This is a genomic window from Enterobacter sp. Taxon_2, from assembly GCF_058355295.1.
Genome location: NZ_CM178024.1, coordinates 3,491,712 through 3,607,054 on the forward strand (window position 1 = coordinate 3,491,712; position 115,343 = coordinate 3,607,054).

The 115,343-nt window shown below is 56.8% G+C and carries 99 protein-coding genes and 6 tRNA genes (2 of these 105 cut by a window edge); 48 read left to right on the forward strand and 57 right to left on the reverse strand.

Annotated elements, in window-relative coordinates; translation table 11 throughout:
• Nucleotides 1–1,166: the 5' portion of an Nramp family divalent metal transporter gene (locus AC4IC4_RS16545; RefSeq protein WP_491471540.1), read on the reverse strand. The gene continues 73 nt to the left of window position 1, outside the view; only the first 1,166 of its 1,239 coding nucleotides appear in the window; it begins with the start codon at nt 1,164–1,166; its stop codon lies beyond the left edge, outside the window.
• 348 nt (nt 1,167–1,514) lie between these two features.
• Here AC4IC4_RS16545 and AC4IC4_RS16550 point away from each other — a divergent pair, with 348 nt between their 5' ends.
• On the forward strand, nt 1,515–2,702 hold the full coding sequence (locus tag AC4IC4_RS16550) for a NupC/NupG family nucleoside CNT transporter (protein ID WP_024907625.1): 1,188 nt from the start codon (nt 1,515–1,517) through the stop codon (nt 2,700–2,702).
• Between the two features lie 45 nt (nt 2,703–2,747).
• On the opposite strand, the gene AC4IC4_RS16555 is transcribed toward AC4IC4_RS16550, so the two are convergent.
• From AC4IC4_RS16555 to AC4IC4_RS16565, 3 genes are all read right to left on the reverse strand, one after another.
• Nucleotides 2,748–4,937 (reverse strand): sensor domain-containing phosphodiesterase, encoded by a 2,190-nt coding sequence (locus AC4IC4_RS16555; RefSeq protein ID WP_491471541.1) that lies wholly within the window; start codon nt 4,935–4,937, stop codon nt 2,748–2,750.
• Between the two features lie 215 nt (nt 4,938–5,152).
• Nucleotides 5,153–5,228, reverse strand: a tRNA-Ala gene (locus AC4IC4_RS16560).
• A gap of 41 nt (nt 5,229–5,269) precedes the next feature.
• Nucleotides 5,270–5,345: transfer RNA gene (locus AC4IC4_RS16565), tRNA-Ala, on the reverse strand.
• 217 nt (nt 5,346–5,562) lie between these two features.
• Here AC4IC4_RS16565 and AC4IC4_RS16570 point away from each other — a divergent pair.
• Nucleotides 5,563–5,925, forward strand: coding sequence for a YfeC-like transcriptional regulator (locus AC4IC4_RS16570; protein ID WP_048992413.1), 363 nt, complete (start codon nt 5,563–5,565; stop codon nt 5,923–5,925).
• Between the two features lies 1 nt (nt 5,926).
• A complete protein-coding gene (locus tag AC4IC4_RS16575) occupies nt 5,927–6,319 on the forward strand; it encodes a YfeC-like transcriptional regulator (protein ID WP_032645222.1) in 393 nt (130 codons plus the stop codon).
• Nucleotides 6,320–6,357: 38 nt separating this feature from the next.
• Here the strand turns inward: AC4IC4_RS16575 and gltX are convergent, their stop codons facing one another.
• Nucleotides 6,358–7,773 (reverse strand): glutamate--tRNA ligase, encoded by a 1,416-nt coding sequence (gene gltX / locus AC4IC4_RS16580; RefSeq protein ID WP_024907621.1) that lies wholly within the window; start codon nt 7,771–7,773, stop codon nt 6,358–6,360.
• Between the two features lie 258 nt (nt 7,774–8,031).
• Between gltX and AC4IC4_RS16585 the strand changes: the two genes are divergently transcribed.
• The 4 genes from AC4IC4_RS16585 (at nt 8,032) to AC4IC4_RS16600 (ending at nt 8,409) form a co-directional block, all read left to right on the forward strand.
• Nucleotides 8,032–8,107: transfer RNA gene (locus tag AC4IC4_RS16585), tRNA-Val, on the forward strand.
• Between the two features lie 41 nt (nt 8,108–8,148).
• Nucleotides 8,149–8,224 (forward strand) — tRNA-Val (locus tag AC4IC4_RS16590).
• Between the two features lie 29 nt (nt 8,225–8,253).
• Nucleotides 8,254–8,329, forward strand: a tRNA-Val gene (locus AC4IC4_RS16595).
• Nucleotides 8,330–8,333: 4 nt separating this feature from the next.
• Nucleotides 8,334–8,409 (forward strand) — tRNA-Lys (locus AC4IC4_RS16600).
• Nucleotides 8,410–8,456: 47 nt separating this feature from the next.
• Here the strand turns inward: AC4IC4_RS16600 and AC4IC4_RS16605 are convergent.
• From AC4IC4_RS16605 to xapA, 3 genes are all read right to left on the reverse strand, one after another.
• Nucleotides 8,457–9,347 carry a LysR family transcriptional regulator gene (locus AC4IC4_RS16605; protein WP_061714688.1) on the reverse strand — a complete coding sequence of 297 codons (891 nt, stop codon included), beginning with the start codon at nt 9,345–9,347 and terminating at the stop codon, nt 8,457–8,459.
• Nucleotides 9,348–9,414: 67 nt separating this feature from the next.
• Nucleotides 9,415–10,671, reverse strand: a complete 1,257-nt coding sequence (locus AC4IC4_RS16610; protein WP_491471542.1) for a nucleoside permease — start codon at nt 10,669–10,671, stop codon at nt 9,415–9,417.
• A gap of 51 nt (nt 10,672–10,722) precedes the next feature.
• Entirely contained in the window at nt 10,723–11,547 is an 825-nt protein-coding gene (gene xapA, locus AC4IC4_RS16615) for a xanthosine phosphorylase (RefSeq protein ID WP_024907618.1), read from the reverse strand.
• A 207-nt stretch (nt 11,548–11,754) separates the two neighbouring features.
• On the opposite strand from xapA, the gene AC4IC4_RS16620 reads away from it, so the two are divergent.
• Nucleotides 11,755–12,093: a FlxA-like family protein gene (locus AC4IC4_RS16620; RefSeq protein WP_032659298.1), complete on the forward strand. Its 339-nt coding sequence runs from the start codon at nt 11,755–11,757 to the stop codon at nt 12,091–12,093.
• Here the strand turns inward: AC4IC4_RS16620 and AC4IC4_RS16625 are convergent.
• Nucleotides 12,090–13,025: a LysR family transcriptional regulator gene (locus tag AC4IC4_RS16625; protein ID WP_491471543.1), complete on the reverse strand. Its 936-nt coding sequence runs from the start codon at nt 13,023–13,025 to the stop codon at nt 12,090–12,092. The two genes, AC4IC4_RS16620 and AC4IC4_RS16625, sit on opposite strands and share 4 nt — an antisense overlap.
• 89 nt (nt 13,026–13,114) lie before the next feature.
• Between AC4IC4_RS16625 and AC4IC4_RS16630 the strand changes: the two genes are divergently transcribed.
• Nucleotides 13,115–14,110: a bile acid:sodium symporter family protein gene (locus AC4IC4_RS16630; RefSeq protein WP_370883423.1), complete on the forward strand. Its 996-nt coding sequence runs from the start codon at nt 13,115–13,117 to the stop codon at nt 14,108–14,110.
• On the opposite strand, the gene AC4IC4_RS16635 is transcribed toward AC4IC4_RS16630, so the two are convergent.
• From AC4IC4_RS16635 to zipA, 3 genes are all read right to left on the reverse strand, one after another.
• The gene (locus AC4IC4_RS16635; protein ID WP_003861328.1) at nt 14,107–14,322 is read right to left on the reverse strand and encodes a DUF3820 family protein; all 216 of its coding nucleotides are present in this window, start codon (nt 14,320–14,322) and stop codon (nt 14,107–14,109) included. The two genes, AC4IC4_RS16630 and AC4IC4_RS16635, sit on opposite strands and share 4 nt — an antisense overlap.
• Before the next feature lies 1 nt (nt 14,323).
• A complete protein-coding gene (gene ligA / locus AC4IC4_RS16640) occupies nt 14,324–16,339 on the reverse strand; it encodes an NAD-dependent DNA ligase LigA (RefSeq protein ID WP_491471544.1) in 2,016 nt (671 codons plus the stop codon).
• 69 nt (nt 16,340–16,408) lie between these two features.
• Entirely contained in the window at nt 16,409–17,386 is a 978-nt protein-coding gene (gene zipA, locus AC4IC4_RS16645; protein WP_032646698.1) for a cell division protein ZipA, read from the reverse strand.
• A 230-nt stretch (nt 17,387–17,616) separates the two neighbouring features.
• Between zipA and cysZ the strand changes: the two genes are divergently transcribed.
• The 5 genes from cysZ (at nt 17,617) to crr (ending at nt 22,410) form a co-directional block, all read left to right on the forward strand.
• Nucleotides 17,617–18,378 carry a sulfate transporter CysZ gene (cysZ, locus tag AC4IC4_RS16650; RefSeq protein WP_491471545.1) on the forward strand — a complete coding sequence of 254 codons (762 nt, stop codon included), beginning with the start codon at nt 17,617–17,619 and terminating at the stop codon, nt 18,376–18,378.
• 163 nt (nt 18,379–18,541) lie between these two features.
• The gene (gene cysK, locus AC4IC4_RS16655; protein ID WP_014884739.1) at nt 18,542–19,513 is read left to right on the forward strand and encodes a cysteine synthase A; all 972 of its coding nucleotides are present in this window, start codon (nt 18,542–18,544) and stop codon (nt 19,511–19,513) included.
• Nucleotides 19,514–19,830: 317 nt separating this feature from the next.
• Entirely contained in the window at nt 19,831–20,088 is a 258-nt protein-coding gene (gene ptsH / locus AC4IC4_RS16660) for a phosphocarrier protein Hpr (RefSeq protein WP_000487600.1), read from the forward strand.
• 44 nt (nt 20,089–20,132) lie between these two features.
• The gene (gene ptsI, locus AC4IC4_RS16665) at nt 20,133–21,860 is read left to right on the forward strand and encodes a phosphoenolpyruvate-protein phosphotransferase PtsI (protein ID WP_032646702.1); all 1,728 of its coding nucleotides are present in this window, start codon (nt 20,133–20,135) and stop codon (nt 21,858–21,860) included.
• Nucleotides 21,861–21,900: 40 nt separating this feature from the next.
• Nucleotides 21,901–22,410, forward strand: coding sequence for a PTS glucose transporter subunit IIA (gene crr, locus AC4IC4_RS16670; RefSeq protein ID WP_003861316.1), 510 nt, complete (start codon nt 21,901–21,903; stop codon nt 22,408–22,410).
• Between the two features lie 44 nt (nt 22,411–22,454).
• Here the strand turns inward: crr and pdxK are convergent, their stop codons facing one another.
• From pdxK to AC4IC4_RS16720, 10 genes are all read right to left on the reverse strand, one after another.
• Complete coding sequence (gene pdxK / locus AC4IC4_RS16675; RefSeq protein ID WP_024907610.1) at nt 22,455–23,291, reverse strand: pyridoxine/pyridoxal/pyridoxamine kinase; 837 nt, start codon at nt 23,289–23,291, stop codon at nt 22,455–22,457.
• Between the two features lie 5 nt (nt 23,292–23,296).
• Nucleotides 23,297–24,208, reverse strand: a complete 912-nt coding sequence (gene cysM, locus AC4IC4_RS16680; protein ID WP_032646706.1) for a cysteine synthase CysM — start codon at nt 24,206–24,208, stop codon at nt 23,297–23,299.
• A 117-nt stretch (nt 24,209–24,325) separates the two neighbouring features.
• Nucleotides 24,326–25,420, reverse strand: a complete 1,095-nt coding sequence (gene cysA, locus AC4IC4_RS16685) for a sulfate/thiosulfate ABC transporter ATP-binding protein CysA (protein WP_008501607.1) — start codon at nt 25,418–25,420, stop codon at nt 24,326–24,328.
• Nucleotides 25,410–26,285 (reverse strand): sulfate/thiosulfate ABC transporter permease CysW, encoded by an 876-nt coding sequence (gene cysW / locus AC4IC4_RS16690; protein WP_024907608.1) that lies wholly within the window; start codon nt 26,283–26,285, stop codon nt 25,410–25,412. Before cysW ends, cysA begins: the two co-directional genes overlap by 11 nt.
• Nucleotides 26,285–27,118: a sulfate/thiosulfate ABC transporter permease CysT gene (gene cysT / locus AC4IC4_RS16695; RefSeq protein WP_004123378.1), complete on the reverse strand. Its 834-nt coding sequence runs from the start codon at nt 27,116–27,118 to the stop codon at nt 26,285–26,287. Before cysT ends, cysW begins: the two co-directional genes overlap by 1 nt.
• A complete protein-coding gene (locus AC4IC4_RS16700) occupies nt 27,118–28,131 on the reverse strand; it encodes a sulfate ABC transporter substrate-binding protein (RefSeq protein ID WP_491471546.1) in 1,014 nt (337 codons plus the stop codon). The genes cysT and AC4IC4_RS16700 overlap by 1 nt, the downstream gene beginning before the upstream one ends.
• Nucleotides 28,132–28,304: 173 nt before the next feature.
• Nucleotides 28,305–29,204: a Dyp-type peroxidase gene (locus AC4IC4_RS16705; protein ID WP_023332959.1), complete on the reverse strand. Its 900-nt coding sequence runs from the start codon at nt 29,202–29,204 to the stop codon at nt 28,305–28,307.
• A 92-nt stretch (nt 29,205–29,296) separates the two neighbouring features.
• Nucleotides 29,297–29,872: an RpoE-regulated lipoprotein gene (locus AC4IC4_RS16710; protein ID WP_024907606.1), complete on the reverse strand. Its 576-nt coding sequence runs from the start codon at nt 29,870–29,872 to the stop codon at nt 29,297–29,299.
• Between the two features lie 63 nt (nt 29,873–29,935).
• Nucleotides 29,936–30,385 (reverse strand): DUF2919 domain-containing protein, encoded by a 450-nt coding sequence (locus AC4IC4_RS16715; protein ID WP_090420073.1) that lies wholly within the window; start codon nt 30,383–30,385, stop codon nt 29,936–29,938.
• Nucleotides 30,372–30,797, reverse strand: coding sequence for a GNAT family acetyltransferase (locus tag AC4IC4_RS16720; RefSeq protein WP_024907604.1), 426 nt, complete (start codon nt 30,795–30,797; stop codon nt 30,372–30,374). The genes AC4IC4_RS16715 and AC4IC4_RS16720 overlap by 14 nt, the downstream gene beginning before the upstream one ends.
• Nucleotides 30,798–31,009: 212 nt before the next feature.
• On the opposite strand from AC4IC4_RS16720, the gene amiA reads away from it, so the two are divergent.
• Both amiA and hemF read left to right on the forward strand, forming a co-directional pair.
• The gene (gene amiA / locus AC4IC4_RS16725; RefSeq protein WP_024907603.1) at nt 31,010–31,885 is read left to right on the forward strand and encodes an N-acetylmuramoyl-L-alanine amidase AmiA; all 876 of its coding nucleotides are present in this window, start codon (nt 31,010–31,012) and stop codon (nt 31,883–31,885) included.
• Nucleotides 31,885–32,784 carry an oxygen-dependent coproporphyrinogen oxidase gene (hemF, locus tag AC4IC4_RS16730; RefSeq protein WP_491471547.1) on the forward strand — a complete coding sequence of 300 codons (900 nt, stop codon included), beginning with the start codon at nt 31,885–31,887 and terminating at the stop codon, nt 32,782–32,784. Before amiA ends, hemF begins: the two co-directional genes overlap by 1 nt.
• Before the next feature lie 79 nt (nt 32,785–32,863).
• On the opposite strand, the gene maeB is transcribed toward hemF, so the two are convergent.
• Nucleotides 32,864–35,143, reverse strand: coding sequence for an NADP-dependent oxaloacetate-decarboxylating malate dehydrogenase (gene maeB, locus AC4IC4_RS16735; RefSeq protein WP_024907586.1), 2,280 nt, complete (start codon nt 35,141–35,143; stop codon nt 32,864–32,866).
• A 246-nt stretch (nt 35,144–35,389) separates the two neighbouring features.
• Between maeB and tal the strand changes: the two genes are divergently transcribed.
• Both tal and tkt read left to right on the forward strand, forming a co-directional pair.
• The gene (gene tal / locus AC4IC4_RS16740) at nt 35,390–36,340 is read left to right on the forward strand and encodes a transaldolase (RefSeq protein ID WP_024907585.1); all 951 of its coding nucleotides are present in this window, start codon (nt 35,390–35,392) and stop codon (nt 36,338–36,340) included.
• A gap of 19 nt (nt 36,341–36,359) precedes the next feature.
• Nucleotides 36,360–38,348, forward strand: a complete 1,989-nt coding sequence (tkt, locus tag AC4IC4_RS16745; RefSeq protein WP_032646746.1) for a transketolase — start codon at nt 36,360–36,362, stop codon at nt 38,346–38,348.
• 71 nt (nt 38,349–38,419) lie between these two features.
• Here tkt and AC4IC4_RS16750 read toward each other — a convergent pair whose 3' ends face one another.
• Nucleotides 38,420–38,752 carry a tRNA-binding protein gene (locus AC4IC4_RS16750; RefSeq protein WP_024907583.1) on the reverse strand — a complete coding sequence of 111 codons (333 nt, stop codon included), beginning with the start codon at nt 38,750–38,752 and terminating at the stop codon, nt 38,420–38,422.
• Between the two features lie 138 nt (nt 38,753–38,890).
• Here AC4IC4_RS16750 and ebgR point away from each other — a divergent pair, with 138 nt between their 5' ends.
• The 6 genes from ebgR to ygjK all read left to right on the forward strand — a co-directional run bounded on the left by ebgR (nt 38,891) and on the right by ygjK (nt 48,627).
• Nucleotides 38,891–39,874 (forward strand): transcriptional regulator EbgR, encoded by a 984-nt coding sequence (gene ebgR / locus AC4IC4_RS16755; RefSeq protein WP_048989340.1) that lies wholly within the window; start codon nt 38,891–38,893, stop codon nt 39,872–39,874.
• Between the two features lie 146 nt (nt 39,875–40,020).
• Entirely contained in the window at nt 40,021–43,104 is a 3,084-nt protein-coding gene (gene ebgA, locus AC4IC4_RS16760) for a beta-galactosidase subunit alpha (RefSeq protein ID WP_491471548.1), read from the forward strand.
• Nucleotides 43,101–43,550: a beta-galactosidase subunit beta gene (locus tag AC4IC4_RS16765; RefSeq protein ID WP_491471549.1), complete on the forward strand. Its 450-nt coding sequence runs from the start codon at nt 43,101–43,103 to the stop codon at nt 43,548–43,550. Before ebgA ends, AC4IC4_RS16765 begins: the two co-directional genes overlap by 4 nt.
• Nucleotides 43,551–43,733: 183 nt before the next feature.
• The gene (locus AC4IC4_RS16770; RefSeq protein ID WP_024907579.1) at nt 43,734–45,170 is read left to right on the forward strand and encodes an amino acid permease; all 1,437 of its coding nucleotides are present in this window, start codon (nt 43,734–43,736) and stop codon (nt 45,168–45,170) included.
• A 38-nt stretch (nt 45,171–45,208) separates the two neighbouring features.
• Entirely contained in the window at nt 45,209–46,267 is a 1,059-nt protein-coding gene (gene ygjJ / locus AC4IC4_RS16775) for a protein YgjJ (RefSeq protein ID WP_491471550.1), read from the forward strand.
• 14 nt (nt 46,268–46,281) lie between these two features.
• A complete protein-coding gene (ygjK, locus tag AC4IC4_RS16780; protein ID WP_491471551.1) occupies nt 46,282–48,627 on the forward strand; it encodes an alpha-glucosidase in 2,346 nt (781 codons plus the stop codon).
• Between the two features lie 102 nt (nt 48,628–48,729).
• On the opposite strand, the gene AC4IC4_RS16785 is transcribed toward ygjK, so the two are convergent.
• From AC4IC4_RS16785 to aegA, 3 genes are all read right to left on the reverse strand, one after another.
• Nucleotides 48,730–49,773: a DUF1176 domain-containing protein gene (locus AC4IC4_RS16785; RefSeq protein ID WP_024907576.1), complete on the reverse strand. Its 1,044-nt coding sequence runs from the start codon at nt 49,771–49,773 to the stop codon at nt 48,730–48,732.
• Between the two features lie 101 nt (nt 49,774–49,874).
• Nucleotides 49,875–50,468 (reverse strand): GDP-mannose pyrophosphatase NudK, encoded by a 594-nt coding sequence (gene nudK, locus AC4IC4_RS16790; RefSeq protein ID WP_024907575.1) that lies wholly within the window; start codon nt 50,466–50,468, stop codon nt 49,875–49,877.
• A 66-nt stretch (nt 50,469–50,534) separates the two neighbouring features.
• The gene (gene aegA / locus AC4IC4_RS16795) at nt 50,535–52,511 is read right to left on the reverse strand and encodes a formate-dependent uric acid utilization protein AegA (protein ID WP_491471552.1); all 1,977 of its coding nucleotides are present in this window, start codon (nt 52,509–52,511) and stop codon (nt 50,535–50,537) included.
• Between the two features lie 152 nt (nt 52,512–52,663).
• Between aegA and narQ the strand changes: the two genes are divergently transcribed.
• Together narQ and acrD are read left to right on the forward strand one after the other, a co-directional pair.
• The gene (narQ, locus tag AC4IC4_RS16800; protein WP_491471553.1) at nt 52,664–54,358 is read left to right on the forward strand and encodes a nitrate/nitrite two-component system sensor histidine kinase NarQ; all 1,695 of its coding nucleotides are present in this window, start codon (nt 52,664–52,666) and stop codon (nt 54,356–54,358) included.
• A gap of 142 nt (nt 54,359–54,500) precedes the next feature.
• Nucleotides 54,501–57,614 (forward strand): multidrug efflux RND transporter permease AcrD, encoded by a 3,114-nt coding sequence (acrD, locus tag AC4IC4_RS16805; protein WP_024907572.1) that lies wholly within the window; start codon nt 54,501–54,503, stop codon nt 57,612–57,614.
• Nucleotides 57,615–57,723: 109 nt separating this feature from the next.
• Here acrD and ypfM read toward each other — a convergent pair whose 3' ends face one another.
• The gene (gene ypfM, locus AC4IC4_RS16810; protein WP_015572204.1) at nt 57,724–57,783 is read right to left on the reverse strand and encodes a protein YpfM; all 60 of its coding nucleotides are present in this window, start codon (nt 57,781–57,783) and stop codon (nt 57,724–57,726) included.
• A gap of 387 nt (nt 57,784–58,170) precedes the next feature.
• Between ypfM and AC4IC4_RS16815 the strand changes: the two genes are divergently transcribed.
• Genes AC4IC4_RS16815 through AC4IC4_RS16825 form a run of 3 tightly spaced genes read left to right on the forward strand, consistent with a single transcriptional unit; the run spans nt 58,171 to nt 59,881 of the window.
• Nucleotides 58,171–58,521 carry an ArsC family reductase gene (locus AC4IC4_RS16815; RefSeq protein WP_032646769.1) on the forward strand — a complete coding sequence of 117 codons (351 nt, stop codon included), beginning with the start codon at nt 58,171–58,173 and terminating at the stop codon, nt 58,519–58,521.
• A gap of 10 nt (nt 58,522–58,531) precedes the next feature.
• Complete coding sequence (gene dapE, locus AC4IC4_RS16820; RefSeq protein ID WP_491471554.1) at nt 58,532–59,659, forward strand: succinyl-diaminopimelate desuccinylase; 1,128 nt, start codon at nt 58,532–58,534, stop codon at nt 59,657–59,659.
• Nucleotides 59,660–59,683: 24 nt separating this feature from the next.
• Nucleotides 59,684–59,881: a YpfN family protein gene (locus tag AC4IC4_RS16825; protein WP_014171111.1), complete on the forward strand. Its 198-nt coding sequence runs from the start codon at nt 59,684–59,686 to the stop codon at nt 59,879–59,881.
• Between the two features lie 38 nt (nt 59,882–59,919).
• On the opposite strand, the gene ypfH is transcribed toward AC4IC4_RS16825, so the two are convergent.
• The 6 genes from ypfH to dapA all read right to left on the reverse strand — a co-directional run bounded on the left by ypfH (nt 59,920) and on the right by dapA (nt 66,377).
• The gene (ypfH, locus tag AC4IC4_RS16830; RefSeq protein WP_024907569.1) at nt 59,920–60,615 is read right to left on the reverse strand and encodes an esterase; all 696 of its coding nucleotides are present in this window, start codon (nt 60,613–60,615) and stop codon (nt 59,920–59,922) included.
• A 73-nt stretch (nt 60,616–60,688) separates the two neighbouring features.
• Nucleotides 60,689–62,635, reverse strand: a complete 1,947-nt coding sequence (locus tag AC4IC4_RS16835) for a tRNA(Met) cytidine acetyltransferase TmcA (RefSeq protein ID WP_491471555.1) — start codon at nt 62,633–62,635, stop codon at nt 60,689–60,691.
• A complete protein-coding gene (gene ypfJ, locus AC4IC4_RS16840) occupies nt 62,635–63,504 on the reverse strand; it encodes a KPN_02809 family neutral zinc metallopeptidase (protein WP_491471556.1) in 870 nt (289 codons plus the stop codon). Before ypfJ ends, AC4IC4_RS16835 begins: the two co-directional genes overlap by 1 nt.
• A 120-nt stretch (nt 63,505–63,624) precedes the next feature.
• Nucleotides 63,625–64,338: a phosphoribosylaminoimidazolesuccinocarboxamide synthase gene (gene purC, locus AC4IC4_RS16845; protein WP_023332985.1), complete on the reverse strand. Its 714-nt coding sequence runs from the start codon at nt 64,336–64,338 to the stop codon at nt 63,625–63,627.
• Between the two features lie 109 nt (nt 64,339–64,447).
• Nucleotides 64,448–65,482, reverse strand: coding sequence for an outer membrane protein assembly factor BamC (gene bamC, locus AC4IC4_RS16850; RefSeq protein ID WP_032646781.1), 1,035 nt, complete (start codon nt 65,480–65,482; stop codon nt 64,448–64,450).
• Nucleotides 65,483–65,498: 16 nt separating this feature from the next.
• A complete protein-coding gene (gene dapA, locus AC4IC4_RS16855; RefSeq protein ID WP_008501633.1) occupies nt 65,499–66,377 on the reverse strand; it encodes a 4-hydroxy-tetrahydrodipicolinate synthase in 879 nt (292 codons plus the stop codon).
• 145 nt (nt 66,378–66,522) lie between these two features.
• Between dapA and AC4IC4_RS16860 the strand changes: the two genes are divergently transcribed.
• Nucleotides 66,523–67,092, forward strand: coding sequence for a glycine cleavage system transcriptional repressor (locus AC4IC4_RS16860; RefSeq protein WP_023325845.1), 570 nt, complete (start codon nt 66,523–66,525; stop codon nt 67,090–67,092).
• Nucleotides 67,092–67,562 carry a thioredoxin-dependent thiol peroxidase gene (gene bcp / locus AC4IC4_RS16865; protein WP_008501635.1) on the forward strand — a complete coding sequence of 157 codons (471 nt, stop codon included), beginning with the start codon at nt 67,092–67,094 and terminating at the stop codon, nt 67,560–67,562. The genes AC4IC4_RS16860 and bcp overlap by 1 nt, the downstream gene beginning before the upstream one ends.
• A gap of 95 nt (nt 67,563–67,657) precedes the next feature.
• On the opposite strand, the gene AC4IC4_RS16870 is transcribed toward bcp, so the two are convergent.
• The gene (locus tag AC4IC4_RS16870) at nt 67,658–68,722 is read right to left on the reverse strand and encodes an AI-2E family transporter (RefSeq protein ID WP_024907566.1); all 1,065 of its coding nucleotides are present in this window, start codon (nt 68,720–68,722) and stop codon (nt 67,658–67,660) included.
• A 221-nt stretch (nt 68,723–68,943) separates the two neighbouring features.
• On the opposite strand from AC4IC4_RS16870, the gene bepA reads away from it, so the two are divergent.
• On the forward strand, nt 68,944–70,407 hold the full coding sequence (gene bepA, locus AC4IC4_RS16875; RefSeq protein WP_048991275.1) for a beta-barrel assembly-enhancing protease: 1,464 nt from the start codon (nt 68,944–68,946) through the stop codon (nt 70,405–70,407).
• 18 nt (nt 70,408–70,425) lie between these two features.
• Nucleotides 70,426–70,782, forward strand: a complete 357-nt coding sequence (gene arsC, locus AC4IC4_RS16880; RefSeq protein ID WP_024907564.1) for an arsenate reductase (glutaredoxin) — start codon at nt 70,426–70,428, stop codon at nt 70,780–70,782.
• Here the strand turns inward: arsC and AC4IC4_RS16885 are convergent.
• Nucleotides 70,779–71,603, reverse strand: a complete 825-nt coding sequence (locus AC4IC4_RS16885) for an XRE family transcriptional regulator (RefSeq protein WP_491471557.1) — start codon at nt 71,601–71,603, stop codon at nt 70,779–70,781. The genes arsC and AC4IC4_RS16885 overlap by 4 nt on opposite strands.
• Before the next feature lie 146 nt (nt 71,604–71,749).
• On the opposite strand from AC4IC4_RS16885, the gene celB reads away from it, so the two are divergent.
• From celB to AC4IC4_RS16900, 3 genes are read left to right on the forward strand one after another with little or no spacing between them, the layout of a single operon-like run.
• The gene (celB, locus tag AC4IC4_RS16890) at nt 71,750–73,069 is read left to right on the forward strand and encodes a PTS cellobiose transporter subunit IIC (RefSeq protein WP_024907562.1); all 1,320 of its coding nucleotides are present in this window, start codon (nt 71,750–71,752) and stop codon (nt 73,067–73,069) included.
• Nucleotides 73,070–73,072: 3 nt separating this feature from the next.
• Nucleotides 73,073–74,029: a glycosylasparaginase gene (locus tag AC4IC4_RS16895; RefSeq protein WP_024907561.1), complete on the forward strand. Its 957-nt coding sequence runs from the start codon at nt 73,073–73,075 to the stop codon at nt 74,027–74,029.
• Nucleotides 74,029–75,447: a leucyl aminopeptidase family protein gene (locus tag AC4IC4_RS16900; RefSeq protein WP_491472837.1), complete on the forward strand. Its 1,419-nt coding sequence runs from the start codon at nt 74,029–74,031 to the stop codon at nt 75,445–75,447. The genes AC4IC4_RS16895 and AC4IC4_RS16900 overlap by 1 nt, the downstream gene beginning before the upstream one ends.
• 89 nt (nt 75,448–75,536) lie before the next feature.
• Here AC4IC4_RS16900 and AC4IC4_RS16905 read toward each other — a convergent pair whose 3' ends face one another.
• From AC4IC4_RS16905 to AC4IC4_RS16920, 4 genes are all read right to left on the reverse strand, one after another.
• Nucleotides 75,537–76,238, reverse strand: a complete 702-nt coding sequence (locus AC4IC4_RS16905; protein WP_166792068.1) for a DnaA inactivator Hda — start codon at nt 76,236–76,238, stop codon at nt 75,537–75,539.
• A 95-nt stretch (nt 76,239–76,333) separates the two neighbouring features.
• On the reverse strand, nt 76,334–77,623 hold the full coding sequence (gene uraA / locus AC4IC4_RS16910) for a uracil permease (protein ID WP_032646790.1): 1,290 nt from the start codon (nt 77,621–77,623) through the stop codon (nt 76,334–76,336).
• Nucleotides 77,624–77,709: 86 nt separating this feature from the next.
• Complete coding sequence (upp, locus tag AC4IC4_RS16915; RefSeq protein ID WP_008501641.1) at nt 77,710–78,336, reverse strand: uracil phosphoribosyltransferase; 627 nt, start codon at nt 78,334–78,336, stop codon at nt 77,710–77,712.
• Nucleotides 78,337–78,551: 215 nt separating this feature from the next.
• Entirely contained in the window at nt 78,552–79,982 is a 1,431-nt protein-coding gene (locus tag AC4IC4_RS16920; protein WP_491471558.1) for a 6-phospho-beta-glucosidase, read from the reverse strand.
• Between the two features lie 266 nt (nt 79,983–80,248).
• On the opposite strand from AC4IC4_RS16920, the gene purM reads away from it, so the two are divergent.
• The 4 genes from purM to ppx all read left to right on the forward strand — a co-directional run bounded on the left by purM (nt 80,249) and on the right by ppx (nt 85,734).
• On the forward strand, nt 80,249–81,286 hold the full coding sequence (gene purM / locus AC4IC4_RS16925; protein ID WP_024907556.1) for a phosphoribosylformylglycinamidine cyclo-ligase: 1,038 nt from the start codon (nt 80,249–80,251) through the stop codon (nt 81,284–81,286).
• Entirely contained in the window at nt 81,283–81,924 is a 642-nt protein-coding gene (gene purN / locus AC4IC4_RS16930; RefSeq protein ID WP_491471559.1) for a phosphoribosylglycinamide formyltransferase, read from the forward strand. The genes purM and purN overlap by 4 nt, the downstream gene beginning before the upstream one ends.
• Before the next feature lie 207 nt (nt 81,925–82,131).
• Nucleotides 82,132–84,192 (forward strand): polyphosphate kinase 1, encoded by a 2,061-nt coding sequence (ppk1, locus tag AC4IC4_RS16935; protein WP_024907554.1) that lies wholly within the window; start codon nt 82,132–82,134, stop codon nt 84,190–84,192.
• A gap of 3 nt (nt 84,193–84,195) precedes the next feature.
• Nucleotides 84,196–85,734, forward strand: a complete 1,539-nt coding sequence (gene ppx / locus AC4IC4_RS16940; RefSeq protein ID WP_491471560.1) for an exopolyphosphatase — start codon at nt 84,196–84,198, stop codon at nt 85,732–85,734.
• Nucleotides 85,735–85,738: 4 nt separating this feature from the next.
• On the opposite strand, the gene AC4IC4_RS16945 is transcribed toward ppx, so the two are convergent.
• Complete coding sequence (locus AC4IC4_RS16945) at nt 85,739–87,979, reverse strand: EAL domain-containing protein (protein ID WP_032646796.1); 2,241 nt, start codon at nt 87,977–87,979, stop codon at nt 85,739–85,741.
• A gap of 351 nt (nt 87,980–88,330) precedes the next feature.
• Between AC4IC4_RS16945 and AC4IC4_RS16950 the strand changes: the two genes are divergently transcribed.
• Nucleotides 88,331–88,519, forward strand: a complete 189-nt coding sequence (locus AC4IC4_RS16950; RefSeq protein WP_491471561.1) for a YfgG family protein — start codon at nt 88,331–88,333, stop codon at nt 88,517–88,519.
• Here AC4IC4_RS16950 and AC4IC4_RS16955 read toward each other — a convergent pair.
• Nucleotides 88,516–89,406, reverse strand: a complete 891-nt coding sequence (locus AC4IC4_RS16955; RefSeq protein WP_491471562.1) for a LysR family transcriptional regulator — start codon at nt 89,404–89,406, stop codon at nt 88,516–88,518. The genes AC4IC4_RS16950 and AC4IC4_RS16955 overlap by 4 nt on opposite strands.
• A gap of 97 nt (nt 89,407–89,503) precedes the next feature.
• Between AC4IC4_RS16955 and AC4IC4_RS16960 the strand changes: the two genes are divergently transcribed.
• From AC4IC4_RS16960 to AC4IC4_RS16970, 3 genes are read left to right on the forward strand one after another with little or no spacing between them, the layout of a single operon-like run.
• The gene (locus tag AC4IC4_RS16960) at nt 89,504–90,733 is read left to right on the forward strand and encodes an MFS transporter (protein ID WP_491471563.1); all 1,230 of its coding nucleotides are present in this window, start codon (nt 89,504–89,506) and stop codon (nt 90,731–90,733) included.
• Between the two features lie 51 nt (nt 90,734–90,784).
• On the forward strand, nt 90,785–91,252 hold the full coding sequence (locus AC4IC4_RS16965; RefSeq protein ID WP_491471564.1) for a DUF6130 family protein: 468 nt from the start codon (nt 90,785–90,787) through the stop codon (nt 91,250–91,252).
• Between the two features lie 11 nt (nt 91,253–91,263).
• Nucleotides 91,264–92,007: an alpha/beta fold hydrolase gene (locus tag AC4IC4_RS16970; protein ID WP_491471565.1), complete on the forward strand. Its 744-nt coding sequence runs from the start codon at nt 91,264–91,266 to the stop codon at nt 92,005–92,007.
• An 89-nt stretch (nt 92,008–92,096) separates the two neighbouring features.
• Here AC4IC4_RS16970 and iolB read toward each other — a convergent pair whose 3' ends face one another.
• The 10 genes from iolB to AC4IC4_RS17020 all read right to left on the reverse strand — a co-directional run bounded on the left by iolB (nt 92,097) and on the right by AC4IC4_RS17020 (nt 105,225).
• Nucleotides 92,097–92,921 (reverse strand): 5-deoxy-glucuronate isomerase, encoded by an 825-nt coding sequence (iolB, locus tag AC4IC4_RS16975; protein WP_417927672.1) that lies wholly within the window; start codon nt 92,919–92,921, stop codon nt 92,097–92,099.
• Nucleotides 92,922–92,930: 9 nt separating this feature from the next.
• Nucleotides 92,931–93,821, reverse strand: coding sequence for a myo-inosose-2 dehydratase (gene iolE / locus AC4IC4_RS16980; protein WP_417927673.1), 891 nt, complete (start codon nt 93,819–93,821; stop codon nt 92,931–92,933).
• Nucleotides 93,822–93,832: 11 nt separating this feature from the next.
• A complete protein-coding gene (locus AC4IC4_RS16985; RefSeq protein WP_290093629.1) occupies nt 93,833–95,737 on the reverse strand; it encodes a bifunctional 5-dehydro-2-deoxygluconokinase/5-dehydro-2-deoxyphosphogluconate aldolase in 1,905 nt (634 codons plus the stop codon).
• A 12-nt stretch (nt 95,738–95,749) separates the two neighbouring features.
• On the reverse strand, nt 95,750–96,883 hold the full coding sequence (locus tag AC4IC4_RS16990; protein WP_032646810.1) for a Gfo/Idh/MocA family protein: 1,134 nt from the start codon (nt 96,881–96,883) through the stop codon (nt 95,750–95,752).
• Between the two features lie 8 nt (nt 96,884–96,891).
• Nucleotides 96,892–97,920 (reverse strand): ABC transporter permease, encoded by a 1,029-nt coding sequence (locus tag AC4IC4_RS16995; protein WP_008502116.1) that lies wholly within the window; start codon nt 97,918–97,920, stop codon nt 96,892–96,894.
• An 11-nt stretch (nt 97,921–97,931) separates the two neighbouring features.
• The gene (locus tag AC4IC4_RS17000; protein WP_491471566.1) at nt 97,932–99,479 is read right to left on the reverse strand and encodes a sugar ABC transporter ATP-binding protein; all 1,548 of its coding nucleotides are present in this window, start codon (nt 99,477–99,479) and stop codon (nt 97,932–97,934) included.
• 54 nt (nt 99,480–99,533) lie between these two features.
• Nucleotides 99,534–100,463: a substrate-binding domain-containing protein gene (locus AC4IC4_RS17005; RefSeq protein ID WP_219366342.1), complete on the reverse strand. Its 930-nt coding sequence runs from the start codon at nt 100,461–100,463 to the stop codon at nt 99,534–99,536.
• A 31-nt stretch (nt 100,464–100,494) separates the two neighbouring features.
• Nucleotides 100,495–101,481, reverse strand: coding sequence for an inositol 2-dehydrogenase (iolG, locus tag AC4IC4_RS17010; RefSeq protein ID WP_032646814.1), 987 nt, complete (start codon nt 101,479–101,481; stop codon nt 100,495–100,497).
• 301 nt (nt 101,482–101,782) lie between these two features.
• Complete coding sequence (iolD, locus tag AC4IC4_RS17015) at nt 101,783–103,708, reverse strand: 3D-(3,5/4)-trihydroxycyclohexane-1,2-dione acylhydrolase (decyclizing) (protein WP_473713465.1); 1,926 nt, start codon at nt 103,706–103,708, stop codon at nt 101,783–101,785.
• A gap of 11 nt (nt 103,709–103,719) precedes the next feature.
• A complete protein-coding gene (locus AC4IC4_RS17020) occupies nt 103,720–105,225 on the reverse strand; it encodes a CoA-acylating methylmalonate-semialdehyde dehydrogenase (protein WP_491471567.1) in 1,506 nt (501 codons plus the stop codon).
• A gap of 292 nt (nt 105,226–105,517) precedes the next feature.
• Here AC4IC4_RS17020 and AC4IC4_RS17025 point away from each other — a divergent pair, with 292 nt between their 5' ends.
• Nucleotides 105,518–106,351, forward strand: a complete 834-nt coding sequence (locus tag AC4IC4_RS17025) for a MurR/RpiR family transcriptional regulator (protein ID WP_023338648.1) — start codon at nt 105,518–105,520, stop codon at nt 106,349–106,351.
• Between the two features lie 71 nt (nt 106,352–106,422).
• Here the strand turns inward: AC4IC4_RS17025 and AC4IC4_RS17030 are convergent, their stop codons facing one another.
• The 3 genes from AC4IC4_RS17030 to AC4IC4_RS17040 all read right to left on the reverse strand — a co-directional run bounded on the left by AC4IC4_RS17030 (nt 106,423) and on the right by AC4IC4_RS17040 (nt 108,579).
• Nucleotides 106,423–106,803, reverse strand: coding sequence for a helical membrane plugin domain-containing protein (locus AC4IC4_RS17030; RefSeq protein WP_248273273.1), 381 nt, complete (start codon nt 106,801–106,803; stop codon nt 106,423–106,425).
• Complete coding sequence (locus AC4IC4_RS17035) at nt 106,803–107,999, reverse strand: NAD(P)/FAD-dependent oxidoreductase (RefSeq protein WP_491471568.1); 1,197 nt, start codon at nt 107,997–107,999, stop codon at nt 106,803–106,805. The genes AC4IC4_RS17030 and AC4IC4_RS17035 overlap by 1 nt, the downstream gene beginning before the upstream one ends.
• Before the next feature lie 217 nt (nt 108,000–108,216).
• Nucleotides 108,217–108,579 carry a YcgJ family protein gene (locus tag AC4IC4_RS17040; RefSeq protein WP_491471569.1) on the reverse strand — a complete coding sequence of 121 codons (363 nt, stop codon included), beginning with the start codon at nt 108,577–108,579 and terminating at the stop codon, nt 108,217–108,219.
• A 583-nt stretch (nt 108,580–109,162) separates the two neighbouring features.
• Here AC4IC4_RS17040 and AC4IC4_RS17045 point away from each other — a divergent pair.
• Nucleotides 109,163–110,983 (forward strand): ATP-dependent nuclease, encoded by a 1,821-nt coding sequence (locus AC4IC4_RS17045; protein ID WP_491471570.1) that lies wholly within the window; start codon nt 109,163–109,165, stop codon nt 110,981–110,983.
• Nucleotides 110,984–111,322: 339 nt separating this feature from the next.
• Entirely contained in the window at nt 111,323–111,541 is a 219-nt protein-coding gene (locus AC4IC4_RS17050; protein WP_045908562.1) for a DUF7661 family protein, read from the forward strand.
• Between the two features lie 145 nt (nt 111,542–111,686).
• Here AC4IC4_RS17050 and guaA read toward each other — a convergent pair whose 3' ends face one another.
• Both guaA and guaB read right to left on the reverse strand, forming a co-directional pair.
• Complete coding sequence (gene guaA, locus AC4IC4_RS17055; RefSeq protein ID WP_008502126.1) at nt 111,687–113,264, reverse strand: glutamine-hydrolyzing GMP synthase; 1,578 nt, start codon at nt 113,262–113,264, stop codon at nt 111,687–111,689.
• 67 nt (nt 113,265–113,331) lie between these two features.
• The gene (gene guaB / locus AC4IC4_RS17060) at nt 113,332–114,798 is read right to left on the reverse strand and encodes an IMP dehydrogenase (RefSeq protein WP_008502128.1); all 1,467 of its coding nucleotides are present in this window, start codon (nt 114,796–114,798) and stop codon (nt 113,332–113,334) included.
• Between the two features lie 159 nt (nt 114,799–114,957).
• On the opposite strand from guaB, the gene xseA reads away from it, so the two are divergent.
• Nucleotides 114,958–115,343 carry the start of an exodeoxyribonuclease VII large subunit gene (xseA, locus tag AC4IC4_RS17065; RefSeq protein ID WP_491471571.1) on the forward strand. It continues 988 nt past the right edge of the window, so only the first 386 of its 1,374 coding nucleotides appear in the window; its start codon is at nt 114,958–114,960; its stop codon lies off the right edge, out of view.

Sequence of the window (115,343 nt, forward strand, 5' to 3'; positions counted from 1 at the left end):
GTCCGTTTCACCAGCGTTGAGTTGACCAGTTCGCCCATCAGGGTTTTATCGCTGGTAAAGATCAGCAGCGGCACCAGCGCCAGTGCGATGCCAAAGCTTAGCAGCACCTGGCTCATGACCAGAATTCGCGTTGGGTCGAGCCCCATCAGAATCACCACAAATGACGGCAGCATGGTGACGGAGCGACGCACCCACAGCGGAATATGGAACCGGACAAACCCCTGCATCACCACCTGGCCTGCCAGCGTGCCCACCACCGTGGAAGAAAGACCGGCAGCCACCAGGCTAAGACCAAATATCGTGGCGGCAGCATGGCTCAGTAGCGGCTCCAGCGTGAGATACGCCTGGTCGAGATCGGCAATACCGGTGTGACCGTTAAAGTGGAAAGCGGCAGCTGCGGTAGCCATCATCGCCAGATTGACAAACCCGGCGATGGTCATGGCGATCGCCACGTCCCATTTGGTGGCGGAGTAACGCTCTTTGCGCGTCCCACCGTGGAGATGCTGCGTCAGCGAGGAGTGCAGGTAAATCACATGCGGCATGATGGTCGCCCCCAATACCCCGGCGGCCAGGAACACCGCTTCCGAGGTTGGCAGGCTTGGGATCGCCATCCCTTTAGCGAGCTGCGCCAGATTCGGCTGTGAGAAAATCAGCTCGACGATATAGGCCGCCGCGACAAACAGCAGCAGACCGCCAATGACCTTCTCCAGCGGCTTTTGACCCCGACGCTGTAGCATCAGGATCAGGAACGTGGCAATCCCGGTGAGTACCGCCCCCTGCAACAGCGACACGCCCAGAATCAGCTTAAAGCCGATCGCTGCGCCGATAAACTCAGCGAGGTCAGTGGCCATAGCGATGATTTCCGCCTGGATCCAGTAGAGCCAGACGGCCAGACGCGGATAATGGTCGCGAATTTGCTCCGCCAGGTTTTTGCCCGTGGCAATCCCCAGCTTTGCAGAGAGCATCTGAATCAGCATCGCCATCAGGTTAGCCCAGACGACCACCCACAGCAGCTTATAGCCGAAGCTGGCCCCGGCCTGAATATTGGTCGCAAAGTTACCTGGATCGATATAGCCAATGGCAGCGATGAACGCAGGTCCCATTAATGCGAACCGCAACTTGCGCGCGGCTCTGCCACTGCTACCCTCTACGCGACTGTTTGTCATTTCTGCCTCTGAAATATAGCCTTTGCTATGTTTAATGCTATCAAAATGAGAATGATTATCAAGTTCATTTGTGAAGTTTACAGTGATTTCTCTGATAGCTTTGAACGATAGACGGGCGGGTAAGTGGGGCGATCTAACAGAAACTGAAATCGCGCGCGCTTTTGTGAAGACTAGCACACAAACTTAACTTTTCACTCATTTACCTAACATAACAAAAATGTATTGTGGATCACTATTTTTGAGACTCGTCACAGGATGTAACTATAGTGTGTCCTCGATCTCGTTTTCTTTTCGCTTGTTACATAGAATGTGCACGAAAATTAAACCTGCCTCATATTTGGAGCAAATATGGACCGCGTCCTTCATTTTGTCCTGGCACTTGTTGTCGTTACTGCACTCGCATTGCTGGTCAGCACAGACCGCAAAAAAATTCGTATCCGTTATGTTGTCCAGCTGCTGGTCATTGAAGTTTTACTTGCGTGGTTCTTCCTGAACTCCAACGTAGGCCTCGGCTTCGTAAAAGGCTTCTCCGAAATGTTCGAAAAACTGCTCGGATTCGCCAATGAAGGGACCAACTTTGTCTTCGGTAAAATGAACGACGAAGGTCTGGCGTTCTTCTTCCTGAAGGTTCTCTGCCCAATCGTTTTCATCTCCGCACTGATCGGTATTCTGCAGCACATCCGCGTTCTGCCGTTCATTATTCGTGGAATTGGCTTCCTGTTATCCAAAGTGAACGGCATGGGCAAGCTGGAATCCTTTAACGCCGTCAGTTCCCTGATCCTCGGTCAGTCTGAGAACTTCATCGCGTATAAAGATATTCTCGGCAAAATGTCCCGTAACCGCATGTACACCATGGCGGCAACCGCAATGTCTACCGTTTCCATGTCTATCGTGGGCGCCTATATGACCATGCTGGAGCCAAAGTATGTTGTTGCGGCGCTGGTTCTGAACATGTTTAGCACCTTTATCGTTCTGTCGCTGATCAACCCGTACCGCGTTGACGCCAGCGAAGAGAACATCCAGATGTCAAACCTGCACGAAGGCCAGAGCTTCTTCGAAATGCTGGGTGAGTACATTCTGGCCGGTTTCAAAGTGGCGATTATCGTTGCCGCCATGCTGATCGGCTTCATTGCGCTGATTTCTGGCCTGAACGCCCTGTTCGCCGCGGTGCTGGGTATCTCCTTCCAGGGGATTCTGGGCTACATCTTCTACCCAGTTGCATGGGTGATGGGTGTTCCGGCTCACGAAGCGCTGCAGGTGGGCAGTATCATGGCAACCAAGCTGGTTTCTAACGAATTCGTTGCGATGATGGATCTGCAGAAAATTGCCAGCACGCTTTCTCCGCGCGCGGAAGGCATTCTCTCCGTGTTCCTGGTCTCCTTCGCTAACTTCTCGTCAATCGGGATTATCGCGGGTGCGATTAAAGGCCTGAACGAAGAACAGGGTAACGTGGTTTCTCGCTTTGGCCTGAAGCTGGTTTACGGCTCTACGCTGGTGAGCGTCCTGTCTGCTTCTATCGCAGCACTGGTACTGTAACGTTTATCGTTAAACAAAAAACCGGGAGCCTGGCTCCCGGTTTTTTTATGCCCGCAACTCTTCCAGCGGTTTGGGTTTACCTATCAGGTAGCCCTGCAGGTAATCCACGCCGAAGCGAAGCAGCATCTCCCGCTGCTCAGGTGTTTCTACATATTCCGCAACAACGCACAGCGATTTCGTCTTCGCCAGATTACACATCGACTGGACGATCATCGCATCCATATCGTCGGTACAAATGTCTTTAACAAAACAGCCGTCAATTTTAATGATATCTGCCTGCAGACGTCTGAGACGCTCGTAGTTGGCGTAGCCAGTACCGAAATCATCAATGGCAATCCGGAAACCGTAATCCCGCAGCTGCTGAATATTGTGGATGCTGCAGCCAGAGTTTGAGAAGGCCTGCTCTTCGGTGATCTCAATCACGACGGCCTGCGGCGCAACGCCGTAGCGTTCAAAGAGCGCGCAAATCTCGTTCGCCACCTCTTTTTGCATCAGCGTGAGCGGCATCAGATTGACGGAAAAACGGGCGCCGGCCTGCGTTGCAGGGTGATCGCGCAGCCACACCAGTAATTTTTCCATGACGCACATATCAAACCGATGGCTGAGGTTGAACTGGGCAATCAGCGGAATAAAGCGGTCAGGGGTGAAGATCTCGCCCTCGCTCTCCATACGCGCCAGGATTTCGTAATACCCGCTCCCGTCCGCCTTCTGGATCGGTTGCGCGTATAAATGGAACTGCCCCGCCTCAAGGGCATGCTTAATTCGCGCCAGCATCAGGACACGCTCTGTCGTTTGGCCTGATGCCGCCTCAAGGCTATTTGTGAGCGCGAGAACGTTTTGCTCTCCGCAGGCCTGCTCTGCCAGCCAGCTCAACTGTCCCAGCGTGTGATGCAGCTTTTCGCCGTTTTCGACCATTCCCCAGGACGCGCCAAATTCAATATCCAGCCCGGTGTTGTTCCAGAAAATCTTACGGCTGTTCAGCCGATCGACCATGTGCTGGAGACGTTCGGCGGTTCCCGGTCCCAGTAATACCAGCACCAGTTCGCTTCCCGGAAGCTGGAAGAGCGTCTCATCTTTCTGCAAAAGCGGCTGTAGCGACGTGGCGATCGTACGTTTGCAGTGGACCCGCATGATAATCCCGTAGTGGCGGCTCAAAAACTCCAGGTTATCCATACGCAGAATGCACACTTTGGCTTCCGGATGAATCTCGAGGTAATCCTCCAGCGCACGAATATTGGGCAAACCGGTCAGCGGATCGGTCAGCGCCCTGCCCTGCCAGCCCCGTTTCAGCCACTCGCTGCGCTGGTAAATTCGTGACATGTAAAGCAGACAGATAGCAAAAGAGATAAGCACGGACAGGATAAAAGAGAGCGAATGGCCCGATTCCACTCCGTTAAGGAAGTTGTAGTTGTAGGTCAACAGCAGGAGCGCGGATGCAGCCCACAGCAGAGAGATAAGCGCATAGGTCAGGCGGCTTATCGCTAAGGTAAAAAGAATAAAAATCAGCGGCATCAAGTAGCCCGCAATGACCGGTGATTCAAAAGGACCACATAAAATGACGAGAATGAAGCCTAAAAGCATCAGCCAGACAAAAATAAATAATAGATTCTTGTGATTAAACACGGGCTTCACGCTTCGCCGCCAGAAGGTCATGGCATAACGAGGATTAATTATCATTCTTAATGGGTAATAGAACATCATGGTAAAAATCAATGCCGCACATATCAGGCTTTGTATATCCACAACGTTATAAATTACCGTCCCTTCGCCGAAAAAGGTGGAAATAGTCACCGGAAAATCAAACAAATAGCCTGCCATATACATCGACAGTTTAATACCTAATGGCACAATAAAACCGAGCCAGAATATACGTAGCCCGATGTGCTTGTTAGGGATGCTGTGACGCCAGCGCTTGCCCAGCATGAGGCGCAGCAGGCCGCACGCCGCGAACAGCGCAAAGGTCTGACAGAACAGTAAAACTGAATATTGTAGCGGTGCTAAATTAACATAAAATAAATTAGTGACAGTAAAACCTAACACAATGGGAAGAATTGCCCTGCGCCCAAATAGCAGAATTACTGCCAGCATCACGCTTAGCGGTAGCCATGCTAAATAAACGTCGTGACCATTAACCATTGCGCGGGGGGAGAGATAACGGGAGACAGGTACCGCAATCAGACAAAGTGTCAGGGCAATTATAAATATCTTTACATTATTGTACGTTTTTCTATTCATTAAGCTGATGAGTATATTATCCGTTCGAATCATTGACCGGGTGGATAATAGGTTTATTAATTGCACGAATCAAGTTCAAGTCTATTTATAGACTGCTTTATTGATGTCGATTGAGGTGAGGTACGAGAATACCTTCTTTTTGATAACAAAATACGGGAGAGGGTGTTACAAACACATAAAAAAAACCCTCGTCTTTTGACGAGGGTTTACAATTTTGGTGGAGCTAAGCGGGATCGAACCGCTGACCTCTTGCATGCCATGCAAGCGCTCTCCCAGCTGAGCTATAGCCCCACATGTTACTTTACTAACCGCACTCTGTTGGGTTCAGAGTTTGGTGGAGCTAAGCGGGATCGAACCGCTGACCTCTTGCATGCCATGCAAGCGCTCTCCCAGCTGAGCTATAGCCCCATCGTAAAGCTGTCATGTTGACGGGCGGCATAATATGAATTCCGCTGCGGAGTGTCAACGGCAAAATCAATGACCGTCGTTCGATCGCCGAAAAATCATGCAAATGAATCACTTTGCGAGCGTGCTCGTAATCAGGAGTTAAGCCTGTCACGTTTTCACGTAAAACGGTGCTATAAAATGAGCCGTTAATTAACCCCACAGATATTCAGGAAATTGCATGATCAAGGAACGAATGACGCCAGAAGAGTTAGCCCTCCTCACTGGCTATAGCCGCCAGACCATCAATAAATGGGTACGCAAAGAGGGTTGGATTACATCACCAAAGCCAGGCGTCCAGGGCGGGAAAGCGCGCCTGGTGCATGTGAACGAAAAAGTCCGTGACTTTATCCGCAGCGCACGTCGGGCAAGTGAAACGTCCGAACTGCCGGAAGGCACCAGCCATGACGGTTCGCTTCACACCCTACTCCTGACGCTGGCCAATGAAATGACGCCGGAAGAGCAGAAGCAGATGACATCGCTGTTAATGCGGGAAGGGATTACCGGATTGTTGCAACGTTTAGGGATTCGCGATCAGAACTGATATGAAAAAATTACGTAGCAAAATGACCACGGAAGAGCTGGCGGAGTGTTTAGGCGTTGCCAGACAAACGGTTAATCGCTGGATACGCCAGCAGGGGTGGAAAACGGAAGGACTCAACGGTGTAAAGGGGGGTCGGGCTCGGCTCATTCATGTTGATGCGCGCGTGAAGGAACATATTATAAGCCTCCCGGCGATCCGTAACCGTCAGGCGGTTTACCATCTCGCGGAGGCCACGTCTGCCTATAATGGACCCTCTTCAAACCTGTCTCCGGGCATTATTGAGACGCTGGAGAGTATGACTCCGTCAGAGCAGAAGCGTCTGGACGCTTTATTGAAACGCGAGGGTATACACGGTTTTCTTACACGTCTGGGTATCGCGGAAAAAGAGGCATAAAAAAACGGCAGGTTACCCTGCCGTTTTTGTAGACGTGATTACTGCTGATTTTCACGTTCAGCGATGAAGTCCAGCGCCTTGTTAATGCGCGCCACGCTGCGCGACTTGCCGATGGCATGAACCGTTACGTCCAGCGCCGGAGACTGACCCGCACCGGTCACCGCGACGCGCAGTGGCATACCGACTTTACCCATGCCGACTTCCAGCTCGTCTGCCGTCGCCTGAATGGCGTGATGCACATTCTCAGCGGTCCACTCGGTGAGGGCAGCCAGCTTATCACGCACCACTTCCAGCGGCTGACGCGCAACCGGACGGAGGTGTTTCTTCGCGGCGTCCGCGTCGAACGCATCAAACTCTTCATAGAAGTAGCGGCAGCTTTCGGCAATCTCTTTCAGGGTTTTGCAGCGCTCGCCGAGCAGTTTCACCAGATCCGCCAGCTCAGGGCCAGTGCGGGTATCAATATTTGCCTGCTCAATGTGCCACTGCAGATACGTCGCCACATATTCTGGCGGCATGGTATTGATGTAGTGATGGTTCAGCCACAGGAGCTTGTCGGTATTAAATGCGCTCGCTGATTTGCTCACAGAGCTCAGAGAGAACAGTTCGATCATCTCTTCGCGGCTGAAGATCTCCTGGTCACCGTGGGCCCAGCCCAAACGCACCAGATAGTTCAGCAGCGCTTCCGGCAGATAACCGTCGTCACGATACTGCATGACGCTCACCGCACCGTGACGTTTAGACAGTTTTTTGCCGTCATCACCGTTGATCATGGAGACGTGCGCATAAACAGGCACCGGCGCGTTCAGCGCCTTCAGGATGTTGATCTGACGTGGCGTGTTGTTGATGTGGTCTTCACCGCGCACAACGTGGGTAATTTCCATATCCCAGTCGTCAACCACAACACAGAAGTTGTAGGTTGGGGAACCATCGGTGCGACGGATGATCAGATCGTCCAGCTCCTGGTTGCTGAATTCGATCGGGCCACGGATCTGGTCGTCAAAGATCACCGAGCCATCCTGCGGGTTAGCAAAACGCACGACGCAAGGCTCATCAGCAGCATGCTCGCTGTGGTCGTGGCGGCAGCGGCCGTCATAACGCGGCTTCTCACCGTTCGCCATCTGCTCTTCGCGCAGCGCATCCAGACGCTCTTTTGAGCAGTAGCACTTATACGCCGTGCCCGCGACCAGCATCTCATCAATGACGGCGTTATAGCGGTCAAAGCGTTTGGTCTGGAAATACGGGCCTTCGTCCCATTCCAGATTCAGCCAGTTCATCCCATCCATAATGGCTTCAATTGCTTCCGGCGTGGAGCGCTCAAGATCGGTGTCTTCAATACGCAGCACGAACTCACCTTTGTTGTGGCGTGCGAAAAGCCAGGAATAGAGAGCGGTACGTGCACCACCGACGTGCAGATAGCCTGTCGGGCTCGGCGCGAAGCGAGTTTTGATTTTCATGAAATGGCCTTACGTTATAAAGATGCCGGCAATCGGCAAATCCTGGGGAAAAAACGATGGGCAATATTCTATCACTGTGGGGGGAATCCTCAATGTTGATCCCTTTATCATGACCGGGTTTGCGATTTTTGTTTAGAAATCATGCGCCACAGCCCGTTTCGCGATCGTTTTGTTTAATTTTACGACGAACGAATAAAAACTTTAGAAAATGCGTTGACTCATTTTCAACTCTCCCTATAATGCGACTCCACACAGCGGGGGTGATTAGCTCAGTTGGTAGAGCATCTCCTTTACACGGAGGGGGTCGGCGGTTCGAGCCCGTCATCACCCACCATCTACTTCGGTAGACTCGCAGTGTAGATAAGAATTGAGATTGGGCGATTAGCTCAGTTGGTAGAGCATCTCCTTTACACGGAGGGGGTCGGCGGTTCGAGCCCGTCATCGCCCACCATTCTCACCTTATCGCAGCAGTTCCGAAATGGGCGATTAGCTCAGTTGGTAGAGCATCTCCTTTACACGGAGGGGGTCGGCGGTTCGAGCCCGTCATCGCCCACCATTTCGGGTCGTTAGCTCAGTTGGTAGAGCAGTTGACTTTTAATCAATTGGTCGCAGGTTCGAATCCTGCACGACCCACCAATGTAAAAAAGCGCCCTAAAGGCGCTTTTTTGCTATCTGAGATTTGTCTACTTCCCAGCCGTCAACGTCGCAATTAACGTCTTCACCGCTGGCGTCGCCTGCTTCTCGTCATACACCACATATAAATCTGCCGGTATCCGCTCTTTCAGCGGACGGAACACCACGCCCGGCCACTGCATTTGCGCGTAGCTGTCTGCGGCGAGCGTAATTCCCATGCCCATGCTGATCATCGCCAGCACCGTTTGCGGTTCAACGGCTTCGCGCACAATCATCGGCGAAAAACCGGCCTGCTGGCAGACACGATGTAAAAATGCCCAGTCAGAATGGGCCGACGGCATCGTGACAAAATACTCGTCCTGCAATTCTGCGAGCGCAATAGAAGGTTCCCTAACCAGCCGGTGATCTTCCGGCATCGCCACCAGAAAAGCCGCCTCACGCAACCGCACGCTGGTAAACCCCGCGGTAGGTTCCGTTGCCATTCGCCAGATCCCGACATCCAGCTCCCGGCGCTCAAGCAGCGCCATCTGCATGACCGGGGATTTCTCGCGAAAAACGACATCAACATTCGGATGTTCTTTCAAAAAAGCGCGCATAACCGTGCGCACCTCACTCCACATGGCGGTGCCCACAATCCCCAGCTCAATGCGCCCTGCTTCCCCCCGGCCAATTTGCTCGACGCGAGCCAGAGCCTGGTTTGCGCTGGCGAGCAGCCGTCGTGACTCTTCCATCAGCACTTTACCGGCATGCGTCAACGCGACGCTTCGCGAGTGGCGAATAAACAATAACGTGCCCAGCTGGCTTTCCAGCTCTTTAATATGCAGGCTTAACGGCGGCTGAGACATATTGAGACGGGCCGCAGCCCGTCCAAAATGCAGTTCCTCCGCCACGGCCAGAAAATAGCGCAGCAGCTTGAGATCGGTCCGATAGACGCGTTCCATCAAAACATATCCTGGCGATAACACTTATGCGCCTACCTTAAAGCCTTTCCGCGTCCGGAGGGGAAATTTAGTGCGCAACTGTGCGCATCCCGCTGTTTTTACAGGTGTGGTGGTAGTTAAAGCTGAAGTAAAAGACCACCGCGAGCACCAGGGCATAGGCCGCAAACACCAGCCAGATCGTCTGCCAGTCCTTCACCCCGTCCACCGAGAAATAATCAACGGCCATACCGCTCAATACCGAACCGAAATACGCCCCGATACCGTTAACGGTCGTCATAAACAACCCTTGCGCGCTGGCGCGGATATCGGCGCTGACCTCCTGTTCAACAAATACCGAGCCGGAAATATTGAAGAAGTCGAACGCGCAGCCGTAGACAATCATTGAGAGCATGAGCAGCACGAAGCCCGTCGCGGACGGATCGCCAAAGGCAAATAGACCGAACCGCAGCATCCAGGCCACCATGCTCATCAGCATGACGGCTTTAATGCCAAAGCGTCCGAGGAAGTACGGAATGGTCAGAATGAAGAACACCTCAGACATTTGCGAAACGGAGAGCAGGATGGACGGATAGTTGACGATAAAGCTATCGGCATACGCCGGATTACGCGCAAAATCATGCAGGAAGGGGCTGCCAAACGTGTTGGTTATCTGCAGCACGGCGCCCAGCAGCATCGCGAATAAAAAGAACACCGCCATGCGGGGCTGTTTAAACAGGATAAACGCATTGAGGCCCAGCTTGCTTGCCAGCGACTGAGAGGTTTTCGCCTGTGCAACTGGAATGGCTGGCAATGTCAGAGAATAGAGCGCCAGCAGCAGGGACGCGGCAGCCGCAATATAGAGCTGCACGTTGCTCAGCTCCGCCCCCATCAGGCTTATGGCCCACATCGCGGCAATAAAGCCCACGGTGCCATACACCCGTACTCGCGGAAAATGGCTCACCGTATCCAGCCCTGCCTGTTCAAGACAGGAGTAAGAAATCGTATTCGACAGCGCAATCGTGGGCATGAAGGCCATCGCATTCACCAGCATGACCCAGAACATCAGGCCAGGCTCATTGACCTGTGCGGCATAGCAGAGCGCGACGGCGCAGACGAGGTGGCAAATAACGTAAGCACGGTCTGCCCGCAGCCATTTGTCGGCAATAATGCCCACCAGCGAGGGCATAACAATCGCGGCAAGTCCTTTGGAGCTGTACACCATGCCCACGTCGGAGCCGGTAAAGTGTAGGGTGTTAATCATGTAAGCGCCGAGGGTTACCAGCCAGCTCCCCCAGATAAAATATTGCATAAAGGACATCAGCTTTAAGCGAGTCGTGATGTTCATAACCCATTCCTTATAGCAGTGTGGCCCTGGCGGGCCACTTTATTGTTTTACTCAGGCAATATGGCGAAGAAAACCGCAGATAAGATTGATAAAGTTCTGGCGGGAGAGCTCGGCAGCAGCGAGGGTTTGCTCATGCGAGAGTTTGACCTCCCCCAGCCCTTCGGCGAGATTGGTAATTGCAGAAACAGCCACGACCTTCAGGCCGCAGTGGCGCGCGGAAATCACTTCCGGCACCACGGACATCCCCACCACATCGCCGCCGATAATCTGCATCATGCGGATCTCGGCCGCCGTCTCAAAGTTCGGGCCAGGATAAGAGACAAACACCCCTTCATGGAGCGGGAAGCCTTCTTTCGTTGCCACGGTTTGCAGAACGGCACGGTAATCCGCGTCGTAAGCATTGGCCAGAGAGAAGAAACGATCGCCAAAGCGCTCATCGTTCAGCCCCACCATCGGCGTGCCCGGCATGGTGTTGATATGGTCGCTCAGGGCAACCAGGCTTCCCGGCTGAACCTCCGGGCGCAGCGAACCCGCCGCATTGGTGCTAAACAGCAGCTCGCACCCCAGCAGCGTAAAGGTGCGGATCGCATCGGTCATGATGGTCATCCCGCGCCCTTCATAGAAATGGCCGCGCCCCTTCATGCAGGCAACCGGCACCCCGGCCAGATGTCCGAGCACCAGCTCGCCGGCATGCCCATGAACGGTACTCACCGGGAAGCCCGGCAGCTTTTCGTAGCTCAGGGAAACGGCGTCATCAATCTGGTCGGCAAGTGCGCCCAGGCCAGAGCCGAGAATAAACGCCACGCGAGGCGTGAAGTTCGGCTTAGCGGCGCGAATGATATCGGCGCAGTACCACGGGTTATTCGAGAGGGTCATAGAGGCTCCTTAAGGATGAAAATCGCGATAGCGGGGATCGCATGACTTACGTCTTATATCCGCAGCCTGCTGGTGACCTCCAATACACTTTCACCGCACCATCAATACTGATTGTGTATCGATGCAACTCCCTGCCAGATATGGCAGTTTTGCTCAAGCTAATCCCGTCGGTGCCGATACCTCTGTTTTATAACGCGAGGAAAAAGTATGACGACCATTCAGGCTTCAACCCAACAGATTCAAACCAGCGGCGCGAGTGGCACTTCGAGCAGTAACGATATCTCTGCGCAAATCACCCGCATTCTCGACAAGATCAAAAAGCTGACCCAGCAGTTAAAAGAGCTGGCGAACAGCCCCGTCAGCACGGATGAGAAGAAGAAGCAGCAGGAACTTATTCAGACCCAGATCAAAGTGCTGCAGGCGCAGCTCGCCGCACTGCAGCGCCAGCAGGCTGAAGAGGCCCAGAAGAAGCAGGATCAAAAGCTGGGCAAAGTGGAAGGGGTGAACAGCCCGTCAGACAATAATCAGATCGATATCTACATCTAATCTTCTGATGCGTTAAACAGTGGGTCGCGTATGCGGGCTTCGGTTAATCGTTGTGCCTGGATACGCACCACTTCCCAGATAGCCTGCGCCGCCCCCGAGAGTGAACGATTTTTTCGCCGCACCAGCATCAGCTTTCGCTCGACAACGGGCGTTAATCGCTTGACGGCCAGCCGGCTTCCCTGCGGCAGGGGAAGCGCCAGGGCTGGCAACACGCTGATGCCAATCCCGGCTTCCACCATCGGAAACAGCGTCGCCGGGTGACCAATCTCCTGGACAATCGTTGCCTTTACGCCCTGATTCACCAGCGCGGAATCAATCAGCGGACGGCTGCCCGAGGCATAATCCTGTAAAACCAGGTTCGCGCCCTGCAGGGACTGCCAGCTGACTTCCGGCAATGTGTCCAGCGGATCGTCGTCACGACAGAGCAGCAAAAAGGGCTCCGAAAGTATGCTTTCGCACGCCAGATCGCTCACCTGACCGGGATCGATAACAATACCAAAATCCACATCTCCCTGACGGATACTCTCCAGCACCCACTGTTGCGGCCTGTCATGCAGGACAAAATCAATGTCCGGGTAGCGATGACTGCCCTCGGCTATACACTGCGGAATAAGGTGCGCAGAGATCGTCTGGCTGGCCGCGACCCGCACGGTACCCGAAAGCTGCTGCCCCAGCCTCCCCACGTCTCTGAGCGTGCTGTTCAGCTCATCCAGCAGCCGCTCGAGGCGCAGGGCCAGCTGCTGACCTGCTTCGGTCAACACCACTTCGCGCGTGGTGCGGTCAAGCAACTTCACCCCGGTCTGATTCTCCAGCTCTTTCACGCTGTGGCTGACCGCCGACTGGCTCAGGCCAATCATCTCCCCTGCCCGGCTAAAACTACGAGCCTGCGCCACGGTGACAAAAACACGAAGCTGACGTAATGAATAATTCATCTATTTAATTCATGAATGGATGCAATAAATCAATTTTATTTCTCAAATGGAAGAAAGCACAATAGCGACATCTGTTTTCAGGAGAGATTATGAAACTTTTTCGTATCCTTGATCCGTTCACGCTTACCCTGGTGGTTACCGTTTTACTGGCCTCGTTTTTCCCGGCTCGCGGCGGTTTCGTCCCATTCTTTGAAGGCTTGACCACGGCGGCCATCGCCCTGCTGTTCTTTATGCACGGCGCCAAACTCTCCCGCGAAGCCATTATCGCAGGCGGCGGACACTGGCGACTGCATCTGTGGGTGATGTGTAGCACCTTTATTCTGTTCCCGATCCTCGGGGTGCTGTTTGCCTGGTGGGCACCGGTTAATGTTGACCCGGCACTCTACACCGGCTTCCTGTATCTCTGTATTCTGCCGGCCACCGTGCAGTCCGCCATCGCTTTTACCTCGCTGGCAGGCGGCAACGTGGCGGCCGCGGTCTGCTCGGCATCCGCATCCAGCCTGTTAGGGATTTTCGTCTCTCCGCTGCTGGTGGGCCTGCTGATGAACATGCACGGGGCGGAAGGTAACCTGGAGCAGGTCGGAAGAATTTGTCTGCAGCTGTTGCTGCCGTTTGTCCTGGGCCATCTCTCCCGTCCGTGGACCGGCGCATTTGTGGCGAAGCATAAAAAGTGGATCTCAAAAACCGACCAAACCTCGATTCTGCTGGTGGTTTACTCCGCCTTCAGCGAAGCGGTCGTGAACGGGATCTGGCACAAGGTGGGGGCAGGCTCGCTGCTGTTTATCGTGGTGGTCAGCATTGTCCTGCTGGCGATTGTAATAGCGGTAAACGTCTTTGTGGCACGCAAGTGCGGCTTCAACAAAGCGGATGAAATTACGATTGTGTTCTGCGGTTCGAAGAAGAGTCTGGCTAACGGTATCCCGATGGCCAACATTCTGTTCCCGACCTCGGTGATTGGAATGATGGTGCTGCCGCTGATGATTTTCCATCAGATCCAGCTGATGGTCTGCGCGGTGCTGGCGCGTCGCTACAAACGCCAGACCGAAAAGCTGGCGCAGGAAGAGACCCGCGCCGCGAAGGCTTAAGGACGTTTCAGGGGCTGCACCAGCTGGGTCAGCCCCTCGGTTTTGATCAGTAACGTGATCGCCATCAGCTCGCCCAGTCGCCCTGCCGGGAATTCATCCTTGCGGGCAAACCACAGCAGATACTCCTCCGGCAAATCGATCAGCCTGCGGCCCTTGTATTTACCGAACGGCATCTCGGTATTGGCGATCTCAACGAGCTGCTCTTTCTCCACGTTACTTTCCTAACAGACGCATCATTTCCGCTTCGTCGATAACCTCAATGCCGAGCTCCTGGGCTTTCGCCAGCTTCGAACCCGCCGCTTCCCCGGCGATCACCAGGTCGGTTTTCTTCGACACGCTGCCCGCCACTTTTGCCCCCAGCGCCACCAAACGCGCTTTTGCATCGTCGCGTGAAAGCTGGCTCAGGCTGCCGGTCAGCACCACCGTTTTACCGGCGAACGGGCTGTCGATCTCTTCGGCGTTGACCACTACCGGTGCAGGCCACCTGATGCCCTCTTCCAGCAGTTTGCCGATGACTTCGCGGTTGCTCTCTTCGGCGAAGAAGTTAAAGACGTGCGTGGCGACAACGATGCCGACATCCGGAACTTTCTGCAGCTCCTCGATGCTCGCCTTTTCCAGCGCCTCCAGCGTACCAAAGTATGCTGCCAGACCTGCTGCGGTTGCTTCACCCACTTCACGAATGCCCAGCGCGTACAGGAAACGGGCGAAGGTGGTCTCTTTTGCCGTTTCCAGCGCGTTAACCACGTTCTGGGCTGACTTCGGCCCCATGCGGTCCAGACCGGTCAGTTTGCCCGCCGTCAGTTTGAAGAGATCCGCTGGCGTGTGGACATACTCTTTCTCAACCAGCTGATCGATAATTTTATCACCCATGCCGTCGACGTCCATCGCCCGACGGGAGACGAAGTGCTTCAGTGACTCTTTACGCTGTGCGCCACAGATTAAGCCCCCCGTGCAGCGCGTCACCGCTTCACCTTCCACACGCTCTACGTCAGATCCACACACCGGGCAATGGGTCGGGAAGACAATCTCGCGCGTATCATCAGGACGTTCTGACTCCACAACGTTAACCACCTGCGGGATCACGTCCCCCGCGCGGCGAATCACCACTTTGTCACCAATGCGCAAGCCCAGGCGGTCGATTTCATCGGCGTTATGCAGCGTGGCGTTACTCACCAGCACGCCCGCAACCTGCACAGGCTCCAGACGGGCAACCGGGGTAATGGCGCCCGTACGGCCGACCTGGAACTCTACGTCGCGAACGAAGGTCATCTGCTCCTGAGCAGGGAACTTAAACGCCACCGCCCATCGCGGCGCGCGCGCCACAAAGCCCAGCTGCTCCTGCAGCGCCAGTGAGTTCACCTTGATGACCACGCCATCAATATCAAACCCGAGCGTCGGACGGTCCTCTTCCACTTTGTGGTAGAACGCCAGTACCGCTTCCGGCGAGTCGCAGAGCTGAACGCGGTTGCTCACCGGCAGGCCCCACGCTTTAAACTGCAGCAGACGCCCGAGATGGGTATCCGGCAGCTCGCCGCCCTCCAGAATACCGACGCCGTAGCAGAAGAAAGTAAGCGGTCGCTTCGCGGTGATACGCGGGTCAAGCTGGCGCAGAGAGCCCGCCGCCGCATTACGCGGGTTAGCAAACACCTTCCCACCGGTGCGACGCGCCTCTTCGTTAATTTTCTCGAAGCCCGCCTGGGGCAGGAACACTTCGCCGCGCACTTCCAGACGCGCAGGAATGTTGTCGCCCTGCAGCTTCAGCGGGATCGCTCGGATGGTACGCACGTTGGTGGTGATGTCTTCACCCGTCGTGCCGTCGCCACGCGTCGCGGCGCGTACCAGCACGCCGTTTTCGTAGAGAAGGCTGACTGCCAGGCCATCCAGCTTCAGCTCGCAGCACCAGGTGAGGGAGTCGCTGCTTTTCAGGCGATCCTGCACGCGCTTGTTAAACGCGAGGAAGCTCTCTTCATCGAAGACGTTATCCAGCGACAGCATCGGCACTTCATGACGCACCTGGCTAAAAGCCCCCAGCGGCTCAGCGCCGACCCGCTGGGTGGGGGAATCCGGTGTGATGAGGTCAGGATGCTGCGCCTCTAATTCGCGCAGCTCGCGCATCAGGCGGTCATACTCCGCATCCGGAACTTCCGGCGCGTCCATAACATGATAGAGGTATTCATGATGGCGAAGCGTGGTTCGCAGTTCAGTGAGTTGTTGTTCGATTGAGTCCATATCGCACCATCAATGAGAAAAAACCCCCGACAGGCGGGGGTTGAGGAGGAGTTGAAGTCAACGCGGCGATTACGCGTTGGCTTCCTTAACTTCGCGGATGCGGTCCTGATACTCGCGCAGTTTCTGCGGGGTCATCATTCGACGCTGATCGTCGAGCACCACACCGCCGACTTCGTCAGCGATATGCTGGGCAGACTGCAGCATCAGCTTAAAGTTTTGCAGTTCGTCGCCGTAGGACGGCACCTGCATAAAGATAGTCACACCCGGGGTCACGAAATCACCGGTCATTTCCGGATCAAAGGTGCCTGGGTTAACCATGTTGGCCAGGCTGAACAGCGCCGGGCCGCTACCGTCAGGACTCAGGTGGCGATGGAAAATGTTCATATCGCCAAACTTGAAGCCTGCCTGTTGAATACTGTTAAGCAGCACGTCACCGTTGAGATGGCTACCGTGATGCGCGGCCACGTTCATAATGATCACCGCTTCTTTACGCTGCGGTTTTTCAACAACCGGCTCTGGCTCTACAACGGGCTCAGGCTCAACGTGCGGTGCCGGAGCGGGTTGAGGCGCAGGCTGGACATGAACAGGCTGCTGCGGTTGTTGTACCGGCTGAGCAGGCTGTTGTTGCACGGGCTGCTGCACCGGTTGCTGTTGAACCGGCTGGGCAGGCTGCTGATAGACAGGCTGTTGCGGCGGCTGGCGCACCGGCTCTTCCACAGGCTGCTGCGCTGGCTGGCGCGGCTGTGCGGAAGCATACGGCGGTTGATACTGGTGCTGCGAAGGACGAGGTGCTTCTTGCTCCCCATGGCCTGCGCCGGGCGCAGTATTGACCCGATGAACACGAACTTCACCCACGCCGTCGTCGTCGCTGCCGTCGATGTCATCTTCACTGTCATCGTCATCACGACTGGACTTCATGCGCTTCAGTGGGCGATCGCGAAACATCGAGGAACGCTCTTTACGGCTGGTCCAGAAACCATGTACCAGTAAAGCGATTATGGCGATCGCGCCAACAATGATTAATATCAGACGCAAATCCTGCATCATTATATTCTCTGTTGTTCTAACACCTTGCCACCACGGCAAACATTTACTCACTAAGAGTATTTGCCGTTTACGTCAAGTGCAAGTGTGTGCAGAGCATTCACAGCATAAAGATGAAGGAAATCGTGCTTTTTGCTGGTTTTTCGAACATTTCCGAACTGGTCATTGCTCCGTAAGTGGATAATATAGGCGGGCAATTCCACTGGTTGTGTAAAAAGGAGTACAGCCTGGCTATGGTTTCAACATCTTCTTCTCCCCCGCGCAGCGGCGTCTGGTATTTTTCTCAGGGCTGGAAACTGGTCTCCCTGCCGGGGATTCGACGCTTCGTCATTCTCCCACTGTTGATCAACATTATTCTGATGGGCGGCGCGTTCTGGTGGCTGTTCACCAAGCTGGAGAGTTGGATCCCGTCGCTGATGAGCTACGTGCCAGACTGGCTGCAGTGGCTTAACTACCTGCTCTGGCCAGTGGCGGTGATCTCCGTGCTGCTGGTGTTTGGCTATTTCTTCTCGACGATTGCAAACTGGATAGCCGCACCGTTTAACGGTCTGCTGGCGGAACAGCTGGAAGCGCGGCTTACCGGCGCGACGCCGCCGGACACGGGCATATGGGGGATCATGAAAGACCTCCCTCGCATTATGAAGCGTGAATGGCAGAAGTTTGCCTGGTACCTGCCCCGCGCGGTTGTGCTGCTTATCCTCTACTTTGTGCCCGGCATTGGCCAGACGGTGGCACCCGTGCTGTGGTTCCTGTTCAGCGCCTGGATGCTGGCCATCCAGTACTGCGATTATCCGTTCGATAACCACAAGGTGCCGTTTAAAACGATGCGCACCGCCCTGCGCAGCCAGAAGGTCGCCAATATGCAGTTTGGCGCGCTGACCAGCCTGTTCACCATGATTCCGTTCCTGAATCTGTTCATCATGCCCGTCGCCGTCTGCGGCGCGACGGCGATGTGGGTCGACTGCTACCGTGATAAACACGCGTTATGGAAATAATGCAAAAATGTGTAAAGCAGGGGTGGCTTATGCCGCCCCTTATTCCATACTGATCCCCATTATTTCCTTGCAGTATATAGATATGCGAATTCCTTACTTCCCCCTACCTGCTTAGCAGGTATGCTGGGTCGGTATCCCAATTTCATACAGTTAAGGACAGGCCATGAGTAAGATTTATGAAGACAACTCGCTGACTATCGGTCATACGCCCCTGGTTCGACTGAACCGTATCGGTAATGGACGCATTCTGGCGAAGGTCGAATCACGTAACCCGAGCTTCAGCGTAAAATGCCGTATCGGTGCAAACATGATTTGGGATGCTGAAAAACGTGGCGTACTGAAGCCAGGCGTTGAGCTGGTGGAACCGACCAGCGGCAATACCGGTATCGCTCTGGCCTATGTGGCTGCCGCGCGCGGCTACAAGCTGACGCTGACCATGCCAGAAACCATGAGCATCGAGCGTCGTAAGCTGCTCAAAGCGCTGGGCGCGAACCTGGTGCTGACCGAAGGCGCGAAGGGCATGAAGGGCGCCATTCAGAAAGCCGAAGAGATTGTGGCCAGCGATCCGGCGAAATATCTCCTGCTGCAGCAGTTCAGCAACCCGGCTAACCCGGAAATTCACGAGAAGACCACCGGTCCGGAAATCTGGGAAGATACCGACGGCCAGGTTGACGTCTTTATCTCCGGCGTGGGTACCGGCGGTACGCTGACCGGCGTGTCGCGCTATATTAAAGGCACAAAGGGTAAAAAAGACCTGATCACCGTTGCCGTTGAGCCAACCGACTCACCGGTTATCACCCAGGCACTGGCGGGTGAAGAGCTCAAACCCGGCCCACACAAAATTCAGGGTATTGGCGCAGGCTTCATTCCGGGCAACCTGGATCTGAAGCTGATCGATAAAGTGGTTACCATCACTAACGAAGAAGCCATCTCTACCGCGCGTCGCCTGATGGATGAAGAAGGCATTCTGGCGGGTATCTCTTCCGGTGCGGCCGTTGCGGCAGCGCTCAAGCTTCAGGAAGATGAAGCCTTTACCAATAAGAATATTGTGGTTATCCTTCCGTCCTCGGGTGAGCGTTACTTGAGCACCGCACTGTTTGCCGATCTGTTTACCGAAAAAGAGCTGCAACAGTAGTGCCAGCATGTTAATAACGCGTAAAAAAGCACCTTTTCAGGTGCTTTTTTGTGGCCTGCTTCAAACTTTTACCCCTCTTGGCATTGCTTCACCCCGAAGGGTCTGGTATTTAAACCAGCAATTATTTTGATGCGTGAAATTAATCGGCAAACGAAATAGCCTTGCTGAATCGATTTTATGATTTGGTTCAAGTCTTGCTTTCGCTGCATAATGTTTAATGACGATCGAAACGTCAGCGCTAACAATACAGGCTAAAGTTCAGTCGCCAGGCTAGACTTTAGTTCCACAACACTAAACCTATAAGTTGGGGAAATACAATGTTCCAGCAAGAAGTTACCATTACCGCTCCGAACGGTCTGCACACCCGCCCTGCTGCTCAGTTTGTTAAAGAAGCAAAAGGCTTCACTTCTGAAATCACTGTGACTTCCAACGGCAAAAGCGCGAGCGCAAAAAGCCTGTTCAAACTGCAGACTCTGGGCCTGACTCAGGGCACCGTTGTCACCATCTCTGCAGAAGGTGAAGACGAGCAGAAAGCAGTTGAGCATCTGGTTAAACTGATGGCTGAGCTCGAGTAAGTTTCCGGGTTCTTTTAAATATCAGTCACAAGTAAGGTAGGGTTATGATTTCAGGCATTTTAGCATCCCCGGGTATCGCTTTCGGCAAGGCACTGCTGCTGAAAGAAGACGAGATCGTCATCGACCGGAAAAAAATTTCTGCCGACAAGGTTGATCAGGAAGTTGAACGTTTTCTGAGCGGTCGTGCCAAGGCATCTGCGCAACTGGAAGCAATCAAAACTAAAGCTGGCGAAACTTTCGGTGAAGAAAAAGAAGCCATCTTCGAAGGGCACATCATGCTGCTCGAAGATGAGGAGCTGGAGCAGGAAATCATAGCCCTGATTAAAGATAAAGGCATGACGGCCGACGCGGCTGCGCATGAAGTTATCGAAGGTCAGGCAACTGCCCTGGAAGAACTGGATGATGAATACCTGAAAGAGCGTGCGGCCGACGTACGTGACATCGGTAAGCGCCTGCTGCGCAACATCCTGGGCCTGGCCATCATCGACCTGAGCGCGATTCAGGATGAAGTGATCCTGGTTGCCGCTGACCTCACCCCGTCTGAAACCGCACAGCTGAACCTGAAAAAGGTCCTCGGTTTCATCACCGACGCGGGTGGCCGTACCTCCCACACCTCTATCATGGCGCGTTCTCTGGAACTGCCTGCCATCGTGGGTACCGGTAGCGTCACCTCTCAGGTGAAAAATGGCGACTATCTGATTCTGGATGCCGTAAACAATCTGGTTTACGTCAACCCAACCAATGAAGAGATCGATAAACTGCGCGCGGTTCAGGAGCAGGTTGCGACTGAAAAAGCGGAACTCGCTAAGCTGAAAGACCTGCCAGCCATCACCCTGGACGGCCATCAGGTTGAAGTGTGCGCAAACATCGGTACCGTCCGCGACGTTGATGGCGCTGAGCGCAACGGTGCGGAAGGTGTCGGTCTCTATCGTACAGAATTCCTGTTCATGGACCGCGACGCGCTGCCAACGGAAGAAGAGCAGTTTGCTGCTTACAAAGCCGTGGCTGAAGCGTGTGGCTCTCAGGCGGTTATCGTCCGTACCATGGACATCGGTGGCGACAAAGAGCTGCCGTACATGAACTTCCCGAAAGAAGAGAACCCGTTCCTGGGCTGGCGTGCCGTGCGTATCGCGATGGATCGTAAAGAGATCCTGCGTGACCAGGTTCGTGCGATCCTGCGCGCCTCTGCTTTCGGTAAACTGCGCATCATGTTCCCGATGATCATCTCTGTTGAAGAAGTGCGTGCACTGAAGAAAGAGATTGAAATCTACAAACAGGAACTGCGTGACGAAGGTAAAGCGTTTGACGAGTCAATCGAGATCGGCGTGATGGTGGAAACACCAGCGGCGGCGACCATTGCGCGTCATTTAGCCAAAGAAGTTGATTTCTTTAGTATCGGTACCAATGATTTAACGCAGTACACCCTGGCAGTTGACCGTGGTAATGATATGATTTCACATCTCTACCAGCCAATGTCACCGTCCGTACTGAACTTGATCAAGCAAGTTATTGATGCTTCTCATGCTGAAGGTAAATGGACTGGCATGTGTGGTGAGCTTGCAGGCGACGAACGTGCTACACTTCTGTTGCTGGGTATGGGTCTGGACGAATTCTCTATGAGCGCCATTTCCATCCCGCGCATTAAGAAGATTATCCGTAACACGAACTTCGAAGATGCGAAGGTATTAGCAGAGCAGGCTCTTGCTCAACCGACAACGGACGAGTTAATGACGCTGGTTAACAAGTTCATTGAAGAAAAAACAATCTGCTAATCCACGAGATGCGGCCCAATTTACTGCTTAGGAGAAGATCATGGGTTTGTTCGATAAACTGAAATCTCTGGTTTCTGATGATAAAAAAGACTCCGGAACTATTGAGATTGTTGCTCCGCTCTCCGGCGAGATCGTCAACATCGAAGACGTGCCGGATGTAGTGTTTGCTGAGAAAATCGTTGGTGATGGCATTGCTATCAAACCAACTGGCAACAAAATGGTTGCTCCAGTTGACGGCACCATCGGTAAAATTTTTGAAACCAACCATGCGTTCTCTATCGAATCTGATAGCGGTATCGAACTGTTCGTTCACTTCGGTATCGACACCGTTGAACTGAAAGGCGAAGGCTTCAAACGTATCGCGGAAGAAGGCCAGCGTGTGAAAGTTGGCGACCCGGTGATTGAATTCGATCTGCCACTGCTGGAAGAAAAAGCCAAGTCTACCCTGACACCGGTTGTTATCTCCAACATGGACGAAATCAAAGAACTGATCAAACTGTCTGGCAGCGTCACCGTGGGTGAAACCCCGGTTATCCGCATCAAGAAGTAATTCTTGCCGCACAGAAAAATGGCGCCTTCGGGCGCCATTTTTGTTTATGCGGGGAGGATAAGCTCGTCGTAACCTTTCGACTGGGTATAAAGCATCACGTCCGTCACCCGGTCGCCGGCCATGCGAATGGCATCGGCAACGGTTTTCCCCTCAACAATGCCGCTCACCAGCTCTGAACAGAACAGGTCGCCCGTCCCTTTCAGATCGGTTTCTACTCGCGGATGCGCGCTGACGGTGACGCCTTCATTCGTCACCAGCACCACGTGGATGTTCTGCGGGTCGTCAGCGACCGGTGCACTGGTAATCGCCACCCATTTCAGGCTATCAGAGAGCAGTCCCTGTGCCGCCGCGATGGCGCTTTCCGGCGTGCGGCAGGGTTTGCCGCTTAACACTTCCAGTTCATAGACGTTTGGCGTAATCCCCTGCGCCAGCGGCAGCAGGTGCTCCCGATACGCTTCGGGGATCTCGGGCTTCACGTACATTCCGCTGTCGATATCGCCGATAACCGGGTCGACCAGCACCAGCAGGTCAGGATGCTGCGCTTTGACCCCCTTCAACCACTGCGCCAGCAGGACGATCTGGCTGGCACTGCCCATATAGCCGGTGGTGACCGCTTTAAGCTCGCGCAGGATCTCGCGCTCTTCCAGCGCCTTCAGGTAGCCGCTGAACCACTCGTCGGGGATCACCCCACCATAAAACGTGTCGTAGTGCGGCGTGTTGCTAAACAGTACCGTTGGCACGGCGGTGACGTTCAGCCTGTGGGTTCGAATATTCGGTACCGCAATGCTGTTCCCCACGCTGCCGTAAACCACCTGCGACTGCACGGCGACAATATCGGTTTGCTGCGCCCGGGTATTATCCCGGAATAGAATCATCTCCATGACGCTTAAATCCCCGCCCCCTGCGAATAACTCTCTTCACCAAAGACGCCGGTAGACAGATAGCGATCGCCGCGATCGCAAATAATCGCCACCACCACCGCGCCCGGATTTGCCTTTGCTACCCGAATCGCACCCGCTACCGCGCCGCCCGAGCTGACGCCGCAGAAGATGCCTTCGCGCACGGCCAGCTCACGCATGGTATTTTCCGCCTCGCGCTGGTGAAGATCCAGCACCTGGTCCACAAGCTGCGCATTAAAGATGCCGGGCATATACTCCGCAGGCCAGCGGCGAATGCCCGGAATGCTGCTCCCCTCTTCCGGCTGCAGGCCGACAATGGTGACGGCTTTATCCTGCTCGCGCAGAAAACGCGATACCCCGGTAATGGTGCCGGTGGTACCCATGCTGGAGACAAAATGGGTGATACGCCCGTCGGTTTGCTGCCAGATTTCCGGGCCGGTGGTGGTGTAGTGTGCGTACGGGTTGTCCGGGTTATTAAACTGATCGAGCAGTTTACCTTCGCCGCGCTCGGCCATTTCTAACGCCAGGTCGCGCGCGCCTTCCATCCCCTGCTCTTTGGTCACCAGAATCAGCTCGGCTCCGTAGGCACGCATCGCGGCACGGCGCTCCTGGCTCATGTTGTCCGGCATCAGCAGCTTCATGCGATAGCCTTTCAGCGCCGCAATCATCGCCAGCGCGATACCCGTGTTACCGCTGGTGGCTTCAATCAGCACGTCGCCCGGCTTAATCTCGCCGCGCTTTTCGGCCTGGACAATCATCGACAGCGCCGCGCGGTCTTTCACCGACCCCGCCGGGTTATTGCCTTCGAGTTTGACCCAGATTTCGCTGCCGTTGTCTGGCCCCATGCGCTGAAGCTTGACCAGAGGCGTGTTGCCGATGGTGTTTTCGAGTGTATTCACGTTTTTTACTCAATAAAAAAGCCGGGCGCGCGCAGCGATCCCGGCCTACAAGACGCAGTGATAACTGTAGGCCCGGTAAGCGCAGCGCCACCGGGCGATAAACATCCTAATAACCTATCAGGCTGACTCCGCCAGAGCAATATCCTCGCGCGTCTCGATGCGCTCCTTGCCGTGATAAATACGGGCGTGCTGCAGACCGACAAACAGGCGCTCTCCTCGGTGCGGCGGCACGTCGTCGCGCATGACCACGGTCAGCGGCTCGGTATACCAGCCCAGGGGCTGTACCACCAATTGGGTGTAGTGACCTTTAGGGCTAGCTTCCAGCACCTGCACCGGCAGCGGTGAATCCAGGCTGGTTCGGCGGCTCACGTCCACTTCCCACGGACGCAGGAACAGATCGACCGGTCCCTGATGCGCGGAGGTATAGCCCAGCGGCCAGCGGTGCGCGCCCACGTGGAACTGCCCACCGCGAATAGTACCCTGAAGACGGTTTACCTCGCCCATAAACTCCAGCACGAAGCGGGTCGCCGGTTCGCGCCAGAGCTGCTCCGGTTCGTCAACCTGCTCAATGTTGCCCTGGCTCATGACCACCACGCGATCCGCGACTTCCATCGCCTCTTCCTGGTCATGGGTTACGAAGACGCTGGTGAATTTCAGCTCTTCATGGAGCTGACGCAGCCAGCGGCGCAGCTCTTTACGCACCTGTGCATCCAGCGCGCCGAAAGGTTCATCCAGCAGCAGAATTTGCGGCTCAACGGCCAGCGCACGCGCCAGCGCCACGCGCTGTTTCTGCCCGCCGGACAGCTGGGCCGGGAAACGGTCCGCCAGATGAGCCAGCTGCACCATCTCCAGCAGTTTGGTCACCTTCGCCTTAATGGTTGCCGCATCCGGGCGCTCGCGACGCGGCAACACGGTCAGGCCAAACGCGATGTTGTCGAACACAGTCATGTGGCGGAACAGCGCGTAATGCTGGAACACAAAACCTACTTTACGATCGCGGGCATGCAGGCGGCTCACGTCGGTGCCGTGAAAGCGGATATGCCCGCTGGTCTGATGCTCAAGCCCGGCGATAATACGCAGCAGCGTAGTTTTACCCGAGCCAGACGGCCCCAGCAGCGCCACCATTTGTCCGGAAGGGATATCCAGCGAGATATCATTCAGCACCTGGGTGCGACCAAAAGACTTCTTAATATTGGCAATCTCAATGCTCATGATTTCCCTCCTGATGCTGACGTTTTTCCTGATTTTCTAAACGCCACTGCACCACACTCTTCAAAAACAGGGTCAAAATGGCCATCAGCGTCAGCAACGCTGCGGCAGTAAACGCGCCGATGGTGTTGTAGTCCTGCTGCAGCAATTCAATCTGTAGCGGCAGCGACAGGGTTTCACCGCGAATGGAACCGGAAACAACGGAAACGGCACCGAACTCACCAATCGCGCGGGCGTTGGTCAGTACCACGCCGTAAAGCAGCGCCCAGCGAATGTTCGGCAGCGTCACGCGGCGGAACATCTGCCAGCCCGAAGCCCCCAGTAGCACCGCCGCTTCGTCTTCGTTGCTCCCCTGGCTTAACATCACCGGCACCAGCTCACGCACCACAAATGGACAGGTCACGAAGATGGTAACCAGCACCATACCCGGCCAGGCGAACATGATCTGCAGGTTATGTGCATCCAGCCAGCCGCCCAGCGGGCCGTTGGAGCCGTAAAAGAGCAGGTACACCAGACCCGCCACCACCGGCGATACGGCGAAAGGAATATCCAGCAGGGTCAGCAGCAGCTGACGTCCCGGGAAGTTAAAGCGCGTCACCAGCCAGGCCAGCAGAGTCCCGAACACGAGGTTCACCGGCACGGAGATCAACGCAATCATTACGGTCAACCAGATGGCATGCAGCATATCCGGGTCTGCCAGGTTTTCCAGCGCGGGCATCAGGCCCTTGCTGAACGCCTGAACGAAGATATAAACCGTCGGCACGACGAGAATGAGGGCGGAAACCAGCACGCCCGCCCCAATCAGAAACCATTTACCCCAGTTGATGCGGGGTGCATCGTATCGCTTCAATTGCGTAACTTCCGCCATCAGTGACCTACCACACGTCGACCAAAGCGACTTTGCAGAGTGTTAATTGAGTACAGCAGCAGCAGCGAGGCCGCCAGGATCACCGAGGCAATTGCGCTCGCCGCCGGATAATCAAACTCCTGCAAACGGATGAAAATCATCAGCGAGGTCACTTCCGTTTTCCAGGCGATGTTCCCGGCGATAAAAATCACGGCGCCGAACTCGCCGAGGCTGCGGGTAAACGACAGCGCGACGCCCGCCATCAGCGCCGGAGAGAGCTCCGGCAGCACCACCTTGCGGAAGCTCTGCCAGCGCGTGGCGCCCAGCGTTTCCGCCGCTTCTTCGTATTCCGGACCCAGCTCTTCCAGCACCGGCTGCACGGTACGGACCACAAACGGGATGCTGGTAAAGGCCATCGCCACCGCGATACCGAGCCAGGTATAGGTCACCTTGATGTCAAATTTCGCCAGCCACTCGCCGTACAGCCCGTTCACGGAGAAGAGCGACGCGAGGGTTAAGCCCGCCACCGCCGTCGGCAGCGCAAACGGCAGATCCATCAGGGCGTCAAGCAGCGTACGGCCCGGGAAGCGATAGCGGGTTAAAATCCACGCCATCAGCAGGCCAAACACGCCGTTAAAAATGGAGGCGACAAACGCCGACAGCAGCGTCACCTTATAGGCCGCCACCACCTGCGGGTTGGTGACCACGTCCCAGTACTGCGCCCAGCTCATCTGCGCAAGCTGCATCACCAGCGCGCTGAGCGGCAACAGCAGGATCAGGCAGACGAACAGCAGGCTGGTCCCGAGGCTTAAGGTAAAGCCCGGCAGCACGCGTTTTGTCGATACTGCAAACATTACTTATGCCCCGCCGCCAGCAATTTATCTAACTCACCGCCGCTGGCAAAATGCGTTTTCATCACGTCTGGCCAGGAGCCAAAATGATCTTCCACGCGGAACAGCGCGGTCTGCGGGAATTTATCTTTCAGCTTGTTCATCACGTCCGGGTTGTTCACGCGGTAGTAGTAATCGGTAATGATGGTCTGCGCCTGAGGGCTGTACAGGTAGTTGAGATAGGCTTTTGCCGCTTTCTCGGTACCGTTTGCCTGCACGTTTTTATCCACCCATGCGACCGGGAATTCGGCCAGAATGTTGGTTTTCGGGATAACCACCTCGAAGCCCTGCGCTTCGTACTGTTTGCGGATGTTGTTCACTTCCGATTCAAAGCTGATCAGCACATCGCCGAGACCGCGTTCTGCGAAGGTCGTGGTCGCCCCACGGCCGCCGGTATCAAACACTTCGACATTTTTCAGGAACTGGGTCATGAACTGCTCGGTTTTGGCTTTATCGTTACCGTCAGCCTTGTCCGCTGCGCCCCACGCGGCTAAATAGGTGTAACGCGCGTTACCGGAGGTTTTTGGGTTTGGGAAAATCAGCTTCACGTCGGAACGCACCAGGTCGCTCCAGTCGTGGATATTCTTCGGGTTGCCCTTACGCACGAGGAAGCCCATGGTGGAATAGAACGGCGAGCTGTTGTTAGGCAGTCGGCTCTGCCAGTCCGCCGGAAGCAGCTTGCCTTTGTCGTGCAGGATCTGCACGTCAGTGACCTGGTTGTAGGTCACCACATCCGCTTTCAGCCCCTGGAGAATGGCCAGCGCCTGCTTGGACGAACCGGCGTGGGACTGCTTGATGGTCAGCTTATCGCCGTTATTGTCTTTCGCCCACTGCTGTTCGAACGGGGGGTTAAGGGCGGCAAACAGCTCGCGGGAGACGTCATACGAACTGTTTAACAGTTCAGTCGCATGCGCCTGTGCCACCAGCAGTAAACCTGCCAGCGCCAGAGTTCCTTTTTTTAGTACAGTAACGGCCATTGCGCACCCTTATAAATGTGATGACTATCTTATAGTCATAATATTTATAACGGGGATGAAAGGAGTAACGGTTTTATATACCGTTTGGTGATTTAGAAGCAGAAAAGGGAATAAGGGGTGCGGCCTGATGCCCTCACCCCAGCCCTCTCCCACAGGGAGAGGGAGAAAGGCTATTACAGTGCCAGCAGACGCTCAACGGACGGCGCAAAGTAGTAGCCGCCGGTCACCGGTTTGGTGAAGCGCAGCATGGCGTCGCGCTTACCGTCGGTATCGCCGAACATGCTCAGCAGCTGCTGCTCAATGTTATACAGGCGCGCGCAGTAGGCGCAGAAGTAGAGGCCGTGCGTGCCGCTTGCAGTACCGTACGGCAGGCTCTGGCGAACAATCTTCAGCCCTTTGCCGTCTTCTTTGAGGTCAACGCGGGTCAGGTGAGAGGTAACGGGACGGTCGTCGCCGTCGATCTCTTCGTTCGCCTCTTTCGTACGCCCAATCATCATCTCCTGGTCGTGCACGCTCATGCGGTTAAGCTGCTTGAGGTTGTGCTCCCAGCGCTGAACGAACACGTAGCTGCCGCCCGCGTCCACGCCGTCTTTAATGACCGCCACGTCGCGACGAACCTCTTCACCCGCCGGGTTTTCCGTCCCGTCGACGAAGCCGCTCAGATCGCGCTCTTCCACCCAGCGGAAGCCGTGAACCTCTTCCTGCACCTCAATGCTGTCGCCAAAGGCCGCCACAGCGGCCTGGGCAACGGAAAAGTTCACGTCGTGACGCAGGGAGAGAATGTGGATCAGCACGTCATATTGGGTCGCAGGTGCCAGACCTTTGCCGTAAGGGATGAAGTCCTTCAGCTCTTCCGCCCCTTCGCCACCGCTCAACTGACGCCAGACGTTATTGCCAAAGGCAACAACGGCGCCGAGGTGGGCTTCCGGGAATTTGGCCTGGAAGGTGGCCAGCTTATCAACAAACGCTTTACTGGCCGCACGCAGGGCATCCACGTCCCCTTTAACATTGGCTTCAATCCAAATCGCCGCGCGGCAATGTTCTGGCAAAATGCCACTCTGAACCTGAGACATCGCTCCTCCTGAAATAAAGATGCCACGTCAGCGTGGCATTGATGGCGGGTATTATACCCGGATTTCAGCGAGGCGGTTTGTTCAGGCGCAAATTACTGCTTCCAGAGTATTTTGCTCACTTTCCAGCTCTTGAGCGTGTCGTCAGAGGGCATCAGTCCCTCCGGTCCGCTCCAGGTTCCGGTGAAGACATAGCTGATGTGCTGGCTGCCTTCCGCCTTACATTCCACCGCGACCTTATCGTCAGACGGCAAGCTGGTGCAATTGCCAAAAGCCTGCTTATAAAGATCGCTAAACGGGGTCCCTACTTTCACGCCGCTAGCGGTCGGAATATCTTCATCCATCACCGCAATTCGGTTTACCGTGCCTTTGTCACCGTTGATCACCAGCGCCAGCTTGTCGCCCTTCAGCGCTTCGTAATAGCGAACAATATTGCCATTCTCCGTTTTCATGCCGCTGCGCAGACGGTAATCGCTGCTGAGCGCATCCTGAATAGCATTCTGATCCAGCGCCGTCGCGGCGGTAATTTTCCCCACGCCCTGCTCGGTCACTTCCGTTGATGAGCCAAACCAGTTCCACGGATACGCGGCGGACCAGTTAATGGAGGAGAGCGTCGAACAGCCGGTCAACGCCAGCGGGAGAGCGCATAAAAGTAAACGCAGCGATTTCATTGAAACGTCCTTTCTAATTAAATCAACGCTTGTTGGAGTGCGACATCGGCAAAAAGTGCCGGATTAATCGTCCTGAGGCGCAAAACAGGCGCGAAGACGCGGATTCGTCAGCAGCCACAGCAGCGCCACAATATCGGCAACCACCAGCGCAACGCCGGTGCCCGTCAGCGGTTCACCGTACCACCAGAGTACCGGCTGCCAGAAGAGCAGCGCAATCTGGGCAAGGATCAGCAGCCCGCGAAGCGCGCGCCACAAACGCGGGATCGCCTGCCGCCGGCCGCTGCACAAAAACGCCACCACCGCCGGTACGCCCGGCAGTAGTCCGAGCCAGAAGGCGTCGTGATCGGGATAAAAGAGATTCAGCAGCGTGTCACCCTGCCCGCGCGACGCGGCGGCCATCACAAACAGCACCCAGGTCCGGGCCTGGAGCAGCAGAACGCACCAGAATAAAAAGGGCAGCCTGACGCGGCCCTGCGCGTCATAGTCAGCCGGATGGATCTCAGTACTCTTCATCTTCGATCAGACGCTTGCCCAGAGTCAGCACGTCAGCGTGCTCGTAGCCCAGACGCTCATACATGCCCAGCACCACGTCGTTATCTTCCCGCACCATGATCTGGATCTTTGGGCAGCCGCGGGCGATCAGCTTCTTCTCGAGTCGGTTCAGCAGCGCATTGGCAATGCCGCGGCCACGGTATTCCGGGTGAACGCCCAGATAATAGGCCGAGCCGCGATGGCCGTCGTAACCACCCATTACCGTCCCCACAACCTCGCCATTGACTTCCGCGACCAGAAACAGACTGACGTCATGATTCACCTTACGTTCGATATCCATTTCCGGATCGTTCCACGGACGCAGCAGATCGCAGCGCTCCCAAAGGGTGATCACCTCTTCGAAATCTTCCTGGCGAAAAACGCGTATCTCCATGGTATTAACCGCCTTTTCGGGTTTAAAAACAGTGATTATGGCGCGAAGCACGCCTTTAGCCAATAACCGGGGAAAATCTCGCCAAAATTTGGCATAATGTCACTTTGTCACGTATTGAAATGAAAAGTAAAACAATTCTCAATATGGACTGTCGTAACGGGAAACACGATACGATATAACACCAGGACCCCATTTTTTAGTATTCAGGCCGCATGAGCACATTCAAACCATTAAAAGCACTCACATCGCGTCGTCAGGTTCTCAAAGCGGGGCTGGCGGCCTTAACGTTAACGGGCATCGCAAAGCAGGCTCAGGCGAAAGACGAGAGCACGCTCAAAACCAGTAACGGACACAGCAAACCGAAAGCCAAAAAGCCGGGCGCGAAGCGTCTGGTGATGCTCGACCCAGGGCACGGCGGCATTGATACCGGCGCCATCGGCAAAAACGGGTCGAAAGAAAAACACGTCGTGCTGGCAATTGCAAAAAATGTGCGCGCAATTTTACGCAGTAACGGCATTGACGCCCGTCTGACGCGTTCTGGCGATACCTTTATTCCGCTGTATGACCGCGTAGAGATCGCCCACCAGCACGGTGCGGATCTGTTTATGTCGATCCACGCCGACGGCTTTACCAACCCTTCTGCGGCCGGTGCCTCGGTGTTTGCGCTTTCCAACCGTGGCGCCAGTAGCGCCATGGCGAAATACCTCTCCGACCGCGAAAACCGGGCGGATGAAGTCGCCGGGAAGAAAGCCACTGACAAAGACCACCTGCTACAGCAGGTGCTGTTCGACCTCGTGCAGACGGATACGATCAAAAACAGCCTGACGCTCGGCTCGCATATTCTGAAGAAGATTAAGCCAGTGCATCGTCTGCACAGTAAAGGCACCGAGCAGGCAGCGTTCGTGGTGCTGAAATCACCGTCCATCCCGTCCGTGCTGGTGGAAACCTCCTTCATTACCAACCCGGAAGAGGAGCGACTCCTCGGCACCACGGCGTTTCGTCAGAAGATCGCCAACGCCATCGCCTCCGGCATTATCAGTTACTTCAACTGGTTCGATAACCAAAAAGCGCACTCCAGGAAACGTTAATGAAACCCGATGCTCAACTGGTCAAAACCTTCCTGCTGCAGCTGCAGGATGAGATCTGCCAGAAATTGGCCGCAGCAGACGGCGGTGAATTTCAGGAAGATACCTGGCAGCGCGAGGCCGGAGGCGGCGGGCGCAGCCGCGTGCTGCGAAACGGCGGCATCTTCGAACAGGCGGGCGTGAATTTTTCCCACGTTCACGGCGACGCCATGCCTGCGTCTGCGACGGCACATCGTCCCGAGCTCGCAGGCCGCAGCTTTGAGGCGATGGGCGTCTCGCTGGTGGTGCATCCGCACAACCCGTTTGTGCCGACCAGCCACGCCAACGTGCGCTTTTTCATTGCGGAAAAACCGGGCGCCGACCCGGTCTGGTGGTTCGGCGGCGGTTTCGACTTAACGCCCTATTACGGCTTCGAAGAGGATGCCGTGCACTGGCACACCACCGCGCGGGATCTTTGCCTGCCGTTTGGCGAAGACGTCTACCCGAAATTTAAAAAGTGGTGCGACGACTACTTTTACCTGAAGCACCGCGACGAGCAGCGCGGCATCGGCGGGCTGTTCTTTGACGATCTCAACACGCCGGATTTTGATACCGCGTTCAGCTTTATGCGCGCGGTGGGTGAAGGCTATACCGACGCGTACCTGCCGATTGTCGAACGCCGTAAAAACACCAACTATGGCGTGCGCGAACGTGAGTTCCAGCTCTACCGTCGGGGGCGCTACGTGGAATTTAATCTGGTGTGGGATCGCGGGACGCTGTTCGGCCTGCAGACCGGCGGGCGCACGGAGTCGATTTTAATGTCGATGCCGCCGCTGGTGCGCTGGGAGTACTGCTACGAGCCAAAAGAAGGCAGCCCGGAGGCTGCCTTAAAAGAATTTATTCAGGTTCGGGATTGGGTTTAACTGCCGGATGGCGCTGCGCTTATCCGGCCTACTCAACCCGTAGGTCGGGTAAGCGAACGCGCCACCCGACACCACGCGCTTACAGCGGCTGCGTCTGCGCCTCAACCACCGCCAGCGCCACCATGTTCACGATACGACGCACGGAGGCAATCGGCGTTAACACGTGCACCGGTTTCGCCACGCCCATCAGTACCGGTCCTACGGTCACCCCTTCAGAGCTGGAGACGCGCAGCAGGTTATAGCTGATACGCGCCGCTTCCACGTTCGGCATAATCAGGATGTTAGCCGATCCCTTCAGCGGGCTGTCCGGCATACGTTCGTTACGGATGCTCTCTACCAGCGCCGCATCGCCGTGCATTTCCCCGTCAATCATCAGCTCCGGCGCGCGCTCGCGCACCAGCGCCAGCGTCTCACGCATTTTGCAGGCCGCCGCGGATTTAGACGAACCAAAGTTAGAGTGCGACAGCAGCGCCACCTTCGGCTCAATACCAAAGCGACGCACGGTCTCGGCGGCCATCACGGTGATCTCCGCCAGCTCGTCCGGGGTCGGGTCGTCGTTAACGTAGGTATCGGCAATAAAGGTGTTGCCGCTTGGCAGCAGTAACGCGTTCATCGCCCCGGCGGTATGGACGCCATCACGATAGCCAAAGATCTCCTGCACCACGCTAAAGTGCTCGTGGTAATCGCCGATGGTGCCGCAGATCAGCGCATCCGCCTCGCCGCGATGGACCATGATCGCGCCGATCACCGTCGTGTTGCTGATCACCGCTTTCTGCGCCTGCTCCTGAGTGATCCCCCGACGCTTCATGATCGCGTAGTATTCGCTCCAGTACTCTTTGAAGCGCGGATCGGATTCGTTGTTGACGATCTCGAAGTCGACGCCCGGCTTAATCTGCAGGCCCAGCTTCTGGATACGCATTTCGATCACGCTCGGACGACCAATCAGGATCGGTTTCGCCAGGCCTAAGGTGATCAGCTCCTGGGTGGCGTGCAGCACGCGCGCCTCTTCCCCTTCCGCCAGCACGACACGCTTCGCGTCGGCGCGCGCCTGGGAGAAGATCGGCTTCATGAACAGGTTGGTTTTATAGACAAACTCGGTGAGCTTATCGACGTAAGCGTCGAAATCGTGAATCGGACGCGTCGCCACGCCGGAGTCCATCGCCGCTTTGGCCACCGCTGGCGCAATTTTGACAATCAGACGCGGGTCGAACGGTTTTGGAATGATGTAGTCCGGACCGAAGCTCAGATCCTGATCGCCGTACGCAGACGCGACCACTTCGCTCTGCTCGGCGTGCGCCAGTTCCGCGATGGCGTGAACGGCGGCAAGCTTCATCTCTTCGTTGATCGCCGTTGCGCCGACGTCCAGCGCACCGCGGAAGATGAACGGGAAGCAGAGCACGTTGTTGACCTGGTTCGGGTAGTCAGAACGACCGGTACAGATAATGGCGTCTTCACGCACCGCTTTCGCCAGCGGCGGCAGGATTTCCGGCTCCGGGTTCGCCAGGGCCAGGATCATTGGCGCACGCGCCATCTTCTTCACCATCTCCTGGGTCAGCACCTTCGGACCCGAGCAGCCGAGGAAGATATCCGCGCCGTCGATCACGTCGTCCAGGGTGCGTTTACCGTCGTCTTCCACCGCATAGGCCGCTTTGGTTTCCGCCATGTTCGGCTCGCGGTCTTTATAGATAACGCCTTTGGAGTCGCAGACCACAATGTTGTGTTTCTGCATACCCAGCGCAACCAGCAGGTTCATACAGGCGATAGCCGCGGCGCCTGCGCCAGAAACCACCATGCGCACGTCGGAGAGATTTTTCTCTACCACGCGCAGGCCGTTCAGAATCGCGGCGGTGCTGATAATCGCGGTCCCGTGCTGGTCATCATGGAACACGGGAATGTTCATACGCTCGCGCAGCTTCTGCTCGATATAGAAACATTCCGGCGCTTTGATGTCTTCCAGGTTAATCCCGCCGAAGGTCGGCTCCAGCGCGGCCACCACGTTGATGAATTTGTCAGGGTCGAGCTCATCCACCTCGATATCGAACACGTCGATACCGGCGAATTTCTTGAACAGTACCCCCTTCCCTTCCATCACCGGTTTACCGGCCAGCGCACCGATGTTGCCCAGCCCCAGCACCGCCGTGCCGTTAGAGATTACGGCGACAAGGTTGCCACGCGCAGTGTATTTGTAGGCCGCCAGCGGGTCTTTTTCAATTTCCAGACACGGGGCAGCTACGCCCGGCGAATAGGCCAGCGCCAGATCGCGCTGGGTTGCCAGCGGCTTGGTTGGGGAGACCTGGATTTTCCCCGGGACAGGAAACTCATGAAAATCGAGGGCACTCTGTTTTAACTGATCGTCCATCTTGTTATTCCTTTTACGTATCGGTCAGATAGTATCGCCGCAGGACAGCGCATAAACTTTGAAGGCTGCCAAACTCTCACCATCACACATTAAAAATTGTTATCAATTTATAACAGCCATGTTACCCGTCTCAAAAGCAATGCCTCCCCCGTCTGCTATGCTTTTTTGTTAAGTCCATCATGATTTTTCCAGAAGTGTGAACTAACGCACTCAGCTAACGCTTTTATTTCCAAGGAGTAATCATTTATGAACCAGCTAGACGGCATCAAAAAATTCACCACAGTGGTTGCAGACAGCGGCGATATCGAGTCGATTCGCCACTATCAGCCGGAGGATGCGACCACCAACCCTTCGCTGCTGCTCAAAGCGGCCGGGCTTGCCCATTTTAGCCATCTGATTGATGACGCCATTGCCTACGGTAAACAGCGCGGTAAAACGCAGGAGCAGCAGGTCGCCGAAGCCAGCGACAAGCTGGCGGTTAATTTTGGTGCAGAAATTCTGAAAAGCATTCCGGGACGCGTCTCGACCGAAGTCGATGCCCGCCTCTCATTCGATAAAGAAAAAAGCATTAATAAGGCACGTCGTCTGGTGGAGCTCTACCAGGATCAGGGCATCGATAAATCACGCATTCTGATCAAGCTCGCCTCCACCTGGGAAGGCATCCGCGCGGCAGAGGTGCTGGAAAAAGAGGGTATCCACTGCAACCTGACGCTGCTGTTCTCGTTTGCCCAGGCGCGCGCCTGCGCGGAAGCGGGCGTGTTCCTCGTCTCGCCGTTTGTCGGGCGCATCTACGACTGGTATCAGGCAAAACAGCCGATGGATCCGTACGTGGTGGATGAGGATCCGGGCGTGAAATCGGTCCGTAACATCTACGACTACTACAAACAGCACCGCTACGAAACCATCGTGATGGGGGCCAGCTTCCGCCGTACCGAGCAGATCCTCGCCCTGGCAGGCTGTGACCGTCTGACCATCTCCCCTAACCTGCTCCAGGAACTACAGGACAAAGAAGAGACGGTGATCCGTAAGCTGGTGCCCACCTCTACCGTTCTGCCAAAACCGAAAACCATGACCGAAGCGGAGTTCCGCTGGGAGCACAACCAGGACGCGATGGCTGTGGAAAAACTGGCGGAAGGTATCCGCCTGTTCGCCGTCGACCAGCGCAAACTTGAAGACCTTCTCGCCGCCAAACTTTAACCTTGCCACGGAGTGAACTATGTCCCGTAAAGAGCTCGCCAATGCCATTCGCGCCCTCAGCATGGATGCCGTGCAGAAAGCCAATTCCGGCCACCCCGGCGCACCGATGGGCATGGCCGATATTGCCGAAGTGCTGTGGAACGACTTCCTGAAGCACAACCCGAATGACCCCACCTGGTACGATCGCGACCGCTTTATTCTCTCCAACGGTCACGCCTCAATGCTGCTCTACAGCCTGCTGCACCTTTCCGGCTACGATCTGCCGCTTGAGGAGCTGAAAAACTTCCGCCAGCTGCACTCCAAAACCCCTGGGCACCCGGAGATTGGCTATACGCCGGGCGTGGAGACCACCACCGGGCCGCTCGGTCAGGGGCTGGCCAATGCGGTCGGGCTGGCGATTGCCGAGCGTACGCTGGCGGCACAGTTCAACCAGCCGGATCACGAGATTGTCGATCACTACACCTACGTGTTTATGGGTGACGGCTGCCTGATGGAGGGGATCTCCCATGAGGTTTGCTCCCTGGCGGGCACGCTGGGGCTCGGCAAGCTGATCGGGTTCTACGATCACAACGGCATCTCCATCGACGGGGAGACCGAGGGCTGGTTTACCGACGACACGGCAAAACGCTTCGAGGCCTACCACTGGCACGTGGTGCATGAGATTGACGGTCACGACCCTGAGGCGGTGAAAAAAGCGATTCAGGAAGCGCAGAGCGTGAAGGACAAACCGTCCCTGATTATCTGCCGCACGGTCATCGGCTTCGGCTCGCCGAACAAGGCGGGCAAAGAGGAGGCGCACGGCGCGGCGCTGGGCGAGGAGGAAGTGGCGCTGACCCGGCAGAAGCTGGGCTGGAAATACCCGCCGTTTGAGATCCCAAAAGAGATCTACAGAGCCTGGGATGCCCGTGAAGACGGCGAGAAGGCCCAGCACGCCTGGAACGAGAAATTTGCCGCTTATAAAAAAGCGCACCCGGAGCTGGCCGCCGAGTTCTCCCGCCGCATGAGCGGCGGTCTGCCGGAAGACTGGGACGATAAAACCCAGGCGCTGATTGAAAACCTGCAGTCCAACCCGGCGAAAATCGCCACCCGTAAGGCGTCGCAAAATACCCTGAACGCAATCGGCCCTATTCTGCCCGAACTGCTCGGTGGCTCGGCTGACCTGGCGCCAAGCAACCTGACGATCTGGTCCGGCTCGAAATCGCTGAAAGAGGATATTGCCGGGAACTATATCCACTACGGCGTGCGCGAGTTCGGGATGACCGCGATCGCCAACGGCATCGCCCATCACGGTGGGTTTGTGCCGTACACCGCCACTTTCCTGATGTTCGTCGAGTACGCCCGTAACGCGGCGCGCATGGCGGCGCTGATGAAGGCGCGGCAGATTATGGTCTATACCCACGACTCCATTGGTCTGGGAGAAGACGGCCCCACCCACCAGGCGGTTGAACAGCTGGCGAGCCTGCGCCTGACGCCAAACTTCAGCACCTGGCGTCCGTGCGATCAGGTCGAAGCGGCAGTGGGCTGGAAGCTGGCGGTAGAACGCCATAACGGTCCAACGGCATTAATTCTGTCACGCCAGAATCTGGCGCAGATTGAGCGTACCCCGGAGCAGGTGAAAAACATCGCCCGCGGCGGCTATATTCTGAAGGACAGCGGCGGCAAGCCGGACGTGATCCTGATTGCGACCGGTTCCGAGGTGGAAATCACGGTGAAAGCGGCGGAAAAACTGACCGCCGAAGGCCACGCGGTGCGCGTGGTATCCCTGCCTTCTACGGATATTTTTGACGCTCAGGACGAGGCGTACCGGGAGTCGGTGCTGCCCTCTAACGTCGCGGCGCGCGTGGCGGTGGAGGCCGGTATCGCCGACTACTGGTACAAGTATGTCGGGCTCAAAGGGGCGATTGTGGGCATGCGAGGCTACGGTGAATCCGCCCCTGCCGATAAGCTGTTCCCGTACTTCGGCTTTACCGTTGAGAACGTGGTGGAGAAGGCGCTGAGCGTGCTGTAGTGCGGTCTGCGTTGCCGGGTGGCGCTGTCGCTTACCCGGCCTGGAAAATCGGGTGGCTTTGCCACCCTTTTTTATACTACCCGGACACCCGCCGCCATCGCCCGCTCCGGCGTTAACAACACGCTTTCGCTGGCGTCATCGGTTTCCGCGCAGAGCAGCATGCATTCAGACGTTTCGCCGCGCATCTTCGCTTTCGCCAGATTACACAGCACCACCACCGTTTTTCCCATAAGCTCTTCTTCCCGGTAATACGGCACCAGGCTGGTGACGGTTTGCAGCGTTTTTCCGCCCACATCAATCTGCGCGATATAGAGTTTGTCTGCGTTGGCGTGGCGCTTAACGTCCACAATCGTCCCCACGCGGATCTCCAGCTTTGCAAAGTCATCGTAAGCTATCGTGTCCATGCTCTCTCCTTGGTAAAGTTTTACTAAATACTAGCACGCTATTTGCCGGAAGCAATGGGCAGGATATTTAGTAAAAACGGATGCATGTCCTGATTCATCCTTTACAATGGGTCATCACGTGGGGGAATAAGGACAAACATGGCTACGCTCAAAGACATCGCGACGGAGGCTGGCGTTTCGCTGGCGACGGTATCCCGGGTTTTAAACGATGACCCAACGTTGAACGTAAAAGAAGAGACCAAGCACCGCATTCTGGAGATTGCGGAAAAGCTGGAATACAAGAGCACAACGTCCCGCAAAATGCAGTCTGCCGCGGTGGGTCAGCAGCACATTCTGGCGCTCTACAGCTACCAGCAAGAGCTGGAGATTAACGACCCTTACTACCTTGCCATCCGCCACGGTATTGAGACACAGTGTGAAAAGCTGGGCGTCGAGTTGAGCAACTGTTACGCCAATGCCACCCTGCCAGAGAGTAAAAAACTTACCGGCGTACTGATTGTGGGCAAGCCCTCTTCAGCCGTCCTGCGCGCTGCAACTGCGTTAACGGACAACGTCTGCTTTATCGATTTTCACGAGCCCGGCAGCGCGTTCGATTCCGTCGACATTGACCTCTCGCGCATCAGCAAGCAGATCGTTGATTTCTTCATTGATCAGGGCGTTAAGCGCATTGGCTTTATCGGCGGGGAAGATGAGCCCGGCAAAGCCGATATCCGCGAAGCCGCTTTTGTCGAGTATGGTCGCCTGAAAGGGGTGGTGTCAGAACAGGATATCTGGCGCGGCGGTTTTTCCAGCTCATCCGGATACGAACTGGCAAAAACCATGCTGGCTCAGACAAGCTGGCCTACCGCCCTGTTTGTAGCCTCTGATTCGATAGCCATCGGCGTCTTGCGCGCTATCCATGAAAAAGGGCTGGCGATCCCGGAGGACATTTCGCTCATCAGCGTGAACGATATCCCGACCGCCCGCTTCACCTTCCCGCCGCTCTCTACCGTACGCATCCACTCGGAAATGATGGGCAGCCAGGGGGTTAACCTGCTGCTGGAAAAAGCCCGCGATGGCCGGACGCTGCCGCTGCAGGTTTTCGTGCCGAGCGTGCTGAAACTGCGCGGCACCACCCGCTAATTCCCCTCGTTTAACACACTGCCGGGCATGCCCGGCATTTTTTTATTTCGTGATCGAGTTAAAGCAAATCAATTTTACTGATTTTATTTAGTAAAATATTTACTAAAATCTCCAGCAATGATATTTACCCCCTACAGGGAGATCGCATGAATCGCTGGGAAAATATTCAACTCACGCATGAGAACCGGCTTCCGCCGCGAGCGTACTTCTTCTCATACGACACCGTCGCGCAGGCTCGCACCTTTGTCCGCGAGGCCAGCAGCCACTTTCTGTCTCTGAGCGGTAAGTGGAACTTTCGCTTTTTCACCCACCCCCTTCTGGTACCGGAAAACTTTACCTCTGAGTATATGGCCGACTGGGGCGACATTACCGTACCCGCCATGTGGCAGATGGAAGGCCACGGCCAGCTGCAGTACACCGACGAAGGCTTCCCCTTCCCGGTCGACGTGCCGTGGGTGCCTACAGACAATCCGACCGGGGCGTATCAGCGCCACTTCACGCTATCGGACGGCTGGCAGGGGAAGCAGACCCTCATCAAGTTTGACGGCGTCGAAACGTATTTCGAAGTCTACGTGAATGGTCACTACGTTGGCTTTAGCAAGGGCAGCCGGCTGACCGCCGAGTTTGATATCAGCCATGCAGTGCACGGTGGGCAAAACCTGCTGTGCGTGCGGGTGCTGCAGTGGGCGGATTCGACCTACATTGAGGATCAGGACATGTGGTGGACGGCCGGCATTTTCCGCGACGTCTATCTGATCGGCAAAAATCCCACTCACGTGCGCGACGTCACGATCAAAACCACCTTCGACGAGGCATGGAAAGACGCCACCCTCTTCTGTCAGCTTGAGCTGGAAAACCTGGCCCCGCACGCATCCGCCGTGTCGCTGGAGTATGCTCTGTATGATGGCGAAGCAGCGATCCATCAGGGCACCACCGACGGCCTGACCGTGACCCGCAGCGCGGAAACCGCCTTTAGCATTGAGGTCAAACAGCCTCAGCAGTGGTCTGCGGAATCGCCCTACCTCTACCATCTGGTCGTAACGCTTAAAGATGAGCACGGACAGACGCTGGAGGTTATCCCTCAGCGCATTGGGTTCCGCGACATCAAGGTGCGCGACGGCCTGTTCTACGTGAACAACCGCTACCTGAAGCTGCACGGCGTAAACCGTCACGACAACGATCACCAGAAAGGCCGCGCCGTGGGCATGGATCGCGTCGAGCGCGACCTGATCCTGATGAAGCAGCACAATATCAATTCGGTGCGCACCGCCCACTACCCCAACGATCCGCGCTTCTACGAGCTGTGCGACCTCTACGGCCTGTTCGTGATGGCGGAGACGGATGTGGAATCCCACGGCTTTGCCAACGTCGGCGACCTGAGCCGCATCACGGACGATCCGGTGTGGGAACATGTCTACGTTGAGCGCATCGAGCGCCATATTCACGCCCAGAAAAACCACCCTTCCATCATCATCTGGTCGCTTGGAAACGAGTCCGGCTACGGCTGTAATATCCGCGCCATGGCCCGGGCGGCAAAGGCACTGGACGACACGCGCCTGCTGCATTACGAAGAAGATCGCGACGCCGAGGTGGTGGATATCATCTCCACCATGTACACCCGCGTGCCGCTGATGAACCTGTTCGGCGAGTATCCCCACGCCAAACCGCGCGTTATCTGCGAATACGCCCACGCGATGGGCAACGGCCCCGGCGGTCTGAGCGAGTATCAAAACGTCTTCGATCGCCACGACTGCATTCAGGGCCACTACGTCTGGGAGTGGTGCGACCACGGTATTCAGGCGGTAGATGCCAGCGGCAATACGTATTACGCCTACGGCGGCGACTTTGGTGACTATCCGAATAACTACAACTTCTGCCTCGACGGGCTGATCTACTCCGATCAAACGCCGGGTCCGGGGCTGCGCGAATATAAGCAGGTGATTGCCCCGGTCAAACTGCGCTGGCAGAACGGCGAGCTGCACGTTGAAAACCGCTTCTGGTTCACCAGCCTGGACGATTACACCCTGCTCGTTGAGGTGCGTGCCGAAGGTGAAACCCTGCACAGCCAGCCGCTGACAATTACCGGGCTGGCCCCCAACAGCACCCGCACCGTGAGCCTGAACCTGCCCCAACTCGACGAGCGCGAAGCATTCCTGACCGTGCGCATCAGCAAAAACAGCCGCACGCGCTACAGCGAAGCGGGGCACGAGATTGCGGTGTATCAGTTCCCGCTAAAAACGCGCACAACTCACGTCACGCCGTTTAGTAACGCCAACGCGACACCGCTGCGGCTGGCAGAAGACCGTCTGAACTGTACCGTGATCGGGCATAACTTCCGCGCACGCTTCTCAAAAGTGACGGGGAAACTCTGCTCCTGGCTGGTTAACGGTGAGGAAAACATCACCCGTGAACCGAAGATTAACTTTTTCAAACCGATGATTGATAACCACAAGCAGGAGTATGAGGGGCTGTGGCAACCCAACCATCTGCAGATTATGCAGGAGCACCTGCGCGGTTTTGAGGTCGAGCAGCAGGACGATGCGATCGTCATTACCACCCGCACGCTGATTGCCCCGCCGGTGTTTGATTTTGGTATGCGCTGCACCTATCGCTGGCGCATTGCCGCCGACGGGCAAATTAACGTTGAGCTGAGCGGTGAACGATACGGTGATTATCCGCACATTATCCCGTGCATCGGCTTTACCCTCGGCATCAACGGTGAATTCGACCAGGTGAGCTACTACGGACGCGGACCCGGTGAGAACTACCCGGACAGCCAGCAGGCCAGCACCATAGACCTGTGGCACACCACGGTGGACGAAATGTTCGAAAACTACCCGTTCCCGCAGAACAACGGCAACCGTCAGCAGGTGCGCTGGGCAACGCTCGCCAGCCGTCACGGCAGCGGCCTGCTGGTGGTGCCTGAGCAGCCCATCCATTTCAGCGCCTGGCACTACACGGCAGAGAACATCCACGCCGCGCAGCACTGCAACGAACTGCGTCGCAACGAGGACATCACCCTCAATCTCGACCATCAGGTACTGGGCTTAGGCTCTAACTCCTGGGGAAGCGAAGTGCTGGATACATGGCGCGTCTGGTTCAGGCCGTTCCGCTACGGCTTCACCCTGCTCCCGCTGGAAGGCGGACACACCGCCGCGCAGGCACTGGCGCGCTATCGGTTCGGCAGCGGTTTCTTCTCCATGAATTCGCACAGCGAGGCAGAAAAATGATCGTTCTCGACAGCCTGGAACAGTTCCAGCAGCGTTATCGCACGGGCCGCAAATGGCAGCGCTGCACAGAGGCCATTAATAACATCGACCACATCCAGCCCGGCGTTGCCCACTCGATTGGCGACTCTCTGGCCTACCGCGTGACCAATGATGCCAGCACCGACGCGCTGTTCGTCGGCCATCGCCGCTATTTCGAGGTGCATTACTACCTGCAGGGCGCGCAGAAAATTGAGTACGCCGCAAAAGACGCCCTTCAGCTTGTGGAGTGCTACCGGGATGAAACCGACCGCGAATACCTGAAAGGCGTGGGCCATACCGAACAGGTGCGGGAGGGACAGATCGTGATATGTGAAAACCACGAGGCGTATCGCTTTATCAGCGCAACGCCAGCCAAAAAAGTCGTCCTCTATGTGACCATCGAAGACGGTTATTTCCATAACAAATAAAAAATCCAGCGGTGCCAATGAAGCACCGCTATACCCTAAATAATTCGAGTTGCAGGAAGGCGGCAAGAGAGCGAATCCCCGGGAGCGTAGATAACTATGTGACTGGGGTGAGCGAGTGCAGCCAACGCATCTGCAACTTGAAGTATGACGGGTATCTATCCTCCTCGTACCCGGAGATATATTATGTCTGAAACTACCAAGCGTAATACCATCGGCAAATTCGGCCTGCTGTCGCTGACGTTTGCCGCCGTATTCAGTTTTAACAACGTGATTAATAACAACATCGAGCTGGGGCTGGCCTCCGCGCCGATGTTCTTTTTAGCCACCCTGTTCTACTTTATTCCTTTCTGCTTAATCATCGCGGAGTTTGTCTCCCTGAATAAAAACTCCGAAGCGGGCGTGTACGCCTGGGTGAAAAGCTCGCTGGGCGGGCGCTGGGCGTTTATTACCGCCTACACCTACTGGTTCGTGAACCTGTTCTTCTTCACCTCGTTATTACCCCGCGTCATCGCCTACGCCTCTTACGCCTTTTTGGGCTATGAGTACATTCTTACGCCGTTTGCCACCACGGTACTGAGCATGGTGCTGTTCGCCTTCTCGACCTGGGTGTCCACCAACGGGGCGAAGATGCTGGGGCCGATCACGTCGGTGACCTCAACGCTCATGTTGCTGTTGACCCTCTCCTATATTCTTCTGGCCGGCGCGGCGCTGGTGGGCGGCGTGCAGCCAGCCGACCCGATTACCGTTGACGCGATGATCCCCAACTTCAACTGGGCCTTCCTCGGCATCACCACCTGGATATTTATGGCCGCCGGGGGCGCAGAGTCCGTTGCGGTATACGTTAACGACGTGAAGGGCGGCTCAAAATCCTTTGTCAGGGTGATCATTCTGGCGGGGATTTTCATCGGCGTGCTCTACTCCATCTCCTCGGTGCTGATTAACGTCTTTATCAGCAGCAAAGAGCTGAAATTCACCGGTGGTTCGGTACAGGTGTTCCACGGCCTGGCGGTATGGTTTGGCCTGCCGGAAGTGCTGATGAACCGCTTCGTCGGCCTGGTCTCCTTTACCGCGATGTTCGGCTCCCTGCTGATGTGGACGGCAACCCCGGTCAAAATCTTCTTCTCTGAGATCCCAAGCGGCATCTTTGGGCCAAAAACCGTGGCGCTGAACGAGAACGGCGTACCGGCGCGGGCGGCGTGGATCCAGTATCTGATCGTCATTCCGCTCATGATTATCCCAACCATGGGGTCGAACACCGCGCAGGAGCTGATGAATACCGTCATCAACATGACCGCGGCCGCGTCAATGTTACCGCCGCTGTTCATCATGCTGGCCTACCTGAACCTGCGCCGTAAGCTCGATCATCTCCCGCGCGACTTCAAAATGGGCTCACGCACCACGGGCATGGTGGTGGTGTCGATGCTGATTGTGATTTTTGCCATTGGCTTTGTGGCCTCAACTTTCCCCACCGGTGCCAATATTCTGACGATTATTTTCTATAACGTCGGTGGCATTGTGTTATTCCTCGGATTTGCCTGGTGGAAATACAGCAAATACGTCAAGGGATTATCAAAAGAACAACAACAAACAGAAGCGTCACCTGCCTCAAATCTTCACTAACGCTGAAGGCATGGATATTTTTTCACTGGGATGAGTGCATGAAAATTAAAGAGAAAACAATTGGGGCACTCGCTGCCCTCTCTTTCTGCTGCCCGGCATTTGCCGCAGAAGAAGCCCGACCCGCTGAACATGACGATACCCGAACCCCGGAAATTACCTCTCCGTCGTTTCGTTTTTATGGCGAGCTGGGGGTTGGCGGATATATGGATTTAGAAGGTCAGAATAAACATAAATACAGTGACGGCACCTACATTGAGAGTGGTCTGGAAATGAAATACGGGCACTGGTTCGGCCTGATTTACGGCGAGGGCTGGACCGTACAGGCTGACCATCAGGGGAACGCCTGGGTGCCCGACCACAGCTGGGGCGGATTCGAAGGTGGGCTTAACCGCTTTTACGGCGGCTACAAAACCGACGGCAACACCGAGATCATGCTCAGCCTGCGTCAGGACTCCTCCCTTGATGACCTGCAGTGGTGGGGAGATTTCACGCCCGATCTGGGCTACGTGATCCCCAACACCCGCGACATTATGTACGCGCTCAAGGTACAAAACCGCTCCGGGAACCTGCGCTACAGCGTCACCGCCACGCCTGCGGGGCACCATGACGAGAGCAAAGCCTGGCTGCATTTTGGTAAATACGATCGCTATGACGATAAGTATACCTATCCGGCGATGGCGAATGGCTATATCCAGTATGACATCGTCAAAGATGTCACCTGGATGAACGGACTTGAGGTCACCGACGGCACGGGACAACTCTTCCTGACCGGCATTCTGTCGCCCAACCTGGCGGCGCGCGCCTGGCATCACACCGGACGCGCCAGCGGCAAGGACGTCTCCGGGACTGAAACCGGCTATATGGTCAGCGCCATGATTGAAGCGTTAAAAGGCGTCTATCTCTCCACCGCTTACAGCTACGCAAAGCATCGCCCGGACAATGCCGCCGATGAAACAACCTCGTTTATGCAGTTCGGTATCTGGTATGAGTACGGCGGTGGACGCTTTGCTACCGCAGCCGACAGCCGCTTTTACATGAAAAATGCCTCCGGCGACCCGAGCGATCAGGTGTTCCTGATGCAATACGTCTACTGGTAAAAGGATCTTCCGATATGAAACTCAGCCTTACACCGCTGGCCTGCGCGCTGGCGCTCAGCTTTTCGGCTCACGCCACCGCTCCTGCTGATTTTAAAAATGTCATCAACCGTACCGGTGCGCCGGAATACATGCACGATTTCGACGCTGACGACCACCAGCGGTTTAATCCCTTTTTCGATCTGGGTGCCTGGCATGGTCATTTGCTGCCGAACGGGCCGCAGACCCAGGGAGGATTTCCCGGCGTAGCGCTGCTCACTGAAGAGTACATCAACTTTATGGCGACCAATTTCGATCGCCTGAATGTGTATCAGAACGGCAAAAAAATCGATTTTACCCTTGAGGCTTACAGCCTTCCCGGCGCGCTGGTGCAAAAGCTGAGCGCGAAAGATGTGCAGATCGTGATGACGCTGCGCTTTGCCACCGCGCGCACCTCGCTGCTGGAGACCCGCATCACCAGCAAGGCACCGCTGGAACTGGTGTGGGACGGCGAACTGCTGGAGAAGCTGGAGGCCAAAGAGGGCAAACCGCTGTCGGATAAGACCATCGACGGCGCATATCCGGACTATCAGCGCAGGCTGGTCCCCACCCGTGACGGCCTGAAAGTGACCTTTGGCAAAGTGCGCTCCACCTGGGATCTGCTGACCTCCGGCAGTTCCGAATATCAGGTGCATAAATCCCTCCTCGTCGAGACCACCGTCGACGGGCATCGCTTTACCAGCCGGGCACACATTACCGGCAGCACCACGCTGTATACCACCTACTCCCATCTGCTGAATGCCGATGAGGTGAAGCGCGAGCAGATGCAGATCCGCGATATTCTGGCGCGCCCGGCCGCTTATATGACGGCCTCGCAGCAGCGCTGGGAGGGCTATTTGCAGAAAGGGTTAACTAACCCTAACGCCACGCCAGAGCAAACCCGCGTGGCGGTGAAGGCCATCGAAACGCTGAACGGCAACTGGCGCTCGGCCGGCGGCGCGGTGCGCTATAACACGGTGACGCCATCCGTCACCGGACGGTGGTTCTCCGGCAACCAGACCTGGCCCTGGGATACCTGGAAACAGGCGTTTGCCATGTCGCATTTCAACCCGGATATCGCCAAAGAGAACATTCGCGCGGTCTTCTCCTGGCAAATCAAACCCGACGATCCGGTACGCCCGCAGGATGCCGGCTTTGTGCCGGATCTCATCGCCTGGAACCTGAGCCCGGAACGCGGCGGCGACGGCGGCAACTGGAATGAGCGCAATACTAAACCGAGCCTGGCAGCGTGGTCGGTGATGGAGGTATATCACACCACGCAGGATAAAGCCTGGCTGGCAGAAATGTACCCTAAACTGGTGGCCTACCACGACTGGTGGCTGCGCAACCGCGACCATAACGGCAACGGCGTGCCGGAGTACGGCGCGACCCGTGACAAAGCCCATAACACCGCCAGCGGGGAGATGCTCTTTACGGTCAAAAAAGGCGATAAAGAGGAATCGCTTTCCGGCCTGAACAACTATGCCCGGGTGATCGACAAGGGCCATTACGACAGTCTGGAGATCCCGGCGCAGGTTGCGGCCTCGTGGGAATCAGGTCGCGATGACGCCGCCGTATTCGGTTTTATCGATAAAGCCCAGCTGGATAACTACGTCGAAAACGGCGGCAAGCGCAGCGACTGGACGGTGAAGTTTGCTGAAAATCGCGATAACGAGGGCAAGCTGCTGGGCTATTCGCTGCTGCAGGAGTCCGTCGACCAGGCGAGCTACATGTACAGCGACAATCACTATCTGGCGCAGATGGCGAGCCTGCTGGGTAAAGAGCAGGAGGCCAGCCGCTACCGCCAGCTGGCGGATAAGCTCGCGACCTACATCAATACCTGCATGTTCGACGCGAAGAGCGGTTTTTACTATGACATCCGTATCGAGGATAAACCGCTGGCGAACGGCTGTGCGGGCAAGCCTATCGTCGAGCGCGGTAAAGGACCGGAAGGCTGGTCGCCGCTGTTTAACGGTGCGGCAACGCAGGCGCATGCGGATGCCGTGGTGAAGGTGATGCTGGATCCGAAAGAGTTCAACACGTATGTGCCGCTCGGGACTGCCGCGCTAACCAACCCGGCATTTGGTCCGGATATCTACTGGCGTGGCCGGGTGTGGGTCGACCAGTTCTGGTTTGGGCTGAAAGGGATGGAACGCTATGGCTACCGGGAGCAGGCTCAAACGCTGGCAGAAAACTTCTTTAAGCACGCGAAGGGATTAACGTCCGACGGCCCGATTCAGGAAAGCTACAACCCGCTGACCGGCGCGCAGCAGGGCGCGCCTAACTTCTCATGGAGCGCGGCGCATCTTTACATGCTGTATAACGACTTTTTCCGTAAACAGTAACGAGGGTGCGGTCTGCTTTGCCGGGTAAGCGCCAGCGCCACCCGGCCTACGGTTCGGGCTTTTGTAGGCCGGGTAAGGCGAAGCCGCCACCCGGCAGAAAAGCTACCGCGTGATCCACAGCGTGGGCCAGGCATCTGGCCCATTCCAGTTGTCGCAGCTGGGCTCCTCGGCGTAGCGCACCAGGCGGAAACGCTGGCCGTCGAAACGCCAGCGCGTCTGGATCCCGCAATCGCCCATACCGCGTCCCAGCGCGAGCGTTGTCAGCTCGCGCGTCTTCTCATCGAAGCTGGCGTTCATCAACTCCATCTCACTGCCGTCGCTTGACGGCGTAAACGGCAGACGCAGCCTGACGCTGCGGGCGGTGAACGGTTTTTTACGTGATACCAGCCACGCCAGATCAACCGTGTTATAGGCCCCCGCCTCGCAGCTGACGATCAGCAGCGCTTTGTCATCGGTTAACGCGGTGACGCGCACTTCCCGGCGGTTAGGATCCAGCGAGCACTGGCTGCTGTTCATCCGTCCGGTACCATAGTCCAGCAGGTCGTTCAGTTCGGCGTGGGAGAGTGGCGTCGGGGTCGGGTTGACGACCGCCACCTTTTTTAAGGCGGGTGCAGGCGGAACGCTTAACGGCGGATCGTCACCTTTCTTGATCCACGCGGTTTCGCTGCCGACGCGCTTTTGCTGCGCATCAATGAACAGCAGCGCGGCTTTCAGACCGCTCAGTGAAATGACCTGCTTACCGCCGCGCAGGGTCAGGGCCTTCCCTTCCTGGATGTTTTTCAGAAAGGCGGTGATGGTGGCCGCATCGTCCGTTTTCAGATGCCAGGGCGTGAGCTGCCAGCGCTGTTTGTCGAGCTTCAGAGGAACGTTATCCAGCAGCAGACGGGGAGCAATCTCAGGCTCTTTAACGGAGGGCGTATCAAGACCGCCGAGATCGATACGCAGCGTGGCATCCGTTTTCGCCCCGGCGCTTCGGGTGAGCGTCATGACCAGACCACGATGTTCGCCCGTGTTGCGGGCAAGGCAAAAGTTCTGGTTATTGCAGGTCACCTGCCAGTCAGAAAAGGCTTGCTGCGCGGGTGCAGCCCGCACCTGCGGCGCGAGGAGCACCCAAAACAGGGAAAATAAAAAGACGCTGTAGCGCATGAATGACACAATCCCGGAACGAAAACGCATAACTGGGCAGTATCTTCGTGTTCCCGCCGGGGTTGCTCAATCGGATTTATCAGATATACCCGAAAAACAGGCTATATCCGTTCGAAAGGGGTATTCATCAGCCCGGTAGTCTGTAAATACTGCAGTAATATCACCGCCTTACCATCCCTGATTTCCCCTGTTCGCACCATCTCCAGCGCTCGGGAAAAAGGAAGCTCCAGCACTTCGATATCTTCATCCTCGACCCCACCGCCCCGGTGAGTGCGCTGCGCGTCGCTGTATTCCGCGATGAAGAAATGGACGATTTCCGTCACGCCGCCGGGCGACATAAACAGCTCGAAGACCTTTTTGACCTCGCCCACTTCGAAGCCGGTTTCTTCTACGGCCTCTTTGCGGATACAAACTTCCGGCTCATCATCATCGAGCAGGCCCGCGCAGGTTTCAATCAGACGTCCGTCGGGGTTGCCATTGACCCATGTCGCCACCCTGAACTGGCGGATCAGCACCACGCTCCGCTTTTCACGGTTATAGAGCAGAATAGTTGCTCCATTGCCGCGGTCATAGACCTCGCGTTTGTGGCGGATCACTTCACCGTTGTTACGCGTAAGGTCATAGGTGATGTTACGCAGGACAAAGTAGTTTTCAGAGAGAATTTTGTCTTTGATAACGTCAATTTTCAGGGTCATACGGGCTCCACAACACAATGAGTCGTCCTATACTACGCCGTGAATCCCGCTTTGTCGCCCGCCGGTTTAATGATGTTCTGGCGCGTTAACCCCCAGCCAGTCGAGTATCCCTTGCGCCGCATGGCGGCCTTCCGCCATGGCGGTCACCACCAGATCCGCGCCGCGTACCGCATCGCCCCCGGCGAAGATCTGCGGGTTAGTCGTCTGGTAACGGTAACGGCTCTCGACGGAGGCAACGATCCGCCCCCAGTCATCCGTTTCGACACCCTGCGCCTGCAGCCACGGCATCGCGTGCGGGTTAAAACCAAACGCCATGATGACTGCATCCGCGGCCATCACGAACTCACTGCCCGCCACGGGAACCGGTCGCCGCCGTCCCTGCGCATCCGGCTCTCCAAGCTCGGTACGCAGCATCCGAATACCGTTGACTCTACAGCTCGAATTCAGCGTCAGCTCAACCGGCTGGACGTTAAATTCAAACGCCGCGCCCTCTTCTCTGGCGTTCTTCACCTCTTTCTTCGAGCCCGGCATGTTGGCCTCATCCCGACGATAGGCGCAGGTCACCTTCGCCGCACCGTGGCGTAACGCGGTGCGGACGCAGTCCATGGCGGTATCGCCCCCGCCAAGCACCACCACGTTTAAGCCATGGGTGTCGATGAACGGTTCGCTGGCCGTCGCCTCCAGCCCCATAACATGCCGCGTGTTGCCCACCAGGAAAGGCAGCGCGTCATAGACCCCTGGCGCGTCTTCATGCGGGATACCCGCCTTCATCGAACGATAGGTTCCCACGCCAATAAACAGGGCGTCGTAATCGTGCTTTAACTGCGACAACGATACGTCCTGGCCCACCTCGCAGTTCAGCTCGAAGCGGATCCCCATCGCAGTAAATATCTCTCTGCGCCGCGCGAGCAGCGATTTGTCCAGCTTGAATGCCGGGATGCCAAAGGTTAGCAATCCACCGATTTCCGGATGCCGGTCATAGACCGTCACGCTCACGCCGCTGCGCGCCAGCACGTCGGCGCACGCCAGCCCGGCAGGCCCCGCGCCGACAATCGCGACACGTTTATCTGTCGGCGTGACGGCGGACATATCCGGCCGCCAGCCCATCGCCAGCGCCCGATCGGAGATATAGCGCTCGATGTTACCGATGGTCACGGATCCCGCCTCTTCACGTATTGTGCAGGCCCCTTCGCATAATCGGTCCTGCGGGCAGACGCGGCCGGTAATTTCAGGTAAACAGTTGGTCTGATGAGAAAGCTCGACCGCGCCGGCGATATCCCCCGCGTTGAGGCGCTCAATCCACTGTGGGATGTGGTTATGCAGCGGGCAGGTCCATTCGCAAATGCTGTGCTCTCCGCATTTCAGGCAGCGCGACGCCTCGCGGGCGGCCTGCCCGTCCCGGAACGGCAGGTAAATTTCGTTAAAATGGCTTACGCGCTCTGCGGCAGCCAGTTTATCGGGCTCGCCGCGTGGCGCCGTCCCCTGCATCTGCTGCAGTTTGGTGCGCGGAGCATCTTCTCCGACGGCCTCCGCATGCCAGGGCTGCGCCTCCAGGCAGGCCGTGCGCTGTCGGCGCGATTTCGCCAGATGATCAAGGACAGCAGGCGTCGCCAGTGAGAGGACATCTGCCGGGCAATTTTCGATACAGGCCGGGCCGTGTGGCCGCGTCAGACAGAGATCGCATTTATTCGCCGAGGCCTTCACGCTGCCGTTGTCGAGCGGGGTGACGATAATCTCCATCGTGCCAAACGGGCAGGCCACCACGCAGGCCTTACAGCCGATGCATTTTTGTTGATTCACCTGTACGCTGTCATCGCATTTGCTGATGGCACCGTTCGGGCAGCTTTGCGCGCAGGGTGCATTTTCACAATGATGACAGGTCACGGGGCTGCTCTTCTCACCGGATCTCAGGACCGTAATACGGGGATGAAAATGGCGCTCGCTCAGGACATGCTGCTCATCGTTGTGCGCCATCACGCAGGCCACTTCGCAGGCGCGACACCCAATGCACTGCTGGCTGTTAGCCATAATAAAACGATTCATAACCACACCTGTTTTTGGTTCAATAACCTTTCTCTTTATAAGAGTATGGTATTTACGCATCACGGCGCGATCGGGCAATGTTCAAATGCCCGGAATGCCCAATTATTTCCAGTGAACCTGTGGCAGATCAATTTTATTCAGAGAGCCGTTCTGTGACCGTTAAACGACCCGTTTCCGGAAGCCTTGCCTGGGCTTTCTTTTCGATCATTGTCTTATCCGTGCTGACCAGCACCGTCGCGCTACTGACGCTGGCCAGCAGCCAGCGTGACGCCGAAGCCATTAATATCGCCGGCTCGCTGCGCATGCAGAGCTATCGTCTGGGCTACGAGATGCAGCGCAACAGCCCTTCCCTTGCTGCACATCGCGAGAGCTGGCAACAGACGCTCGGCGCGCCTGCCCTGCAGAAGCTGGACCGCTGGTACGTCCCGGACAATGTTAAAGCGCGCTACCAGCAGCTGCACGCGGCCTGGCAGGAGATGGATGCGCACATCGCCCGCGGCGACAGCGCGTGGTATCAAACCCATATTGAGGATTTTGTCGGCCGCATTGATGCCTTTGTGCTCGCCCTTCAGCACTACACCGAACATAAAATTCAGACAGTGACCCTGCTATCCCTGGCAGGCGCTCTCGGGATCCTGCTGCTGACGCTGTTTACCCTGCGACGCATCCGTCGCCAGGTGGTGCTGCCGCTTAACAATCTGGTGGCGGCCAGCGAACGGGTTGAGCGCGGGGAATTTGCAACCCCGGCGCCGGATTCCGCCCTGCCGAATGAGCTGGGCCAGCTCTCCCGCGCCTTCAACCACATGTCCGCCGAATTAGATACGCTCTACCGTTCGCTTGAGGCCTCGGTCGCGGAAAAAACGCGGCACCTGCACGAAGCCCACCAGCAGCTCGACATGCTGTTCAAGTGCTCGCAGGCGCTGAATACCGGCCAGATAGACAGCCACTGTTTCCGGCATATCCTGCAGATTGTCCATGACTATACGCAGATGAATTATCTGGAGCTGCGCACCAGCGACGACTGGCGGCTGTGTGAAGGGAAGGAGTCCAGGGGGATCCCTCTACAAAACCTGCCGGTACTGATGCAGGACACCCTTTACGGCGAGCTGCGCTGGCAAAGCGAAACGGACAGCGTCCCCCTTCCGCTGATGAGAAGCGTGGCGACCATGCTCGGGCGCGGGCTGTACTTTAACCAGGCGCAAAAACATTACCAGCAGCTGCTGCTGATGGAAGAGCGCGCCACCATCGCCCGCGAGCTGCACGATTCGCTGGCGCAGGTGCTGTCGTATCTGCGCATTCAGCTTGCGCTGCTCAAACGCGCCGTGCCGGAGGAAAATACTCCGGCGCAGACCATCATCTCCGACTTCTCCCGCGAGCTGAACAACGCCTGGCAGCAGCTGCGCGAACTGCTCACTACCTTCCGCCTGACGCTGAACCACGCGAATTTACCCGCGGCGCTACAGGAGTCCCTCGACGTCCTGCAGAGCCAGACGCAGGCTAAGCTGCATCTCGACTGTCGCCTCTCCTCGCTGGCGCTGGACGCGCAAAAGCAGGTGCATCTTTTACAGATCGTGCGTGAGGCCGTGCTGAACGCCATTAAGCACGCGCAGGCCAGCGAAATCGCGGTGAACTGCGTGACGGCAGCGGACGGTACGCACTGCGTCAGCATTCGTGACAACGGGATCGGAATTGGCGAGGCCAGCGAGCCGCCGGGACACTACGGGCTGAACATTATGCGTGAACGCGCGCAGCGGCTTGGGGGAACACTACACTTTTCACAGCCGCAAAACGGCGGCACGCTGGTCAGCGTGACGTTCCCGGTGCCCACGCCGTTAACAGGTAAATAACGGTAAAGGGGCAAGCGCAGGGAAAAGCGCATGATAATTTACATTATCTCCTTTATTTCTCCACGTTTGACCTTGCCCTTACCGCTAAAGTTATGCGGGCAATAAACAATAATGACGTGCAGCAAAACGAGGTCACACTTTCATGGCGAATTTCTTCATCGATCGCCCCATTTTTGCCTGGGTGCTTGCCATCCTGTTGTGTCTGACAGGTGTCCTGGCGATTACTTCACTTCCCGTTGAGCAATACCCCGACCTGGCACCGCCGAACGTGCGCGTCACCGCAAACTATCCCGGCGCGTCGGCACAAACGCTGGAAAATACCGTGACGCAGGTTATCGAGCAGAACATGACGGGTCTGGATAACCTGATGTACATGTCCTCGCAAAGTAGCGCCACGGGTCAGGCGACGGTGACCCTGAGCTTTAAGGCGGGTACCGATCCGGACGAAGCGGTACAGCAGGTCCAAAACCAGCTGCAGTCGGCCATGCGCAAGCTGCCCCAGGCGGTGCAGAACCAGGGCGTGACCGTGCGTAAAACCGGTGATACCAACATATTGACCATCGCCTTTGTCTCGACAGATGGCTCGATGGATAAACAGGACATCGCGGACTACGTCGCCAGTAATATTCAGGATCCTATCAGCCGGATTAACGGCGTCGGAGATATCGACGCCTACGGCTCACAATACTCGATGCGTATCTGGCTCGATCCCAACAAGCTGAACAGCTACCAGATGACGGCAACCGACGTGACGGATGCCATTAAAGCCCAGAACGCCCAGATTGCCGTGGGGCAACTGGGGGGAACGCCTTCCGTTGATAAGCAAGCTCTGAACGCCACCATCAATTCGCAATCCCTGCTGCAGACGCCGGACCAGTTCCGCAACATCACCCTGCGCGTGAATCAGGACGGGTCGGAAGTGCGTCTCGGCGATGTTGCCACGGTGGAAATGGGGGCGGAGAAATACGACTACCTGAGCCGCTTTAACGGCAATCAGGCCTCCGGCCTGGGGATTAAACTGGCCTCCGGCGCGAACGAAATGGCGACGGCGAAACTGGTGTTAGATCGTCTGGACGAGCTGTCGCAGTATTTCCCGCACGGGCTGGAGTATAAAGTCGCCTATGAAACCACCTCCTTCGTTAAAGCGTCGATTGAGGACGTGGTGAAGACCCTGCTGGAAGCCATCGCGCTGGTGTTCCTGGTCATGTACCTGTTCCTGCAAAACTTCCGCGCGACGCTGATCCCCACCATTGCCGTCCCGGTGGTGCTGCTGGGGACCTTTGCGGTGCTGTACGCGTTCGGGTACAGCATTAATACCCTGACGATGTTTGCCATGGTGCTGGCGATTGGTCTTCTGGTGGATGATGCCATCGTGGTGGTTGAAAACGTCGAGCGCATCATGAGCGAAGAAGGACTCACTCCGCGCCAGGCGACGCGCAAATCCATGGGGCAAATTCAGGGGGCGCTGGTCGGGATTGCGATGGTGCTGTCGGCCGTCTTTATCCCGATGGCCTTCTTTGGCGGCACTACCGGGGCGATTTACCGTCAGTTCTCGATAACCATTGTCTCGGCGATGGTGCTCTCCGTGCTGGTGGCGCTGATCCTCACCCCCGCGCTGTGCGCCACCATTCTGAAACCGCTGCACAAAGGGGAGCATCACGGTCAGAAAGGCTTCTTCGGCTGGTTTAACCGGATGTTCAACCGCAACGCCGCGCGGTATGAATCTGCCGTCGGTCGCGTACTGCACCGCAGCCTGCGCTGGATGATGATTTACGTTGTCCTGCTGGGCGGCATGGTCTGGCTGTTCCTGCACCTGCCCACCTCGTTCCTGCCGATGGAAGACCGGGGGATGTTCACCACCTCGGTGCAGCTTCCGAGCGGCGCAACGCAGCAGCAGACGCTGAAAGTGGTCCAGAAAGTGGAACAGTACTTCTTCACCAAAGAGAAAGATAACGTGGTGTCGGTCTTCTCTACCGTCGGCTCCGGTCCGGGCGGGAACGGGCAGAACGTCGCCCGCATGTTCGTCCGCCTGAAGGACTGGGACGAGCGCGATACCAGAACGGGAACGTCATTTGCCATCATTGAACGTGCGACTAAAGCCTTTGCGCACATCAAAGAGGCGCGCGTCTTTGCCAGCAGTCCGCCGGCGATAAGCGGGCTGGGCAGTTCTGCCGGTTTCGATATGGAACTGCAGGATCACGCCGGGGCGGGCCACACGGCGCTGATGGCGGCACGCGATAAGCTGCTAGCGCTGGCGGGCAACGATCCGGGCCTGACCCGCGTTCGCCATAACGGCCTTGATGATAGTCCGCAGCTCCAGGTGGATATCGATCAGCGTAAGGCACAGGCGCTGGGCGTCTCGATCAACGATATCAATGACACCCTGCAGACGGCGTGGGGCTCGAGCTATGTGAATGACTTTATGGACCGCGGCCGCGTGAAAAAAGTGTATGTCCAGTCCGCCGCACCGTTCCGCATGCTGCCGGACGATATCAACCGCTGGTTTGTCAGAAATAATGCTGGCGGCATGGTGCCGTTCTCCGCCTTTGCTAATTCGCACTGGGAGAGCGGCTCGCCGCGCCTGGAGCGCTATAACGGCTATTCTGCGGTTGAAATCGTCGGGGAAGCCGCGCCGGGCGTCAGTACCGGTACTGCCATGGACACCATGGAAAAACTGGTGCAGCAGCTGCCCGCCGGTTTTGGTCTCGAGTGGACGGCCATGTCTTACCAGGAGCGTCTCTCCGGGGCGCAGGCCCCTGCGCTTTACGCGCTCTCTCTGCTGGTGGTCTTCCTCTGCCTTGCCGCACTGTATGAGAGCTGGTCGGTCCCGTTCTCGGTCATGCTGGTGGTGCCCCTTGGCGTCATCGGTGCGCTGCTGGCGACCTGGATGCGCGGCCTGGAGAACGATGTCTACTTCCAGGTGGGCCTGCTCACCGTCATTGGGCTGTCGGCGAAAAACGCCATTCTGATCGTTGAGTTTGCCAACGAGATGAATGCCAAAGGCCACGAGCTGATGGCCGCTACGCTGCACGCCTGCCGTCAGCGCCTGCGTCCGATCCTGATGACGTCGCTGGCGTTTGTCTTTGGTGTTCTGCCAATGGCAACCAGCACGGGCGCGGGCTCCAGCAGCCAGCATGCGGTCGGGACCGGGGTGATGGGCGGCATGATTTCGGCCACCATTCTGGCCATTTACTTCGTTCCGCTGTTCTTTGTGCTGGTGCGTCGCCGCTTCCCGCTGAAGGAACGTCCTGAGTAAGTGGTTGAAATAAAAAAAGGCGGCTTTATCGGCCGCCTTTTTATTGTGTGATTAATTCACACTATGGTTATTTTACTTATTTTAGTGCTCTTGCAATTCTTACTGAATGTCATTTACGAAGCATGCCTTCGATAAAATCTTTCCAGTTCCCCAGTTCACGTTCAATCATAACAACCTCTCTTATTATTATGCGCATTCTACAAAAACGTACCATCATTGTGAAGACTATTTAACCAATTGCTGTGATTGTACCCCACGTCCCGCGGGGATTTATGATAAATATGAACGGAGAGCCCTCAATTTTTTGTGACGGCCAGCAATATTTTGAAATAACCCTACGGACGGGTGAGTTTTATTTTATTGGCTGACTTTATTGGGTTTTTAAAGTTTATGGACATCTATGCTTAAATGATGAAAGAATATTCAGCGTACAGTTGTGAGTCGAATTAAGAAGACACATTAATCCAGACGATTCCTGAATGTGTTATATTCCACTTAAGGATATATCTTCGAATTTACTGAACATTTAATTATCAGAACATCAAAAGGATTCACCATGGTTGTGATGTACGGCATTAAAAATTGCGACACCATCAAAAAAGCCCGCCGCTGGCTGGAAGCAAACAGCGTGGAGTACCGCTTCCACGATTACCGTGCCGATGGGCTCGATGCAGAATTTCTGCATAGCGCTATTCGCGAACTGGGCTGGGAAGCCCTGCTGAACACCCGCGGTACCACCTGGCGTAAACTGGACGACTCTCTGCGCGCCAGCATCAACGATGCCGACAGCGCGGCAAAACTGATGCTCGAGATGCCGGCAATTATCAAACGCCCATTGCTCTGCGCGCCAGGGCAGCCTATGCTGCTGGGTTTCAGTGAAACCCTTTATTCCGACTTTTTTCGTTGAGGTGTAGTTTATGTCATGCCCGGTCATTGAGCTGACTCAGCAGCTTATTCGCCGTCCTTCCCTTAGCCCGGACGACGCAGGTTGTCAGGCTCTTATGATTGAACGCCTGCGTGCCATCGGTTTTACCGTTGAACACATGGATTTTGGCGATACCCAGAACTTCTGGGCGTGGCGCGGCCAGGGTGAAACGCTGGCCTTTGCCGGGCATACTGACGTCGTTCCCGCAGGTGATGCGGATCGCTGGATTAACCCGCCGTTTGAGCCGACCATTCGCGATGGCATGCTGTTTGGTCGCGGCGCGGCAGACATGAAAGGCTCTCTGGCGGCGATGGTCGTGGCGGCAGAGCGCTTTGTGGCGCAGCATCCGAACCACAAAAACCGTCTCGCGTTTTTGGTCACCTCCGACGAAGAAGCCAGCGCGCACAACGGTACCGTGAAGGTCGTTGAAGCGCTGATGGCGCGCAACGAGCGTCTGGACTACTGCCTGGTCGGTGAGCCGTCCAGCACCGAAGTGGTGGGTGATGTCGTCAAAAACGGGCGCCGTGGCTCGCTGACCTGTAACCTGACCATTCACGGCGTTCAGGGGCACGTTGCGTATCCGCATCTGGCCGATAACCCGGTACATCGCGCTGCGCCGATGCTGAACGAGCTGGTGGGCATCGAGTGGGATAAAGGCAACGAATTCTTCCCACCAACCAGCATGCAGATTGCGAACGTCAAGGCCGGGACCGGCAGCAATAACGTGATCCCGGGTGATTACTTCGTCCAGTTTAACTTCCGCTTCAGCACCGAACTGACCGATGAGATGATCAAGGCGCGCGTTGTCGCCCTGCTGGAAAAATATCAGCTTCACTACACCGTGGAGTGGTGGCTTTCCGGCCAGCCATTCCTGACGCAGCGCGGTAAGCTGGTGGATGCGGTGGTGAACGCCATCGAGCACTATAATGAAATTAAGCCACAGCTGCTGACAACGGGTGGCACTTCAGACGGACGCTTTATCGCCCGTATGGGCGCCCAGGTTGTCGAACTGGGGCCAGTAAACGCAACCATTCATAAAATAAATGAGTGTGTCAATGCGGCAGATTTGCAACTGCTGGCCCGTATGTATCAACGTATTATGGAGCAACTCGTCGCCTGACGAACGCTCTGAGAGGAATAGCGAATGGATTGGCTTTCAAAGTACTGGTGGATTCTGGTGTTGGTTTTTCTGGTTGGCGTATTGCTGAACGTGATTAAAGACCTTAAGCGCGTTGACCATAAAAAATTTCTCGCCAACAAACCGGATCTTCCCCCGCACCGTGATTTCAACGACAAGTGGGACGATGACGACGACTGGCCGAAGAAAGACCAGAAGAAGTAATCGGTCTGTATCCCCTCTCCTGTGGAGAGGGGATAACCTCACATAAACTCAACAATATCATCATTATCCGGCTTACCGCCGCTGAGCGCTTCATCAAAGTAGTGCTTTGGTACGGTATAGCGCAAACGATCGAGCGCGAACTGCATGCTGCGGTCGTCGATGGCGTGGCCCAGATCGTCAACGATATCCAGCGTCACATCCCCACCTTCGCGAATCAACGCTTCCTGGGCAGCAACCGCATGCGAGAGCTCGATCACCCGGTCTTCACCGCCGTGGATTAAGTGGATCGTGGTCTGCGTGGTTGCGCTTGTCGGTAACGTCGCAAAACGGCCGTTAAACGCGATTACCCGTGAAACCAGACCCGGCTGCGCTTTAACGCTTTCCAGCGACATGATTGACCCCTGTGAGAAGCCAATCAACGCGGTCGCGTCGGCACCCACGCCGCTCTGCTGTTGCCAGTAGCGGACGATATCGATAAAGGTGGGCATGATGGCATCGATGCGCGCCTGACGGTTCTCTTCCGTCACGCCCTGAACCGAGAACCACTGGCGTCCGTTCGGACCGCATGGCTCAACGCCACCGATGCTGACAATCAGCGCGTCGGGGAAAACGGGCGCAAACCAGCTGCCAATCTGACCCATATTGACGGCATTATCGCCAACACCATGAAACAGAAGCAGTAACTGTTTAGCCGGTTTGTCAGGGCTTTGAACAACAAAATGGTCGTGTTTCATGGTGGTCTCCTTAATAGATGACCTGGATTCTACGCCTCCCGGCGGGAATGACCATGCCACTTTACTGAAGAAGTCATTGAAAAAATTGCCATTGCAAAATGGCTTCCTTCAACCGCTGGCAGCGCGGATAATCAAGGCTTTCAAGCGCTTGCGCGGTTTCACTGCGCAACTTTGCCAGCAACGCTTTTCGCCCGACCTCATCCGCTTTCCCTGCCATTTTCCCCCGCAGGGCCGGAAGCGGCATATCAACGGTGAGCAACAACCGCGTCAGCGCGGCAACCGAGGTTGAAAACGCCCGATGGGCAAACGCAAACCCCGCCAGTTCCAGCCAGTCGTCACTATTAAGGGTAGCTTCCCAGCCGTCTTCCACCGGGATCTTTTCACCGTTCCGGGCCGACAGGACGCGCATATCCCGGCACAAACGCTGATGTTCCTGCGCGCACAGCTGACGCCCGGCTTCGCTCAGCGGCAGCAGCGCCATCGCCGTGTAGCAGCCGCTGCTGGCTTCCCGATGGCTCCCCATCCGCACCAGCACAAACCCACATTGCTGCCAGAAATGCCACAGCTCGTCGGTATAACCAAAACTCACCGACAGATAGTCTTCCCCGCTGGCGCTACGGATAAGCCGTTGCCCGATGCCTTCCTGCTGACGCAGGGGGTGAACCGCAATGCGGCTAATCCGTCGCCCTTTCAGCGTCGCCGCGAGTGGCGATCCGCCGTGCGCCGCCAGCGACTGCGCCACGAGATTCCCGCGTGGACGCCGGTATCCCGCCCACACGGCGCGGCTAAGCTCAGGGGACAACCCGCCCTCTTCCACCAGCCAGAGCGCGCCGGCAATCTCTGTCTCCGTCCCGGCAACAGCAAAGTGCTGGCCGGGCGCGTCCATCATCCGGCGTAAATCGAGCGGTGAAGTACGGTAGTGTGCAGCACACAGCAGTTCATAAACGCTTGCCACGCGTGCCGGGTCACTCTCCCACGTCCGCGGTGTCAGCGGCTTTATACGCACATCGCCTTCCGGTTTGCGATCGATAAGCGCATCATCAAATAACAGTGCATTCGCCACGAATCGCTCAAGCGGGCATCCGGCAGCCCAGCGAATGGGGGTCGATAAGGCATAATGCCGCAATCCACTGAAACGAGCGCAGAACTTCAGCAGGAATCCCCTGCCCGTCCCCTCATAGCCCTGGACCGTGGTGGTTAACACTACGCGCGGAAAACGCGTCACCAGCTTCTCCAGCAGCGGACCAGGGATCGCAGCCGCTTCATCGACAATCAACCAGTCAGCCTGATGTGAAGAGGCCAGCAGCGCGTCCGGAGCCATAAAGCGGAAATGCTCGCCCGCAAAGCGCGCAATGACATCCGTTGCCCCTTTAGCCGGTGCAGTGACCACCGCACTCCCCTGAATGCGACTGAGCAGCATCCCCGCCAGCGCTGACTTTCCGCGTCCGCGCGGTGCCGTTACGGCTGCAATGCCCGCATGCATGGTCAGAAGCACGTCGAGGATCTCCGCCTGCTCGCGCTGCGGTGCGCCGCTGGCAGGCTGCCAGGCGGGTAAATCCGGCGCAACGGGAACGGACAAGGGACGATGCTGATGCCAGACAATCGCATCCGAATCGGCGGCAAGCGTCCGGCAGAAGTGGTGCACAAAGTGTGGAGTGGCGATCGGCTCCGCGCTGTCGCTCCAGCGCAAAGAATCGCTGTCAGGCCTGTCGGCCCAGTCAGCAAGCGGCGGAACCCGCAGCACCAGAAGGCTTCCGGCGCTCAGCGTTCCACTCAGGGCGGCAAACGCGGCGACATCAAACCCGGTGCTGGCGTCAAAAACGGCATGCCGGAACTCGCGTCCCAGCAGGCCGCTGATGGCTTTTGAAGGATGTTCGTGAAGCCTTACCCAGTCTCCGGGCAAGGCGTCACGCAGGGCAACCGCCTGGCTTAACGTCCACTGCGCCTCACCGCTGAGCACCACCAGCCGACGATGGCCGGTGCGCTCAAGCTCGCGTATCAGCTGATCAAACGCCAGCATTACATCGCTTTGCCGAAGGTATTACACTGCGCCGGGTCGCCGCTGTCGAAACCTCGTTTAAACCAGCTGTAGCGCTGCTGTGAGGTACCGTGAGTGAAACTGTCCGGTACGACGCGCCCCTGGCTCTGCTGCTGAAGACGGTCGTCACCGATCGCCTGAGCGGCATTTAACGCCTCCTCAAGATCGCCGGATTCCAGCACGCCCTGCTGCTGCATGCTGTGACCCCAGACGCCCGCGAAGCAGTCCGCCTGCAGCTCCATTTTGACGGACAGGCGGTTCACTTCTGCCTGAGACGCATTTTGCTGCAGCTGGCGTACTTTTGGCTCAATCCTCAGCAGCTTTTGCACGTGATGGCCAACCTCATGCGCGATCACGTAGCCCTGGGCAAAATCACCGTCGGCGCCAAGCTTGCGTTTCATGTCATCGTAAAAAGAGAGATCGATATAGACGGTACCGTCTGCCGGGCAGTAGAACGGCCCCATCACGGATTGCCCGGTGCCGCATCCGGTGCGGGTTGCCCCCCGGTACATCACCAGCTTCGGCTGCTGGTAGGTACGCCCCATTTTCTCAAACAGCTGACTCCAGGTGTCTTCTGTTGTGGCGAGAATAACGGAGGTAAATTTGGCCGCTTCATCTTCATTCGGGCTGATGGAGCGCTGAGAATGCTGCTGCTGTTGCAGCGGCTGACCGGTCATCAACCCGGTGAGGTCAACGCCGTAGTAACCCGCGACTAACACCACAATCAGCAGGATGATACCGCCCTTGCCGCTGGGTAACCGGAAGCCGGGCCCCCCCATTGAAGGACCGCCGCCACCATCACTGCGTCTGTCTTCTACATTGTCACTTTCACGACGCCCTTGCCAGCGCATAACCACCTCGAACTATTCCATTTATAATAGCTATGATCGTAGGCGGTTAACGGCAAGATTACCATAGGAAACAAAGGTAAGACGCCAAAGGATGCGAACATCCTTTGGCAAGTGAGGGAGTTAGTCGAGCTTAACGCCTAAACGGTGAGCAACCGCTTCGTACGCTTCAATCAGGCCACCCAGGCTCTGACGGAAACGGTCTTTATCCATTTTATCCAGGGTTTCTTTGTCCCACAGGCGGCTACCGTCTGGTGAGAACTCATCGCCCAACACCACTTCGCCTTTGAACAGACCAAACTCCAGCTTGAAGTCGACGAGGATCAGGCCCGCGTCATCAAACAGTTTTTTCAGCACGTCGTTGGCTTTATAGGTCAGCTCCTGCATACGCGCCAGGTTCTCTTTGCTCACCCAGCCGAAGGTTTCGCAGTAGGATTCGTTGACCATCGGGTCGTGCATGGCATCGTTTTTCAGGAACAGGTCGAACAGCGGTGGGTTCAGTTCGATACCTTCTTCAATGCCGAGACGCTTCACCAGGGAGCCCGCCGCACGGTTACGAATAACGCACTCAACCGGAACCATATCCAGTTTTTTCACCAGACATTCCGTATCGGACAGCAACGCTTCCATCTGGGTCGGGATACCCGCTTCGGCCAGTTTGGTCATAATGAAGTGGTTGAACTTGTTGTTCACCATGCCTTTACGATCGAACTGCTCAATGCGTGCGCCATCCCCTGCTGACGTATCATTGCGGAACTCGAGCACCAACAGATCCGGGTTTTCCGTGCTGTATACGGTCTTCGCTTTGCCACGATACAACTCAGCTTGCTTCTGCATCTTCATTACTCCTGGTGTGATGATTTGTGTTCAAAACTGGGCATATTATGCCACGCACACGTTTGCGTGGCACGAAAATAAAAAGGGCTGGATTCACCAGCCCTCGTATTTATTTGCTGAATGCTGCCTGGAAGACAGCGACCAGCGCATCGTTCTGCGACTGGGTCAGCGTGTGACCTTTTGGATCGATAAACTGCAGGCTACTGCGGTTATCAAGGTCACCGACCTGAATTTTGTAGTCACCGGAGGCAAGCTGAGGATCTTTCGCGCCCAGTTCCTGCCATGCGCTGTCGGAGAGCGGCTTATAGGTTGCCGTCATGCTACCGGTTGAGCGGGTGCTGTCGGTCACTTTCATGCCCACTTTTTCCAGCGTCGCTGGCAAACGCTGCCAGGTCTGGTTAAACGGTGCACGAACCACCAGCATTGGCAGGCCGGTATCATCCGCACCGCTTTGCACATCGAAGGTCACACCGTTGCGGCTCTGCGCGGCGTTGGCGGCATCGGTCGCGGTTTTATCCAGACCCGCGGCAATCACGTTCAGCATTTCGGTGCTGTAACGCTGCAGGGAAGCGGCATCCGCAACCGGTTTACCCGCCTGCTCCAGGTTCAACAGCTTAACGTTAACCGCCTGCTGGTAACCCTGTGGTTTTACGGAGACTTGATAACGACCGCGGTACTGCTGGTCTTCATCCAGACGGTTCCACTCGATCCAGTCGGTGGTTAACGTCTGGCTGGCGTCATCGCGTTTATCGATGGTGTAGTTCTTCGACTGAATAACGCTGACAACCTGCGGCCACAGCGTGCTACCGCGCGCGCTCTCAACCATCAGAGACGCCGTATCACCGGTGAACTGGGTACGCGCCCCGTTAACCAGCGCCAGAGGCTGTGCTGGCGGACGAATATCAAGCGCTTTACCGACCGGGCCGCTGCCGTTGGTCACGGGAATATTATAATCGCCGTTCTGAATCGGCAGGATCATACCAGCCGGTGCGTGAAGTTCAGCAAGCGGGGTCGCATCCAGATAGGATTCATCACCGCTCACCTGGCGCTTGTAGCGCGAGTCTGAACTACAGGCAGCGAGCAGCATAACAAGCGAAACACTCGCAACCTTCGCCAGGCGCGACTTCTGTACTGAATAAGCCATCAAATCTCCCTAAACTCTACAGCAAACCGGCATGCTTCAGCGCCGCCCTGACGATGTCACGACCGTGGTCGGTAATCGGTGTCATTGGCAGACGCAGCGTATCGGTTGCTACAAGCCCCAACTCCTTACATGCCCATTTCACTGGGATCGGATTGGGTTCGACAAATAATTTATTGTGCAGCGGCATCAAACGCTGATTAATGACGCGGGCTTCATCAAAGTGACCGGCTGCGGCCAGTTTGCACATTTCAGCCATATCGCGCGCCGCAACGTTTGCCGTTACGGAAATCACGCCATGGCCACCGAGCTGCATAAAGTCCAGCGCGGTCGCATCATCACCACTCAACAGGATAAAGTCGTCTGAAACCAGCTCTTTGATCTGATGAACGCGGCTTAAGTTCCCTGTCGCCTCTTTAATACCGATAATATTTTTTACTTCCGAGAGACGACCAACGGTTTCCGGCAGCATATCGCAACCGGTACGGGACGGCACATTATACAGAATTTGTGGCAAGTCAGTATGTTCAGCGATGGCTTTGAAGTGCTGGAACAAACCTTCCTGAGTAGGACGGTTGTAATAAGGGGTCACCGTCAGACAGCCAACGATGCCGCTGTCGTTAAAACGTTTGGTCAGGCTAATAGCTTCTGCGGTTGCATTAGCCCCTGTCCCCGCGATGACCGGAATACGTCCGTCAGCCAGTTCCAGGGTCAGCATCACTACATCGCCGTGCTCGTCGTGGCTCAGCGTTGCGGATTCACCGGTAGTCCCTACCGAAACGATCGCCGAGGTTCCATTGGCGACATGGTAATCAATGAGCTTCTTCATGCTTGACCGGCAGACATTACCTTTTTCATCCATCGGTGTAACAAGCGCGACAATACTTCCCGTGAACATGAGCCATCCTCTGTGCGAACAAGAGCCTCAATGTTACGTTTGGAACTGTAATAAAAGCAAGCGACCTGAGGCGCTCAGGCGGTTGTATGCATGTTTTTTTTATGCTTTCCTTAGGAAGACTTAACCAAGCAAAGGAAGAACAGGTTTGACAACCTCATCACAACATTACCTGGTTATCACTGCGCTGGGTGCCGACAGGCCGGGTATCGTGAACACCATCACCCGCCACGTAAGCAGCTGCGGCTGTAATATCGAAGACAGCCGTCTGGCCATGCTTGGCGAAGAGTTCACATTTATTATGTTGCTTTCCGGGACATGGAACGCCATTACGTTGATTGAATCAACCCTGCCGCTGAAGGGTGCCGAGCTGGATTTGCTGATTGTCATGAAGCGCACCACGGCGCGACCGCGTCCGGCTATGCCTTCTACCGTCTGGGTGCAGGTTGAAGTGCCTGATTCTCCCCATCTGATAGAGCGCTTCACCGCGCTTTTTGACAGCCATCAGATGAACATTGCCGAGCTCGTTTCCCGCACACAGCCGGGCGACGCAAGCACAGTTCCCACGCTCTTTATTCAAATTACCGCACACAGTCCTGCATCACAGGATGCGTCAAATATCGAGCAAGCGTTCAAAGCCCTCTGTACAGAATTAAACGCGCAGGGCAGTATAAGCGTCGTCAATTATTCGCAGCACGAACAGGATGGAGTTGAGTAATGAACCCACTGAAAGCCGGTGACATCGCACCGAAATTTAGCTTACCGGATCAAGACGGCGAGCAAGTAAATTTGACCGACTTCCAGGGACAGCGTGTTCTGGTCTATTTCTACCCGAAAGCCATGACCCCCGGCTGCACCGTACAGGCCTGCGGCTTACGCGACAACATGGACGAGTTGAAAAAAGTCGGCGTGGAAGTGCTGGGTATCAGCACGGATAAACCAGAAAAGCTGTCACGATTTGCTGAAAAAGAGCTGCTGAACTTCACGCTGCTTTCTGATGAAGACCATCAGGTGTGCGAGCAGTTCGGCGTCTGGGGCGAGAAGACGTTTATGGGTAAAACCTACGACGGTATTCACCGCATCAGCTTCCTGATTGACGCTGACGGAAAAGTTGAACACGTGTTTGACGACTTCAAAACCAGCAATCACCACGACGTGGTGTTGAACTGGCTGAAAGAAAGCGCCTGATAAACAGCAAAACGGCAACCCAGGTTGCCGTTTTTCGTGTTTTCCCTCTCTCCCCGTGGGAGAGGGTCGGGGTGAGGGCATCAGGCCGCTCAAAACTACTTCTCTTCCACCGCCGGCACATCCGGCCACGCGTGGACCACGGCTTTAATCAGCGTTGCCAAGGGAATCGCAAAGAACACGCCCCAGAACCCCCACAGCCCGCCGAAAATCACCACCGATAAGATAATCACCAGCGGATGCAGGTTCACCGCTTCGGAGAACAGCACCGGTACCAGCAGGTTACCGTCCAGGCCCTGAATAATCAGGTACACCGCGAAGCAGCTCCAGAACTCAGTTCCCAGCCCAAACTGGAACAGCGCCACGCCAACCACCGGAATGGTCACCACAAACGCGCCGATGTAAGGGATCAGGACCGATAACCCTACCAGCACCGCCAGCAGCAGCGAGTAGTTCAGGCCGAAAATCAGGAAGCCAATCCAGGTGGCGACCCCTACGACAATCATCTCCAGCACCTTGCCGCGAATGTAGTTGGTGATCTGCTGGTTCATCTCTTCCCAGACCTGCCCCGCCAGCCCGCGGTTACGCGGCAGAATACGGCGCACGGCGTTGAGCATCTGGTCTTTATCTTTCACCAGGAAGAAGACCATAAGCGGCACGAGCACAAGATAAACCGCCAGCGTCAGCAGTCCGACCAGCGAGGCCAGAGAGTATTTCACCACCGAATCGCCCATCGTCATGATGCGGGCGCGCATATTTTCCGCCATCGCGTCGATAATCCCGGCATCCATCAGGGCTGGGTAACGGCGCGGCAGCGTGGCGGCAAAATCAGAAAGCTTGTTGAGCATGCCGGGCATATCGCGAATAAGGTAGATCCCCTGCTGCCAGGCAACCGGCATCACCACAAAGGCCATTAACAGCAGGATGCCGACAAACAGCACCAGGACGATGCTGGTCGCCCAGCGACGGGAACAGCCGATGTGCTCCAGGCGCGCCGTTGGCCACTCCAGCAGGTACGCCAGCACAATCGCCACCAGCAGGGGCGCGAGCAGGCCGCTGAAGAAGAACAGAATACCGAACCCGGCAACCAGAATAACCAACAAAGCAATGGCTTCCGGGTCGCTGAACCGACGCCGGTACCACTGCATTAACATTTCGAGCATACAACCCTTCCCTGAATCGAATGGCGGGAGTGAGACGATGAATTGTATCTAACTGTCACAAAAAAGACTTTCGCTTTTTGTATCCCGATCACAATCCGCAAAAGCCTGATGAATGGGATTTTCTTCATGCTACAACACGGCTACACTCCCAGAGCAGCAGAGATGAACGATATACCGGTTCATCGGTCAAATTAGCACATCCAACATACAGGACAGTGGTTATGTTCAGGCAGTTGAGAAAAACACTGGTTGCGACACTGATTGCCGCGGTGACGGTCGGTCAGGTGTTGCCCGCTTTTGCTGACTCGTCCGATACATTGCCGGACATGGGCACCACAGCAGGAAGCACGCTCTCTATTGGGCAAGAGATGCAAATGGGGGATTACTATGTTCGCCAGCTGCGCGGCAGCGCCCCGCTGATTAACGACCCTTTGCTGGTACAGTACATTAACGGGCTGGGGATGCGTCTGGTTTCGCACGCCGACTCGGTAAAAACCCCCTTCCATTTCTATTTAATCAATAACGACGAAATCAACGCCTTCGCCTTCTTCGGCGGTAACGTGGTGCTGCATTCGGCGTTATTCCGTTACTCTGACAACGAAAGCCAGCTGGCCTCGGTAATGGCGCACGAAATTTCGCACGTCACTCAGCGCCATCTGGCGCGTGCGATGGAAGACCAGAAACGTAACGCCCCCCTCACCTGGGTGGGCGCACTGGGCTCTATTCTGCTGGCGATGGCCAGCCCGCAGGCCGGGATGGCAGCACTGACCGGTACGCTGGCGGGAACGCGCCAGGGGATGATCAGCTTCACCCAACAAAACGAGCAGGAAGCGGACCGCATCGGGATTCAGGTGCTGCAGCGTTCGGGCTTTGACCCGCAGGCCATGCCGAGCTTCCTCGAAAAACTGCTCGATCAGGCGCGTTATTCTTCCCGTCCGCCGGAAATTCTTTTGACCCACCCGTTGCCGGAAAGCCGTCTGTCGGACGCGCGTAACCGTGCCAACCAGATGCGTCCGGTCGTGGTCCAGTCTTCGCAGGATTTCTACATGGCGAAGGTGAGAACCCTGGGGATGTACAATTCCGGGCGTAACCAGCTCACCAGCGACCTGCTGGATACCCTGGCAAAAGGCAACGTGCGAGAGAAAAACGCCGCGCAGTATGGTCAGGCGCTCCAGGCGATGGAAGCCAGCAAATACGACGAGGCGCGTAAGGCGCTGCAGCCGCTTCTGGCAGCCGATCCGAACAACCCGTGGTACCTCGATCTGTCGACGGATATCGACCTGGGGCAGAAGAAGCCTGCCGATGCGATTAACCGCCTGAAAGGGGCGAAAGACGTCCGTACCAACCCGGTGCTGCAGCTTAACCTGGCGAACGCTTACTTGCAGGGCGGCCAGCCTGGCGAGGCGGCGACCATCCTCAACCGCTACACCTTTAATAATAAAGACGATCAAAACGGCTGGGATCTGCTCGCTCAGGCGGAAGCCCAGCTCGGCAACCGCGATCAGGAGCTGGCGGCGCGTGCCGAAGGTTTTGCCCTGGTGGGCCGCCTCGATCAGGCGATTTCCGCGCTCAGCAGCGCCAGCTCGCAGGTCAAACTCGGCAGCCTCCAGCAGGCTCGCTACGACGCGCGTATCGATCAGCTACGCGGCCTGCAGCAGCGCTTTAAGCCGTACGAGAAGATGTAATAAAGGAGAATTCACGTCATGACAGACGCCGTAAAAATCTATCATAACCCTCGCTGCTCCAAGAGCCGCGATACCCTGAGCCTGTTAAAGTCTAACGGCGTGGAGCCGGAGGTGGTGCTGTACCTTGATACCCCACCTGACGCGCAGACCCTCCGCCAGCTACTGCACATGCTGGGAATGGGCAGTGCAAGAGAACTGATGCGCCAGAAAGAAGATCTGTATAAGTCGCTTAACCTGGATGACAACCGTCTCACCGAGGCTGAGCTGGTCCAGGCGATGGTTGAAAATCCAAAGCTGATTGAGCGCCCGATTGTGGTGGCGAACGGCCAGGCGCGCATTGGACGCCCGCCGGAAGACGTGCTCGAGATCCTCTAGTCCTTATGCCGCAGCGCTTCCAGAAAGGCCTGCGGCGTACTCTCTCCCAATTTTTTCTGGGCTTTCTCCCGGTTGTAAAATTCGCACAGCTGGATCAACAGCTCGCCTGCCGGTTCACTGTTCAGACGTGGAATGATGTCGCATAGCGGCAGAGCAACCTGAACGGCGGGGTATTGCTGTGGATGCACTGTCACGGTGGTATTGCGTTTCTCAAGCTTCACCTCGAAACCAAAAGTCTCAATAGATTGAATATCAGCCGGACAGGCTTCCAGCACGTCGTTCACCCAGTAGACCAGCAGCTGTGGAGAAATGCCCGCGTACAGCCGGGCGGAGCACCAGCCGCTCACGGGTTCACGCGCCCAGAGCAGATGCTGTTCCCCGCCATCGTCCATATGCAGAGACAGAGGCTGATGATGTAACAGGAGTTTTTGCGGCACGATACCTGCCCTCAGCGCCTTTTTCCCTTGTAACGTCGCGCCCTTCTGCTTTACCGAAGCCGGTTTGAGGTAGCGATTGAGGGTCGCGCGGGATACGGCGATCCCGAGTCCGTTATTGACCATCTGCAGCAGTTCGTCCAGCGGGGCACCCGTGATATCTCGCAGGGCATTGACCAGCGCAACCTGCTCCTGTCTCAATGCTTTGTGTATCACTTTTGGCGTCGTGTGGTTATCCGAAACCTGGTCGCGGTTACGCCAGCGCCTGACTGTAGTGACCGAGATCCCCAGCTCAACGGCGAGCTCCCTGTCGCTTTTATCTGATTGCTGAAGATAGCGACGGATGCGCGGCGTCGTGGTGGCATTAGCATGCAGTTTAATTTCCATCGCAGGATCCTCAGAACCAATCTTGTGAGATTTATACTATACCAGCGATTGCTTTGTGACCGATTTCACCTTTCGCTCGCCACGCTTCACTGATAATCCTCAGACATAACACAAACAACACCCCTCAATCTTGTACGGAGTTCACAATGAACAATGTTCTGGGATTTCTTGAAGCAAAACTGATGCCGCTGGCGGCCAAAACGGCCCAGCAGCGGCATCTCGGGGCCATTCGCGGCGCCTACGTCTCCTTCATGCCGTTTATCATCGTCGGCTCTATTCTGCTGGTGATCTCGTCGTTCCCGAATCAAGCCTATCAGCAGTTTATGTCTCAGGCCTTTGGTGAGAGCTGGAGCGCCATTATCGAAATCCCGTTCAACGCGGTGTTCTCCACTATGTCGCTGTTCATCAGCTTCCTGGTCGCCTTCCGCCTGGCGGAACACTATGGCGAGGATCGCATCTCCTGCGGCATCCTGGCGCTGGTCGCCTTTCTCATCCTGACGCCCTTTATCAAAGTGGCGGAGAACGGCGGTATTACCGTCATTCCGGTGGAGTGGATTGGCAGCAAAGGGCTGTTCGTGGCGATGATTGGTTCCCTGCTCTGGACGGAGCTGTTCTGCTGGCTCAAGCGCAAAAAACTGGTGATCAAAATGCCGGACGGCGTGCCTCCGGCGGTGCAGGAGTCGTTCGCCGCGCTGATCCCGGCCCTGCTGGTGATGATTCTGGTGCTGGGTATCCGTATCGTGTTTGAAAACACCCACTACAACACCATCCACCAGTTTATTTACGAAGTGGTTGCCACGCCGGTGCGCCACTATGGCACCTCATACTTTGGCGCGCTGATGACGGTGTTCAGCATCACCATTCTGTGGTCAGTGGGTATTAACTCAGGCTCGATGATCAACGGCATCATTCGCCCGCTGTGGATGGAGAACCAGACCGACAACATCGCCGCGATTCAGGCAGGCACGACGCCGCCGCACATTATCACCGAACAGTTTTTTGACATGATCTGGATGGGCGGCGCGGGGGCCACGCTGTCGCTGGTGATTGCAATGCTGATTTTCGCCCGCAGCAAAAACATGCGTGAAGTGGCGCGCCTCGGCGCCGGGGCATCGGTGTTTAACATCAACGAACCGATCCTGTTTGGCCTGCCGGTGATCATGAATCCGATCATGCTTATCCCGTTCAACCTGGTGCCGCTGGTGCTGGTCACCGTGCAGTATGCGGCGATGAAGATTGGCGCGGTTGCCGTCACCACCGGGGTGTTTATTCCCTGGACGCTGCCGCCGGTCATCAGCGGTTTTATCGTCACCGGTCACCTGAGCGGCAGCGTGATGCAACTGATCAACCTGCTGATTGGCGCCATGCTGTATCTGCCTTTTATGCGTATCGTGGACAAACAGTACCGCGCGGCGGAAATGGCCACCGTTACGCAAACCGACACCACCCTTGCAAAACAGGAGTAACGCATGTGGGGAATTATCGCGACCTGGCGAATGGCGCTTGAAGGCGTCACCGAGTCTGCATCTGCGCTGGCTGCGGGGAAACCGGTCTCGGCAGCGGTGGTGGATGCCGTCGCCGCCGTCGAAGACTTTCCGTTTTATAAATCCGTCGGCTACGGCGGGCTGCCCACCGAAAATGGTGAGGTGGAGCTGGACGCCGCCTACATGGACGGCGACACGCTGGCGTTTGGTGCCGTGGGCAACCTGGTGGATATCGCCAACCCGGTGCGCGTGGCGCATGCGTTAAGCCGCCAGCGCTACAACAGCCTGCTGGTCGGCCAGGGCGCGCGGGAATGGGCGCTGAGCCAGGGCTTTGCCGACAAAACCATGCTCACCGACCGCGCCATGCAGCACTACCGCAAACGCTGCCGCGAAACGCTGGATAAGGGCTTAAGCCCTTACGACGGACATGACACCGTCGGCATTATCGGCCTCGATAAACAGGGCTCAATGAGCGTCGCTACCTCCACCAGCGGCCTGTTCATGAAAAAACGCGGTCGACTCGGCGATTCGCCGATCATCGGCTCCGGCTTTTACTGTGACAGCGAAACCGGCGCCGCAACCGCCACGGGCGTCGGTGAAGATCTGATGAAAGGCTGCACCAGTTACGAAATCGTTCGCCGCATGGCGCAGGGTATGACGCCGCAGCAGGCGGCGGATTCGGTGGTGTTCGAACTGGAGGACAAGCTGATGTCGCGCTTTGGCCGCGTGGGCGATCTCTCCGTGGTGTGCATGAATAACAGGGGCGAATTTGGTGCCGCTACCAACATCAAAACCTTTTCGTTCGTGGTGGCGACGGCTCGCCAGCCCCTCACCGTTTTTCGTACCGAACGCCTGCGGGAGAAAACGCATTATCACGCGGTAGACGATGAGTGGATGCAGGCCTATGCCGCGCGGATCCGCGCGCCGATTGAGGAGTCATGATGATTACGTATCAGTTTATCACCGCGCTTTCCGACGCGAAGCCGCAGAGCCATTTGATTGCCTCCGCCTCCTGTACGCTTTTGCCCGAAACGGCGCTTGTCGCGGAAATGCGCGAGTCTGCCAGCATCGCTGACACCCGCTTTGGCTGCGCCCCGTTTGCCCGGATCACCCTGCTGCCCGATGCGCTCTGGCAGGATAGCCTGACCGAAGGATTACTGGCGGCGCTGCGCCCGCTGCTGGCCTCGCCCGTCAGTCCCGAGCTGATACTGGACGTGACTGATATCGACGATGTGGTGCTGGCGCAGGTGCTGCGTTTTCTCTTTAATCAGGCGCACAGGCTTAGCGATTTGCAGTTGAAGGAAACCAGCGACAGCGTCCGTCTTGAGCGCATCGCCGCGCTCTGCTTACCCGAACAGCAGGAGCGACTGGCGGTTATTTTCCGCCAGCAGCAGGCCATCGCCCACGGCATGGTCGCGGCGCGACGTCTGGCGGATATCCCGTCCGACAGCTGCACGCCGCAGTTTGTGGTGGAAGAGGCGCAAAAACTGTGTGCCGCCTTCCCTGCCCTGCGGTGCGAAGTGCTGAATGAAAAGCAAATCGTTGAGGACGGTCTGGGGCTGCTGCACGCCGTCGGCAAAGGGGCGACCTGTCCGCCGCGCCTGCTGGCGATTCATTATGACGGTGTCAACGACGGCCCGGTGCGCTGCTATGTGGGTAAAGGCATTACCTTTGATACCGGCGGCCTGTGGCTGAAGGAAGGCGCGGGCATGTACACCATGAAATACGACATGTGCGGTGCGGCTAACGTGCTGGGCCTGATGCTGACCGTCGCAGAGCTGGCGCTGCCCGTACGCATTATGGGCGTGCTGGCGCTGGCGGAAAACGCCATCGGCCCGGACGCCATGCAGCCCGGCACGGTAGCAACGGCCTGCAACGGGATCACCGTTGAAATCAACAACACCGATGCCGAAGGCCGACTGGTGCTGGCGGACGCCATCGCCTGGGCCAGCCAGCGCCATCCGCAGGCGCGCTATATCATTGATATGGCCACCTTAACCGGTGCGGTCGTGAAGGCGCTGGGGTATGAGCTGAGCGGGCTGATGACGCAGGATGAACCGCTGCGCGCGGCGCTTACGCTGGCGGGTAAGCAGAGCGGTGATGAAGTGTGGTCCCTGCCGCTGGATGCGCGGCTGAAAAAGCAGACCGACAGCGCGATTGCCGATCTGTGCAACACGCCGACCAACAATGCGGCGATCAGCGCCTCGGCGGCGTGGCTGCTGCATCACTTCTGCCCGCCGACAATTCCGTGGGTCCATCTGGACATCAGCGGTACGGCGCTGTGGCGTGAAAGTGGGCGAAGCGTGGCATCGGGAAGACCGATTCCACTGCTGGTTGAGCATCTAATGGGGGATCTTTAGCCGGGTGGCGGCTGCGCCTTACCCGGCCTACAAAGTGCGGCAGGTTTTCGTAGGCCCGGTAAGGCGAAGCCGACACCGGGCGAGCAAATTCAAAGCTTGAGAATATCTTTCACAAACGGGATGGTCAGCTTGCGCTGGGCGGTAATGGAGGCGCGATCGAGCTGATCGAGCGTATCAAACAGGGTGCGCATTTCGCGATCCAGACGCTTCAGCAGGAAGCGCCCCACGTCCTCCGGCAGCTCAAACCCACGCTGCTTTGCGCGCAACTGTAACGCCTGAAGCTTATCTTCATCCGACAGCGGCTGGAGCTTGTAGATTTGGCCCCAGTCCAGGCGAGACGCCAGATCCGGCAGTCCCAGATTCAGCTGGCGAGGCGGACGATCGCCGGTGATCAGCAGCCGGGTTTTCCCCGATTCCAGAATGCGGTTGTAGAGGTTAAAGATCGCCATTTCCCACGGCTCATCCCCCGCCACGCATTCGATATTATCAATGCACACCAGCGAAAGATGTTCCATTCCCTCAAGCACCTCAGGCACGAACCAGGTACGTTTATCCAGCGGCACGTAGCCTACCGCATCGCCGCGCGCCGAAAGCTCCGCGCAGGCGGCATGCAGCAGGTGGCTGCGCCCCGCGCCTTCGCGTGACCAGATATAGATGTATCCGCTGTGTTCCTGGCGCAGCACGTTTTGCAGTGCAGCCAGTAAAGAGGGGTTATCACCCGGCCAGAAACTCGCGAAAGTTTCGTCGTCAGGGAGATAGAGTGGCAGAGAGAGCTGTGCCGGTCCGTTCAGAAGTACCTCAACCAGATCTGACATAAAATCGGCATGGAGTTTAACACGGAACCTGCAAGGAGAGAACCGGGCGGATCGTCCACCCGGTTATAGGATCAGTGTGACGCTTTTTCGCTTTCGTCAGCGTCCAGCACCACCTCTTCCGGACGGATCACGGAGATCAGCTTGAAAATCAGGCTCAGGCCCACGCCGACGATGGTTGCCAGCGCCATGCCTTTCAGCTCGGCCGCGCCGATGTGCACCTTCGCGCCGCTCACGCCGATAATCAGGATCACCGAGGTCAGGATCAGGTTCTGCGCCTTGCTGTAATCCACTTTGGATTCAATCAGCACGCGAATACCGGAGGCACCGATCACGCCGTACAGCAGCAGAGAAACGCCGCCCATCACCGGCACCGGGATAATCTGAATCGCTGCCGCCAGCTTACCGACGCAGGAGAGCAGAATGGCGATGATCGCCGCGCCGCCGATAACCCAGGTGCTGTAGACGCGGGTAATCGCCATCACGCCGATGTTTTCACCGTAGGTGGTGTTTGGCGTAGAACCAAAGAAACCGGAGATGATGGTGGAGAAACCGTTCGCAAACATGGAGCGGTGCAGGCCCGGGTCGCGGATTAAATCGCGCTTAACGATGTTCGCCGTTACCACCAGGTGGCCGACGTGCTCCGCAATCACCACCAGCGCCGCAGGCAGAATGGTGAAAATCGCAAACCATTCGAAGCGCGGCGTGTAGAAGGTTGGCAGCGCGAACCAGTGCGCCTCGGCAATCGGGGTGGTATCCACCACGCCCATCACGAAGGAGAGCGCGTAGCCCGCCAGCACGCCGATCAGGATCGGGATAATCGCCATAAAGCCGCGGAACAGCACGGAACCAAACACCGTTACGCCCAGGGTCACCAGCGAGATGATAATGGTTTTGGAATCCGGTGACTGGCCGTCAGCAGGCAGCAGACCGGCCATATTCGCCGCGACGCCCGCCAGTTCGAGACCGATGACGGCCACGATGGCGCCCATCGCTGCAGGGGGGAACATTACGTCCAGCCAGCCGGTACCGGCTTTCTTCACAATGAAGGAGACCAGGCAGAACAGCACGCCACACATGATGAAGCCGCCCAGCGCGACCTCATAACCCAGCGGCAGCAACAGCAACACCGGCGAGATAAAGGCGAAGCTCGACCCGAGATACGCCGGAATTTTGCCTTTACAGATGAAGAGGTACAGCAGCGTACCGATGCCGTTGAACAGCAGCACGGTAGCCGGGTTAATGTGGAACAGGATTGGCACCAGCACGGTTGCGCCAAACATGGCGAACAGGTGCTGCAAACTAAGCGGGATAGTCTGTAAAAGCGGCGGTCTTTCACTCACCCCGATAGCACGGCGCGTCATAGTGTTTTCCTCTGAGTAGTATCGTTGTTGGTGTTTTATTCAAAAAAAAGCCGACTATCAAAGTCGGCTTATTTATCGTTATTCGATTATTTCGTACCAAAGATCTTATCGCCGGCATCGCCGAGCCCCGGGATGATGTACCCGTGCTCGTTCAGGCCCTGGTCGATAGAGGCGGTATACAGCTCAACGTCCGGGTGCGCTTTTTCCAGCGCCGCGATCCCTTCCGGTGCCGCAACCAGCACCAGCACTTTAATGCTGCTGCAGCCCGCTTTTTTCAGCAGGTCGATGGTAGCAATCATTGAACCGCCGGTTGCCAGCATCGGGTCAACCACCAGCGCCATACGCTCGTCGATGTTGGACACCAGCTTCTGGAAGTAAGGAACCGGCTCGAGGGTTTCTTCGTTACGGTAGATCCCCACCACGCTGATGCGCGCGCTTGGCACGTGCTCCAGCACGCCTTCCATCATGCCGAGACCGGCACGCAGGATTGGCACAACGGTAATTTTCTTACCTTTGATCTGCTCAACCTGCACCGGGCCGTTCCAGCCTTCGATGGTGACTTTTTCCGTTTCCAGATCGGAGGTCGCTTCGTAGGTCAGCAGGCTGCCGACTTCAGAGGCCAGTTCGCGAAAACGCTTCGTGCTGATGTCATGCTCACGCATCAGGCCCAACTTGTGTTTAACGAGTGGGTGTTTCACTTCCACAATCTTCATTCTCTTTCTCCTCTGAATGGCATCCGCAAAAAAATCGCGGGATTATACCGCTTTTTTCGGATTAGGCCATACCCATGTTGCTTGACAGGGATCAAGCAAAGACAAAAAAGCCGGAGGCTGAGTTCCGGCTTGGGTGCGGGTTCTGCCCGGTGGCGCTGCGCTTACGTGGGCCTACGTGTATTGTAGGTCGGGTAAGCGTTAGCGCCACCCGACAATTACAGGTTATCCCCGTTGCTCGCAATCACCTGCTTATACCAGTCGAACGACTTCTTCTTGCTGCGGTTCAGCGTGCCATTGCCTTCATTGTCTTTATCGACAAAGATAAAGCCGTAGCGTTTTTTCATTTCACCGGTACCGGCAGACACCAGGTCGATACAGCCCCACGGGGTATAGCCCATCAGGTCTACACCATCTTCCACCACCGCTTTTTTCATCTCGCGGATATGGGCGGCCAGGTAGTCAATGCGGTACTGATCGTTCACCGTGCCGTCACTCTCCTGCACGTCGATTGCGCCAAAGCCGTTCTCAACGATAAACAGCGGCAGCTGGTAGTGATCCCAGAACCAGTTGAGGGAGTAGCGCAGCCCCACCGGGTCAATCTGCCAGCCCCAGTCGGATTTTTGCACGTACGGGTTAGAGACCAGGCTCTTGCTCTCGTCGTAATCCAGCTGCGGGTTGTCCGCCGTCGCCTTGGTGGCGAAGGACATATAATAGCTAAACCCGATATAGTCCACGCAGCCCTGCGTCAGCGCCGCTTTATCTTCTTCGGTAATATCCAGCGCGAAGCCGCGACGTTCGAAGTAGTTGAGCAGATGCTGCGGGTACTTGCCGCGCACGTGCACGTCGGTGAACCAGTAGCGGCGGTGCATGGCGTTCATCGCCATCATCATATCGTCCGGCACGCAGGTCAGTGGATAGATAGGACACATGGCAATCATGCAGCCGATCTGCAGGGACGGGTTAATCTCGCGCCCCGCCTTCACCGCCAGCGCGCTGGCCACCAGCTCATAGTGCGCGGCCTGGAACATTACCGGCTCGCGATCTTCGCCCGGCGCGTACTTCAGCCCCGAGTTGGTGAATGGGGCAAAGTCTTCGTGGAAGTTGGCCTGGTTGTTGATCTCGTTAAAGGTCATCCAGTACTTAACCTTGTGCTGATAGCGCTGGAAAACCACTTTTGCAAAACGAACGAAGAAGTCGATCAGCTTACGGTTGCGCCAGCCGCCGTATTCCGTGACCAGATGGAACGGCATCTCGAAGTGAGACAGGGTAATAACCGGTTCGATGCCGTGCTTCAGACACTCGTCGAACAGGTCGTCATAGAATTTCAGGCCTGCCTCGTTCGGCTCAAGCTCGTCGCCTTTCGGGAAGATCCGCGTCCAGGCAATAGAGGTGCGGAAGCATTTGAACCCCATCTCGGCAAAGAGTTTGATGTCTTCTTTATAGCGGTGGTAAAAATCGATGGCTTCATGGTTAGGGTAGTTTTTCCCGTCCAGCACGCCGTTGGTGATTTCACGCGGCACGCCGTGCGCGCCTGCGGTCATCACATCGGCCACACTCACCCCCTTGCCGCCCTCTTTCCAGCCGCCTTCGAGCTGGTGCGCCGCAACCGCACCGCCCCACAGAAAATCTGCTTTAAATCCTGACATTCACTTTCCCTCATTCTGCGTTATTTTCTGCAAAAACAATTACAGAAACCGGTTTCAGTTGAATGATGTGCAAAGCCGTTTCGGGTTGCAAGGAGAATACCGAAACCGGTTTCATTTTCGTGAACAGACGCAAGTTTGGGCGCACTGGCAGGCTGCGCGTAAAAAAAGATCCCTACGTCCAGAATAGGCTCGCAAACGTTTGCCTGGACTGTTAGAATTGCGCCGATTTTTCTTACTAGCTATGCAATCGCGTGGGGATTTAAGCCGTGACCAACAAAACTTCTCTCAGCTACAAAGATGCCGGTGTTGATATTGACGCAGGTAATGCGCTGGTTGACCGAATCAAAGGTGTGGTGAAAAAAACCCGCCGCCCGGAAGTGATGGGTGGTCTGGGTGGATTCGGCGCACTGTGCGCGCTGCCGCAAAAATATCGTGAACCTGTTCTGGTCTCGGGAACTGACGGTGTAGGCACCAAACTGCGCCTGGCGATGGATTTAAAGCGTCACGACACGATCGGTATCGATCTGGTCGCGATGTGCGTGAATGACCTGGTGGTTCAGGGCGCAGAGCCGCTGTTCTTCCTCGATTACTACGCGACCGGCAAACTGGACGTAGATACCGCGGCAAGCGTGATCAACGGTATCGCCGAAGGGTGCCTGCAGTCTGGCTGTGCGCTGGTTGGCGGTGAAACCGCGGAAATGCCGGGCATGTATCACGGCGAAGATTATGACGTCGCGGGCTTCTGCGTCGGTGTAGTAGAAAAATCAGAAATTATCGACGGCAGCAAAGTGGCCGATGGCGATGTGCTGATCGCGCTGGCCTCCAGCGGCCCGCACTCCAACGGCTACTCCCTGGTGCGTAAAATCATCGAAGTGAGCGGCTGTGACCCGCTGACGACCGAGCTTGACGGTAAACCGCTGGCTGACCATCTGCTGGCCCCGACCCGCATCTACGTGAAGAACGTGCTTGAGCTTATCGAGAATGTCGACGTGCACGCCATTGCACACCTGACCGGCGGCGGCTTCTGGGAAAACATCCCGCGCGTCCTGCCGGACAACACCCAGGCGGTGATCGACGAATCCTCATGGCAGTGGCCAGCCGTGTTTAACTGGCTGCAGACCGCAGGCAACGTGAGCTCCCACGAAATGTACCGCACCTTTAACTGCGGCGTGGGCATGGTTATCGCCCTGCCGGCAAGCGAAGCGGATAAAGCAGTCAAGCTGCTGACTGAAAAAGGTGAAAACGCGTGGAAAATCGGTACGATTAAAGCCTCCGATTCCGAACAGCGTGTGGTAATTGAATGAAAAACATCGTGGTGCTCATTTCCGGCAACGGAAGCAATTTGCAGGCGATAATTGACGCCTGCAAACAGAAGAAAATCAATGGCACCATTCGGGCAGTTTTCAGCAACAAGGCCGACGCGTTCGGCCTTGATCGCGCGCGGGAAGCGAACATCCCTGCGCACGCGCTGGAAGCCAGCCAGTTCGCCGGGCGTGAAGCCTTTGACCGCGAGCTGGTGCATGAGATTGATGCCTACGCGCCGGACGTGGTCGTACTGGCGGGCTATATGCGTATTCTGAGCCCGGCTTTTGTAGAACACTTCGCCGGACGTCTGCTGAATATCCACCCTTCCCTGCTGCCGAAATATCCCGGCCTGCACACCCATCGTCAGGTTCTGGAAAACGGCGATGAGGAGCACGGCACCTCCGTGCATTTCGTTACCGACGAGCTGGACGGCGGTCCGGTGATCCTGCAGGCCAAAGTCCCGGTCTTTGACGGCGACAGCGAAGAAGACGTGACCGAGCGCGTGCAGACCCAGGAGCATGCCATCTACCCGCTGGTGGTAAGCTGGTTTGTCGACGGGCGTCTCGAAATGCGCGACGGCGCAGCCTGGCTGGACGGCGTGAAGTTACCCCCGCAGGGCCATGCGGCGGAAGAGTAGTTTGTTATGTCGGGTAGCGAAGCTGTGCTTACCCGACCTGTTCATTGCATTACCCGATATCCCCTTCTCCAACCTTCTAAAATCCCCAACAAAAAAAATAACTGTCATACTTTTCTGGCACTGTTGGACATATCGTGGAAATGCTCGCCATAATAAGGACGAGACGGATTTACCACGTCCTGTGATTGAACTGGAGTGTGAGCTGTAATGGGTCAGGAAAAGTTATATATCGAGAAAGAGCTAAGCTGGTTAGCATTTAACGAACGTGTACTCCAGGAAGCGGCAGACAAAAGTAACCCGCTGATCGAGCGCATGCGTTTTTTGGGCATCTATTCCAACAACCTGGATGAGTTCTACAAGGTTCGCTTTGCCGAGCTGAAAAGACGCATCATCATCAGCGAAGAACAGGGCCTAAACTCGCACTCGCGGCATCTGCTGGGCAAAATCCAGTCCCGCGTGTTGAAAGCCGATCAGGAATTTGACGGCCTGTATAACGAACTGCTGCTGGAGATGGCGCGTAATCAAATCTTCCTGATTAACGAACGTCAGCTTTCCGTTAACCAACAAAACTGGCTGCGCCACTACTTTAAACAGTACCTGCGCCAGCACATTACCCCGATTCTCATCAACCGCGAAACCGATCTGGTGCAGTTCCTGAAAGATGACTACACCTATCTGGCCGTGGAAATTATTCGCGGTGAATCCATCCGCTACGCGCTGCTGGAAATCCCGTCCGACAAGGTGCCGCGCTTTGTGAACCTGCCGCCGGAAACCCCGCGCAGACGCAAGCCGATGATCCTGCTCGATAACATCCTGCGCTACTGTCTGGACGACATCTTCAAGGGCTTCTTCGATTACGATGCGTTAAACGCCTACTCGATGAAGATGACCCGTGACGCCGAATATGACCTGGTGCACGAGATGGAAGCCAGCCTGATGGAGCTGATGTCGTCCAGCCTGAAACAGCGCCTGACGGCCGAGCCGGTGCGCTTTGTCTATCAGCGCGATATGCCGGACGCCATGGTGGAGATGCTGCGCGAGAAACTGACCATTTCGCGCTATGACTCCATCGTACCGGGTGGTCGTTACCACAACTTTAAAGACTTTATTGGCTTCCCGAACGTCGGCAAAGCCAATCTTGTGAACAAGCCGCTGCCGCGCCTGCGCCATCTGTGGTTCGATAAATTCCGCAACGGATTCGACGCCATCCGCGAACGCGATGTCCTGCTCTACTATCCGTACCACACCTTCGAGCACGTGCTGGAACTGCTGCGTCAGGCCTCGTTCGACCCGAGCGTGCTGGCGATAAAAATCAATATCTACCGCGTGGCAAAAGATTCCCGCATCATCGACGCGATGATCCATGCGGCGCACAACGCCAAAAAAGTCACCGTGGTGGTTGAGCTGCAGGCGCGCTTCGACGAAGAGGCGAACATTCACTGGGCGCGTCGTCTGACGGAAGCCGGTGTGCACGTCATCTTCTCTGCGCCGGGGCTAAAAATTCACGCCAAGCTGTTCCTCATCTCCCGTAAAGAGGGCGACGAGGTAGTGCGCTACGCCCACATCGGTACCGGGAACTTTAACGAGAAAACGGCGCGAATCTATACCGACTATTCGCTGCTGACCGCCGATGCCCGCATCACTAACGAAGTGCGCCGGGTCTTTAACTTTATTGAGAACCCGTACCGTCCGGTGAACTTTGACTATCTGCTGGTCTCGCCGCAGAACTCGCGCCGTCTGCTGTACGATATGATCGATAAAGAGATCGCCAATGCCCAGAAAGGGCTGTCGTCCGGCATCACGCTGAAGCTTAACAACCTGGTTGATAAAGGGCTGGTGGACAGGCTGTACGCGGCGTCCAGCTCCGGCGTGCCGGTTAATCTGCTGATCCGCGGCATGTGCTCGCTGATCCCGGAACTGGAAGGCATCAGCGACAATATTCGCGTGATCAGCATTGTTGACCGCTACCTGGAACACGATCGCGTCTATATTTTCGATAATGCGGGTGATAAACAGGTCTATCTCTCTTCGGCAGACTGGATGACGCGCAATATTGACTACCGAATTGAAGTCGCGGCACCGCTGCTGGATCCGCGCCTGAAGCAGCAGATCCTCGACATCATCGAGATTCTGTTCAGCGATACCGTGAAAGCACGCTATATCGACAAAGAACTCAGTAACCGCTATGTACCGCGCGGCAACCGCCGCAAAGTGCGGTCGCAACTGGCGATTTACGACTATATCAAATCACTCGAGCAACCCGATTAACCTATGCCGATAAATGATAAGACCCCACGCCCGCAGGAATTCGCCGCGGTCGATCTTGGCTCTAACAGTTTCCACATGGTCATCGCCCGTGAGGTGGATGGCGCACTGCAGATCATCGGTCGTCTGAAGCAGCGGGTACACCTGGCGGATGGCCTTGATGAACGCAGCATGCTCAGCGAAGAGGCAATGGAGCGTGGGTTAAACTGCCTGTCGCTGTTTGCTGAACGCCTGCAGGGCTTCTCGCCCTCCAGCGTCTGCATCGTGGGCACCCACACCCTGCGCCAGGCGCTGAACGCCCCGGAGTTTCTCAAACGGGCCGAAAAAGTGATCCCCTACCCGATTGAGATCATCTCCGGCAACGAGGAAGCGCGTCTGATTTTCATGGGCGTTGAGCACACCCAGCCGGAAAAAGGGCGCAAGCTGGTTATCGATATCGGCGGCGGCTCAACGGAGCTGGTGATCGGTGAAGACTTTGAGCCTCGCCTGGTGGAAAGCCGCCGTATGGGCTGCGTCAGCTTCGCGCAGATGTATTTCCCGGGCGGCACCATCACCCGCGAGAACTTCCAGCGTGCGCGTATGGCGGCCGTCCAGAAACTGGAAAACCTGGCCTGGCAGTACCGTATTCAGGGCTGGAACGTGGCGCTGGGCGCGTCAGGCACCATCAAAGCGGCGCATGAGGTGCTGCTGGCGATGGGTGAAAAAGACGGGTTTATCACGCCTGAACGCCTGACATTGCTGACCGAAGAAGTGCTGAAGCATAAAAGTTTTGACGCCTTAAGCCTGCCGGGTCTTTCCGACGAGCGTAAGGCGGTCTTCGTGCCGGGGCTGGCTATTCTCTGCGGCGTGTTTGATGCCCTCGCCATTAAAGAGCTGCGCCTTTCCGACGGCGCGCTGCGCGAAGGCGTGCTGTACGAAATGGAAGGCCGCTTCCGCCATCAGGATATTCGCAGCCGCACCGCGCAAAGCCTGGCCAACCAGTACAACATCGACCGCGAGCAGGCGAAGCGCGTGCTGGACACCACGGTGCAGATGTACGAACAGTGGGAAGAACAGAATCCGAAGCTCGCGCACCCGCAGCTTGCCGCGCTGTTAAAATGGGCCGCGATGCTGCACGAAGTGGGGCTGAACATCAACCACAGCGGAATGCATCGCCATTCGGCCTACATTCTGCAAAACAGCGATCTGCCTGGCTTCAACCAGGAGCAGCAAACCATGATGGCGACCCTGGTGCGTTATCACCGCAAAGCCATCAAGCTCGACGATCTGCCGCGCTTCACGCTGTTCAAGAAGAAGCAGTTTCTGCCGCTTATTCAGCTGCTGCGCCTGGGCGTGCTGCTCAATAACCAGCGCCAGGCTACCACCACGCCGCCCACGCTGAAGCTTAAAACCGACGACCATCACTGGACGCTGAGCTTCCCGCACGACTGGTTCAGCCAGAACGCTCTGGTCCTGCTGGACCTGGAAAAAGAGCAGCAGTACTGGGAAGCGGTCACCGGCTGGCTGCTCAAAATTGAAGAAGAGAGCGCCGACGTCACCGCGTAACGGCTCAGGCGTCCGCGCAGGACGCCTCAGCTTCCAGCAGTGACTCAAGCGGCGCAGGCCTGCCAATCAGATAGCCCTGCACATAATCGATACCTAGCGCGTGAACCGCGCTACGAATCTCTTCCGTCTCGACGTACTCAGCCACCACCAACATCTTCTTCATGCGTGCCAGATGGCAGATAGACGCCACAATCTGATAATCCAGGCTGTTATTGACGATATTGCGGATAAAGCTGCCGTCAATCTTGAGAATGTCGGCATCCACGCTTTTCAGCCGCGCATAGCTTGCATACCCGGTACCAAAATCATCAATCGCAATGCGTACCCCCATTTTCTGCAGCTGCTGGAGAATATGTAGCGCCTGCTCCCCGCTGCCGAAGGTGCTGCACTCCGTCACCTCAAAAATCAGCTGCCACGGCTCAATGGCGTATTTTGCCAGCAGGCGACTTACCTCAAGCGGGAACTGCACCCGACACACGGTCGACGGGGCCAGATTAATGGCAAAGCGCTGACCGGGAAGTGTTTCACGATGCGCTGCAAGGAAGCGCAGGGTATGCTCCAGCACCCACAAATCCACCCGCGAGGAGAGACCAAACTCCTGCGCGACGGGCAGGAATTGGTCGGGGGAGATCAATAGCCCGTTGATATCCGGCATCCGCAGCAGAACTTCGTGATAGCGATCGCCACGCAGGCCGCGAACGGGTTGAACCAGCAGGGCGAATTCGTCGTTATCGAGTGCCTTTTGCAGGCGGCTCATCATCGCGACTTTATCCTTCAGGCTGCGCTGCAAATGGATGGCCCCACGCTGCTGAAGATTTTCCGGATGGTTGGAGGAGAGCGACAGATCGGCAACCACGCCCAGTTCGCCCAGCACCAGATAAAGATGGTTAACCGGGGAGCGGACATAGCAATAGCTCACGCCCACCTGCGGCTGCAGCGGCATCCCGTCCCAGACAAAGCGAAACTGTTTGATATGCTCGTCCAGGGCTTCAATCCGCTGCTGGTGTGATTCCGCATTGAGCCGTACCGCCATGTCATACCCGGTGAGGTGATACACCTGCTCGTTGGGCTGGAGCGTGCCATTCACCCACTGCGCCAGCTGCTGTTTGTACTGAATGCGCAGCAACACGCCGTAATTTCGGCCCAGAATTTCCAGCTCCGGAATGCGCAGCAGGCAGAGAGCCGACCACGGGTTTTTCGCCAGTTCACGCGACAGCGCCCGCAGGTTAGGCATATGGACGACCGGGTCGAGTAGCGCCAGCCTGCGGGAGCGTTTGTTCACCGCGCGCTGCCGGGTCGCCAGCATCGACATATAAATCACCACAAACGAGAAGACCAGGTAACTGGAAGAGGTGATCGCCAGCTGAATGTCATACCCCTGGTTCACCGGGATATAGTGGTAAAAATAGTGAATAGACACCAGCAGCACCGGTATCCAGATCAGCGACACCAGCTTATAGCCAAAACGCATCGCGCCCCAGAGCATCACCGGCATCAGCAGCGACAGGGTGTAGTTAGTGGTAAAAATGGAGCTGTTTTCATTCATCGGGAGCAGCAGCAGCGAAAGCAGCCCGCCAAGCGCGATTGCCCACACCAGAAACTCAACGATCGTCACCTTTTTGTCTATCTGGGAACGGACCTGCGAGATAAGGCTTTTAAGATAGCGCGGATGACGAATCAGGCGGATCAGCAGATAGCTCAGCGGTACGCCCGTCAGTCCGCTGACCAGCAGCGCCTGGTAGTTAATGAGCGTGCGAATATTAAGAGGGTTTAATCCCGCCAGGCTCTGACGGCTCTCATACACGCCTAAATACACCGCAAACTGAAACAGCAACAGAAACAGCGTCGCGGGGCAGAAGGCCTGCCAGAAGATGCGCTGCGCCATCAGCCGGATGTCGCCGTACGCGGTCATATTCCGCCTGGGCGCAAACACCCGGTAGCCGCCCCAGCTGAGCACTAAAGGGACGATAAAATGGAGTACGCCGGCGACGGTTTCAAACATCCCGACCGAGGGGTAATAGCGGATAAACAGCGACAATACGATCCCGGGCAGCGCTTCCAGGCCAAAGAACATCATCAGCGAAAGCAAAAATGAGAGGGGTAAATAATAGAGTGCCACAATGCCGTCGCCCAGCTGCGTGAGCGTATTCGCAATGCTCAGCACGGGAAGTAAAACCACCGGTAAAATAAGCGGCAATGCCCACCAGCGGTTTTCATTTTTTTTCAGGAAAGCGAGAATGTTCATAGATGCCCGGTTAAACCCCTATCGCTCCAGAGGGAAATAAAGACAGGCATCCGACCTGACGTACGTCCCGCCCGGCAGCGTGCCGGGCGAACAGTGTGGAGGAAGGATTTTAAATATCAGGGCCAGGAATCCGTTGACATAAATCAAACTACTTTACGCAAATAACGTTTTGCGACGTTTTTCTACAATTATTTTCTTCATATTATCAATATGGTAAATGTATTAATTAATCTCAATAACATTAATTAATGTAAACATTGACGGTTATTTACACATCACAGAATTGACCCCATCTTCCCGCTGTGCCTTAATATCCTTATCGCCCAAAAGGGCTTACCCAGGAAAAACAGAGTGAGTCAGGTCACGCGTATGCGCAAACGACATCGATTTAACACCCGAATGACCCGCATCATACTGCTCATCAGCTTCCTGTTTTTCTTTGGCCGCTTCGTTTACTCTTCGATTGGCGCCTGGTACCACCATCAGGATAAAACCCAGTCGCAGCAATCCAGCCTGACCATCGACACCGCTGACCGCTAAACTGCCGAAGGATGTTGCACGAGCCGAATAAGGGCCGCGATCCCTTTGCTGAGGATTTTATCCTGCCGCATGACCACCGCCAGCTGCCGCTGCAGCATGGGCATCAGCGACATCACGCATAGCCCTTCACGATCGACATCCTTTTCGACCGCCATTCGCGGCACAATACTGTAGCCCAGCCCCGCGCGAACCATGCGTTTGATCGCCTCGATGCTGCCAAGCTGCATCACCGGCGCGATCGCCAATCCACTGGCTGCAAACCAGCCATCGATCAGCGCCCGGGTCCCGCTGCCTGATTCAAAGGCAATCAGTGGATGAGCGTGCAGCGCCTCCGGCGTGAAATCCCGGAAAACATCCTGCTGCTCCCGCGAGGCGATAAACACAAACTCTTCGTCCATCACCGGCATGACGTCCAGCGCTCTGCCGCTCACCGGCAGCGTGACCAGCCCCACATCGAGACGGTTCTCTTCGATGGCCCTGACGATGTCGAGGGTGTTTCCCGTTGTCACCCCCACGCTCAGGAGCGGATAGTCGCGGCGCAGCTGCTCCAGCAGGGGCGGGAGAAGATGGATGCAGGCCGTTGCCCCCGTGCCAAGCGTAATGGTGCCGCTCACGTCGTGACTGAACGCACTCACGGATCGGATGGCGTCATCCACCGCCTGCTGAATACGCTCCCCATGCGTCAGCAAAGCCTGCCCGGCGGCCGTCGCCTTAATCCCCCGCCCGGTACGCTCTACCAGCCGCGTTTGCAGAAACTGCTCCAGCTGGCGTATTTGCAGGCTGACGGCGGGCTGTGAAATGCCCAGCGCATCCGCTGCCGCTGAAAAGCTGCCGCGCTGGATCACCAGACGGAAGGTGGCGAGATAGCCCAGATTAAGCGTCGTCATTCAAAGTTTCTCTTATACCGCGCATAAGGTTACGGCCCTGCCAGCACAATACCGCGCCCGTTATGCTCAGGACAACTGCATAACGGAATGAAAAATAATGGAAACACCTGCCCTGCCACGCCGCCTCGCCCTCATGGCGGGATGTAATCAACTCATCAACTGGGGGATCTCGTTTTATATGCCCGGCACCTTTGCGCTGGCCATTGCAGCCGACCGGGGATGGTCGTCACCGCAGATTTACCTCGGCCTGACGCTGGCGATGCTGGTGATGGCGGCGGTTTCCCCCTTTGTGGCCCGCCTGCTGGCACGCTTTGGCGGTCAGACGGTGGTGATGAGCGGCACGCTGCTGATCGCCGCAAGCTGCGCAGGGATAGCGTATACCCAAACGCTATTTGGCTGGTACTGCGCCTGGCTGGTCACCGGCGTAGGAATGCGCCTGTCGCTGTACGATGCGCTATTCGCCGCGCTGGTGAATCTTTACGGACAGCAGGCGCGAAGAACGATCTCACGCGTCACGCTGGCGGGTGGGCTGGCTTCCGCCGTCTTCTGGCCGCTGGGCGATGCTCTGCTTCAGGTGATGAGCTGGCAGGAGGCGCTGCGCGTCTATGCTCTCTTCGGCCTGCTGAGCGCGGCGCTGATAAGAACGCTCCCCCGTCAGCGGCTGACGGTAACGACAAAGGTCGCCGCGCCGCCCCTGAACAACGAGCGGCGCAACGGCTGGCTTTATGCCGCCTTCATTGCCCTCATCACCTTTGTCTCTAACGGCACCTCCACCCATCTGCCGGAGTTTATTGCCCACTTCAACCTGCCGGTCGCCATCGGCATGCTGTGGGGGATCGGCCAGACGGCTGCTCGCTCGCTGGAAGTGCTGGCGGGTGCCCGTTTAACCCCCTTCAAACTCACGCTTTTTACCGCGCTCGCCATGCCGCTCTGCTTTCTTCTGGGGTTGAGCAGCGCTCTGTTTGTGTGGTGTGCGGCCGGGTTTGTGCTGGGCTATGGCGCCATGAACGGGCTGGTCACCATCGTGAAAGCCACGCTGCCGCTGGAACTGTTCAGCGCGGAAAGCTATGCCCGCCGCACCGGCATGCTGCTTATCCCCGGCCAGCTGATGGCGGCAGCCTCGCCGTTTGCCTATGCGTGGCTGAATAAAACGCTGGGGATCGCGGGTGCAATGCGGGTTTCAACAGGGCTGACGCTGGTGATTGCCGGGCTGGCGATAGCCATTGTGCGCCGTCCCGGAAGGCAAAGTGTATCGCACTGTATCCCGCGGGCCACGGTGACAAACGAGTACAAAACGCCCCCTCCGGCAAATATCTCCGATACATAAAAATGGTTTTCTTTCCCTGTCGCCATTGAGAACCGATGAGGAGAGAGAGCAATGATTCGTCGCTATGTACTTTTCCCCCTGCTTGTCCTGACATCTGTAGCACGTGTCCAGGCCACACCGCTGGACAATCTGAGCGCCGCGGACGTTAACGGCCCCGCCGCCGTTGCGCCACTGGCACAGCCGCAACCGCCTGCAAAACTGATCGTCGATCCGCCGCTTGCCGGGCCGCTGAGCAAAGGCGCGGTGTTTATACAGTACCGTGCCGTAAACCTTCGCATCGAACCGGTATTCGGGTCCGACGCGCTCAAGGTCACCCCGCGCATCGGGCACATTCACGTGGTGGTGGACGATGCGCCATGGCACTGGGCTGACGCCAGCGGAGAGCCGGTGATCCTCGTGGGGCTGCCCGCAGGGAAACACAAGGTGACCATTATTCTGGCCGACCCGACGCATAAGCCGCTCGACCATAAAACCCTTGAATTCACCGTCCCGCCCCACGCGGCGGTCCACCATTTTTAAGGAATCTGAAAATGAAAGCACTGTCTGTACTGACGGCAGGCCTGCTGGCGCTTTCCGCCAGCGCCTTTGCACAGAGCAAAACCAGCGTCGTGCTGGTACACGGCGCATTTGCCGACGGCAGCAGCTGGAATAAGGTCATTACCCTGTTGCAGAAACAGCACGCAGAGGTCATTGCCGTCCAGCTACCGCTCACGTCGCTAAAAGATGACGTTGCCGCCACGCGACGAGCCATCGAACGCGCCCAGGGGGATGTCGTACTGGTGGGTCACTCCTGGGGCGGCACCGTGATTAGCGAAGCAGGCAACGATGCGCGAGTAAAATCACTGGTGTATGTGGCGGCGTTCGCGCCGGATTCCGGTCAGTCGACGGCGGATCTGGCAGAAAGATTCCCTGCGCCTCCGGGCAGCGCAGGCATTGCCAAAACGGCGGGCGGCTATTTATATCTGCCAACGGACGCCGTCAGGAAGGATTTCGCGCCGGATGTGACGCCAGACATTCAAAACACGATTGCAGCTACTCAGGGGCCGATTAAGGCCGGGACGTTTGGTGAAAAAGTCGCCCACGCGGCGTGGCATGATAAACCGAGCTGGTTTGTGGTCAGCAAGAATGATCGAATGATCAACCCCGATCTTGAGCGTGCGATGGCAAAGACGATCCATGCGAAAACCGCCGAGGTGGCAGCGAGCCACGTGTCGATGATGAGCCAGCCGGAGGCTATCGCCCGGATGATTGAGCAGGCGAGGCGGATGCACTGAGAAAAATTCGCCCGGCGGCGCTACGCTTGCACGGGCCTACGATTTCGTAGGTCGGGTAAGCGCAGCGCCACCCGACAAGAAAGGCCGTCTCAGTCCCCCCTCTCTGCGGGATAATCCCGATTAATCCACGCGTGGTCCTCCTCCCAGGTGAACATCCATTTGCGCACCGGCCCCGCCATCACATTAAGGTAGTAGCTGTCATACCCGGCCATCGTCGCCACCGGATGGTAGCCCTTCGGCACCATGACCACGTCACGGTTATAGACCGCCATACACTCATCCAGCGTTCTGTCGTCGGTGTAGACGCGCTGCATGCAGAACCCCTGCTCCGGATTGAGGCGATGGTAGTAGGTCTCCTCCAGATACGTCTCCTGAGGCGGGTTATCCGTGTCGTGTTTGTGGCTCGGATACGAGCTGGTGCAGCCCTCGTTGGTCCACACCTCCACCACCAGCAGGCTGTCGGCGGGCTTGTCTTCCGGCAGAATGTTGTGCACGTAGCGCTGGTTATGGCCCTTGCCGCGCGCTTCACCGTCGATATCCTGCGGCGCAATCAGCCGCGTCGGACAGGTGCCCTTGCCCGGCGCAGCGCAGACCGCCAGCTCCAGCGTCGTCAGCGCCTTCACCTGCACCGTCTCCTGCGGAGTGACGTACACCGCCCACGGCTTGATGCGCTCGAACGGGCTCATCCGCTCGCCGATGTCGTTAAACTGCGCGGAAGGCGTGCTGATGGAGGCGCGTCCTGCCACCAGCACCAGGCAGCGCTCTTCGCGGACGGCGGGCAGCGTCAGCGTCTGCCCCTCCTGCAGCTCATACGCCTCAAAGCCGACGTACCCCCACCCTGCGCTTTCCGGCGTGACGGACTGAGTGCGCCCCTCCGCGTTTGGCTGTTGCCAGCGTGATAACAGACGTGACATGTCACCTCCTCAAATCAGTCCGGCGTCGCGCGCCAGACGGCTAAGATTGTTATACCCCAGACGGGCGTAGGTCAGCGGATGGGCAATGGCCGGATCCTGCTCGGCCTCGACCACCAGCCAGCCGTGATAGTCCTGCGCCTTCAGCAGTTGCATAATCGGCGGATAATCCACGCAGCCGTCGCCCGGCACGGTAAACACGCCGCTCAGCACCGCGTCGAGGAAGCTGGTTTTGCGGTTTTTCACGTCCGCCAGCACGTCGGCGCGCACGTCTTTGCAGTGAACGTGGTTGATGCGCGCCGCCCAACGCTGCGCCACCGCCAGCGGATCGGCCCCGGCAAAGGTCAGATGGCCAGTATCAAGCAGCAATCCAACCGCCTCTCCTGTGTGGGTCATCAGGTTGTCCACGTCGTCGGCGGACTCAATCACCGTGCCCATATGATGATGGTAGGCAATCTGGACTCCCTGCTGCTGGGTGTAGCGGGCAAATTCGGTGAGCTTCTCGCCGTACTCTTTCCAGCGCGCCTGCGGGAAGCGCGGGCGCAGGTGCACCGGGGTCTGCTGCTCGCCGTGAATGCAGCCGCTCACTTCCGCAAAGACCAGCACCTTCGCCCCCAGCTCGCGCAGCAGCGTCAGGTGGGACTGCACGGCGGCAATCTCCTCCTCCACGCTGCGCTCCAGCAGGCGGCCGGAGTACCAGCCGGAGACCAGCTGCAGGTCGTGGCGCTGCAGGATGGGGCCAAGCAGGCGCGCTTCGCGCGGGAACTTATTGCCCAGCTCGAAACCGGCGAAACCGGCCTCTTTCCCTTCGCTCAGACAGGTCTCCAGCGACGTTTCCGCGCCGAGAGAAGGCAGATCGTCATTCGTCCACGTCAGCGGGTTAATGCCCAGTTGTACACTCATTGTCGTCTCCATTATGCGTGTCCGCGCTCGCGCCACCAGGCGATAAGCTGCAGGTAGTTATCCCGGATGCGCGCCACCAGCTGCGCATCGTCAATATCGTGCTTCAGCCACGCGCGGGAGGCATCGCCAAACAGCGTGCGCCCCACGGCGAAGCCTTTCACCAGCGTCTGCCCCGCTGCGGCTTTAAAGTCGGCGCGCAGCTGTTCCGCCGGGGCGTCCAGACCGAGGATCACCACCCCGCGGCAGTGCGGGTCCCGACGTTCGATAATCTCGCTCAGCGCCGTCCAGCCGTCGGCGGAGAGCGGCGGCAGCTTCCACCAGTCCGGGTAAATGCCGAGGTTGTAGAAGCGGGAGATGGCGCGCAGGTAGAGCTCGTCGCTGCGCGGCATGCTGGCGGGCAGGATCACCTCCAGCAGCAGCTCGTGCCCGGACCGGCAGCAGGCGTGGTAGACCTCGGCGATTTTCTGCTCCTGCTCCAGGCGCAGGCCGTGGGCGTCTTCCGGGTGGAAGAAGACCAGGCACTTCACCACGTGCTCCTGCGGCCAGCTGATAAGCTGGGTGCCGATGTTGCCATGTTCCATCTCCAGCGGACGCGACCCCGGCAGCTCGATGGGGCGACCAATCCACCACCCTTCCCCGGTGATGGCGTTCAGCGCGTCCTGACCAAAGGTGCCGTCGCACAGCAGACCGGCTTTACCCTCCAGCCCGGCACGGCTCGCCGCCTCGCGGCTGGCCTGCAGGATCAGCTGCTTCAGCGCCGGAATGCGCTTAAGCGACGCGCCGCACTGCAGCGCCATATCCTCAAGCTGGCTGCGGTGGTCGAAGGCCATCACGCACAGCTCCGGCCACTCGCGGCGGCGGGTGGTCACCCGGTGGAGGTGGTTAAGACGCGGGTCGAGATCCGGGCGCGGCACGTTCGCAGCGCGGGAGAGATAGTCATCCAGCTCGATTTTGCTCGGCATCGCCGGGGCGCAGCCGTGGCGCGAGACCACCAGCGCGCCGCAGGCGTTGGCATAGCGGCACGCCTGCTCCCAGCCCTCATCGTTCAGGTAGCCGCGCAGCAGGCCGGACATAAACGCGTCCCCCGCCCCGAGGACGTTCAGCACCTCCACGCGCACGCCGGTCACCGTCAGGCCGTCGTCCAGCCGGGGCGGAATGGCGTCGGTGTAGACCGAGCAGCCGAGCGCACCGCGTTTGCAGACCAGCGTAGCTTCACTGACTGAGCGCACCTGCCCCAGCGCCTGCAGGGTCTCCGTGCTGCCGCCCGCAATGTGAAACTCCTCTTCGGTGCCGACAATGACGTCAAAGAGGTGCAGCACCTCCTGCAGCTCGCGGGTGACCTTATCGGCGGCGATAAAGCGCGTTTCACCGTCGCCTAAGGAGGTCAGCCCCCACAGCACCGGACGGTAGTCGATGTCCAGCACCGTGCGCACGCCGTGACGGCGGGCATAGCCCAGCGCCGTCAGCACCGCCTCGCGGGTCTGAGGATGAGAAAGGTGAGTCCCGGTGATGGCAAGACAACGTGCGGAGGCAATGTAGCTTTCGTCCACATCGCTGGCGGTAATCGCCATATCCGCGCAGTTATCGCGATAAAAAATAAGAGGAAAGGTGTCCCGGTCTTTAATGCCGAGTAGCACCAGCGCCGTGAGGCGGTCTTTATCGGTGATCAGATGGCTGGTATCGCAGCCCACCTGGTTGAGCTCTTCGCGCAGGAAGCGGCCCATATGTTCATCGCCGACGCGCGCCAGCATCGACGAACGTAAACCCTGACGCGCGGTGCCGTACGCCACGTTGCCCGACGACCCGCCGAGATATTTGGCGAAGCTCGACGCGTCCTCCAGACGGGCACCAATCTGCTGGCTGTAGAGGTCTACCGCCACGCGGCCCATGCATATCACATCAAACTGCTTTTCCACGTTGATACCTCATCAGACAATGTCGTTCACGTTCAGCCAGCGGCCTTCCCGGTGCGAGAGCGCGATCGCGTCCAGCACGCGCGACACCTTCCAGCCCTCTTCGAAGTCCGGCCACATCGGCGCGTCGGCGGCAATCCCGTCCACCAGATCGCGCACCTCCACCGTTTTTTGATCGTTAAAGCCTATCCCGTGGCCTGCTCCCATGCAGAACGCGGCGTAGTCCGGGTGTGCAGGGCCGACGAGTAAGGTGCGGAATCCCTGACGATTAACCGGATCGTCATGCAGATAGAGCTTCAGCTCCGCCATGCGCTCCTGGGTGAAGCTGATGGCGCCTTTCGTCCCGGTAATGACGTACGACAGCCCCATCTTGCGGCCGCAGGCAACGCGGGATGTTTCAATCACGCCCTGCGCCCCGCCCGCGAAGCGCACCATCGCGTGGGCCTGATCCTCGTTTTCGACGGCAACCATGTCCGACGAGCCGGCCTTCGCCGGGCGCTCCGGGACCACGATCTTCAGGTCGCCGCAGACCTGCTCAATCTCCCCGACCAGGTACTGGGCCATGTTGACGATATGCGCCGCGAGGTCGCCCAGCGCCCCCAGCCCGGCGGTCTCTTTAAAGCAGTGCCAGTGAATGGGCGAGCGCGGGTCGGCCATATAGTCTTCGTTGTGGGTGCCGTAGAAGTGGATCACCTCGCCAATCTCGCCGCGGGCGATAATCTCCTTCGCCAGCTGCGCCGTCGGGTTTTTCATGTAGTTGAACCCCACCAGCGTTTTCACCCCGGCCCGCTTCGCGGCGTCGACCATCTCCCGTGCGTCGTGGGCGTTCAGCGCCAGCGGCTTCTCCGAGTAGACGTGCTTGCCGTGGCGGATCGCCTCCAGCGCCATCTCTTTATGCAGATGGTTGGGCGAGCAAATATCCACCACGTCAATCGCCGGGTCGGCCACCAGCGCCCGCCAGTCGCCGGTGGAGCGGTTGAAGCCAAACGCCTGCGCACGCGCTGCCGCCAGCTCCGGCGTGACTTCCGCCACCATCTCGCGCACCAGCCTGCCGCGCAGGTTGAACACCGTCGGGGCCTGGGCATAGGCGATAGCGTGCGCCTTGCCGATATACCCGGTGCCAATCAATCCAATACGAACCTCTTTCATCGTGATCCTCACAGTGCGCCGCGACGGCTCTTGGCGTAGGTATCAAACGCCACCGCCAGAACGATAATTAATCCGGTGATAATCTGCTGGTAGTAGGCCGAGACGTTCATCAGCACCAGGCCGTTAATCAGAATCCCCATGATGATGGAGCCGATAATGGTGCCGCCGATGCGCCCGTAGCCGCCCATCAGCGAGGTGCCGCCAATCACCACCGAGGCAATGACGCGCAGTTCAAAGGAGATCCCGGCCACCGCCTCAGCGCTCCCCAGACGCGCGCTCAGAATGAAGCCCGCCAGCCCCGCCAGGCAGCCAATCAGCACGTAGACGCTGACCAGCACGCGCTTGACGTTCACCCCCGCCAGGCGCGCTGCCTCCGGGTTACCGCCGATGGCGTAGACGAAGCGGCCCCAGCGGGTTTTATGCAGCGCCAGATAGCCGCCGAGGGCGACGATGGCGAAGATCCAGATCGGAATGGAGATGCCGAGCAGCTCCCCGCGCCCCCACCAGCGGTAGCCCTGATCGAAACCGGCAATCGGCGCGCCGTCGTTGATCACCAGCGTCAGGCCGCGCCAGATGGTCATCCCGCCGAGGGTCACGATGAACGGCGGCAGGCGCAGGCGGGTCACGCCCAGGCCGTGCAGGAAGCCAATCGCCGTGCCCATCGCCAAACAAATCCCCAGCCCGATCAGCCAGCTCATGCCGCCCCAGGCGTTCGGATCGACGGTGGTGAAGTTGTCGCCCTTAATCACGTACGCCGCGGTCATGGCGCACACCGCCAGAATGGAGCCCACGGAGAGGTCAATCCCGGCGGTCAGGATGACAAAGGTCATCCCCACGGCCATGATCCCGTAGATGGAAACTTCGGTCAGGATGTTGAAAATATTGCGTTCAGAGAAAAAGTTGCTGTTCTGCGACTGGAAGAAGATCAGCAGCAGGATCATGAAAATCAGTACCCCGAAGCGCTCGAAGAAGGCGATGGGATCGATGCGTCCGGCGCGTTTGACCGGGGCCTGCGTTTTAGAAATCATCTGCGTCATGAGAAACTCCGTTATGCCGCGTTCAGGGCGTTGTGGTTGATGGCCATCATCGTCATCAGCCGTTCTTCGTTAGCGTCGTCACCGTGGATCTCGCCGGTCACCCGGCCTTCGCTGAGGGTGATGATCCGGTCTGACACCGCCATCACTTCAGGCAGATCGGAGGAGATCACGATCACCGCCACGCCCTTTTTCGCCATGTCAAACAGCACCTGGTGCACTTCCGATTTGGTCCCCACGTCGATGCCGCGCGTCGGCTCATCGACGATCAGCACCCGCGGGTTGAGCGCCATGCAGCGCGCGAGGATCACCTTTTGCTGGTTACCGCCGGAGAGCTTGCGCACCTCCTGCGCGCTGTTGACCATTTTGATCTGCAGCGCTTTGCGGTAGGACTCGATCAGATCGTCCTCTTTGCGGGTGTTCACGAACCAGCGCCACTGCAGCAGCGAGGAGAGGCAGGAGAGCGACAGGTTGTCGCGAATCGACAGTCCCAGCACCGCCCCCTCTTTTTTGCGGTCTTCCGGTACCAGCGCCACACCCTGGTCGAGCGCATACAGCGGGTCGCGCGGCTGGTACGGTACGCCGTCCAGCTCAAAGCTCCCGGCGGTAAACGCGTCCGCGCCAAACAGGCAGCGCGCCACCTCGGTGCGCCCGGCGCCCACCAGCCCGGCAATGCCTAAGACCTCCCCGGCGTGGACGTGGAAGCTGATGTCGTGCAGGGCGATGCCGTGCGGATTCAGCGGCGGCTTTTCGCGGCTCAGCCCCTTCACCGCCAGGCGGACGGGTTTGTCCTCATGATGCGTTTCGCTGGCGGGACGACGGTTAAAGGCCACGTCGCGCCCGACCATCAGGCGGATGAGCTGTTCGACGTTGGTCTCCGCCACCGCGCCGGTGCCGGTGAAACGGCCGTCCTGGAAAACGGTGAAGCGATCGCAGAGCTGGAAAACTTCGTGCAGACGGTGGGTAACGTAAATAATGCTCACGCCACGGTTTTTAAGCTCGCGCACCACGCGGTGCAGGCTTTCCACCTCGCTGTCGCTCAGCGCGGCGGAAGGTTCGTCCATAATGATGAGCCGGGCGTTGAGTGTCAGCGCCCGGGCGATCTCCACCATCTGCTGCTGGGCAACGCTCAGGCGGGCGACAGGCGTGGTCGGCGCAACGTTCAGCTGCAGGTAATCGAGAATGACCTGCGCCTCCTGGTTTACCGCCTTTTCGTCGACGATCAGGTTACGTTTACGCGGCTCGCGCCCGAGAAACATGTTTTCCGCGACGGTCATGTTGGGCAGCAGGTTGAATTCCTGATAGATGGTGATAATGCCCTTGTTCTGCCGTTCCACCGGGGAGTCGTCCACCGGCAGCGTTTCGCCGTTGAACCAGATCTCCCCGCGGGTTTGCGGCTGCGCCCCCGCAAGCGCCTTCAGCAGCGTGGATTTACCCGCCCCGTTTTCCCCCAGCAGGGCGTGGATCTCGCCCGCGCCGACGGTCAACTGGGCGCTGCTTAACGCCCAGACGCCGGAAAAGCTTTTTGCCAGGTCGGTCACTTTCAGTAAGGGTTGCGACATCGGTCTGCTCCTCCTTTAGAGTGAGCCGCCGCGCCAGCGGCGGCTGCGGATAAATCAGTTACCGGCCTCACCGATACGCTCAGCCTGCTGCAGGTTTTCTTTGGTGATCAGCGTCGGCGGGTAGTCGGCACCGGTGATGGCTTTTTTCTCGCGCACGTTGGCCACCAGCTGGCTCATCGCCGTCTGCACCGCAAAGCCCGGACGCTGGTCCGCCGTTACCGCCAGCCAGCCATCGCGCACGCGGGCCAGCGCTTCTGGCACCGCATCAAAGCCGGTGACCAGAATTTCGCCCGGCTTCACGCCCTGGCTCTGCAGGGCTTCAATCGCCCCCAGCGCCATGTCGTCGTTGGCGGAGAGGATTACCTGCGGACGTTTCGGCAGCGAGGGCAGCACGCTTTCCACGATGCGCATCCCTTCAGAACGCATCCAGTTGCCGGTCTGATCGGCGACGATCTTGTATTTATCGCCACCCGCCTTCAGGCTGTCGCGGATCCCTTTGGTGCGTTCGATGTTGGAGGAGGAGCCCGGCTGGCCGGTCAGCAGAATGATGTCCGCCCCGTCGGGGAATTTGGTTTTGACGAAGTCGCCAATCGCCTGGCCGCCCTTGTAGTTGTTGGCGCCAAAGTGCGGCACCTTCTTCTGGCTGTCGACGGAGCGGTCAAGGGTGACCACCGGCAGCTTCGCATCCTGAATTTCATCCACCGCGCTGGAGACCGCGTTCACGTCGTTCGGGGAGACGATAAAGCCCTGCGCCCCGCGGGTGATGGCGTTTTCCAGGTCAGCCACCTGCTTCGGCGAGCTGCCCTGCCCGTCCAGCACCTGAAGCTTCACGCCCATCTCTTTTGCGGCTTTCACCGCCGTGCGCTGCATGTGAACTTCAAACGGCATGGCCAGGTTTGGCGTACTGAAAACAATTTGCTCGTTTTCGGCGAGGGCGGCCCCGGACGTCATGGCGATGAGGGCGGCTACGATCAGTTTTTTCATTATTATGTCTCTCTGTGTAGGGTTGTTGTGTTTAGAGGACGATCTCGCGCTGGGTACGCAACGACTCCAGCGCTTTATCCGCAAGGTACAGCGCACGTTCACCATCATCGCCGCTGCAGTCAGGTACCGCTTCGCCGCGCAGGACCGCAACAAAGTGTTCCCATTCCGCGGCGTAAGCGGATTTGTAGCGCTGCAGGAAGAAGTGTTCCGGCAGCGCGCTGGTGCAGCCCTGTTTGCCGTAGTGCTGCACCTGGTTTTCCAGAATGTTGCCCGCGCACAGCAGCCCTTCGGAGCCGTGCAGCTCCAGGCGCTGGTCGTAACCGTAAGATGAACGGCGGCTGTTAACGATGGTCGCCATCGCGCCGGAAGCGTATTTCAGAACGATAAACGCGGTATCGATGTCCCCCGCCTCGCCAATCGCCGGATCGACCAGGTTGCTGCCCTGGGCATACACCGACACCGGCTCTTCGCCCATGATGAAGCGGGCCATGTCAAAGTCGTGAATGGTCATATCGCGGAACATGCCGCCGGAGACGCGCACGTACTCCGCAGGCGGTGGAGACGGGTCGCGGGAGATGATGAGCAGCGATTCCGGCTTGCCGATGCGCCCGGCCTGCACGTCGGTTTTCACGCGGCGGAACTGCGGGTCAAAGCGGCGGTTAAAGCCGATAAACAGCGGCACGTCGTACTCTTTGACCACCTTCAGGCAGTCGCGCACGCGGGCGAGGTCAAGGTGGACCGGCTTTTCGCAGAAGATGGCCTTGCCGTGGCGGGCGGCCATTTCAATCAGGTCGGCGTGGGTATCGGTCGCGGAGGCGATCAGCACGGCGTGAACGTTAGGGTCGGTCATCGCCTCCTCCAGGCTCTGCTGGCGGGCCTGATACTGCGCGGCGAGGCGGGTGGCAAATTCCTGATTCGGGTCAACCACGGACCAGAGCGTGGTCGCGCCGTGGCTGGCGATGTTAGCTGCATGTACCTGGCCAATTCGGCCAGCGCCCAGTAAAGCAATGTTAAACATAACGGCTCCCGGTGTTGGTGAATGCTGTGAACTAACGACCCTATAAATAAAACATTTATTTCATTTTTATAAATAGTGAAAGTTATGTTTTTGAGTGTGGGTTAACACTTTTGAGATGAATGAGATAAATTTTGTTATCAATCTCACAACATGGGAGGACATACAGCAGCTCCCCTCACCCCGGCCCTCTCCCCAAAGGGGCGAGGGAGAAAAGAGTGCACCACACCATACCCTCTCCCCTTTGGGGAGAGGGTTAGGGTGAGGGGAAAATGAAATGAAAATTTCGTTACGGCGGAAAATCTTAATACTGACGGGCTTTTTTCACCTGCGCCTGCGTTTGCTCCGCGGCTTCACGCACGGCAGACGATTCCGCCACCTGCGCATCACCGGTTCGCCACCAGGAGGCGTAGTCGTGGGTCATGGTCTTCGGCAGCACCTTGATGTCCAGCAGCGTCGGGCCCGGATGGGCACGTGACGCTTCCAGCGCCGCCAGCAGGGTTTGCTCGTCGTGCACCCGCCAGGCGCGGCAGCCGTAGCTCTCCGCGTTTTGCGCAAAATCGACCTTCACCAGCGGCCCGTCAAGCCGTCCGGTTTCCGGGTTGCGATGGCGGTTTTCCGTGCCAAAGCTGCCCATACCGTGCCCCATCTGCAGGTTGTTAATGCAGCCGAAGCTGGCGTTATCAAACAGCAGAACGGTGATCTTAATCCCCTCCTGCACAGCGGTTTGCAGCTCGGAGTGCAGCATCATGTAGGAGCCATCCCCCACCATGGCATAAACCGGCTGCTCGGGTCGGGCAAGCTTCGCGCCGATGGCTGCCGCAATCTCGTAGCCCATGCAGGAGTAGCCGTACTCCAGGTGATAGCTGTCCGGCGTTTTGACCTGCCAGAGGCGCTGTAAATCCCCTGGCAGCGAACCGGCCGCGCCCACCACGATGGCGTTATCTTCAATATGCTGATTGATCAGCCCCAGTACCCGCGTCTGGGTCAGGCGGGTGTTGAGCGTCTCGCCGTACTCCGCCAGCTGCGCGTCCAGGTGCCCCGCCACTTCAGGGGCGTCGTCCGGACGCCACTGGCGATCCCACAGGCGACGGCACTCGTCGCGCCAGGCGGATTTCGCCTCAGCGATCGCCTCTCCCCAGCCGCTGCGGTAATCACCGAGCGCGTGGGTCAATGCCTGGAGCCCGGTTTGAGCGTCGGCAATCAGCGCCGTGGCGTCCAGCTTCAGGGCGTCAAACTCGGCCACGTTCAGCAGCAGAAATTCGACGTCCGGATGGGAAAAGAGCGCCTTGGAGCCGGTGGTAAAGTCGGTCAGGCGCGTGCCGATACCAATCACCAGGTCAGCCTGCGGCGCGAGCTGGTTGGCCGCCATTCCGCCCGTCACCCCTACGCCACCGAGGTTAAGTGGGTGGTCACTTACCAGCGCCCCCTTTCCGGCCTGGGTTTCGGCAAACGGCAGTTGCAGCGTCTCGACAAAATCGCGAAACGCCTCATGTGCGCCGGAATAGCGCACCCCGCCGCCGCACACCACCAGCGGACGACGCTTGCGGGCGATCAGCGCCCGCGCCTGCGCCAGACGCTGCGGATCGGGCGGACGACGCTCGATGTGGTGCACGCGACGCGCGAAGAAGCTTAGCGGGTAATCCCACGCTTCCCCCTGCACGTCCTGCGGCAGGCAAATCGTCACCGCACCGGTATCAGCCGGGTCAGTAAGCGTTCGCATCGCGCTGAGCATCGCGCTCATCAGCTGCTCGGGACGGTTGATGCGGTCCCAGTAGCGGGAGACCGGATGGAAGCAGTCGTTGGTGCTGATGCTGAGATCGTGATACTGCTCAATCTGCTGCAGCACCGGGTCCGGCTGGCGGCTGGCGTAGATATCGCCCGGAAGCAGCAGCAGCGGAATACGGTTCGCCGTGGCGGTTGCCGCCGCCGTGACCATATTGGCGGCGCCCGGCCCGACGGAGGAGGTGACGGCAAAGATGCGCTGACGGCGGTGCTGTTTGGCGAATCCCGTCGCCATGTGGGCGATGCCCTGCTCGTTGCAGCCCTGCATCACCTGCAGATGGCCGGGATCCTGCTCCAGCGCCTGGCCGATACCCAGCACGTTGCCGTGTCCAAAGATGGTGGCGACGCCCTCCACGAAGGGCATCTCGTGACCATCCACGCTAACGTACTGTTGATTAAGGAACCGGACCAGCGCCTGGGCCATGGTCATACGTTCGGTTTGCATAACGCCTCCTGTCAGCCCAGCGTCGGCATGGAGAACGCAGCGCCTGTCTCCTGCTGCATTTCCGGCCAGCGCGCGGTGATGGTTTTCATTCGGGTGTAGAAACGCACACCGTCGTTGCCGTGGACGTTGAGCGCCCCGAAGATGGAGCGCTTCCAGCCGCCGAAACTGTGGAATGCCATCGGCACCGGGATCGGCACGTTGACGCCCACCATGCCCGCCTGCACCTCTTCGCAGAAGCGGCGCGCGCAGCCGCCGTCGCGGGTAAAAATCGCCGAGCCATTACCATATTCATGGCGGTTAATCAGGTCCACCGCGCTGGCGTAATCTGCTACGCGCACCACAGAAAGCACCGGGCCGAAAATTTCTTCTTTATAGATGGTCATCTCCGGGGTGACGTTATCGAACAGCGTCGGCCCGACGAAGTAGCCCTGCTCGTGGCCCTTCACTCTGAAGCCGCGGCCGTCCACGCGCAGTTTCGCTCCCTGCGCTTCCCCGCTGTCGATGTAGCCCAGCACCTTGCTGCGGTGCGCGGAGGAGATGAGCGGCCCCATTTCGTTTTCCGGCGTCTGGTCGAGCCCCGGTCCGACGCGCAGCGCGGCAATCTGTTTCTCCAGCCGGGCGCAGAGTTCATCGGCGGTTTTATCCCCCACCGCCAGCACTACCGAGAGCGCCATGCAGCGTTCCCCCGCCGCGCCGTAGGCCGCGCCCATGATGGCGTTGGTCGCCATCTCCATGTCGGCGTCCGGCATCAGGATGCAGTGGTTTTTCGCGCCGCCCAGCGCCTGACAGCGCTTGCCGTGGGCGGACGCGGTCTGGTAAATGTATTCCGCAATCGGCGTGGAGCCGACAAAGCTCACCGCCTGCACGCGCGGGTCGGTCAGAAGCACGTCAACGGACTCTTTATCGCCCTGCACCACGTTGAACACGCCGTCGGGCAGACCTGCCTCTTTCAGCAATTGCGCCAGCGCAAGCGCCAGAGAAGGGTCTTTTTCCGACGGCTTCAGCACGAAGGTGTTGCCGGTCGCCAGCGCAATCGGGAACATCCACATCGGCACCATCGCCGGAAAGTTAAACGGCGTGATCCCGGCGCAGACCCCGAGCGGCTGCATCAGCGAGTGGCTGTCGACGCCGGTCCCGACGTTCGCCGAGTGTTCGCCCTTTTGCAGATGCGGAATACCACAGGCAAACTCCACCACTTCCAGGCCGCGGGTCAGTTCACCCACCGCGTCGGAGAAGACCTTGCCGTGCTCTTCGCTGATGAGGCGAGCCAGGCGATCCATGTTCTCTTCCAGCAGCGCCTTGAAGCGGAACATCACGCGCGCGCGCTTAAGCGGAGCATGACGCGCCCACGCAGGAAACGCCTGCTGCGCGGCGGCAATCGCCTGCTCCGTTTCCTGCGCCGTACTCATCACCACCTGGCGGATCTGCTCGCCGGTGGCCGGGTTGAAGATCGCCTGAACGCGCTGGCCTGAACCGGTGACACATTCGCCGTGAATAAAATTCGCTACCGTCTCCATCCTTAACCTCTCGCTGTTGATACGTGACTGTGACCTGAACACTGTGTACTGAACACTATATATGAAACAAATATTCCATTTTAAGTTGAAATAAAATAAATGATGATTATTGTGATCAAGGATGGATTTTTATGTTAACAGCCAGCACCACTGACGCAGCGTGCGCTATTAAGGAATTTCGGGCGAGGAAATGACTGAAGCTTCTGTTTCATTTTTGCTGCCAGATGGATGGCCGACATTTAAAAGACGCGGTTTTGCGTTTAGAATCATAAGACTGTATTTGGGGGAAAAGATGACGACAGCAACCAGCCTGAACGAACTGCAGCAGCAAATCCGCGATCGCTACGATAGCCTGAGCAAGAGGCTGCAGCAGGTCTCCCGCTACGTGCTGGACAATACCAACAGCGTGGCCTTTGATACGGTTGCCGTCATTGCCGAGCGCGCCGACGTGCCGCCCTCGACGCTGATCCGCTTTGCCAACGCCTTTGACTTCACCGGCTTCAACGAAATGAAACAGCTGTTTCGCATGAACCTGGTGGAGGAGACCGCCAGCTACAGCGACCGCGCCCGACTGTTCCGCGAGATGGAGAGCGAGGCCGTGCCAGAAACGCCGCTCGATATCCTGCAGGAGTTTGCCCGCTCGAACGCCCAGGCACTGCAGCAGCTGGCCGCCCGCGCCGAGCCGGAAATGCTGGAGCGCGCGGTACAGCTATTGGCTGACGCCGACACCATCTACATCGCCGGACTGCGCCGCTCCTTTAGCGTTGCCGCGTATCTGACCTACGCCCTGAGTCATCTGGAGTGCCGCCCGATTCTGCTCGACGGCATGGGCGGCATGCTGCGCGAGCAGATCAGCCGCATTAAAGCGCGCGACATTGTGGTGTCGATCAGCTTCTCGCCGTACGCGGAAGAGACGGTGATGGTCAGCGAAACCGCCGCCAGCGTCGGCGCGCGGCAGATTGTGATTACGGACAGCCAGATAAGCCCCCTGGCGACGTTCAGCGATCTCTGCTTTGTGGTGAAAGAGGCGCAGGTGGACGCGTTCCGGTCTCAGTCGGCAACGCTGTGCCTGGTGCAGTCGCTGGTGGTGGCGCTGGCGTATCGGTTAGGTGGCGGGGAGAAATAGCCCCAATGCAGTTTAATGGGCCGGGTAAGGCATAGCCGATACCCGACCACCTGAAGAGCATCAGCCAGACATTAACGGCTCCTTATCTCGGGGCAATCAGAATAACTGACGGAAGAGAGGGAATTCAGACGTTGCCCCGTAATCTGTAACACCCGCAGTAAAAGCATAATGCCGCGGCGGGTATCAGGATCGTTAAGCATGGTGAACACCTGCCGAAGCGAAATATCCCCTTCCCGGTTAATTTGCTCTCCCCACGCCATGCGTAGCGCGGTTCCCCCTTCCCAGCCGACGGTCACGACATCTTCAAAAACGCCAGCCAGTTTTTCGACCATCGCGCTATCGGCCATTTCCAGCAGGTCTGCGACGACGGCGAGCAGATCAACCAGATTATTCAGGCGATTGCCCGCCATAAGTGGGGCAAGGCTTTTTAGTATCTGTTCCTGGTCACTCATCAGAACATCCCCCTCACGACGCCCCAATACAATCCACGGTTAAAACCGTTTCGCAGCATGCCGCCGAGTTTAGTCGCCGGCATGGGGGTCACGTCATTGCGATAGTCATATACCAACGGCATGCCAGCCCAGAGCCCCATCTGCGCGACGGCCTGAACCCGTCCATCATAATGGTTACCGCTTCCGGGCGGTCTGCCGTACAGCTCCGCCACAATGTTGTCAGCAATGATGGGCGCCTGGTTGTGGCACGACCCTCCCGCTTTACTGATCGGGAGGTCAACGGTATCGCCGATCACATACACGCCTTCTAAGCCGTAGACGCCGAGCGTCTGGTGATCCGTCGGCAGCCAGCCTTCACCGTTCTGAACCTCACTCAGTCCCGTATTACGCACCGCTTCAACCGCCCTGATGGGAGGCGTTGCCATCAGGATGTCGAAGTTCTGTGAATCGCCCTCGGCGGAATAGGCAATTTTGCTGTCAGGATCGACATGGCTTAAGGTAAAACCACGCTGATGCTGTATTCCTTTGGCAGCAAAAATATCGCCCAGCGCCTCCCCCACCGGACGCTGCAGGAACAGACAGTTTCGCAATAATTGCGCGACGGTCGGATAGGTATAAACAATCTCAACCTGATTACGCACCCCACGCTGGCGCAGATAGTCGTCAACCATCAGCGTAGTTTCAATGGGGGCAATGCCGCACTGGTGGGGAACATTCGGTGTTTCAGGAAAAGAGACGGTAATAAATATTCGCCCCTTTTTGATGGTGGCGAGCTTATGCGCTAGCTGTCTTGCCGCCGCATATTGATAAAAATGGTCGCCCGCTTCGGCAAGGCCAGGGATTTTTTGGGGGAAAGGCGTGCAGCCCGTTGCGATAACCAGCAGGTCCCAGTCGTAATATCGTTTACTGGCACCGTACAGCCGACGCTGCTTAAAATCGAAAGATTCAATCCTGTCGGTAATAAATTGAATTTCAGGACTCAGTAACTGCCGTTCAGGCCGGGCCAGTTCATGGTGATGGAAGAGGTTAAAGGCGACGTACATAAAGGCGGGTTTGTAGTAGTGCACCGGTGATTCGGAAATCAGTACCAGCTCTACCTGACCGGCAGCAATTTCACGTCGTAATTTCCTGGCCAGAAGGTTGGCGACAATTGTTCCTCCCGTGCCGCCGCCGACAATCATTATGCGGTTTTTCATTCCTTTATTCGCTCATGGTAGTGAATGGGAATTCACGTAACCAGACCGCTTCACTGTTACGCTCAGCTAAAGCGTAGTAACAGAGAAATATTCCGCAACATAACCCTTCACGAGAAATTTAATTTTGATAACCACATCATTATTTATAAAATATACTGCAAAATATAATTTATATCCCCGGAACGTAGCCTTTCACTGTGGTTTGTTTTCGTCACCATTATTCGCCAAAGAGCAGCTTTGTGTACTTTTTAGATACCGCCCCTGAGCGCTGTCCGTTCGCGCCATAATAGCGATCTTCACGGCACAGTCGCTCCTTCACATCGCAGAAAATACCGTTGGCAAAGGTAAATTCAGTCAGATCGACATTGCTCGACGTGAACACCTCGTTTGCAGCAGCCTTCTTACCGAGATACGTCTCTGTCAAATCGCGGGATAATCCCTTGTCATTGGCGCATACATATCGGTCGCAGAGCACGCCCGATACTGGCGACTTGAGCCTGGCGGGGGTCCTGGCCTGGGCGGACATGGCGGACACGGCCAGCAGCGCGGCCACAGAGCATGCGAGTACTGATTTGTTCAAGATGATAATCTCCGTTGGTTAATGAGTGTCGGCTTTACGCCGGGCGCGGTGGAACCATCATGAGGGTGAAAAATCCTGGAGGGTTCTGAGTTTCAACAGGAAATGCCCCGTTTGGCTTTTTGTTGACTTAAACAGTCGTCGAAAGTTCGGCTCGGAGGCAATTGTAAGGGCCCTATTCAGGTGAGTCATGCAGTTTTAAAGAGCTGAACTACTATGCTGTAAACGGAGTGGGCTTGTGGGGCGGGTTAGGTCTGGTGTGAGCGAGGAGCGGACATGCGGAAGCATGGGCTATGTATGAAAGATAATAACGAAGTAACTAAACTCTGTTATTGCGGTGATGAAGTCGAATGTGATTGAAAGCATTCGGTGCCGAAAACTCGCGAGCTAGGTATTGGGCTGAGAGTACCTATAAGGGTATAGCTTATTCTACATGACACTAGAAATCGAATTCGTAGCATCTTGTACAATAATTGCAGCATTTAATAAAATCGCACACACATCACACTTTTAAGCGTTCCCCGAGCATCGATTCAAGGAATATGTTAATGAGGTAACTCCCTTTTTATCTAAACACAGCTAAAATATGAAACTAATTCGCATTGATATTCAAAATTTTAGAGGCATATCTTCTGCTTCAATCAATCTTGAGAATTTTACAACTTTAATTGGTTCAAATAACATTGGAAAATCGACAATACTTAAAGCAATTAAAATTCTTGTTGATACGACCAACCCCACCTCTGAAGATTGGCCATTCCGTACAGCAAGTAATGATGAGATGATCATCACCGGTACGTTTTATGATATTCAAGACTCTGAAAGATCGAAGCCCGCAATATCTAATTTAATTCATGATGGTGAATTAAAAATTCGAGTCAGGACCAAATGGGATTATGATAATGAATGTATGGGCGTTCCTTCTTATGAAGCTTATTATAATAAAGAAAGCATAGAAGATTTCACGACATCAATTGTTGCAGCAAGATCTATTCCATGGCTTTTTGATATTATTCGCGAACTTAATTGCAATAACAGCAAAGCTTACAAAGAAATGCAAAATGATGTTATTGGCATAATTAAAGAACGACACCCTGAAAAAGTCACATCTGATTTGTGCTGGACGTCAGATGGTATTAATTTTAAAAATAGCTTACAACAAGCATTACCACACGTTCTATACATCCCTGCATGTTTTAAAATTGAGGATGATCTTAAATCTCAAAAAGGCACTCCGTTTGGGTTTTTATTTTCAAATAGAGTATACCCTGTTTTACAGGCTGATTCATCATTCGAACAATATACATCCTCACTTGACCAGCTACATAAAAAAATGAAAGGTGAATTGGATGGCGAACTTATCGAAGGACTTCAGGAGTTAATGGAATCAATTACTGATTCTCTTAACCAAGTTATGGATCTGAAATCCAAAGTAAAATTGAGCCTCACTGATATAGATATTAATGCTGCATTGATGAAAGCAGCGACGTTAGTTATTGAAGATAAATTAGAAACTCAACTTGAGTATCAGGGAAGTGGGGTTCAAAGGGCTCTGGCATATGCACTTTTAGAATCTAATGCATTGTTCGAAGTGACTGAATCTCAAAGGTCTACTATAATTTTATACGAAGAACCAGAGTTATACATCCATCCGCATTTAATGAGATTATTAAGAGATAAACTTAGAGATAAATCTTCAAATTCCTCTTATCAAGTTATCGTCAGTACTCACTCACCTTTTTTAATTGATATCGCTGAAAATCCATCATCCCTAAAACTCATAAAAGATAATAATGAGGGAAAAAGGACGGTACATGAAATTGATGATTCAATTTTTCATGTAGGTGAAGAATATGATGAAAGGGAAATGCTTAGAGCGGCATTAGATTTTCACCCGACGGTATGTGAAGCATTTTTTGCCAAGCGAGTTGTTGTTGTGGAAGGTGACACCGAAGTTGCCATACTTAGATTTTCATCTGAGTTATGCGACAAATTAGGGATAAGTAAGGATTTAATTAAAGATACAACTATAGTCTCCGCAGGAGGAAAGTGGACGATACTAGCTATAGCAAGAATTTTATCCAAACTGAGTATACCTTTCAAAGTTGTCCATGACACCGACCGCAAAGGAATGACAGAAGAGCAAATTGCAAATATTTCTGCTATTAATGCTTTCCGAGCAAATGACAAAATTAGAGATATCGTTGGTGATGCTAATGTATTTCGTGTAAATGACACATTTGAACATCTGCTATGGGACCCTGTGATTGATGGCAATGCTCCATCTGAAGGTGGAAAACCCTTCAACGCCTGGAAAAGGGTTCGCTCTTATATTGATGGTTCTATTGCTTTAAACCCAATCTGCGAGGGTAAACTACGATCTGTTCTTCAATTTATTTACGAATAATGGTCGATACAGTTATCGCATGCCGGTATTTTTACCGGCATGCACTGTAGCAATATTCTCAGTACTCGAAAGTTTTTTATCTGAGCACTTAAGCAGCATGATGAGAATGGATAGTTTTATGAGCAGGTGTAAGTATCTCAGCAAAAAGAACCATCAACTTTTAGAGAGTCTCTGGAACTCCAACTTCCGCTGTTGGCACAGAGCAGATACAGAATCATGATGTCTGCTGTGAGCGAGGTGCGAACGCTGACCTTTCATCTTTGTACAATTTACACTCTGGCCTGATCTGACGTATGTATCATAGATACAGGAACTCACTAGCATGATCGGAGATTGCATATGCTGATATATAACGTTTTTGGACGGCATATTGGCGTTCAACGTAAGCATGATCGGTGGCTGGTATTTCGTGCTGACCTGACGGAGAGAAAGTTTTCTCGACTCTATGACATCGCTATTCCTGACGATATGACTGAAGGCGAGATTGCCGGCTGGCTGGGTGACATTTTCCATGAATCCGCAACCGATCGTCATCCAAATGTGGAACGCATCGAATAAGGATTTAATGGATAGCATTACGTTGCGCCCGCACCTGGCACTCACCTGACATGATGTTGCCAGCCATGGCCCAAAAAAAGCCCGCAATCCGCGGGCTTAGAGATAATTTAGAACCTGTTAGTACCAGACGTTTCCGGTTGGGAAATCATTCCCACTCAATCGTAGCCGGTGGCTTACCGCTGATGTCATACACCACGCGGGAAATGCCGTTCACTTCATTGATGATGCGGTTAGACACACGTCCCAGGAAGTCATACGGCAGGTGCGCCCAGTGCGCGGTCATGAAGTCGATGGTTTCCACCGCACGCAGGGAAACAACCCAGTCGTACTTGCGGCCATCGCCCATTACGCCGACGGAGCGAACCGGCAGGAACACGGTGAACGCCTGGCTGACTTTGTTGTACAGGTCAGCTTTGTGCAGCTCTTCGATGAAGATCGCGTCCGCACGACGCAGCAGGTCGCAGTACTCTTTCTTCACTTCACCCAGCACGCGCACGCCCAGACCCGGGCCCGGGAACGGGTGACGGTAGAGCATGTCGTACGGCAGACCCAGTTCCAGACCGATCTTACGCACTTCGTCTTTGAACAGCTCGCGCAGCGGTTCAACCAGACCCATCTTCATCTCTTTCGGCAGGCCGCCCACGTTGTGGTGAGATTTGATGACGTGCGCTTTGCCGGTGGCGGATGCGGCAGACTCGATGACGTCAGGGTAGATGGTGCCCTGCGCCAGCCACTTCACGTCGTCCAGCTTCAGCGCTTCTTCGTCGAACACTTCCACGAACACGCGGCCGATGATCTTACGTTTTGCTTCCGGATCGTTCTCGCCTTTCAGCGCGTCCAGGAAGCGCTGCTCGCCTTCCACGTGAACGATGTTCAGACCGAAGTGGTCACCGAACATGTCCATAACCTGCTGGGCTTCGTTCAGGCGCAGCAGGCCGTTGTCCACAAAGACGCAGGTAAGGTTTTTACCGATGGCGCGGTGCAGCAGCATCGCGGTCACGGAGGAGTCCACGCCGCCGGAGAGGCCGAGGATCACTTTGTCATCGCCAACCTGCTGGCGGATACGCTCAACGGCGTCGTCGATAATTTTTGCCGGGGTCCACAGGGCTTCACACTGGCAGATGTCGCGCACGAAGCGCTCCAGCATGCGCATACCCTGACGGGTGTGGGTTACTTCCGGGTGGAACTGCACGCCGTAGAAGCGTTTTTCTTCGTTCGCCATGATGGCAAACGGGCAGCTCTCGGTGCTGGCAACGGTGACGAAGTCAGACGGGATAGCGGTGACTTTGTCGCCGTGGCTCATCCATACGTCCAGCAGCGGTTTGCCGTCTGCGGTCAGGGAGTCTTCGATACCGCGCACCAGCGCGCTGTCGTTAACCACTTCAACCTGCGCATAGCCGAACTCGCGCTCGCTGGAGCCTTCTACGTGACCACCCAGCTGCATGGCCATGGTCTGCATGCCGTAGCAGACGCCGAATACCGGCACGCCAGCTTCGAACACGTACTGCGGCGCGCGCGGGCTGTTCTCTTCGGTGGTGCTTTCCGGGCCGCCGGACAGGATTATGCCGCTTGGATTGAATTCGCGAATCTGTGCTTCCGTGACATCCCACGCCCACAGCTCACAGTAAACGCCCAGTTCACGTACGCGACGCGCCACCAGCTGAGTGTACTGAGAACCGAAGTCCAGGATGAGAATGCGATGTTTATGAATGTTTTCCGTCATTGACGCTAATTCCGAGGCAAGTGAAACAAAAACAGAGCGCCCGGCAGAAGCCGGGCGCGGAAACTTATCAGGAGCCCAGACGGTAGTTCGGGGACTCTTTGGTGATCGTCACGTCGTGAACGTGGCTCTCCTGGATACCCGCACCGCTGATGCGTACGAATTCCGCTTTAGTACGCAGCAGGTCAATGGTACCACAGCCGGTCAGACCCATACAGGAGCGCAGGCCGCCCATCTGCTGGTGAATGATCTCTTTCAGACGGCCTTTATAGGCAACGCGACCTTCGATACCTTCCGGTACCAGTTTGTCAGCGGCGTTATCGGTCTGGAAGTAACGGTCAGATGAACCTTTGGACATCGCGCCCAGGGAGCCCATGCCGCGGTAGGATTTGTAAGAACGGCCCTGGTAGAGTTCGATTTCGCCCGGGGATTCTTCGGTACCGGCCAGCATGGAGCCTACCATCACGGCAGCGGCGCCAGCGGCGATGGCTTTAGCGATGTCGCCAGAGAAGCGGATACCGCCGTCGGCGATAACCGGAATACCGGTGCCTTCCAGCGCTTCAACCGCGTCAGACACCGCGGTGATCTGTGGAACGCCCACGCCAGTCACGATACGCGTGGTACAGATGGAGCCAGGGCCGATACCCACTTTCACCGCGCTGCAGCCAGCGTCAGCCAGCGCGCGAGCGCCTGCGCCAGTGGCCACGTTGCCGCCGATGATCTGCAGGTCAGGGTATTTGGCACGGGTATCACGAATACGTTGCAGAACGCCTTCGGAGTGGCCGTGAGAGGAGTCAATCAGCAGGACGTCAACGCCCGCAGCAACCAGCGCGTCAACGCGCTCTTCGTTACCGGCACCTGCGCCAACCGCAGCACCGACGCGCAGACGGCCATGCTCGTCTTTACAGGCGTTCGGTTTACGTTCTGCTTTCTGGAAATCTTTAACGGTGATCATGCCGCGCAGGTGGAAGTTGCTGTCAACAACCAGCGCTTTTTCAACGCGTTTTTCGTGCATTTTTGCCAGCACCACGTCGCGGGTTTCACCTTCGCGAACGGTAACCAGACGCTCTTTTGGCGTCATGTACACGCTGACAGGCTGGTTCAGGTCAGTCACGAAACGCACGTCTCGACCGGTGATGATACCGACCAGCTCGTTCTCCTCGGTCACAACCGGGTAACCGGCGAAGCCGTTACGTTCGGTCAGGGCCTTCACTTCGTGCAGCGTGGTGGTTGGCAGAACGGTCTGTGGATCGGACACGATACCGGATTCATGTTTCTTCACGCGGCGAACTTCTTCCGCCTGACGTTCGATAGACATGTTTTTGTGAATAAAGCCAATGCCACCTTCCTGTGCCAGGGCAATAGCCAGGCGCGCTTCAGTCACGGTGTCCATTGCCGCAGAGAGCATAGGAATGTTCAGGCGAATGGTTTTCGTCAACTGCGTGCTGAGATCGGCAGTATTCGGCAGAACGGTGGAGTGAGCGGGAACGAGGAGGACGTCGTCAAACGTCAGTGCTTCTTTAGCGATACGTAGCATGGGCAATATCTCTGACCTGGGTGGTTAAATATTGCCGTGGCATTATACAGAGCGTAACCGATTGCATCCACACTTTTTTAAAAAAAATGCTTGCGCTCACCTCTCAGCAGGTTACTATCGACTGAATAACTTGCTGATTTAGAATTTGATCCCGCTCACATGTTATCCTCTCAATCCCCCTCAATTTATACCGTCAGCCGCCTGAATCAGACGGTGCGTTTGCTGCTTGAGCAGGAAATGGGGCAGGTCTGGATCAGCGGTGAGATCTCTAACTTCACGCAGCCCTCCTCCGGCCACTGGTACTTTACCTTAAAAGACGATACCGCCCAGGTGCGCTGCGCAATGTTCCGCAACAGCAACCGCCGCGTGACGTTCCGCCCTCAGCACGGCCAGCAGGTTCTGGTGCGTGCCAATATCACCCTGTATGAGCCGCGCGGCGACTATCAGATTATCGTCGAAAGCATGCAGCCTGCGGGTGAAGGCCTGCTGCAGCAGAAGTATGAACAGTTAAAAGCCAGGCTCTCTGCCGAGGGGCTGTTCGATCA

Excerpts from the sequence above, each read along its gene's own strand:
- AC4IC4_RS16550 (WP_024907625.1), top strand. The coding sequence starts at position 1,515 with ATGGACCGCGTCCTTCATTTTGTCCTGGCACTTGTTGTCGTTACTGCA.
- AC4IC4_RS16555 (WP_491471541.1), bottom strand. The coding sequence starts at position 4,937 with ATGAATAGAAAAACGTACAATAATGTAAAGATATTTATAATTGCCCTG.
- AC4IC4_RS16570 (WP_048992413.1), top strand. The coding sequence starts at position 5,563 with ATGATCAAGGAACGAATGACGCCAGAAGAGTTAGCCCTCCTCACTGGC.
- AC4IC4_RS16575 (WP_032645222.1), top strand. The coding sequence starts at position 5,927 with ATGAAAAAATTACGTAGCAAAATGACCACGGAAGAGCTGGCGGAGTGT.
- gltX (WP_024907621.1), bottom strand. The coding sequence starts at position 7,773 with ATGAAAATCAAAACTCGCTTCGCGCCGAGCCCGACAGGCTATCTGCAC.
- AC4IC4_RS16605 (WP_061714688.1), bottom strand. The coding sequence starts at position 9,347 with ATGGAACGCGTCTATCGGACCGATCTCAAGCTGCTGCGCTATTTTCTG.
- AC4IC4_RS16610 (WP_491471542.1), bottom strand. The coding sequence starts at position 10,671 with ATGAACATCACGACTCGCTTAAAGCTGATGTCCTTTATGCAATATTTT.
- xapA (WP_024907618.1), bottom strand. The coding sequence starts at position 11,547 with ATGACCCTCTCGAATAACCCGTGGTACTGCGCCGATATCATTCGCGCC.
- AC4IC4_RS16620 (WP_032659298.1), top strand. The coding sequence starts at position 11,755 with ATGACGACCATTCAGGCTTCAACCCAACAGATTCAAACCAGCGGCGCG.
- AC4IC4_RS16625 (WP_491471543.1), bottom strand. The coding sequence starts at position 13,025 with ATGAATTATTCATTACGTCAGCTTCGTGTTTTTGTCACCGTGGCGCAG.
- AC4IC4_RS16630 (WP_370883423.1), top strand. The coding sequence starts at position 13,115 with ATGAAACTTTTTCGTATCCTTGATCCGTTCACGCTTACCCTGGTGGTT.
- ligA (WP_491471544.1), bottom strand. The coding sequence starts at position 16,339 with ATGGACTCAATCGAACAACAACTCACTGAACTGCGAACCACGCTTCGC.
- zipA (WP_032646698.1), bottom strand. The coding sequence starts at position 17,386 with ATGATGCAGGATTTGCGTCTGATATTAATCATTGTTGGCGCGATCGCC.
- cysZ (WP_491471545.1), top strand. The coding sequence starts at position 17,617 with ATGGTTTCAACATCTTCTTCTCCCCCGCGCAGCGGCGTCTGGTATTTT.
- cysK (WP_014884739.1), top strand. The coding sequence starts at position 18,542 with ATGAGTAAGATTTATGAAGACAACTCGCTGACTATCGGTCATACGCCC.
- ptsH (WP_000487600.1), top strand. The coding sequence starts at position 19,831 with ATGTTCCAGCAAGAAGTTACCATTACCGCTCCGAACGGTCTGCACACC.
- ptsI (WP_032646702.1), top strand. The coding sequence starts at position 20,133 with ATGATTTCAGGCATTTTAGCATCCCCGGGTATCGCTTTCGGCAAGGCA.
- crr (WP_003861316.1), top strand. The coding sequence starts at position 21,901 with ATGGGTTTGTTCGATAAACTGAAATCTCTGGTTTCTGATGATAAAAAA.
- pdxK (WP_024907610.1), bottom strand. The coding sequence starts at position 23,291 with ATGGAGATGATTCTATTCCGGGATAATACCCGGGCGCAGCAAACCGAT.
- cysA (WP_008501607.1), bottom strand. The coding sequence starts at position 25,420 with ATGAGCATTGAGATTGCCAATATTAAGAAGTCTTTTGGTCGCACCCAG.
- cysW (WP_024907608.1), bottom strand. The coding sequence starts at position 26,285 with ATGGCGGAAGTTACGCAATTGAAGCGATACGATGCACCCCGCATCAAC.
- cysT (WP_004123378.1), bottom strand. The coding sequence starts at position 27,118 with ATGTTTGCAGTATCGACAAAACGCGTGCTGCCGGGCTTTACCTTAAGC.
- AC4IC4_RS16700 (WP_491471546.1), bottom strand. The coding sequence starts at position 28,131 with ATGGCCGTTACTGTACTAAAAAAAGGAACTCTGGCGCTGGCAGGTTTA.
- AC4IC4_RS16705 (WP_023332959.1), bottom strand. The coding sequence starts at position 29,204 with ATGTCTCAGGTTCAGAGTGGCATTTTGCCAGAACATTGCCGCGCGGCG.
- AC4IC4_RS16710 (WP_024907606.1), bottom strand. The coding sequence starts at position 29,872 with ATGAAATCGCTGCGTTTACTTTTATGCGCTCTCCCGCTGGCGTTGACC.
- AC4IC4_RS16715 (WP_090420073.1), bottom strand. The coding sequence starts at position 30,385 with ATGAAGAGTACTGAGATCCATCCGGCTGACTATGACGCGCAGGGCCGC.
- AC4IC4_RS16720 (WP_024907604.1), bottom strand. The coding sequence starts at position 30,797 with ATGGAGATACGCGTTTTTCGCCAGGAAGATTTCGAAGAGGTGATCACC.
- amiA (WP_024907603.1), top strand. The coding sequence starts at position 31,010 with ATGAGCACATTCAAACCATTAAAAGCACTCACATCGCGTCGTCAGGTT.
- hemF (WP_491471547.1), top strand. The coding sequence starts at position 31,885 with ATGAAACCCGATGCTCAACTGGTCAAAACCTTCCTGCTGCAGCTGCAG.
- maeB (WP_024907586.1), bottom strand. The coding sequence starts at position 35,143 with ATGGACGATCAGTTAAAACAGAGTGCCCTCGATTTTCATGAGTTTCCT.
- tal (WP_024907585.1), top strand. The coding sequence starts at position 35,390 with ATGAACCAGCTAGACGGCATCAAAAAATTCACCACAGTGGTTGCAGAC.
- tkt (WP_032646746.1), top strand. The coding sequence starts at position 36,360 with ATGTCCCGTAAAGAGCTCGCCAATGCCATTCGCGCCCTCAGCATGGAT.
- AC4IC4_RS16750 (WP_024907583.1), bottom strand. The coding sequence starts at position 38,752 with ATGGACACGATAGCTTACGATGACTTTGCAAAGCTGGAGATCCGCGTG.
- ebgR (WP_048989340.1), top strand. The coding sequence starts at position 38,891 with ATGGCTACGCTCAAAGACATCGCGACGGAGGCTGGCGTTTCGCTGGCG.
- ebgA (WP_491471548.1), top strand. The coding sequence starts at position 40,021 with ATGAATCGCTGGGAAAATATTCAACTCACGCATGAGAACCGGCTTCCG.
- AC4IC4_RS16765 (WP_491471549.1), top strand. The coding sequence starts at position 43,101 with ATGATCGTTCTCGACAGCCTGGAACAGTTCCAGCAGCGTTATCGCACG.
- AC4IC4_RS16770 (WP_024907579.1), top strand. The coding sequence starts at position 43,734 with ATGTCTGAAACTACCAAGCGTAATACCATCGGCAAATTCGGCCTGCTG.
- ygjJ (WP_491471550.1), top strand. The coding sequence starts at position 45,209 with ATGAAAATTAAAGAGAAAACAATTGGGGCACTCGCTGCCCTCTCTTTC.
- ygjK (WP_491471551.1), top strand. The coding sequence starts at position 46,282 with ATGAAACTCAGCCTTACACCGCTGGCCTGCGCGCTGGCGCTCAGCTTT.
- AC4IC4_RS16785 (WP_024907576.1), bottom strand. The coding sequence starts at position 49,773 with ATGCGCTACAGCGTCTTTTTATTTTCCCTGTTTTGGGTGCTCCTCGCG.
- nudK (WP_024907575.1), bottom strand. The coding sequence starts at position 50,468 with ATGACCCTGAAAATTGACGTTATCAAAGACAAAATTCTCTCTGAAAAC.
- aegA (WP_491471552.1), bottom strand. The coding sequence starts at position 52,511 with ATGAATCGTTTTATTATGGCTAACAGCCAGCAGTGCATTGGGTGTCGC.
- acrD (WP_024907572.1), top strand. The coding sequence starts at position 54,501 with ATGGCGAATTTCTTCATCGATCGCCCCATTTTTGCCTGGGTGCTTGCC.
- AC4IC4_RS16815 (WP_032646769.1), top strand. The coding sequence starts at position 58,171 with ATGGTTGTGATGTACGGCATTAAAAATTGCGACACCATCAAAAAAGCC.
- dapE (WP_491471554.1), top strand. The coding sequence starts at position 58,532 with ATGTCATGCCCGGTCATTGAGCTGACTCAGCAGCTTATTCGCCGTCCT.
- AC4IC4_RS16825 (WP_014171111.1), top strand. The coding sequence starts at position 59,684 with ATGGATTGGCTTTCAAAGTACTGGTGGATTCTGGTGTTGGTTTTTCTG.
- ypfH (WP_024907569.1), bottom strand. The coding sequence starts at position 60,615 with ATGAAACACGACCATTTTGTTGTTCAAAGCCCTGACAAACCGGCTAAA.
- AC4IC4_RS16835 (WP_491471555.1), bottom strand. The coding sequence starts at position 62,635 with ATGCTGGCGTTTGATCAGCTGATACGCGAGCTTGAGCGCACCGGCCAT.
- ypfJ (WP_491471556.1), bottom strand. The coding sequence starts at position 63,504 with ATGCGCTGGCAAGGGCGTCGTGAAAGTGACAATGTAGAAGACAGACGC.
- purC (WP_023332985.1), bottom strand. The coding sequence starts at position 64,338 with ATGCAGAAGCAAGCTGAGTTGTATCGTGGCAAAGCGAAGACCGTATAC.
- bamC (WP_032646781.1), bottom strand. The coding sequence starts at position 65,482 with ATGGCTTATTCAGTACAGAAGTCGCGCCTGGCGAAGGTTGCGAGTGTT.
- dapA (WP_008501633.1), bottom strand. The coding sequence starts at position 66,377 with ATGTTCACGGGAAGTATTGTCGCGCTTGTTACACCGATGGATGAAAAA.
- bcp (WP_008501635.1), top strand. The coding sequence starts at position 67,092 with ATGAACCCACTGAAAGCCGGTGACATCGCACCGAAATTTAGCTTACCG.
- AC4IC4_RS16870 (WP_024907566.1), bottom strand. The coding sequence starts at position 68,722 with ATGCTCGAAATGTTAATGCAGTGGTACCGGCGTCGGTTCAGCGACCCG.
- bepA (WP_048991275.1), top strand. The coding sequence starts at position 68,944 with ATGTTCAGGCAGTTGAGAAAAACACTGGTTGCGACACTGATTGCCGCG.
- arsC (WP_024907564.1), top strand. The coding sequence starts at position 70,426 with ATGACAGACGCCGTAAAAATCTATCATAACCCTCGCTGCTCCAAGAGC.
- AC4IC4_RS16885 (WP_491471557.1), bottom strand. The coding sequence starts at position 71,603 with ATGGAAATTAAACTGCATGCTAATGCCACCACGACGCCGCGCATCCGT.
- celB (WP_024907562.1), top strand. The coding sequence starts at position 71,750 with ATGAACAATGTTCTGGGATTTCTTGAAGCAAAACTGATGCCGCTGGCG.
- AC4IC4_RS16895 (WP_024907561.1), top strand. The coding sequence starts at position 73,073 with ATGTGGGGAATTATCGCGACCTGGCGAATGGCGCTTGAAGGCGTCACC.
- AC4IC4_RS16900 (WP_491472837.1), top strand. The coding sequence starts at position 74,029 with ATGATTACGTATCAGTTTATCACCGCGCTTTCCGACGCGAAGCCGCAG.
- uraA (WP_032646790.1), bottom strand. The coding sequence starts at position 77,623 with ATGACGCGCCGTGCTATCGGGGTGAGTGAAAGACCGCCGCTTTTACAG.
- upp (WP_008501641.1), bottom strand. The coding sequence starts at position 78,336 with ATGAAGATTGTGGAAGTGAAACACCCACTCGTTAAACACAAGTTGGGC.
- AC4IC4_RS16920 (WP_491471558.1), bottom strand. The coding sequence starts at position 79,982 with ATGTCAGGATTTAAAGCAGATTTTCTGTGGGGCGGTGCGGTTGCGGCG.
- purN (WP_491471559.1), top strand. The coding sequence starts at position 81,283 with ATGAAAAACATCGTGGTGCTCATTTCCGGCAACGGAAGCAATTTGCAG.
- ppk1 (WP_024907554.1), top strand. The coding sequence starts at position 82,132 with ATGGGTCAGGAAAAGTTATATATCGAGAAAGAGCTAAGCTGGTTAGCA.
- ppx (WP_491471560.1), top strand. The coding sequence starts at position 84,196 with ATGCCGATAAATGATAAGACCCCACGCCCGCAGGAATTCGCCGCGGTC.
- AC4IC4_RS16945 (WP_032646796.1), bottom strand. The coding sequence starts at position 87,979 with ATGAACATTCTCGCTTTCCTGAAAAAAAATGAAAACCGCTGGTGGGCA.
- AC4IC4_RS16955 (WP_491471562.1), bottom strand. The coding sequence starts at position 89,406 with ATGACGACGCTTAATCTGGGCTATCTCGCCACCTTCCGTCTGGTGATC.
- AC4IC4_RS16960 (WP_491471563.1), top strand. The coding sequence starts at position 89,504 with ATGGAAACACCTGCCCTGCCACGCCGCCTCGCCCTCATGGCGGGATGT.
- AC4IC4_RS16965 (WP_491471564.1), top strand. The coding sequence starts at position 90,785 with ATGATTCGTCGCTATGTACTTTTCCCCCTGCTTGTCCTGACATCTGTA.
- AC4IC4_RS16970 (WP_491471565.1), top strand. The coding sequence starts at position 91,264 with ATGAAAGCACTGTCTGTACTGACGGCAGGCCTGCTGGCGCTTTCCGCC.
- iolB (WP_417927672.1), bottom strand. The coding sequence starts at position 92,921 with ATGTCACGTCTGTTATCACGCTGGCAACAGCCAAACGCGGAGGGGCGC.
- iolE (WP_417927673.1), bottom strand. The coding sequence starts at position 93,821 with ATGAGTGTACAACTGGGCATTAACCCGCTGACGTGGACGAATGACGAT.
- AC4IC4_RS16990 (WP_032646810.1), bottom strand. The coding sequence starts at position 96,883 with ATGAAAGAGGTTCGTATTGGATTGATTGGCACCGGGTATATCGGCAAG.
- AC4IC4_RS16995 (WP_008502116.1), bottom strand. The coding sequence starts at position 97,920 with ATGACGCAGATGATTTCTAAAACGCAGGCCCCGGTCAAACGCGCCGGA.
- AC4IC4_RS17000 (WP_491471566.1), bottom strand. The coding sequence starts at position 99,479 with ATGTCGCAACCCTTACTGAAAGTGACCGACCTGGCAAAAAGCTTTTCC.
- AC4IC4_RS17005 (WP_219366342.1), bottom strand. The coding sequence starts at position 100,463 with ATGAAAAAACTGATCGTAGCCGCCCTCATCGCCATGACGTCCGGGGCC.
- iolG (WP_032646814.1), bottom strand. The coding sequence starts at position 101,481 with ATGTTTAACATTGCTTTACTGGGCGCTGGCCGAATTGGCCAGGTACAT.
- iolD (WP_473713465.1), bottom strand. The coding sequence starts at position 103,708 with ATGCAAACCGAACGTATGACCATGGCCCAGGCGCTGGTCCGGTTCCTT.
- AC4IC4_RS17020 (WP_491471567.1), bottom strand. The coding sequence starts at position 105,225 with ATGGAGACGGTAGCGAATTTTATTCACGGCGAATGTGTCACCGGTTCA.
- AC4IC4_RS17025 (WP_023338648.1), top strand. The coding sequence starts at position 105,518 with ATGACGACAGCAACCAGCCTGAACGAACTGCAGCAGCAAATCCGCGAT.
- AC4IC4_RS17030 (WP_248273273.1), bottom strand. The coding sequence starts at position 106,803 with ATGAGTGACCAGGAACAGATACTAAAAAGCCTTGCCCCACTTATGGCG.
- AC4IC4_RS17035 (WP_491471568.1), bottom strand. The coding sequence starts at position 107,999 with ATGAAAAACCGCATAATGATTGTCGGCGGCGGCACGGGAGGAACAATT.
- AC4IC4_RS17045 (WP_491471570.1), top strand. The coding sequence starts at position 109,163 with ATGAAACTAATTCGCATTGATATTCAAAATTTTAGAGGCATATCTTCT.
- AC4IC4_RS17050 (WP_045908562.1), top strand. The coding sequence starts at position 111,323 with ATGCTGATATATAACGTTTTTGGACGGCATATTGGCGTTCAACGTAAG.
- guaA (WP_008502126.1), bottom strand. The coding sequence starts at position 113,264 with ATGACGGAAAACATTCATAAACATCGCATTCTCATCCTGGACTTCGGT.
- guaB (WP_008502128.1), bottom strand. The coding sequence starts at position 114,798 with ATGCTACGTATCGCTAAAGAAGCACTGACGTTTGACGACGTCCTCCTC.